The organism is Streptomyces sp. SID5469 (genome assembly GCF_009862865.1).
Lineage (GTDB): Bacteria > Actinomycetota > Actinomycetes > Streptomycetales > Streptomycetaceae > Streptomyces > Streptomyces avermitilis.
The window spans coordinates 8,627,268-8,742,610 of record NZ_WWIN01000001.1; the positions used below are offsets into that span (position 1 = coordinate 8,627,268).

A 115,343-nucleotide genomic window follows, 5' to 3' on the forward strand; every position below is an offset into this window, starting at 1 on the left:
TCCGGCTCACCGGGGCGGGCGCGGCGCTGCTGCCGGAGGCTCGGGCCACCCTGCACGCCGCCCAGGCGGCCCAGGACGCCGTGCGCGCCGCACAGGACACGCTGCGCGGCACGGTGAATGTGGGCGCCATGGCCTCGGTCGAGGTGGTGGACCTGCCTGCGCTTCTCGGGCAGCTGCACGCGCGGCATCCGGCGATCGACGTCCGGCTGCGGCTGGCGACGACCGGATCGGCGGGACTGGCGCACGCACTGCTCAGCGGGGACCTGGACGTGGCCTTCCTGTCGCTGCCCGAGCACAAACCCGCCGGGATCGACGCACGGGAGCTGGCCACCGTGCCGCTCGTCCTGGTGGTGAGCGCCGACCATCCGCTCGCCCAGCGGGGGGAGGTGGCACTCGCGGACCTCGCGGCGGAGCCCTTCGTGGACTTCCCGCCGGGCTACGGCAACCGCGAGGTGGTCGACCGGGCGTTCGCGGGGGCGGGCGTCGTACGCCGGGTGGCACTGGAAGTGCCCGACATCGACATGGGGGCGGCACTGGTCCGGCACGGTCTGGGCATCGCCTTCCTGCCCGCGTTCGCCGTTGCCCGCACCCCCGGCCTGCACGTCCTGGACGTCCACGGCACCATGCTCCGCTGGAGCATGCATCTCGGCACGTCGTCGACCCGGCGGCCCAGCTCGGCCCTGCGGGCGCTGCTCGACCTGGTCGACCTCCACGTCATCGCCCTGTGACGCCCGGCCGCAGCCCGGGCGTCTCCCGTCGATGGTGTCCGGCCCCCTGTGAGGAACGGCCACCCACCCACCGCAGCTCTGTAACAGGGCAGCCCGCCCCACTGCTGCTGACACCGAGCGCACGAAAGTTCTGGCGAGGCATCAGCCGGGGCCGCCCAGCACGATCTTCCACACTCGGGTCGCCACCTGGAGGTTCAGCCGGTCCTCGACGTTCGCGAGGTCGTTGCCGCTGATGTCGCGGATGCGCTGGAGCCGATAGCGCAGCGTGCTGCGGTGGATCGCGAGGGAGTCCGCGGTCTCGTCGTAGTTGCCGCCGCAGTCGAAGTACCGGGACAGGGTCTCCACCATGGCCGTGTGGTGCCGGGAGTCGTAGTCGATGAGCTGCCCCAGCCACTCCTGGACGAACGTCTCCAGTTCCCGGTAATCGTTGCCAGGCCCCAGGATGCGGTAGAGGCCGAGCTCGTCGAAGAACGTCGTGCCGTAGTGCTCGCGGGAGTGAAGGCGCACTTCCAGGGCGCGCTGCGCTTCTTGGTAGTGGTGGGGGATGTCGTCCGGGGAGTCGCAAGGGGCGCTCACCCCGATCGTCCCGGACCGTGTCCCGGTCTCCCGGGCGAGCGCCTCGTACAACGCGCGGGCGTGCGGCCTGGCGTCGGCGACCAGGACCACGTGGTCGGAACGTCGGGTCAGCAGCGAGCGCATGCCCACGGCAGAGGCCGCCCGCCCCACGGTCTGCGCGAAGGAATCGTCCGCAGTCCGGTTCGGCCACTGCACCACGACGATGTAGTGGCTGCGGTGCAGGTCGTGTCCGACTGCCTCGGACCGGGCGTAGGCGCTCCCCTCGTCCGTCCCTGCCAGGAGGTCGTCGACCAGCCCGCGGTGCAGCCTCAGCTCCACCTCGGCCAGATTGCGCAGGTGCGCCAGCTCCGGGGCGAGCGACGCGGCGGCGTGTTCCAGCGCGAGCACGGCGTGCTCGTCGGCCTCGTCCCGGGCATCGACCAGGGCCAGCACGCCCAGGATCTCGCCGTGCGGGCGGACCAGGGTGATCAGCCGGTCCTTTATTCGCACCGGCCCGGCCTGACGGGCGACGGCGTGCAGCATTTCGTCCCGGCGCACGGGGTCAGGCTCGGGATAGGGGTCGGGGCGGCTGGGGCCGGTCCAGGACCTCAGCCGACCGAAGCGGTCCTCGACCAGCGCGGGAAATCCAGTGAGCTTGTGCAGCACGCGGGTGATGGCTTCCTCGCCGCCGCTCGAGGCAGTGACGTCGGCCATGAGCGCGTGAACGGCCCGCTGGTACCTCAGCTCGGCCACGACGGAGATCAGCTGCCGCTGGAGGGCTGTGCGTTCGTCCCTCAGTCGGTGCAGCTCAAGCGCGTCCTCGCGTTGGTGTCGGTATGCGAAGGCGACCGACAGTGCGGCAGCGGTGTGCCGGACGAGTGTGGCGAGCAGGGAGCGCTCGGCCTCGGTGGGCCGGGAGCGGGACGTCACCACGAGGTAGCCGTGGAGTCCCTCAAGTCCGCGTAGCCCCAGGGCCCGGCCCCAGGGCCTGCCGGGTACGGTCACAGCACCGTCCTGCCCGGCCAGCTCCCGCACCCTCCGGTTCACGGCCGAGGCATGCGTCTGCCGGTTCCTCGGGCTGGGGACCAGGTCGCCGTCCACCTTGAGGTATCCGGCCTCGGCGCTGTATGGCCCCGCGGCGGCTATGTGCTCCATGGCCAGGCGCAGGATCTCGCCTTCGTCCGGGGTGTCGAGCAGGGCGCGGGAGAGCACCGTCAGGTCGCGGAGGGCATGATCGGCCAGGGTTGGAGCGGGTGGGCGGGGCCCTCTCCGCGCGGCTGTGTGGTGCCGCCCGGCGCTGCCCCGCGGAAGGCTGCTCTCCCGGTCGGAGCAGCGGCGGTACAGGTTGTGCGCCCGGCTGCTGGCCATGGGATCACTCCGTTCTCCTCGAGCCTACAGGCGAGCGGTGGTACCCGCTCCCGGGCCGGCTCATCCCAGATGTTCGGATGATTCCTCTCGTACTCGTGGGGCGACCGGACCCGTGCATTCCTGACTCGCCAGGCGCAGGCGTGGAGGCCCCCGGTTCGTCACCCTGGGGGTGCTCGAGCGCCTTCGTGCGCACGGGTGGGAAACCGGCCGAGGTCCCACCCCTACCTGAACGAACGTGATCCGGAGAGTCGACGCGGGCGCCGTACCGGGAGGAGTTCCCCATGGCCAAGGCAGTGGGCATCGACCTGGGCACCACCAACTCGGTGATCGCCGTGTGGGAGGGCGGCGAGCCGTCCGTCGTACCCAACAGCGAGGGCAACCGCACGACACCGTCCGTGGTGGCCTTCACCGACACCGGGGAACGCCTGGTGGGCCAGCTGGCCCGGCGCCAGGCGATCCTCAACCCGAAGGGCACCATCTACTCGGCCAAGCGGTTCATCGGCCGGCACTTCGACGAGATCTCCGACGAGGCCAGGGCGGTGACGTACGACGTCGTCGAGGGCGACGGCGGGGCGGCCCGCTTCAAGGTGCGCGACAAGCTGTACGCGCCTGAGGAGATCAGCGCACAGGTGCTGCGCAAACTCGCCGACGACGCCTCCAAGCAGCTCGGGGAGCGGGTCACGGAGGCGGTCATCACGGTGCCCGCCTACTTCAACGACGCTCAGCGCACCGCCACCAAGGACGCCGGACGGATCGCGGGACTGGAGGTGCTGCGGATCATCAACGAGCCGACGGCGGCCGCCCTCGCGTACGGCATGGACAAGAAGGAGCACGAGACCGTCCTCGTCTTCGACCTGGGCGGCGGCACCTTCGACGTGAGCATCCTCGACGTCGGCGACGGCGTGGTGGAGGTGCGCTCCACCGCCGGCGACAGCCACCTGGGCGGCGACGACTTCGACCGCCGTCTGGTGGATTACCTCGCGGACGACTTCCAGCAGGAGAACGGCATCGACCTGCGCAAGGACCCGCAGGCGCTGCAACGACTGTTCGAGGCGGCGGAGAAGGCCAAGACCGAGCTCAGTTCGGTGACGCAGACGCAGGTCAGCCTGCCGTTCATCACCGCCGACGCCTCGGGCCCCAAGCACCTCACCGACACGGTCATGCGGTCCACGTTCGAGCAGATCACCAGCGACCTGGTGGAGCGTTGCCTGGGACCGGTCCAGCAGGCGATGGCCGACGCCAAGGTCGGCGAGAGCGACATCGACGAGGTCATCCTCGTAGGCGGTTCCACACGTATCCCGGCGGTGCAGGCTCTGGTCCGCCGACTGACCGGCGGCAAGGACCCGAACATGAGCGTCAACCCCGACGAGGTCGTCGCCCTGGGCGCCGCGATCCAGGCCGGGGTGCTCAAGGGCGAGGTCAAGGACGTCCTGCTGCTCGACGTCACACCCTTGTCGCTGGGCGTGGAGACGCGCGGTGGAGTGATGACGAAGATCATCGAGCGGAACACCACCATCCCGGTGCGTCGCAGCGAGACCTTCTCCACCGCCGAGGACAATCAGCCGGCCGTCGATGTGGTGGTCCTCCAGGGCGAGCGCGAGCGGGCCGCCGACAACCGGGTGCTGGGCCGGTTCCAGCTCACCGACATCCGGCCGGCGCCGCGGGGCGAACCGCAGGTCGAGGTCACCTTCGACATCGACGCCAACGGCATCCTCAACGTCACCGCACGGGACAAGGACACCGGCAAGGAACAGGGCATCACCATCAGCGAGAGCTCCAACCTGGACCGCAGCGAGGTCGAACGCATGGTCCAGGAGGCCGAGCGCAACCAGGGCCAGGACCAGGCACTCCGCGAGGCCGTCGACGCCCGCAACGAACTCGACGCCGTCGCGTACCAGGTCGAGAAGCGCCTCGCCGAACTGGGCGACGCGGCGCCCGCGCACGAGAAGGCACGCGCCGAGATGCTCGTGTCCGACGCCCGGGCGGCGGTCAAGGAAGAGGCGGGCGTGGAGCGCGTGCGGCCCCTGACCTCCGAACTCCAGCAGGTGCTCGCCGGACTGGCGGCCCATCAGGGCGCCGCCACCGCGGATGGCGGTCCCGCCCAGCACGCCGCCACCGGTGGTCCCACGAGCGGCGGTGGCGGTGGCGACGATGTCATCGACGCCGAGTTCGACAAGGGCTGAGGCGCGCCATGCCCACCCGCCCCCAGGAACCCGACCGGGCCGCGTCGGATCCGGTCGAACCGGTCCCGGAAGGTGCCGGACGCCCTCCTCGCGGTGATTTGCCGCAACCCGGCCCGCCGGCCCGGCCGGAAGCGACGAACGGCGAACCGGGACCCGACGCCGCCGGCCCCGCGCCTGCCGAGGACGAGTACACGACCGCGATCCAGGAACTGGAGGACCGCTGGCGGCGCACACTCGCCGACCTCGACAACCTGCGCAAGCGCCACGCCAGGGAACTGGAGCGCGAACGGGCGGTCGAGCGGTCCCGCACGGCGGCCGCCTTCCTGCCCGTCCTCGACAACCTCGAACTCGCCCTGACCCATGCCGGCGCCGATCCGGGCGCGATCGTGGAGGGTATCCGGGCCGTACGCGACCAGGCGGTGAACGTCCTCGAACTGCTCGGCTACCCGCGGCACGCGGAGACCGGCGTCGCCTTCGACCCGGCCCGGCACGAGGTGGTCGGCGTCGTCCAGGACCCAGACGCCCCACCGGGCACGGTCGTCGAGGTGCTGCGCCCCGGCTACGGGGACGGGGAGCGGCAGCTCAGGCCGGCCGCGGTGACCGTCACGAAGCGGGAGTGACCGGCGATGGCACGGGACTACTACGAGGTGCTGGGCGTGTCGCGGAGCGCGAGCCAGGACGAGATCCAGCAGGCATATCGCAAACTCGCCCGCAGGCACCACCCCGACGTCAACAAGGACCCCGGGGCGGAAGAGCGTTTCAAGGACCTCAACGAGGCATACAGCGTCCTGTCCGATCCCAAGACCCGAGCCCGCTACGACCGCTTCGGCGAGGACTTCCGCAAGATCCCCGAGGACTTCGACGAACGGGTCGCGGCCGGAGCGGGCGGCGGCTTCCGCGGTCGGAGGACCGCAGGCGGGGGCGGTCCTCGTGTCCGGTACGCCCCCGGCTTCGGCGACGACTTCGGAGCGGAGGGCATCGACATCGAGGACCTGTTCGGCTCCATGTTCGGAGCCGGCGCCGCCCGGGGCGGCGTCCCCGGAGCGGACCAGGAGGCCGAACTGCCGCTCACCGTCGAGGAGGCGTACCGAGGCGGCCGTCGCACCGTCACGCTCGCCGGTCCCGACGGGCAGCCGCGGCGGTACGAGGTCGACGTGCCGCCGGGCGTCACCGACGGGCAGCGCATCCGGCTGGCGGGCGAGGGCGGCCGGGGCAGTGGTGACGCCGCCGCGGGCGACCTGTACCTGCGAGTGCGTATCCAGCCCCACCCCCGGTTCCGGCTGGACGGCCGCGACGTGCACGTCCAGGTTCCGGTCGCCCCCTGGGAGGCGGCCCTGGGCGCGACCGTGCCGGTGCCCACGCCCGGCGGCGGCACGGCCAAGGTCACGGTGCCCGCGGGCTCGTCCAGCGGCCGGCGGCTGCGGCTGCGCGGCGAGGGCATGCCGAACCCGCGCGGCGCGAACGGCGACCTGTACGCCGAACTCCGCATCGTGGTGCCACCCACCCTCGGCGACCAGGAGCGCGAACTGTTCGAGGAGCTCGCCGCCACTTCCTCGTTCGACCCCAGGAGGACGCGATGAACGACCGACCCGCGGGAGCGGCAGGCATCGGCCGGGCCGGCGTGGGCGACCGTCCGGGACGAACGGGCGCCGACCTCACCGCCTCGACGGCTGTCCGGTACGCGCTCGTGCCCGCCCCCAGGCTCTCCCTGGAGGCCGTGGCCCGTCGCTCGGGCCTCCACCCCGATCTGATCCGCCGGTTCGTCGCCCTCGGCCTGATCGACGCCGAACGCGACGCCGCGGGGCGCCTGGTGTTCGACCCCACGGCCCCGGCGGTCCTTGCCCGCATCCAGCGGCTGCGCACCGGACTCTGCCTCAACTACGCATCCATCGGCCTGGTGCTCGACCTGCTCGACCGCATCAGCCTGCTCGAAGCCGCCCTGCGCGGCCGCGGCACGAGGAGTGAAACACCCCCATGGACATGAACCGTCTCACCCAGAAGTCCCAGGAAGCCCTCCAGGAGGCCCAGACCGCGGCCGGCCGCATGGGGCACACCGAGGTCGACGGGGAACACCTGCTGCTCGCACTTCTCGATCAGGAGGACGGTCTGATCCCGCGGTTGCTGCAACAGGCCGGCACCGAGCCGAAGGAACTGCGCGCGGCCGTGCGCGAGGAACTCTCCCACCGCCCGAAGGCGACCGGCCCCGGCGCGGCACCCGGCCAGGTCTTCGTCACCCAGCGCCTCGCCCGGCTGCTCGACGCCGCCGAGCGGGAGGCCAAACGCCTCAAGGACGAGTACGTGTCCGTGGAGCACCTCCTGCTCGCGCTGGCTGAGGAGAGCTCTTCGACCGCCGCCGGGCTACTGCTCAAACAGGCCGGCATCACCAGGGACTCGTTCCTGAGCGCGCTCACCCAGGTCCGCGGCAACCAGCGGGTCACCTCCGCCAACCCCGAAGTGGCCTACGAGGCTCTGGAGAAGTACGGCCGCGACCTGGTCCTCGAGGCTCGGTCCGGGCGGCTGGACCCGGTCATCGGCCGGGACGCGGAGATCCGCCGCGTGACCCAGATCCTCAGCCGCAAGACCAAGAACAACCCCGTCCTCATCGGCGACCCCGGCGTCGGCAAGACCGCCATCGTCGAGGGCCTGGCCCAGCGCATCGTTCGCGGCGACGTCCCCGAGGGCCTGCGCGACAAGACGGTGTTCGCCCTCGACATGGGCTCCCTGGTCGCCGGCGCCAAGTACCGCGGGGAGTTCGAGGAACGCCTCAAGGCCGTGCTCAGCGAGGTCAAGGCCGCCGAGGGGCGGATCCTGCTCTTCGTCGACGAACTCCACACCGTCGTAGGAGCGGGCGCCGCGGAAGGGGCCATGGACGCGGGCAACATGCTCAAGCCGATGCTCGCCCGCGGCGAACTCCACATGATCGGCGCCACCACCCTCGACGAGTACCGCAAGCACATCGAGAAGGACGCCGCCCTCGAACGCCGCTTCCAGCAGGTCCTGGTCGACGAGCCGAGCGTGGAGGACACCATCTCCATCCTGCGCGGACTGCGCGAACGCCTCGAGGTCTTCCACGGCGTGAAGATCCAGGACACCGCGCTGGTCTCCGCGGCCACCCTCAGCCACCGCTACATCACCGATCGGTTCCTGCCCGACAAGGCCATCGACCTCGTCGACGAGGCGTGCGCCCGGCTGCGTACCGAGATCGACTCGATGCCCGCGGAACTCGACGAGATCACCCGCCGCGTCACCCGCCTGGAGATCGAGGAAGCGGCCCTGTCCAAGGAGAGCGACCCCGCCAGCAAGACCCGCCTGGAGGAGCTGCGCAGGGAACTGGCCGACCTGCGCGGCGAGGCCGACGCCAAACACGCCCAGTGGGAGGCCGAACGGCAGGCGATCCGCCGCGTGCAGGAACTGCGCCAGGAACTGGAGCAGGTCCGCCACGAGGCGGAGGAGGCCGAACGCGCCTACGACCTCAACCGCGCCGCCGAACTCCGCTACGGCCGCCTCCAGGACCTGGAGCGCCGACTCGCCGCGGAGGAGGAGCAACTGGCCGCCAAGCAAGGGGAGAACCGGCTGCTGCGCGAGGTCGTCACCGAGGAGGAGATCGCCGAGATCGTCGCCGCCTGGACCGGCATCCCCGTCGCCCGCCTCCAGGAGGGCGAACGCGAGAAACTGCTGCGCCTCGACGAGATCCTGCGCGAGCGCGTCATCGGCCAGGACGAAGCCGTCAAACTCGTCACCGACGCCATCATCCGCGCCCGCTCCGGCATCCGCGACCCTCGCCGCCCCATCGGCTCGTTCATCTTCCTCGGCCCCACCGGCGTCGGGAAGACCGAGCTGGCCAAGACCCTCGCCCGGACTCTGTTCGACTCCGAGGAGAACATGGTCCGCCTCGACATGAGCGAATACCAGGAGCGGCACACCGTCAGCCGGCTCATGGGCGCACCGCCCGGATACGTCGGCTACGAGGAAGGCGGCCAGCTCACCGAGGCCGTACGCCGCAAGCCGTACTCGGTCGTGCTGTTCGACGAGATCGAGAAGGCGCACACCGATGTCTTCAACACCCTGCTGCAGATCCTCGACGACGGCCGCATCACCGACGCCCAGGGCCGCACCGTCGACTTCCGCAACACCGTGATCATCATGACGTCCAACATCGGCTCCGAGCACCTTCTCGACGGCGCCACCGCCGAAGGTGAGATCAAGCCCGACGCCCGCGCCCTGGTGATGGGCGAGCTGCGCGGGCACTTCCGCCCGGAGTTCCTCAACCGCGTCGACGACATCGTGCTGTTCAAACCGCTGGGTGAGCGGCAGATCGAGCGGATCGTGGAACTGCAGTTCGACGAGCTGCGGCAGCGGCTCGCCGAACGCCGCATCACCGTCGAACTCACCGACGCCGGCCGGGAAGTGATCGCCCACCAGGGCTACGACCCGGTGTACGGGGCCCGGCCGCTGCGCCGCTACATCTCCCACGAGGTCGAGACACTGGTCGGACGCGCCCTGCTGCGCGGCGACGTCCAGGACGGCGCGACGGTCCGCGTCGACGCCGAGCACGGAGAGCTGGTGGTCACCTACGACCAGCCCGAGGACGTGAAGGGAGCGTGGGCGGCATGAGCACGATGCAGGCGACGACCGTCAGTTGTCCGAACTGCGGGCGCACCAACCGGGTGCCCGTGGCCGCGGAGGGCCGCCCCAAGTGCGGCCACTGCAAGCAGCCCCTACCGTGGATGGTGGACGCGAGCGACGACGACTTCACCGAGGTCGCCGAGCGGGCCGACGTCCCCGTCGTGGTCGACCTGTGGGCCACCTGGTGCGGCCCCTGCCGCATGGTCAGCCCCGCGCTGGAGAAGGTCGCCACCGATCTCGCCGGCCGCATCAAACTCGTCAAGGTCGACATCGACAAGAATCCGCGGCTGTCGCGGCGTTTCGAGGTCCAGGCGGTACCGACACTGCTCGTCCTCGATCAGGGCGAGACGGTCGCCCGGCAGGCGGGGGCGGCGCCCGCCCCCGTCCTGCGCCAGTGGGTGGAACAGTCGATCACGGCCCGGGAAGGGTGATCCGGATGTCCCTGCACGCAGACCCCCACCTCGCGCTTGTCCGGCCGGTCCAGCCGCTGACCCCAGAAGGGTGTCAGGAGTGTCTGCTGCTCGGCTCCCCGTGGGTCCACCTGAGGCTCTGCCTGACCTGCGGGCACGTCGGCTGCTGTGACTCCTCGCCGAACAAGCACGCGCGTAGGCACGCGGCTGCCGACGCCCATCCGATCGTGCAGTCGTTCCAGCCCGGCGAGGATTGGCGCTGGTGCTACGTCCACGAGGCGTTCGTCTGATGTCCGGCGACCAGCCGCTGCCGGGCGAAGAACCGGTGCCGGAGGAAGCGGACGAGGCCGTCTTCTTGGAGACCCCGGACATCTACGGCGCGTATCCGCGCCTTACGGAGGACCAGATAGCACGTCTGGCGGAGCACGGGCAACGCCGGAGCATGGCTCCGAACGACGTGCTGATCCGGGAGGGGGAGCGCTGCGAGACGCTCTTCGTCGTGCTCAGCGGTTCCGTCGCCGTCGTCGAGGACCACGGCACTCCCGAGGAACACGTGCTGCGCGTGCACGGCCCCGGTCGCTTCATCGGCGAACTCGGGCTGCTGTACGGACAGGTGGCCTTCTACACCGCTGTCGCCAGGGAGCCGGGCGAGGTCCTCGTCGTCTCCTTGGACCAGTTGCGCCGCCTGGTGTCCCAGGACTCCACCCTCGGGGACCTCGTGCTGCGCGCCTGTCTGGGCCGTCGCGCGTTGCTCGTCGGACAGGGCGCCGGCTTCCGCATCATCGGCTCGCGCTACTCGCCCGACACCCGGCGGCTGCGCGAGTTCGCCGTCCGCAACCGGCTGCCCCACCGCTGGATCGACCTGGAGACCGACGAGGAGGCCGAGGACCTGCTGCGCCGCTTCGGCGTCGGCCCGGAGGAGACACCGCTCGTCATCTGGCGGGACACCACCCTGTTGCGCAACCCCAGCAACGCGGAACTGGCCCGGCTCATCGGCCTGCCGTCACTCCCCGCCGGAAACCGTCACGGCGACGTCCTCATCGTCGGCTCCGGACCCGGCGGCCTCGCTGCCGCGGTGTACGCCGCCTCCGAGGGCCTGAGCACCACCGTGGTGGAGGCGATGGCCACCGGCGGCCAGGCCGGCACGTCGTCCCGCATCGAGAATCTGCTCGGCTTCCCCGCCGGCATCTCAGGCGCCGAACTCACCGAACGGGCCGTGCTCCAGGCCGACAAGTTCGGCGCCAGGATCAGCATTCCGGTGGAGGCGAGCGGTCTCCATCCCAAGGACGAGGACCACTACGTGGTGGCGTTCGCCGACGGCAGCGAGATCGCCGCCCGCGCCGTCGTCCTGGCCACGGGTGCCCGCTACCGCCGGCTCCAGGTGCCCGGCATCGAACGCCTGGAGGGAACGAGCGTCCACTACTCGGCGACCGTCTACGAGGCCCAGCAGTGCCGCACCGACCCGGTGGCCGTCGTCGGCGGAGGCAACTCGGCGGGCCAGGCGGTGCTGTTCCTCGCCGGGTACGCGCCGAAGGTGCACCTGCTGGTCCGCGGACCCAGCCTTGAGGCCAACATGTCCCGCTACCTGGTCGACCAGGTAGAGCGCCATCCGCGGGTGGAGGTCATGCTGCACACCGAGGTCACCGAGGTCATCGGCCAGGAGGTGCTGGAGGAGCTCGACGTGGTCGACAACCGCACGGGCGGGCACCGCCGACTCGCGGTACGGGGCCTGTTCGTCTTCACCGGCGCCGACCCCCACACCGAGTGGCTCGCCGGCATCATCGCCCTCGACTCCCGTGGCTTCGTCCTCACCGGCCCGGAGGCCCAGGAAGCCTGCGCCCACCCCGAGGTGTGGCACGGCCGCGGGCGCTCGTGCATGACCCTGGAGACCAGCCTGCCCGGGGTCTTCGCGGTAGGGGACGTCCGTAGCGGCTCGGTGAAGCGGGTGGCCTCGGCGGCCGGTGAGGGCGCGATGGCCATCCACTTCGTGCACCGGCACCTGGGGCACTCGGCCGCACCCGGTCCCACGGGCACGTCCGCTGCCGCGGGCGGCTCGGACGTCTCCCCACGCATACGTCACAAGGAGTCCGCATGGCTCGCATGACGAATGGCGGGCGATGAGGTCACGCCCACCCCTCTCGATCCCCTGGTCGAGCTCGACGAACTGCAAGGACATCGCCGTCGAGGCCAACGGTCCCGAACTCGTGGTCACCGGAGACATCAAGGAGCGGGAGCGCAAGGGCGTCCTGCCCGGCAGCACCCGCCACGTCGGAGCCTTCGAGTACCGCTTGCGGCTGCCCGGAGAGTTGGCCACCCACAAGATCAAGGCCGACATGCAGGACGGAGTGCTCGGCATCACCGTCCCCAAGGGCGAAGCCGCCGGGCCCCGCCGGGTCCAGATCAGTGAGTCCGGCGAGGGCGCGCGCGAAGACGCCGCCCGGAGCGGCGCAGCGGCGGGCGGCGGGACCACCGCCGCCTGAGACCCCACCGAGCCGGCGGTGCCGGACCGGTGTCTGTCACCGCTGCCGTCGCGACGGGGGCGACGGCCTGCACGGTGCGGTTGGTCGGCATGGTCTCGACGCACACGGTCAGAGCCCGGGCTACCGACCGATCATGGCCCGATCGCCCACCGCATGCGCCCGGCCGCATCCACCTCCGGATCCGAAACCCCCGACGCACAGCGCTACTTGTGGACCGGGCGTGCCGTCACCCGGCACCGCGGCGGCTGGGGGGAACTCGGCAAGACCTTCGCCATCTGCCTCGGCCGCGAGATCCGCCACGCCCCACCGCCTCGTCTACGCCGACGGCCTCGACCTCACCAATGTCTCCGCCGCCACCCACATCGGCATGGGCTGCCGCGTCTGCGAATGCCTCGGCTGCCTCCAGCGTGCCGCACCACCTCTCGGCCACCCGCTGCGGATCGACCAGGACCTGACCGGCTCTCGTCCTCTCGCGCGGCATCAGAAAAGTCAGCAACGGTGTGAGTCCTCGAACACCTGGCGACAGCTGACCGAACATGCGAAAAGATGTAATCTCCGAAGACCGCCCTTGACCTGCAATAGCAGGCAGGGAGCCTAAGTCCGGGAGTACCTCCATGCTGCGTACCATGTTCAAGTCCAAGATCCACCGAGCCACCGTCACCCAGGCCGACCTGCACTACGTCGGATCCGTCACCATCGACGCCGATCTTCTGGACGCCGCCGATCTGCTGCCCGGCGAGTTGGTTCATATCGTCGACATCACCAACGGTGCCCGCCTGGAGACGTACGTCATCGAGGGCGAGCGTGGCTCCGGAGTCGTCGGGATCAACGGGGCGGCGGCCCATCTCGTCCACCCCGGCGACCTGGTGATCATCATCAGCTACGCTCAGGTTTCCGACGCCGAGGCGAGGGCACTGCGGCCGAGGGTCGTGCACGTGGACCGCGACAACCGCGTCGTGGCCCTGGGCGCGGACCCGGCCGAGCCGGTACCGGGCTCGGACCAGGCGCGCAGCCCGCAGGCCGTCACCGCCTGAACTCCAGACTCAGGCGCGGGAATCCGAGGAGCATCCATGAGCGACATCGAGATCCGCGACGACCGGACGGCGGGCCGTCTCGAGGCGTACGCCGGGGACGAAGTGGTGGGCCACATCGAGTACTTCGTCCTGGAGACGCCGCGGCGCGCGCTCGTCCCGGTCCACACCATCGTGGAGCCGGCGCACGAGGGCCAGGGCATCGCGGGCTCCCTCGCCCGTGAGCTGTACGGCATCGCCGCCCGCGAGAGCGTCGTGGTGGCTCCCCTGTGCCCGTACGTCGTGAAGTGGGCGGCGCGCCACCCCGAGGAGGCGCCGGCCGCGGATCCGGAGCTCCTGGCGGCGGCGAAGGCGTGGCTCGTGGCGCACCCCGGACGGTTCTGATGACGTCGCGGGGCGGCGTGGGGGCGCCGCACGCCACGCTCGCCCTGCTGCACACGTCCCCCGCCCACGTCCCCGTGTTCGACGCGCTGCGCGACGAGGGGCACCCGGGGCTGGAACTGACCCACTTGGTGGCCGGGGAACTGCTCGCCCGCGCCCGTGCCGAAGGCCCCGAAGCCGTGGCCGGCGAGGTGAGGGCGGCGCTGGACAGGGCGGTCGCGGCCGGAGCGGGCGCCGTGCTGTGCACCTGCTCGACCATCGGAGCGGTCGCCGAGGCGGCCATCGCCGACGTGCCCGTACTCCGGGTGGACCGCCCGATGGCGGCCGCGGCGGTGGCGGCCGGCCCGCGGATCGTCGTGGTCGCCACGGTGGAGAGCACCTTGGAGCCGACGGTCGCCCTGGTCGAGGAGGAGGCCGCCGGGCGCCCCGTCGACCTCCGGACCCTGCTCGTGGCCGACGCCTGGGCCCGCTTCGAGGCGGGCGACACCGTCGGCTACGTCCGTGCGGTGGCCGAGGCGGCCGACACGGTCGCCGACGCCGACGCGATCGTCCTCGCCCAGGCCTCCATGGCCCCGGCCCAGCACCTGACCACGACCACCGTCCCGGTCCTGTCGAGCCCCCGGCCGGGCCTCGCCGCGGGGGCGGCCGCGGCGCGCTCGGGTCAGGGCCCGTCCCAGGCCCACCTGGGCCCGCGTCGTCGCGCGACAGGGTGACTGAGCGAGCGGGCGGCGGGTACGTGGGGGAGGAGTCCAGAGCCGACGTACCGAAGGGCTGGAGGACACCATGACCCATCCGCACCCCGATCCCGTACCGCCGGGTCCCACCCCCGGACCGGGACCCGGACCCGGCCCGGCGCCGTTCCCCGACCCCAGCCCGCTGCCGACCCCCACTCCGGACCCGGCCCCGAGCCCGGAGCCGTCTCCGATCCCGGAGCCGTCCCCGATCCCGAAGCCGCCGGGCCCGGACCCGGTGCCGGAGCCCGAACCGGGGCCGCCGCTCTCCTGAACGCCGCGCACCGGGTGACGCCGTCAGGGCGGCCCACCGGTCCCCCGGCGAACCGCCCTCGGGCGACGGCGCCGCGGGCACCGTCACCCGGGCGGCACCACGGCACCGTCACCTACGCGGTGACCTCCGACCGGTCCCCGCCCCACAGCGTGTGGAACGAGCCCTCCCGGTCCGTGCGGCGATAGGTGTGCGCCCCGAAGAAGTCCCGCTGCCCCTGGGTGAGGGCGGCGGGCAGGCGCTCGGCGCGCAGGGCGTCGTAGTAGGCGAGGGCCGCGGCGAACCCCGGGGTCGGTACGCCCTGGCGGGTCGCCGCGATCAGCACCTCGCGCCAGTCGTCCTGCGCCGCCGCGATCTCCTGCGCGAACGTGTCGTCGGACAGCAGGCTCGGCAGGTCCGCACGCGCGTCGTACGCCTCCCGGATGCGGTCCAGGAAGGCGGCGCGGATGATGCACCCGCCCCGCCAGATCGACGCGATCTTCCCCAGGTCGATGTTCCAGTCGTACTCGTCGCTGCCCGCCGCGATCTCGTGGAAGCCCTGCGTGTACGAGACGATCTTCGAGGCGTACAGCGCCTGCTCGACGCGGTCGGCGAAGGCCGCCGCCTCCGACTCGCCGAGCGGAGCCGCCTTCGGCCCGGCCAGCCCGCGCGAGGCCTCCCGCAGCTCCTGGTGGCCGGACAGGGAGCGGGCGAACACGGCCTCCGCGATGCCCGACACCGGCACGCCCAGGTCGAGCGCGATCTGGACCGTCCAGCGGCCCGTGCCCTTCTGTTCCGCCTGGTCCTGGACCACGTCCACGAACGGCTTGCCGGTCGCCGCGTCCACGTGGGACAGGACCTCCGCCGTGATCTCGATCAGGTAGGAGTCGAGGCGGCCCGTGTTCCAGGTCCGGAAGATGTCCGCGATCTGCGCGGGCGTGTAGCCGGCGACGTCGCGCAGCAGCTGGTACGCCTCGCCGATCAGCTGCATGTCCGCGTACTCGATGCCGTTGTGCACCATCTTCACGAAGTGCCCGGCACCGTCCGGACCGACGTGCGTCACGCACGGCGCCCCGTCGGCCGCCTTCGCGGAGATCTTCTCCAGCATGGGCCCGAGGGAGTCGTACGACTCGGGCGAGCCGCCCGGCATGATGCTCGGCCCGTGCAGCGCGCCCTCCTCGCCGCCGGAGATGCCGGTGCCGACGAAGTGGATGTCCTGCTCGCGCAGCTCGCGCTCCCGGCGCCGGGTGTCCGCGAAGTGTGCGTTGCCACCGTCGATGATCATGTCGCCGGGCTCCAGGAGCGGGGCGAACTCCTCGATCACCGCGTCGGTGGGCGCGCCCGCCTTCACCATGATCACCAGGCGCCTGGGCCGCTCCAGCGCCGCCACGAAGTCCTTCGCGGTCTCGGCCGGCACGAAGTCGCCCTCGTGGCCGAACTCCTCCACGAGGTCACGCGTCCGCGACGCGGTCCGGTTGTGCACCGCGACCGTATAGCCGTTGCGCGCGAAGTTGCGGGCGAGGTTGCGGCCCATGACCGCGAGACCAGTGACGCCGATCTGGGCTGTTGTGCTCATACCGTGGGCTCCTAAGAGGTCCTGAGGTAGGTCCTTGGAGGACCTGAAGTAGGTCCGTGCATCGGTGGTGCCGGTCGTGCTCGCCAGTATTGTCCCGTTGACCATCCTGACGTGCCGGTTCGCCGATCGCACATCCGGGTCTCCCGGACCGCCCGCGACCGGGACGGCCCGCGTGTACCGGCCCGTATACGGCCGTGCGGACAACCGAAGGGCGATTCCTGGTCACTTGGCGGGATGGAGCGGCCGATTGCCGCCTTGTCCTGGCCTGTTCGCAGCGTTTACTTTTGCCGCTCCTGACGCATGTCTAGGGGGTCCCCCATGGCCGTACGCGGCCGGCACCGCCGGTATCAGCCGAACAGGATCAACCGCGCCTCGCTCACCGTCACGGCGGGCGGAGCGGGCATGGCGATTCCGCTCATGGGCACCGGCGTCGCCCACGCCGCCGATGCGGACACCTGGAACAAGGTCGCGGCCTGCGAATCCAGCGACAACTGGAGCATCAACACCGGAAACGGCTACTACGGAGGACTTCAGTTCACGCAGTCCACGTGGGAGGCGTACGGCGGCAAGGTCTACGCGCAGCGCGCGGATCTGGCCACCAGGGACCAGCAGATCGCCGTGGCCGAGAAGGTCCTCGAGGGGCAGGGCCCGGGCGCCTGGCCGGTGTGCTCGGTCCGCGCGGGCCTCACCCGGGGCGGCGGCACGCCGGACATCGACCCGTCCGGCAGCGCGACACACACGGCGGACCGGAGCACCAAGCGGACCGTCCGTGATGTGAAGCCACAGACGACACCGCAGTCGCAGGCGGGCACCGCCGAGATGTACACCGTCCTGCACGGCGACACGCTCTCCGGGATCGCCGACTCCCGGCACGTCCGGGGCGGTTGGGAGCAGCTCTACGCCGCCAACCGGGGGACCATCGGCGCCGACCCGGACCTGATCCTTCCGGGCCAGCGGCTGCATCTGCGCGCCAAGGCCACGACCCGCACCGACGACGCCTCCACGTCGACCCACAAGTCGTCGACGTCCTCCTCCAAGTCCTCGACGGAGAAGGCGTCCTCGGACAGGACCGAGAAGGCGACCACGAGCCACTCCCTCGTCGCCCCGGTGAACGCCGGGACGGGGACGCAATACCATGCGGCGGGTTCGTCCTGGTCGAAGGGCTATCACACCGGCGTCGACTTCCCCGTGCCCACGGGCACCTCCGTGAAGGCGGTCGCGGCGGGGCACGTCGTCAGCGCCGGCTGGGGCGGCTCCTTCGGCTACCAGGTGGTGCTCCGGCACGCCGACGGCCGTTACACGCAGTACGCCCATCTGTCGGCCATCTCCGTGAAGGCCGGGCAGAGCGTGACGGCCGACCAGCGTATCGGCCGCTCGGGGTCCACGGGCAACAGCACGGGCCCGCATCTGCACTTCGAGGTGCGGACGGGGCCCGGCTTCGGCAGTGACGTCGATCCGGTCGCCTATCTGAGGGCGGGCGGCGTCAGGATCTGACGCGGTCGCGGGCGCGGTGGCGGGGCAGGACGGGCAGTGGTACGTACGGGCCGCCGTAGAAGGAGGCGTACGTGAGCGGCGTCGCGGCGGCGTCGGACGGCGCCAGGTCGTCGTCGTAGCCGCTCTCCTCGGGCGGCATCCGGACCGGCTCCGGTTCGTGGACGTCCTGGGCGCTCGAGGCGCCCGGCTGGGGCGGAAGCCCGGCGAGCAGCTCCTCGGCGGGGGACGGTCCGGAGGCGGCCGCCGGTGCGTGGGTGGCGTCGGCGGACACGGTCGCCGCGCGCTGCTCGCGTCCGATCCGCTCCGTCGTCAGCAGGATCAGACCGCCCGCCGCGACGACGCCGCAGCCGAGCGCGAGCAGGGTGCCCGTGGTGCCGTAGCGGAAGGTTTCGCCGAACATCGTCAGGCCCACCGCCGCGGCCACGACGGGGTTGACGACCGTCACCGTGGCCAGGGGGGCCGCCAGTCCCGCGCCGCGGTAGGAGGCCTGCGAGAGGAGCAGGCCCGCGGCGGCGAGGACGGCTATCACGGCCAGGGTGGGCAGCGAGGCGAGCGCGACGCCGTCCTCCCAGTCCACCGCGACGGTCTTCGTGAACACCGAGGCGATGCCGAAGGCCACACCGGCCGCACTCGCGAGCAGCACGCTGCGCACCACCGGGTGCCGGTGCACGGCACGAGCCGCCGTCATCAGCGCGACGATCGCGCCACCGCTGACCACGGCCACCAGCACCCGCTGCGTGGTGTCCAGGGTCTGCGAGTCGGCCGTGCCGGTCAGTGAGAGCAGGCCGGCCAGGCCCACCGTCGCCATGAGCGCGCCGCGCCAGGCGGTCGCCCCGGCCTTGCGGCGCACGAAGAGGGCCGCCATGGGGAGCGCGAAGACGATGGTCAGCGCGCCCAGCGGCTGCACCAGGCTGAGCGGGCCGCAGGCCAGCGCCACCACGTGCAGCAGCGCGCCCAGGCCGTTGAGACCCACCGCCGCCCACCACAGGAGGTGGCGCAGCGGTGCGTAGGGCCGGTCCGGCGTCGTCGCCGCGACCCGCTCCTGCACGATCGCCCCGCCCGCGTACGCGACGGCGGAGACGAGTGACAGCAGCACGGACAACGCGAGGGCGCTCATGAGCGGCTCCTCTGCGAGGGGCCGGGTCGGCTCACCCGGCGCGACGAACGGTCGGCTTCCATACTCACTACGATGCCTCGCGAAATCGCTCGCGTCGTCGTACCTGAGCAGGCATTGGGTCCTACTGCCGATGGAGTAGAACCGGCGCCCCGTCCTCCCCAGGGTGGGTGACACCGGAGGCCGGCCCCCTGGTGGGAACCCCTAGGGGCCTTGGTACTACTGCTCTTCGTGGACCTCGACCCCGATCTCACCGCACTCGACGCCCTCGGCGGCTTCTTCGTACTACGCACCGAGGCGCCGCCGCGCGGCCCGCTGCCGACGCTCGCACAGGCGTACGCGGGACAACACGTGGATGTTTACGGAGATCCGCTGATTTTCCGGGTTCGAAAAGTCACCGAAAGTCTTCGGGCGCCCGAGCCGCGGATCGCGGTCTCCGTGGCCCAGCAGGCACTCGCGGCCCGGCTGTGGTCGATCGCTCTCGGCTGCGCCGCCCTGTACGACCAGGTTCCCGACCTCGATCCCCGGCTCCTGCGGTGGGATCCGGACGCCAGCGCTCCGGACGATCTGTGGCTCTCCGAGGTGCGCCCCCGGCCCGCCACGGCGATCGGCGACCTCGTACGAGAGGGCCACCTCGCCCCGCTGATCACGGCCCTGCGGCGGCAGCAGCACGTGTCCGCACGCCTCTTGTGGGGCAACGCGGCCTCCGCGCTGGCCGGCGCGCTCCGCCAGCTCAACCGCTGGGCACACGCGGGCGGCCGCGACGAGGTGGCCGACCGGGCCCGCGCCTTCGCCGCCGCGTCCCTCGCGCACCCCGACCTGTCCGGCACCCTCGACCCGGCCACCCTCCGCCGCCGCAGCTGCTGCCTCTACTACCGGCTGCCCGGCGGCGGTCTGTGCGGCGACTGCTGTTTCGACCGGCCGCCGCGCCACTCCTGAGATCGGTGGTCTTCCCCAACCGCCGCATCTGGGTGACCATGTGGGAACCAGCCGCTGCGACAGGGGGTTCCGGGTGCGAGTGGGACTGCTGACCCGGGAGTACCCGCCGGACGTGTACGGCGGCGCGGGCGTCCATGTCGAGTTCCTCGCACGGGAGTTGCGCTCCCTCACCGACCTGGCTGTGCACTGCTGGGGCGAGGGCGGCGCGGGCGGAGTCGTACGCCACCGGCCCTGGACCGCCCTCGACGGCGCCAACGACGCGCTGCGCACCTTCTCCGTGGACCTCTCCATCGCCGCCGCCCTCGAAGGCCGCGAACTCGTCCACTCGCACACCTGGTACGCCCATCTCGCCGGCCACCTCGGCAAGCTGCTGCACGGCATCCCGCATGTGATGACCGCCCACTCGCTGGAGCCGCTGCGTCCCTGGAAGGCCGAGCAGCTCGGCGGCGGATACGCCCTCTCCGGCTGGGCCGAGCGCACCGCGATCGAGGCCGCCGACGCGGTGATCGCGGTGTCCGGCGCCATGCGCGAGGACATCCTCACCTGCTATCCGACGCTCGACCCGGCGAAGGTGCGCGTGGTGCACAACGGCATCGACACCACCCTCTACCGGCCGGACCACGGCACCGACGTGCTCGCCCGCATCGGCCTCGACGCCGACCGCCCGTTCGTCCTGTTCGTCGGCCGCATCACCCGCCAGAAGGGCGTGCCCCAACTGCTGCGCGCCGTGCGGGACATCGACGCCTCGGCGCAGGTCGTGCTGTGCGCGGGCGCCCCCGACACCCCCGAGATCGACCAGGAGTTCCGTGACCTCTTCCAGGAGCTGAGCCGCGTACGCGCGGGTGTCCACTGGATCCCGCAGATGCTGCCGCGCCCGGATGTGATCCAACTCCTCACGCACGCCGCCGTGTTCGTGTGTCCCTCGGTGTACGAGCCGCTCGGCATCGTCAACCTGGAGGCGATGGCGTGCGGTACCGCCGTCGTCGCGTCGCGGGTCGGCGGCATCCCCGAGGTGGTGGACGACGGACGCACCGGCGTACTCGTCCCCGTGGACGAAGACTTCGAGGCGTCACTCGCGCACGCCCTCGACTCCGTGCTCGGCGACCCGGAGGCCGCCCGGCGCATGGGCGAGGCCGGGCGGGAGCGTGCGGTGCGGGAGTTCGGCTGGGACGCGGTCGCGAGACGCACGGTTCACCTGTACGAGGAAGTCCTCAAACAGGGGTAGTCAGCACGACACAACCGGGCGTAGAGGGGCGGCGGTATGCGGCGCGGAGGACCTTCGGTGCTGGGAATCGTACTCGCGGGCGGCGAGGGCAAACGGCTGATGCCGCTCACCGCGGACCGGGCGAAACCAGCCGTGACCTTCGGCGGAACGTATCGCCTGGTGGACTTCGTCCTGTCCAATCTCGTGAACGCGGACATCCTGCGGATCTGTGTGCTGACGCAGTACAAGTCGCACTCGCTGGACCGGCACATCACCACGACCTGGCGGATGTCGAGTCTGCTCGGCAACTACATCACCCCGGTGCCGGCGCAGCAGCGGCTGGGCCCCCGCTGGTACCTGGGCAGCGCGGACGCGATCTTGCAGTCGCTGAACCTCGTGTACGACGAACGGCCGGAGTACATCGCGGTGTTCGGCGCCGACCACGTCTACCGCATGGACCCGCGGCAGATGCTCGGCGAGCACATCGAGAGCGGTGCGGGGGTGACGGTGGCGGGGATACGGGTCCCGCGCGCCGAGTCGTCGTCGTTCGGTGTGATCGCCCCCGGCTCGGACGGGCAGACCGTGGAGAACTTCCTGGAGAAGCCGGCCGATCCACCGGGTCTGCCGGGCGACCCCGAGTGCGTGTTCGCCTCGATGGGCAACTACGTCTTCACCACCAAGGTCCTGATCGAGGCGCTCCAACGGGACGCGGAGGACGGGGACTCCGTGCACGACATGGGCGGTTCGATCCTGCCCGCGCTCACCGACCGGGGCGAGGCACGGTTGTACGACTTCAGCGCCAACCACGTCCCCGGCGAGACCACCCGGGACCAGGGCTACTGGCGGGACGTGGGGACGCTGGACGCGTACTACGACGCCCACATGGACCTGATCGCCGAGCGGCCCGCGTTCAACCTCTTCAACCGCAGCTGGCCGATCTACACCCACTCCGGACAGCTGTCGCCGGCGCGGTTCAACGCCGGGGGCATCGCCAGCGAGTCGATCATCAGCGCGGGCTGCCTGATCCGGGGCCAGGTCACCCGGTCGGTGCTGTCACCGGGGGTCGTCGTCGACCCGGGGGCCGTCGTCCAGGGCTCCGTGCTGCACGACAACGTGCACGTCGGGCGGGGCGCGGTGGTCCGCGGAGCCGTCCTGGACAAGAACGTCGAGGTGCCGCCGGGCGCGACGATCGGCGTCAACCCGGGGCGGGACGCCGACCTGTACACGGTGTCCAAGGGCGGCGTGATCGGGCTGGGCAAGGGACAGCGGGTGTCGTAGGCCCGCGCGGCCGCGGTGCGCCGGGCGCGGCGCGCCCGGCGACACCCCAGGTTGCGCGGGTTCAGGCGTGGTTGCCCGGACTATGTGGACATCGTTGTCGCATTCCGGGAGGTCTCCTGCATGAGATGGAAGCTGCGCACCGCGGGCGGGCTGACGGCCCTCGCCCTGCTCGGCGGCGCACTTGCCGGGCCCGCCGCCCGAGCCGCCGAGCAGGGCAGCGACCGGCTCGGCGACCTGGTCAACCCGTTCATCGGCACCCAGAACGAGGGCAACACCTACCCGGGCGCCGCCGTGCCTTTCGGCATGGTGCAGCTCTCGCCGGACACCGGGCACAACACCGGTTACGACTACACGCAGAACCACATCCGCGGCTTCTCCCTCGTGCATCTCTCCGGCGTGGGCTGCCGGATCGGCGGCGACCTGCCGGTGCTGCCGACGACGGGGGACGTGACCGAGACGGACTACGCGAAGTACGCGGCCGGATTCAGCCACGACAGCGAGCGGGCGAGCCCGGGCTACTACCGGGTGGGCCTCGACAGCGGCATCGTCGCCGAGTTGACGGCAACCGGGCGGACGGGGGTGCAGCGCTACACCTTTCCGGCCACCGACAAGGCGAACGTCCTGCTGAACGCCGGCCAGGCGCTGCACAAGACCGTCTCCACCGACGTCGAGGTCCTGGACGACCGGACCGTGCGGACCAGGATCAGTGGCAGCGGCTTCTGCCGGGACACCGGCCCGTACACGGTCTACACGATCACCCGGTTCGACCGGCCGTTCACCGCGTACGGAACGTGGCACGGGGGCACGGTCACCGAGGGCTCGGCGGAATCGGCCGCCGGCACCGGGCGCAACGGTGCCTACGCCCGGTTCGACGCGACCGAGGACCGCACGGTCGAGGCGACCACCGCGCTGTCGTACGTGGACGCGCGGGGCGCCGAGGTCAACCTCCGCTCGGCTGAGGGCCGTTCGTTCGCCGACGTCCGGGAGGCCGCCCGCCGCTCCTGGGAGGACCGGCTCGACGACGTACGGGTCAGGGGCGGCAGCGACACCCTCCGCCGCACCTTCTACTCGTCCCTCTACCGGTCCTTCCTCGCGCCCAACATCGGCAGCGACGCCGACGGTCGCTACACCGGCTGGGACCACCGGATCCACCGGGCGCGGGGCTTCACGTACTACCAGAACTGGTCCCTGTGGGACACGTACCGCACCCAGTGCCAGCTGCTCGCCCTGCTCGCGCCGCGCGAGTCCCGCGACATGGCGATCTCCGTACTCAAGATCGACGAGGACGGCGGCTGGCTGCCCAAGTGGGGCTACGGGACGGTCGAGACGAACATCATGTCCGGCGACCCGGTCACCCCGTTCCTCACGAACGCCTACCAGCAGGGCCTGCTCAAGGGGTACGAGGAGCAGGCGTACCGGGCGCTCGCGAAGAACGCCGACGGGTTGCCGCCCGCCGCCTATCCGGGGGTGGGGCGCGACGGGAACCGGGAGTACATCGCCGACGGGTTCGTGCCCTACATCAAGGGCGGCCCGCACGCCAAACCCGGCGACTCCGACTACGCCCACGGCGCCTCGGCGACCATGGAGTACGCGCTGTCCGACGCCATGCTCTCCCGGATGGCGCGCGACCTGGGACACGACGCGGACGCGGAGCGCTATACGGCCCGCTCGCGGAACTACCGCACCCTCTTCGACGCTTCGACGGGCTTCTTCCGGGCCCGCGACACCTCCGGGGCGTTCGCCGGACCGGCCGACCCCGCCGACAGCGAGGGCTTCCACGAGGGCACGGCCTGGCAGTACCAGTGGCTCGTGCCGCAGGACCTGCCGGGCCTGGTCGACCTGATCGGCGGCAAGCAGGCGGCCAACGACCGGCTCGACGCGTTCTTCGCCTACGAGCAGCTCCTCCAGGACCCGGCGCGGACGGCGCGCGAGGTATGGGTCGACGGTCCGTACGAGTACTACAACTCCGACAAGTACAACCCGCAGAACGAGCCCGACCTCATCGCCCCGTACACCTACCTCTCGACCGGCCAGCCGTGGAAGACGACCGACGTGGTGCACGCCGCGCTGACCCTCTTCACCGACACGCCGACCGGCATGACCGGCAACGACGACCTCGGCACGATGTCCGCCTGGCACGTCCTGTCGTCGATCGGCCTCTTCCCGGTACAGCCGGGCTACGACACCTGGGGCCTGTCCACGCCCGTCTTCGAGCGGGTCGACCTCAGGCTCGACCGCGGCTACTACCCACGCGGCACGCTGACGGTGACGGCACCCGGTACCTCGGACCGTGACCGGTACATCCAGTCGGTGCGCGTGGACGGTGCGTCGCACGATCGGACGTATCTGACGACCCGTGTCTTGCGCGGCCTGGAAGCGCTCCACTTCGCGGTGGGAGCGCGTCCGTCGGCGTGGGGTACGGCGCCGCATGCCGCGCCACCTGCACTGAAGTGACCTCGGCCGTCCCTGAGTCCCGCCCTTCGCAGGGCGGGACTTAATCTGATGTTAACTGAGCGTAGCTTGATCGTGCTTGACCGTAATCGTCGGTCAGGGGTTGACTGCTGCTCACCCATCGTCGACACGAGAGCAAGCCATTGACCTCTGACCTGCTCGCCCCACTCGACCTGGCGTTCTGGAACATCGAGTCCGCCCAGCACCCGATGCACCTCGGCGCCCTCGGCGTGTTCTCGTGCCACTCGCCCACCGCCGGCGCCCACGCCGCCGACCTGCTCGCCTCCCGCGCCGCCGCGGTACCCGGGCTGCGCATGCGGATCCGTGACGTCTGGCAGCCGCTGGCCTTCCCGCTGACCTTCCCGCTCCCGTTCGGCGGCGCGACCCGCGAGCCCGCCCCCGACTTCGACCCGCTCGACCACGTACGCCTGCACGCGCCGGCCGCCGACTTCCACGCCGTCGCGGGCCGGCTCATGCAGCGCCCACTGGAGCGCGGCCGGCCACCGTGGGAGGCGCATGTACTGCCCGGGGAGGACGGCACGTCGTTCGCCGTGCTCTTCAAGTTCCACCACGCGCTGGCGGACGGACTGCGGGCGCTGATGCTCGCGGCGGCGCTCATGGACCCCATGGACATGCCGACGCCCCGCCCGCGTCCGGCCGAGCCCGCGCGGGGGCTCCTCCCGGACGTGCGCAAACTGCCGGAGCTGCTGCGCGGCACCCTCTCCGACGTGGGCCGGGCCCTCGACATCGGCGCCTCCGTCGCCCGTGCCACCCTCGGCGCACGGTCGTCGTCCGCGCTCACCTCCGAGCCCAGCGGCACCCGCCGCACCGCGGGCGTCCTCATCGACCTCGACGCGGTGCACCGCGTCCGCAAGACCGTCGGCGGCACCGTCAACGACGTACTCATCGCCATCGTCGCGGGCGCCCTGCGTACCTGGCTGGACGAGCGCGGCGACGGCAGCGCGGGGGTCGCGCCCCGCGCCCTGATCCCCGTCTCCAGGCGCCGCCCGCGCACCGCGCACCCACAGGGCAACCGGCTCTCCGGTTACCTGATACGGCTTCCGGTCGACGACCCCGATCCGCTCGGGCGGCTGCGCACGGTGCGTATGGCGATGGACCGCAACAAGGACGCGGGGCCCAACCGGGGAGCGGGCGCCGTGGCGCTGCTCGCCGACCACGTGCCGCCGCTCGGCCACCGGCTGGGCGGGCCCGTGGTCGGCCAGGCGGCCCGGCTGCTCTTCGACATCCTGGTGACCAGCGTGCCGCTGCCCAGCCTCGGCCTGAAACTCGGCGGCAGCCCCCTCACGGAGGTCTATCCGTTCGCCCCCCTGGCCCGCGGGCAGTCCCTCGCGGTCGCCGTCTCGACGTACCGCGGACGCGTCCACTACGGGCTCGTCGCCGACGCCAAGGCCGTGCCGGACCTCGGCCGGCTGGCGCGTGCGGTGACCGAGGAGATGGAGACGCTGCTCACTGTCTGCGGCCCCTGACGGGCTGTCTTCGGCCCCTGACGGGCCCGCCGCCGCCTCCGTGATCATCGCGGGTTTGGTACCTCGGCCCCGCGCTTTGTAAAATTCGCCGTTCGAAAGCGAGCGCGGTCCGAGCGCCGCGCGGGTGACCCGAGGAACGGCAGCGCGATGACGGTGACAGAGGACGGCCCCGTGGGCATGGACGAGGTGGCAGACGCCTCCTACGGTCCCGGCATCGACCCGGAGCGGCTGGCCGTCTGCCTCGGCGTGCTCGACGAGCTGGACAAGCTGGAGGTCGACCACCCGGACGCGATCGCCGTGCGCCGGGCCACCGCGGGCGTCTACCGCACGGTCAAGCAGCGCCGCCGCCAGGAGCGCCGAGCCGCCAAGACCGCGCACGACAAGGCGGTCACCGAAGCCACCGCGACCGGCTCCGCGCAGCGCATCGACGACGAGACCGAGGGCATCCTGCCGTCGTCGGTGACGGACGAGGGACAGATCGCGGGGATACTCCAGCGCCCGCGCTCCTGCTACATCTGCAAGAGCCGCTACACCGAGGTCGACTACTTCTACCACCAGCTCTGCCAGGGCTGCGCCGCCGAGAACCGCGCCCGCCGCGACGCCCGCGCCGACCTCACCGGCAAGCGCGCGCTGCTCACCGGTGGCCGCGCCAAGATCGGCATGTACATCGCGCTGCGCCTGCTGCGCGACGGCGCCCACACCACGATCACCACGCGCTTCCCGAACGACGCGATCCGCCGCTTCAAGGCCATGCCCGACAGCGACGAGTGGATCGGCCGACTGAAGATCGTCGGCATCGACCTGCGCGACCCGGCGCAGGTCGTCGCGCTCGCCGACTCGGTCGCCGCCGCGGGCCCGCTCGACATCCTGATCAACAACGCGGCCCAGACCGTACGCCGCTCCCCGCAGGCCTACAGCGAGCTGCTCGGCGCCGAGTCGGGACCGCTGCCGGCGGGCGAGCTGCCCCCGGCCGAGATCATCGGCACGTTCGGCTCCGGCGCCGTGGCCGCCCTCCCGGTGGCCGGCGGCGGCGCGCTGACCGCGCAGGACGTCACCGACCTCGCGCTGATCTCCGGCTCCGCCTCCCTGGAGCGGATCGCGGCCGGCACCGCGATCGACGCGGGCGGGCTCGTGCCCGACCTGCACGACACCAACAGCTGGATCCAGTCGGTCGAGGAGGTCACCCCGGTCGAACTGCTCGAGGTGCAGCTCTGCAACTCCACGGCACCGTTCATCCTGATCAGCCGGCTGCGCGCGGCGATGGCGGCCGCGCAGGCCAAGCGCACGTACATCGTGAACGTCTCCGCGATGGAGGGCGTGTTCAACCGCGGCTACAAGGGCGCGGGCCACCCGCACACCAACATGGCCAAGGCCGCCCTGAACATGCTCACGCGCACCAGCGCCCAGGAGATGTTCGAGAAGGACGGCATCCTGATGACCGCCGTGGACACCGGCTGGATCACGGACGAGCGCCCGCACCCGGACAAGATGCGCCTCGCCGACGCGGGCTTCCACGCCCCGCTGGACCTCATCGACGGCGCCGCACGGGTATACGATCCGATTGTGCGCGGTGAGCAGGGCGAGGACCTGTACGGCGTCTTCATGAAGGACTACGCGCCCGGGAAGTGGTGACCCGCCGCCCCTGACGTGTGACCTGGCGACCGCCGGGAACCCGGGCTCTGTCGAGAGCCGTGCAAGGAGTTCCCATGGCCAGTCCACACGACACAGATCCGCACAGGGTCGACATGGACCCGCGCAGCGTCGACGACCCGCGCAACGTCTGTCCGAGCGACGCCGACTTCTACGCGAGCGACCGTCCGGCCCACCCTTTGCTGCCGGAGGACCGTCCCCGCGGCGGTGGGCCCGCGACGCCGCTGAGGCATCGCGGGACCTGGGAGACGGTCGCGCTCGTCGCCGCCGTCATCCTGGTGATCATGGTGGGGATCGCTCTGTTCCCCTGAGGGCCGCGTTCCCGCGCGGGGCCGCGTTCCCCCGAGGAACCGGACGACGTCCTCACGAGTGAGGTGGTGCGTATGACCGCAGCCGCTCCTGGACGGCGTACCCGTCCGCGGAGTACGCCGTCCTGACCCGCGTACCGCCGTCGACCAGCAGATCGGCGCCGGTGATCCATTCGGCCGCGTCCGAGGCCAGCCAGACGACGGCACGCGCGATGTCCGCGGGGTGACCGATGCGGCCGAGCGGAAGCCCGGCCGCCAGTTCGTCCTCGCCGTGCTCCCACACGAATCGGGCCAGCTCCGTGCGGACGAGGCCGGGGGAGACGGAGTTGACGCGGACCTTCGGGGCCAGCTCGCCCGCCAGCTGTCGCGTGAGGTGCAGCAACGCCGCCTTCGTGGTCCCGTACGCGCCGACGTTGGGTCCGACGTGCCCGGCACCCTCCGTGCAGATGTTCACCACCGCTCCGCCGTGCTCGCCCATCCAGGCCCGCCAAGCGCACTGGACCAGCCGCAACGGGGCCTCGACGTTGATCGTGAACGCCTCGCGCCAGCGGTCCGGGTCGGCGTCCATCAAGGGGCCGTACGGCTCGTTGGTCGCCGCGTTGTTGACCACGACGTCGAGCCGTCCGAACGCGGCGAGCGCCAGTTCCGTCAGCTCCCGCGGATGCGCCGGATCGGCGACGGAACCCGCGAGCCCCACGCCGCCCAGCTCCTCGGCGGCCCGACGGACCCCGTCCGCGTCCCGCGCCGTGACGCACACGTGCGCCCCCGCTGCCGCGAACGCCTCGGCCACGGCCCGCCCGATCCCGCGCGAGGCCCCGGTGACGACGGCGACCCTGCCCTCAAGCCCGTACGGCGACGTCATCCGCGTACCGTCTCATGACGGGCCGTCAGCCAACAGCCCCCGGCTGTGGACGCGTCGGCGGGCCGGCCGCATCCAGTCGCGGCGGACCGGCCGTACCCGGCCGCGAGTTGCGGGCCGCCACCAGCTCCAGCACCGTGCGCCAGTCCTCCAGGACGCCGGCGTCCAGGCCGGGCACCCGGCCCGATTCGTCCGCCTGCCGCAGCGCCGCCAGGTCGTCGTCGAGCGAGTCGTCCGCCCAGGCCGCGGCGCGCAGACGGACGAGCCGGGAGACCCGGTCGCCGAGCAGTGCACGTATCGCGTCGGCCGCGCGGTCGGCGTGCCCGGCCTCGTCGCCGGGGTCCAGCAGCTGCCCGATGTCGTGCACCAGGCCCGCCACCTGGAGTTCTTTGTCGGCCGGACGGCTTCTGCGCAGCAGCGCGGCGGTCTGCAGGGCGTGCTCGTGCGGATCGACCGGGTCGCCGACGGGGGGCCCGCCGCCCGAGCCGGGCCGGGAACGGGGGAGACCCGAGGTGGCCCGGGCACCCCGGCAGGCGTGCAGCAGATCCATCAGCTCCTCGACGCTGCGCAGCTCCATGCGTCAGTCCTCCCGCGAGAAAAGCCGTTGCCGACCGTCAGCAGAACATGTCCGGTTTGCCACGCGGCCAACGGAGACTGAACTGCGAACCGAGTGCGGTGGTGGGTGCATTCGGACCGCCGCGGCCTCGGCGAGGCCCGCCGACCAGGGGGGTGCGCCGTTCGATCGTTGAGCCGTACGGGTGACTGAAAACCAGGGCGAAATCTGCCAAGAGCGCCCATATGATGGCCGAATGAGTACTGAACGACTCGAGACGGTTACCTCTTGTTTTCAGCCCCATCGAGCGGGTGCCCGCTCATTTGGTTAATCTGTACCGGACGGACAGCCTGACTGGGTTCCACCCACACCCACAGTCCGTCCCGGGACAAGCCGGTCACCACGGCCTGCTCTCAGACGAGTTACCGGCGCCACCGCGTCCGAACTGCTCTCGACTCAGACCCGAGCGGGCGTCAGGCGCACAGCAGTGGACTGAGCGGCCAGTACGTCCCGAGGGTGATCCGACACATAAGGAGTGCGCGGTGACACCGGAGAAGACCGATCTTGATGAGCGCCCCAAGGAACGCAACGAGGGCGCGAGCGGTGGGCCCGAGAAGAAGCTCGGCAGCCTCGACGTGTGGTCGAGGTCCGCCCCGATCCGGCTGGCGGGTTACGAGGACGACCTCGCCGAGCCGCACATCCTGCCCAGCGTGGACTGACTCTCCGCAGGACTCACTCGTGCTCTCCGGACAGGACTCCTTCGTACTCTCCGGACAGGACCCTCACCGAACGCTGACGGCATGGGCGTGCCAGACTCACGCCCATGCTGATCAGAGAAGCCGCGGCCGACGACTGGCCGCGGATCTGGCCTTTCTGGCACCGGATCGTCGCCGCGGGAGAGACGTACGCCTGGGACCCGGCCACCTCCGAGGAGCAGGCCCGCGCCCTGTGGATGGCGCCCGGCAAGCGCGTGTACGTCGTCGAGGACGAGACCGGAGCGGTCGTCGGCTCGGCCTATGTCACCCCGAACTACGGCGGCCCGGCCGCCCGCGTCGCCAACGCCGGCTTCATGGTCGACCCCGACCACGCCGGGCGGGGCATCGGCCGCGCCCTCGCCGACCACGTACTCGCCACGGCCAAGGCCGACGGCTACCGGGCGATGGTGTTCAACGCCGTCGTCGAGACCAACCCCGCCGTGCAGCTGTGGACCTCACTCGGCTTCACCGTCCTGGGCACCGTGCCGGACGCGTACGAGCACCCCCGGCACGGCAGGGTGGGGCTGCACATCATGTACCGGGCGCTCTAGGTCTGTTGCGCGGATCAGGAAGTGGCGTTCGCGTCAGCCGGCCACCCGCACCACCGCCGTCGCCCCCGCGCGCACCGTCGGCGTCGCGTACGTGTACGTCACGCCGTCGACCGTCCTGGTTCGCGCGCGCTGCGGGACACCGTTGACCGTGATCTTCTTGTGGACCCCCTGGAAGCGGGCCTCCCAGTGGTAGGCGCCCTTGCGCGCGTTGTTCGTCAGCGTGGTCTTCGTCGCGCCGTCGTGCCGCACGGTGATCGTGCTCGTGCCGATGGGTACGTCCGCCGTCTGGAGCCACTTCATGCCGGACGGCAGTCGCGACTGCGTGGTCACCTTGTGGTTCGCCGCGTCCGGTGCGATGCCCATCAGGCCCTCGACGGTCTGGCTGACCAGAGTGAACGACACCTCGGGGTAGTCACCGTTGGGGCCCTGGCTGGAGTTGACGTGCTGGAGTTCCCGCTGGCCGTAGATCTTCTTCATCCATGTCCAGGCGGTGTCGTTGCGGTTGTTCTTGAAGAACATGTCGGGCAGGTACGTCGTCGACTCGATGTTGGGTGACCCCTGCGGCCCCAGCTCCTGCGCCTCGATGTAGTCGAGATAGGCGTCGTTGCGCGGGCCGGGATCGATGATCTGCTTCATCGGCACGAACACGCTGTTCTCCTTGCCCCAGCCGGTGACCGGGGTGCCGGACGTGGTGTACGCGCGGACCATGTCGGCTCCGCTTCCGCCCCCGCTCCAGTCGTCGTTGTAGTACGCCTTCAGATCGGCGGCACGCCGGTCGTACGCCTTGGCCAGCGCGGTGTCTCCCTTGCCGCGCGCGAGCGTGGCCATCGCCAGATACGCCTGGTACTGCGAGGCGATGCCGTCCCCGGCCTCGGCGAGGCCGTCGCCGTCCTGCTCGTTGTAGCTGGCGGCGCCGGAGAAGATGCCGTTGCCCGTGCCCTCGGCGACCTTGACCTTGCCGTTGGGCTTGGCGGAGTTGTGCAGGTCGATGAACTCCTCGGTGGAGTGCCGGTAGAAGTCCCACAGCGCCGGGTCGTCGACGTATCTCCGGTCGCCGGTCCAGAGGTACGCCTGGGCCGCCTTCTCGACGAGTTCGAAGACGGCCGGTACCTCGCGCACGAAGTTGTCCGGGCTCTTGTAGTCGATGCTCAGGTAGGTCTTGGCGTCGAAGTTGAGGGACCACACCGGGAAGTACTTGTGCGCGGCGGTGGCCGACGACGCGTACGAACGGAGCATCGTCTCGTTCTCGGCGTCGAGGCCGATGATGTGGGCACCGGCGAGCTGGTGGGTCATGTCGCGGGAGTAGTAGGCGCTGCGGTTGGCGTATCCGGCCCAGTAGCCGGCCGCGTACGGCGCGGTGCCGGTGCCGCCGGTCTGGTACTCGTCGACGTTGACCGGGCCCGTCGTGCCGGGTAGCTGCACCCAGCTGTTGGCCTTCTTCTTGGCCCAGCCGAACATCTCGACGACCTCGGGGTCGGACGAGGTGACCTTGGGGTCGGCGGGCGCGGCGGGGGAGATCATCAGGTCGTCGGCGTTGACCCAACTGCTGCCGGAGCCGAAGGCGATCTCCAGCCGGTCGCCGGTCTTCAGCTCGACACGGCTGATGGTGTACCGGGCGTACGCGCGGCGCTCCGGCAGGGTGATCGTCTCGACGGTCTCGTCGTTGCGCCGGACCGTGTACGTGCCGCCGGTGCCGGCGCTCCCGACCCACGCGGAGAAGTCGTAACTGCCGTTCCGGGGTGCGACGAGGGTCAGCTTCGCGCTCTTGCCGGCTCCGGAGTCGAGGTAGAGGAAGCGGGCGCCGCCGTGGGAGTTGCCGGTGCCGACCCCGGTGCCCGCGCCGAAGGTCCAGCCCGTGCCGCCGTTCTCGAAGCCCGGGTCGTCGAGGGTGAGTTGGGCGCGGGCGGCGGAGGCGGTGTTCGCTGCGGGAGTCGCGCCGTCTCCCGGCGCCGCCGCGGCCGACAGCGCGGGGGCCATCGGCGCGAGCAGGGCAACAGCGGTGAGCAGCATGAGCCTTGAGGGCTTCATCGGGTCTCCCGGTCTTCGGTTACGGCGGGTGGGGCGGCCGAGTGGTGGCGGAAAGCTAGCAGGGCCCGAAGCAGCGATTCAATGGTCATGCGCAAGAAACATGCAAGTCACGCAGCCTGAGTGCCATGTTGAGTGTTCAGTGAGGCAGAAAGTTTTCATCGATATCTTGCAAGTGGCTTGGGCGCTTGTTAGCTTCCAGCCGCGCCACAAGAGCCGCGCACCCGCCGGACCCCCGGAGCAGCCATGGACGCCTCACCCCTGAACCAGCCACCGCCGGACGAGCCGCCCCGAAACGGTCTGAACCGACGGCGCCTGCTCGCGCTCAGCGGTTCACTGCTCGCCGCCGGAGCCGGGACCTCGCTGCTCGGCGCCTGCTCGGTGACCGGCGCCACCAAGGCGGGGAGCCTCGGCGACCCGGACCGGGCCGCGATCACCGTCTGGAGCTGGCAGGGCCCCGCCGCCGCCATGAAGGCTCTGGTCCCCGCCTTCGAGGCGCGGCATCCCGGGATCGACGTCACCGTGCAGGACATCGGAAACCCGGCGATCTGGGACAAGATCACCACGGCCCTGGCGGCCGGCGGGCAGGGCCTCGCGGACGTCCTGCACATCGGCGTCGACTATCTCCCGGCCTACACCGAGAAGTTCCCCGAAGGCCTCGCCGACCTCGGCCCGCTCGGCGCCGACCGCTACCGTGACGCCTTCGCCGACGGCATGTGGCAGACCGTCACCCGCAAGGGCAAGGTCAACGCCCTTCCCTGGGAGGCCAATTCGGCCGGTTTCTACTACCGGGCCGACCTTTTCGAGGCCGCCGGTGTCGACGGCGAGGCGCTGGCGACGTGGGACGACGCCATCGACGCCGGGAAGAAGATCAAGAAGAGGACCGGAGTCCATCTGCTGGGCATCGACAAGCCCGCGTCCCAGCCGGACGCCGCCAACTTCTTCCAGATGCTGCTCCAGCTCCAGGGCACGTTCTACTTCGACGCCGAGGGCCGGATCACCCTCAGCTCTCCCGAGGCCGCCACCGCGATGACCCTCATCAAGGAGATGAACGACGCCGGCCTGGTCAGCGATCTGGCGGGCGGCTGGACCGCGCTGGAGAGCTCCATCAAGTCCGGCACCGCTGCCGTACTGCCCTGGCCCACCTGGTTCGGCAGCATCATCGAGGGCCTGGTCCCCAAGGAATCCGGCCAGTGGAAGGTCCGCCTCCCACCGGCGGTGAAGCCCGGCGGCACCACGGCCGCGACCGTCAACTCCACCCATCTCGCCGTCGCCGGCTCCAGCATGCACCAGGCCGCCGCCTGGGCGTTCGTCGAGTACGTCCTGACCAGACCGGCGTCGCAGGAGGCGATCTACCGCAGCAAGGGCATCGCCCCCGCCCTGCTCCAGGCGTACGAGGCCCCCGTCTTCCACGAGCCGTCGACATTCTTCAGCGGCCAGCACAAGGGCGAGATCTTCCTCGACGCCCTCAAGGCGCGCTCGCCCGCCGTCAATTACTCCGCCGACTACGCCCGCGCGCTCAAGACGGTCGCCGACGCGCAGACCCAGGTGCTCCTCAAGGGGGCCGACCCCGGCCGCGCGCTGCACAACGCCGCCGACCAGCTCGCCCGCCAGACCGGACGGGAGCTCGCCTCATGACCACGACCACCACCGCCGAGGGTGTCCTGAAAACCGCCGGCGCCGCCCGCCCGGCGGCCGCGTCCCGCCCCACCGCGCGGATCCTGCGCCGGCGGGCCGTCCCGTATCTCTTCATCCTCCCCGCGCTCGTCCTCTTCGCGGTCTTCAAGCTGTACCCGATCGGCTCGTCGTTCCTGATGAGCCTGTACGAGAACGTCAACGGCACCCAGGAGTTCGTGGGCGCGGGCAACTACACGCGGGCGATGGACGATCCGCTGCTGTGGACCGCGCTGAAGAACACCGCGATCATCCTGGTCGTCCAGGTGCCCGTCATGCTGGCGCTGGCCGTCGGCATCGCGGTCGCCCTCAACTCGACCCTCCTGCGCGGCCGCGCCTTCTTCCGGCTCGGCTTCTTCCTGCCGACGGTGACCGGACTGGTCGCGTACGGCATCGTCTTCGCCGTCCTGCTCAACACCCAGTACGGGCTGGTCAACTGGCTGCTCGGCCTGGTGGGCGTCGGAGAGGTCCCCTGGCTGACCGACCCGCTGTGGGCCAGGATCTCCCTCGGCCTCGCACTGACCTGGCACTACACCGGCTACAACGCGGTGATCTTCCTCGCCCGGCTCCAGTCGCTGCCGACCGAGCTGTACGACGCGGCGGCCGTCGACGGGGCCTCCGCCCGGCAGTCGTTCCGCCATGTCACGCTGCCGGGGCTGCGGCCCGCGCTCCTGCTGACGACGGTGCTGTCCACCATCGGCACCCTTCAGCTCTTCGACGAGCCGTACGTCCTGACCGGCGGCGGGCCCGACAACGCCACCCTCACCATCGGCGTGTACCTCTACCAGAACGCTTTCAAGTACTTCGACTTCGGCTACGCCTCGGCCGTCGCGTACATCCTCACCGTCCTGATCGGCATCCTGGGCGTCGTGCAGTTCCGCCTGCTGGGAGAGAAGTCGTGACCCTCACCGCCACCCGCCCGCGGCCCGGCCGCACGCCCCGCACACCCCGATCCCGCACCCGCACGCGCTCGATCCTGCTGACCTCCTCACTGACCATCGCCGTGGCGGCCGTCCTGCTGCCGTTCTACTGGCTGATCATCGCCGCCACCCACAGCTCCAAGGAGATCTTCGACAGCCCACCGCCGCTGCTGCCCGGCGGGCACCTGAGGGAGAACCTCTCCACCCTGGAGTCGTCGGCGCGGTTCAGCGACGTCATCGTCAACTCGCTGCTGATCACGGTCATTTACACGATCGCCGCCGGAGCGATCTGCACGCTGGCCGGATACGGCTTCGCCAAGTTCCGCTTCCGCGGCAGCGGCGCCCTGTTCGGGCTGCTGATGCTCGGGCTCGTCATCCCCACCCAGGTCACACTGATCCCTCTGTTCAAGATGATGGTCGACCTGGAGTGGCTGGGCACCTACCAGGCCGTCATCATGCCCAATCTCGCCCTGCCGTTCGGGATCTTCCTGATGCGGCAGTCGATGGCCGCGCTGCCCGACGAACTCATCGACTCCGCACGGATGGACGGCTGCGGGGAGTTCAGGCTCTTCCTCAAGGTCGTGCTGCCGCCGATGAAACCGGCGCTCGCGGCCCTCGCCATCTTCCTGTTCCTCTTCCAGTGGAACGACTTCATCTGGCCGCTGGTCGTCCTGCGCGACGCCGGCGAGTTCACGATCCCCGTCGCGCTGGCGTCCCTCCAGGGCCTGGACCAGACCGACTACGGCGCCCTGCTCGCCGGCACGGCCCTCGCCGCGATCCCGATGGCCCTCGTCTTCCTCGCACTCCAGCGCCACTTCGTCTCCGGGCTCCTCGCCGGGGCCGTGAAGGAATGATCCCCGCGATGACCCTCAGCACCACCCGGCCCGTCACCACGGCCGAACTCCCCTCGGCGCGCTACGAGCCACTCGTCGACGGCGTCCGTATCGCGGTCCTCACCCACGCGCCCGGCGTCGGCGCGCGCTGGACGGTTTGCGAACTCGGCGACGGGCTGGCCCTGTTGGAGATCCGGACGGACGGCGGGCCGGCACCGACGGAGGTGCGGATGAGCGTGCCGCTCGGCGACGCGGCCGGCTACTGGCACCCGGGCGCCGGCTGGGAGCGCACCCTCGTCGCCGACTGGGCGGGCCGTTCGCGCGTGAGCCTCGTCGACGGCACCGCCGCCGGCTGTCTCTACGACCACGACGGCCGCACGCGGCTCACCTTCGCCGTCGCCGACCCGGTCCCCGAGACCGATGTCGTCTTCGGGGTCTCGGAGGAGAACGACACCCATGTGGTGCACCTGCACCTGGCTCCCGCGCCCGACGGCGGCCCGCGTCGCGTCCTGCTGGCCCGCTCGGCGCCCACGGTCGCGACGGCCCTGCGCGGGCTGCGGCAGTGGTTCGCCGCGCAGCCGCAGTGCGCCCCCATGCCGGTCCCCGACAGCGCTCAGGCACCCGTCTACTCCACCTGGTACGCCTTCAACCAGCGCGTGGACGCCGCATCGGTCGAGGCCGAGGCCCGCGTCGCCGCCTCGCTCGGCTGCGAGGTGCTCATCCTCGACGACGGCTGGCAGAAGTACGGCAGCGGTCGCGGCTACGCCGGATGCGGCGACTGGCGCCCCGACCCGACGACGTTCCCCGACTTCGCCGCGCATGTGTCGGCCGTGCGGGCGCAGGGCCTGCGCTATCTCGCGTGGGTCGCTCCGCTGCTGCTCGGCCCCGACGCGGACTGCGCCGAGCGGCTCACTCCCTATGCCCCCGCGCCCGCCGGTGTCCCGGGCGCCCAGGTCCTCGACCCGCGCCGCCCCGAGGTCCGCGACCATGTCATCAGTCTGTGCACCCGGCTGGTCGCCGACCACGGCCTCGACGGGCTCAAGATCGACTTTCTGGACGAGGCCATGGCGTACCGCGGCGACGGCGCGTACGCCCACCACGAAGGCACCGACATCGACGATGTCGGCCGGGCCATGACCGTCCTGCTCACCGACCTGCGCACCGCGCTCGAAGAGCTGCGGCCCGACGGCGGACTGCTGCTGGAACTGCGCCAGCCCTACGTCGGCCCCGGCATGGCCCCCTTCGGCAACATGCTGCGCTCCTTCGACTGCCCGGGCGACGCCACCGGCAACCGGGTGCGCACGCTCGACACCGCCCTGCTCGCCGTCGGCGGCGCGGTCCACGGCGACATGCTCCTGTGGGACCGCGACGCGCCCGCGCACGCGGTGGCACGGCAGCTGATCGGCTCCCTGCACTGCGTCCCGCAGATCTCCGTGCGGCTGACCGAGCTGTCCGGCGAGCACCGCGAGACGCTGGCGTTCTGGCTCGCCGAGTGGCGGCGGCTGCGGCCGGTGCTGCTGCACGGGGACGTGGAATCCGGCCGGCCCGACGAGCTCTACACCCTGGTCACCGCGGCCCGGGGGAGGGCCTGTGTCACCACCGTGCACAGCGACCGGATCGTGCCCGTCGACACCACCGCGTACGACGACATCACCCTGGTCAACGGCACGGCGTCGGACCGTGTGGTGATCGAGGTGACCGGTGGGCAGCGCCCCTTGCGCATGACCGTCCGTGACGAGCGTGGACGTATCATCGACGACTGCGAACGGTCGCCGGCACCGGGGCTGCACATCGTGTCCGTACCGCGCTCGGGGCTGGTGGCACTACGGGTGACGGAGGGAACCGTATGAAGGTCGGCATCACCGAGGTCGCGGACCGGGCGCAGGTGAGCGAGGCCACGGTCAGCCGTGTCATCAACCGGCGCCAGGGCGTGTCGCGCAAGACCCGCGAGGCGGTCGAGCAGGCGATGGCCGACCTGGGGTACGAGCGGCAGACGCGGGGTCAGCTCATCGCGGTCATCACCGAGTACGTCTCCAACCCGTTCTTCGCCGACGTCTGCGAACGGATCGAGTCCACCCTCGCCCCGCACGGCCTGAAGACGGTCCTGTGCCCGTGCTTCCCCGGCGGAGTGCAGGAGCTGGACTTCGTGACCTCCCTCGCCGACCGGGGCGTCGCCGCCGTCGTCTTCCTCTCGTCCAGCAACACGATCGAGGGCGCGGACCCGGAGGCGTACGAACTCCTGCGCTCCCGCCGGATCCCGTTCGTCGGGGTCAACGGCCAGTTCGAGGGCGTGAGCGAGGCGCCGGTCTTCTCCACCGACGACCTGCTGGCCGCCGAACTCGCCGTCGACCACCTTTACCGGCTCGGTCACCGCCGCATCGGCATGGCATCGGGCCCGGTCGGCAACCGCCCGGCCGACCGCCGCGTCAGCGGCTTCGTCTCCTCGCTCGCCAGGCGCGGTGTCGAGGACCCGGAGCAGTGGGTGGTCCGGCAGTCCTACACCGTCGAGGGCGGCCAGTCCGCCGCGATCTCGCTCCTCGGCCGCGGCGCCACGGCCATCGTCGCCGCCAGCGACTACATGGCCCTGGGCGCGATCCGCGGCGCGCGCCGGCAGGGGTACGACGTCCCGGGCGACGTGTCGGTCGTGGGCTACGACGGCGCCATGATCATGGACTTCGTCGACCCTCCGCTCACCACGGTCCGCCAGCCGGCCGACCGCCTCGCCTCGGAGGTGGCCCGCAGCATCCTCGCCCTGGTCGGCAACCGCGACGTCCCCGTCGGCGAACTCCTCTTCGACCCCGAACTGGTGATCCGTGCGAGCACGGCGGCGCCGAGGGCGGAGTGAGGCGTCGGACCTCGGTATCAGTGGCGACTGCTCGTCCAGACCATTGACCTAGACATCGGATCTATGGAGACTCTGCACGGGGTTCCAATCGAGATACTGGCGGCAACTCCGCGTATTCATTGGATGTTTCGTGGCTCACGGATGCTCCGGAGGGGCTATGTCTCGGTTCGTGTTTCTTGGGGTGGCACTCGCGTTGCTCGGAGGTGCCACCAGTCCTGCCGCCGCGGCGCCGAGGGTGACGCCGGTGGTGGTCGACGTGGACGACTACGGAGCCGACCCCACCGGCCGGACGGACTCGACGCCCGCTGTCGCCGCGGCGCTGCGGCACGCCAAGAGCGTCGACCGGCCGGTCAGGATCGTCTTCTCCAAGGGCACCTACCAGCTGTACCCCGAGCGGGCCGAGACGCGTGAGCTGTATATGTCCAACACCGTCGGCGCCGACCAGCGTTACCGGGACAAGAAGATCGGGCTGCTCGTCGAGGACATGCACGACGTCACCGTCGACGGCGGCGGGGCCAAGCTCGTCCACCACGGTCTTCAGACGGCGTTCGCGTCGATCCGCTCGACCGATGTGACCTTCCAGAACTTCTCCTTCGACTACGCGGCCCCCGAGGTCATCGACGCGACCGTCGCCACCACCGGTGTCACCGACGGACACGCCTACCGCGTTCTGAAGATCCCCGCCGGCAGCCCGTACCGGGTGAACGGCACGCACATCACCTGGCTCGGCGAGACCAGTCCCGCCACCGGGCAGCCGTACTGGTCGGGTGTCGACGGGCTCCAGTACACACAGATCCACGACCCCGAGGCGCAACGGACCTGGCGCGGAGACAACCCCCTGTTCAACGACGTCGCCGCGGTCACCGACCTCGGCGGCCGCCGGATCCGGATCGACTACACCACCGCGGCGCGGCCGGCGGACGCCGGGCTCGTCTACCAGATGCGCCTCATCGAGCGAACGGAGCCGGGCGCTTTCATCTGGGAGTCCAAGAACGTCACGATGCGCTCGATGAACGCCTACTACCTACAGTCCTTCGGCGTGGTGGGGCAGTTCAGCGAGAACATCTCCATCGACAAGGTGAACTTCGCACCCGATCCGAGGTCCGGCCGGTCGACGGCCTCGTTCGCGGACTTCGTGCAGATGTCCGGCGTCAAGGGGAAGGTCTCGATCACCCGGAGCCTCTTCGACGGCCCGCACGACGACCCGATCAACATCCACGGCACCTACCTCGAGGTCGTCGGGAAGCCGGGGCCGTCCACCCTCACCCTCGCCTACAAGCACCCGCAGACCGCGGGATTCCCACAGTTCGCCCCGGGTGACGAGGTCGAGTTCGCCACCAAGCGCACGATGACCCCGCTGGCGGACGCGCACGCACAGGTCACCGCGGTCGACGGGCCGAGCGGCATGGACCACACGAAACCGCTGACCACGATGACCGTCACCTTCGACCGGCCGGTTCCCGCCGGGGTCGAGACCGGCGGCACGGTCGTCGAGAACATCACGGCCACCCCGTCGGTCGTCATCTCCGGCAACGTGTTCCGCAACGTGCCGACCCGCGGCATCCTGGTCACCACCCGCAAGCCCGTCCTCATCACCGGCAACCGGTTCGACGGGATGTCCATGGCCAGCATCTACGTCTCCGCCGACGCCTACCAGTGGTACGAGTCCGGGCCGGTCGCCGACCTCACGATCCGCGGGAACTCCTTCACGCGGCCCAGTGGTCCGGTCATCTTCGTGGAGCCGACCAATCAGGTCATCGACCCGGCGACCCCGGTGCATCACAACATCTCGGTCGAGCACAACTCGTTCGACATCGGTGACGTCACCGTCGTCAACGCCAAGAGCGTCGGCGGGTTCGCTTTCACCGGCAACACGGTCCGGCGGCTGGACGGAGCGGATCACCCGCCGTACACCTCACCGCTGTTCGTCTTCCACGGCAGTTCAGGCATCCGGATCGCACGCAACCACTACGACAAGGGCCTGAACACCTCCGTGGTCACGGACTAGCACGGGAACGGTGTACTAGGGCCCGCTTCAGCCGAGCGGGGCCGTGCGTCGCCAGGGGTGCAGTTCCTCCAACTGGCCCGCCAGGGCGAGGAGATCGAGCTCGGAACCAGGGCGTCCCACCAGCTGCACGGCACCGGGCGCGCCGCTCGGCAGTGTGCCGAACGGAACCGACAGGGCGGGCCAGCCCGTGAGATTCCAGGGCGGGGTCAGCGGCGAGTAGGTGGTGTTGACCAGCAGATTGCGCAGCCAGCCCCGCTCGTGCCAGGCCGCCGCGGCGGGGCCGCGCCGGGCGAGGGCGGGGGTCAGCAGCACGTCGTGCTCCTCGAAGAACGGCGTCAGGCGCTCCCGCAACTGCTCCCGGCGTGCGCCGCCCCGCACCGAGCGCACAAAGCGGCGCCCCACCGCCGCGTGCACCCGCGTGCGCCGGGTCAGCCGCCGTACATCGAGGTCCTCGGCGTCCACCGCGGTGCCCGCCGTCCAGTGTGCGAGCGAGGTCGTGCTCAGCCACAGGGGGTACGGGGGATCGGCACGCCGCACCTGGTGACCGGCCCCGGCCAGCAACTCGGCGGCCTCCCGGGCGGCGGACGCGTACGGGCGGCCGACGGCGACACCGGCCAGCGGACTGCGGACCGAGAGGGCTATCGTGCGGGTGCCGGGCCCGGACGGGCGTATCGCCTCCGTCTCCGCGACCGCCGTGACCGTCCCGGCCAGCACCGCGAACATCAGCCGGGCGTCCTCGACCGTGGTCGCGAGCGGGCCGTTCTCGGACATGCCGAACCAGTCGCCGTTTCCGATGCCCGCCGGCACCGTCCCGTACCCCGGCTTCAGGCCGACGAGACCGCAGTTGGCGGCGGGGATGCGCAGGGAGCCCATCCCGTCGTTGCCGAGCGCGATCGGCACCATCCCGGCGGCGACCGCGGCCGCGCTGCCCCCCGAGGAGCCGCCCGCCGTGCGCGAGGTGTCCCACGGGTTGCGGGCCGTGCCGTGCACGCCGTCCGTGGTGCCGAACACGCAGAGCTCGGGCACGTTCGTCACCCCCACGACGACGGCACCCGCCGCACGCAGCCGGGCCACCGTGACATGGTCGTGGTCGGCCGGGGTGTCGGGGGTGGCCGCGGAGCCGTGGCGAGTGGACTCGCCCCGTACGGCGAGATTGTCCTTCACGGCCACGGGCACCCCGGCCAGGGGGAGTTCGGCCAGGTCGGTGCGGGACGCCACCTCGTCGGCCTCGGCCAGGGCCGCGTCCGCGCGCACCCGGCGGAAGGCGCCGACGCGGGCGTCGAGCCGGTCGATCCGGGCGAGGTGTTCGGCGACCACCTCACGGGGCGTGGCCCGCTTCTCGCGTACGGCTGCGGCGATCTCGGCGGCGGAAAGGCCGACCCAGCTGGTCACGGGCGCTCCCTGTCGGTGTGGTGCCTGAGGTGTGTGGTGCCTTGGGCGTGGCGCGGTGCCTGAGGTGCGGTGGCGGGTCGTACTCGTGAGTACGAGGAGCACTGTGCCGTGCCGGCGGCGCCACGTCGAGAGCGGCGACCCGTAGCACGGAGTCCGGGCTGTACCGCTCGCGGGCCGGACGGCAGGCGCTGGGGACAGGCGGCGCACGCACCGTCCACCCCCAGCGCCCCCGTCAAGCCCCGCAGGGCCCCGTGCTGTCCCGTTCGATCAGCCGTGGCACCGGCACCTGGACCGTGCGCGCCGGGCCGCCGTCGAGCAGCGCGGTCAGTTCCGTCGCCGCCGTACGCCCGAACTCCACCGTGTCGCGGGAGAGCGCGGACAACCACGGCTTGACCATGCGGCACAGCGCGGAGTCCTCCCAGGACACCACCGAGACGTCGGCCGGCACCGAGAAGCCCAGTTCCGTGGCGGCGGCCACCCCGGCGAGGGCCATCACGTCGTTGTCGTAGACCAGCGCGGTCGGGGGAGTGCCGCTCTCCAGGACGCGGCGGGTGACGGCCGCGCCCTCCGCGTCCGAGTAGTCCGTGGGCACCGACCGCACCTCGGCCAGTCCGCGCCGCCCGGCCTCGGCCCGCAGCGTACGGATCCGGCGCTCGGTGTGGGCGAGGCCCGGCAGACCCGCGATGTGCACGATCCGGCGATGGCCGAGGGTATGAAGCTGGTCCACGACTGACGCCATCGCCCCCGCGTCGTCCGCCCACACCGTGGACAGCCCCGGATGCAGGGCGTCCGGGACGCCGCCGATGACCACCGCGGGCAGCCCCAGTTCGTCGAGAAGGCCGGGGCGCGGATCGTCCGTACGGGGGTCGACGACCAGCACGCCGTCCACGCGGTGCTCGGCCCACCAGCGCCGGTACACCGCGCACTCGTCGGCCACGTCCTCGACCACCTGGAACAGCAGGCCGAGATGACGCTCCGCCAGCACCTCCTGGATGCCGGAGATCAGCTGAAGGAAGAACGAGTCCACGCCGAGCGTGTCGGCGGGCCGCGCCACGACCAGACCGACGGTGGCAGACCCCTCGCCGGACAGCTGGCGCGCCGCCGTGCTCGGCCGCCAGCCCAGCTGCTCGGCGACCCGGCGCACCCGGTCGCGGGTGACCTCGGAGACCCCTGGCCGGCCGTTGAGCGCGAAGGAGACGGCGCTCTCGGAGACCCCGGCGCGCTGTGCGATGTCCTTCATCGTCGGCCGACGCGCGGGAGACCGCTTGGCTGACAAACTTGCTCTCCATTCCCTGGAGCCGGTGCACTAATGCGCTTGAGTGCCAGCACTCTAAAGCGCATTAGTTGTCCCTGGCAAGAGGCTGATGAAAAGCCCCTGACCTGCGCATTCAATGCGCTCAAGAATTTAGCTCGACCGAATCCATTGACTTCCAAAGGGGCGAGCCTGCAAGGTCTGCGACGGCACCCGTTCACCCCGCCGCAGAGGAGCCCATCCGTGCGCATCTCCCGCAGAACCTTCGCCGCCGCTGCCGCCGTAGCCGTCGTCCTGCCGCTGAGCGCCTGCGGCTCAGGGGACGACGGCGGCGGCTCGACGGACGCCTCGGGCAAGGTCGAGGGCACCATCACCTTCCAGACCTGGAACCTACGGGCCAACTTCAAGTCGTACTTCGAGGGCGTGGTCTCCGACTTCGAGAAGAAGTACCCGGACACCCAGGTGAAGTGGGTCGACCAGCCGGCCGAGGGCTACGCCGACAAGATCAGCGCGGACGCGGCCGGCGGCACCCTGCCCGACGTCGTCAACGTCTCGCCGGACCTGGTCGCGCCGCTCGCCAAGGCCGGGCTCGCGCTCGACCTCGACAAGGCGGCCGCGAAGTACCGGAAGGAGTACCTGCCCGGCGCCTGGGCCAGCCACCGGATACCGGGCATGACCGGCACCTACGCCTTCCCCTGGTACCTCAACACCGGCCCGCTGTTCTACAACAAGAGCCTCTTCAAGGACGCCGGGCTCGACGCCTCGAAGCCCCCGAAGACCTACGACGAACTGTTCGCCGACGCCCTCCGGCTGGCGAAGAAGAGCAAGGGCGAGGTCGCCACGCTCGCCAACGTGCCCACCATCGAGGACTTCGGCCGCTACGGCGTCGAGCTGATGAACAAGGAAGGCACCGCCTTCGCCTTCAACGACACCAAGGGCGTCGAACTCCTCACCAAGTACAAGGAGTTGTACGACGCCAAGGCGCTCGACCCGCAAGTACTGACCGCCACCCCGGAGTCCTCCGGCAAGAAGTTCCTCACCGGGGCCGTCGCCATGAACCCGGGCAGCGCCCTGGACCTCGGAAACTTCAAGAAGCAGGCGCCCAACCTGTACAAGAACATCGGCATCACGGACCAGATCACCAGCACCGGCAAGGTGAACATGTACGTGATGGGGGTGATGGTCAACTCCCGTTCCCAGCGGAAGCCGGCCGCCGTCGCCTTCGCGCACTACGTGACCGACGCGCAGCGGCAGATGTCGTTCGCCAAGAAGGTCGCGATCTTCCCGAGCACCGCCGGCTCCCTCGACGACCCGTACTTCACCAAGGAGGACGGCACGGACGAGACGCGGGTGCGGATCGCGGCCGCCGCATCCCTGAAGAACGCGGTCAATTACACGCCCGTACTGTTCAGCGAGCAGATGAAGACCGCGCTGCGCAACGAGGTCGCCAAGGCGCTCCAGGGCAAGGAGAGCCCCAAAGCGGCCCTTGACAACGCTGTCAAGGCGTGCGACCGGCTTCTTCAGCAGCAGGGCTGACGCGCCATGGCGAGTTCCACCGTGTCGAGGGTGCGGCGCCATCTCCCCACCAGCCCCTGGCTGTTCGCCGCCCCCGGGCTGCTGGTCGTAGGCGTCTTCGTCCTCTATCCCTTCGTCTCCACGCTGGTCAACGCCTTCACCGACCGTCGGACGCTGATCCCCGGCCGGTTCGTGGGGCTCGCCAACTTCCGCGAGCTGCTGCACGACGACATGTTCTGGATCGGGCTGCGCAACAGCGCACTGTACGTCCTCGGGGTGGTCCCCGCGCTCGTACTCCTGCCGCTGCTGCTCGCCCTGCTCGTCCAGAAGAACATCCCCGGCATCGGCTTCTTCCGGTCGGCCTTCTACACACCCGTGGTCGCGTCCATCGTGGTGGTCGGTCTGATCTGGGTGTGGCTGCTGGACGAACGCGGCCTGGTGAACTCGCTGTTGGAGACGATCGGCGTCGGCAGGGTCGGCTTTCTCAGCGACCAGTGGCTGCTCCTGCTGAGCGCCATGGCCGTCACGGTCTGGAAGGGCCTCGGCTACTACATGATCATTTACCTGGCCGCGCTCGCCAACGTACCGCGTGAGCTGCACGAGGCCGCGGCGGTGGACGGGGCCGGGGCGGTACGCCGCTTCCTCACCGTGACCGTGCCCGCCGTCCGCTCCACGATGGTGCTGGTCGGCGCGCTCTCCTCGGTCGCCGCCTTCAAGGTCTTCTCCGAGGTGTACCTGATGGCGGGGCCCGACGGCGGCCCGGCGGGCGAGGACACCACGCTCGTGATGCTGGTCCAGCGCACCGGCACCGGCCTGACCGGCCGCGTCGGCTACGCCTCCGCCATGTCCGTCGTCGTCTTCGTGGTCACCGTCGGGCTGATGCTGCTCGTGCTGCGTGCCGACCGGAAGGAGGAGGCGTGAGCGTCCTGGAGAAGGTACGACCCGTCCGGACACCGGCCGCCGCCCGGGAACCCCGGGCCACCGACGAGCACGGACGCCGGATCCGCGTCTGGGAACTGGCCCTGCGCTACCTGCTGTTGCTGGCCGTCCTCGCCCTCACCGTCGGCCCCTTCCTGTGGCAGCTGTCCACCTCGCTCAAGGGCCCGACCGAGGACATCTTCAGCTCCCCGCCGAAGTTCCTGCCGGGCGATCCGACCCTGCACAACTATCAGCGGGTCGCCGACACCATCCCCGTCTGGGACTACGCGTTCAACTCGCTGAAGGTGGCCGCGGCCAACGTCGTCACCAACTGCGTGGGCTCGGCACTCGCCGGCTACGCGCTGGCCCGGTTGCGCTACCGGGGCCGGCGCGTGGCCACCCTGGTCTTCATCCTGGCGATGCTCGTGCCCGTGGAGGGCATCATCATCGCCCAGTTCACGACCATGCGGGAGCTCGGCCTGAACAACACGCTGATCGGCGTGGTGCTGCCCGGCTGCATCGGCGCGATGAACGTCCTGCTGATGCGCAACGCCTTCCTCAACCTTCCCCACGAGATCGAGGAGGCCGCCTACGTCGACGGCGCGAACGCCTGGCAGCGGTTCCTGCGGATCGCGCTGCCGTCGGTGAAGGGCACCCTGGCCGTCGTCGCGATCTTCGCCTTCATGGGCGCCTGGGACGACTTCCTGTGGCCCCTGATCGTGCTCAGCGACCCCTCGAAGTTCACCCTGACCATCGGCCTCAACTATCTGCACGGCACCTTCGCCAACGACGAACGCGTGGTCGCCGCGGGCACGGTCATCGCCGTGGCACCCCTGATCGCTCTCTTCGCCTGCCTCCAGCGGTACTTCTTCCGCGGCGTGGGCGAGGGCGCCGTCAAGGGCTGACCCCGCCAGACCGGGCCGAACCCCCCGTCATCCCGATTCGCTAGGACCCCCCATGCCCTCTGCCGTGCGCTTCGGCGTCAACTACACCCCGAGCGTCGGGTGGTTCCACCACTGGCTCGACTTCGACCTCGACTCCGTGCGCGCCGACCTCGACTCGATCGCCGCACTGGGCCTCGACCACATCCGGGTCTTCCCGCTGTGGCCGTACTTCCAGCCCAACCGCACGCTGATCCGCCCGCGCGCCGTCGAGCAGCTCGTCGCGCTCGCCGACGCGGCCGCCGAGCGCGGGCTCGACGTCAACGTCGATGGACTGCAAGGCCACTTGTCGAGCTTCGACTTCCTGCCGGCCTGGACACAGACCTGGCACCGGCGGAACATCTTCACCGATCCGACGGTCGTCGAGGGAGAGGCGGAGTACCTGCGCACCCTCGCCGCCGCGCTCGCCGACCGGCCGAACTTCATCGGCATGACGATCGGCAACGAGGTCAACCAGTTCGCGGCCGGGCCGCATCCCGACCCGGACCGCATCACCCCCGAGCAGGCGGGCGCGTGGCTGCGGCGCCTGCTCGCCGCGTGCGCGCAGGGCGCCCCCGGGAAGCTGCATCTGCACGCCTCGTACGACGCCGCCTGGTACCAGGACGACCAGCCCTTCACACCCGGACACTCCGCCCGTCTGGGGGACATGACCGCCGTGCACTCCTGGGTGTTCAACGGCACGGCCCAGCGTCACGGCCGCACGGGCACCGCCACCGAGCACCACGCCGCCTACCTCGTCGAGCTGTCCAAGGCCTGGGCGGACGACCCGCGCCGCCCGGTCTGGGTCCAGGAGGTCGGCGCGCCCGCCCCGCTGATCCACGCCGAGCACGCCGCCGCGTTCACCGAGGCGACCGTCGCGGGCGTCCTCGACTGCACGGACGTGTGGGGCGTGACCTGGTGGTGCTCGCACGACGTGGCCCGCGACCTGGCCGATTTCCCCGAACTCGAGTACAGCCTCGGCCTGTTGACCAATGACCGGCAGCCCAAGCCCGCCGGGAGGACCCTCGCCCGGATCGTCAAGGAGCAGCGGCCGTACGCACCCGCCGTACGCACCACCGCGCTGGTCGTCGACACCACCCCCGGCCGCTCCGTCTGCGCCCCCGGCGGCGCCGTCTTCGAGGCCTTCGCCCGGCTCACCGCCGACGGGGCCCGCCCCACCACCGTTCTCGCGAGCCGCGCCGACGACAAGGAACACCTCGCGGCCCGTGGCATCACCGCTGTCGTCACCCCCGATCAGGTCACCGAGTAGCCCGTCCCCACGACGATACGGAGCACACAGTGAACCTCAGCAGACGCACCGTCCTGCTCGCCGCGACCGGAGCGGCCGCCGGACTCGTCCCCGGCCTGTCCGGTACGGCGGGCGCGGCCACCCGCAACCTCCAGCCGTACGCCTCCTACTGGTACCCCGACTCGCTGCCCTCCGGCACCCCGGGCACCGGCATCACCTGGCGCAGCCTGAAGGCCTGGCGCGCCGAGAACGACACGGACCTGGCGTTCAACGCCGCCGCCGTGCCGCTCGCCGCCCGCTTCACCCCGACCCCCGCCAACACCACGGCCCGCTCGGGCCAGGCCCGCATCCAGTCCCTGGTCTCCTTCGGACCCACGTCGAGCAACCCCGCCCAGGGCGCGCCGACCGCCGACTACTACGCCCTGACCCACTGGTCGTACGTCGACGAACTCGTCTTCTGGGGCGGCTCGTCCGGTTAGGGACTGATCCTCGCCCCCAACGCCCCGATCGTGGACGCGGCCCACCGCCACGGGGTGCCCGTCCTCGGCAACATCTTCCTGCCGCCCGTCGCGTACGGCGGACAGTTGCAGTGGACGCGCGACCTGGTCCAGAAGGACGCGACCGGGCACTACCCGCTCGCAGCCCAACTCGTCGCGGTCGCCGACGCGTACGGCTTCGACGGCTGGTTCGTCAACGCGGAGACGAGCGGCGGGAACACCGCCCTCGCCACCGACATGCGTGGGTTCCTACAGGAGCTGAAGGCGCTCGGCACGGCGAAGGGACAGCGCGTCACCTGGTACGACTCGATGACCGCGACCGGGTCGGTGAGCTGGCAGGGCGCCCTGAACAGCCAGAACCAGGCGTTCTTCCAGGCCGCCGACTCGATGTTCGTCGACTTCCGCTGGTCGAAGAGCACGCTGGCCTCCTCAGGCACGCTGGCCGGGCAACTCGGGCGCAGCCGATACGAGTTGTGGGCGGGCGTCGACGTCGAATCCAACGGAACGAGCACCTCGGTCAACTGGGACGCCATCGTCCCGTCCGCCTCCGCGCACGTCGTCTCGCTCGGTTTCTACAGGCCCGAGTGGACCCGCAACCACCTGCCCGCGAACCGCACACCCGGCGACTTCCACGCGGCCGACGACCTGTTCTGGACGGGCGCGTCCCTCGACCCCGCGAAGCCGAACACGACCGCGAGCTGGCGCGCCCCCGCGCTGCGCGTCGCCGACCGCTCGACCGTCGACTCGCTGCCCTTCGCGACCGTCTTCAACACCGGCCATGGACTGAAGTGGTACGAGGGCGGCGAGGTCACCTCGGACACGGCCTGGAACCACCTCGGACTCCAGGACCGCCTGCCCTCCCGCCGCTGGATCGTCCGGACGAGCGGCGCGCGGCCGTCCGTCACCTTCGACTTCGCCGACGCCTGGCGCGGCGGCAGCAGCGTGCTGGTCGCCGGCACCCTCGGCGCGCCGGCCACCCTGGACCTGTACGAGACCCGGTTGCCGGTCGGTTCCTCCGAGACGGTCGTCGAGCTGACCCATCGCACCGACGCGGGCAGCGCCCAGATCGAGCTGGCGGTCGCCACCGCCGAGCCGAGCGCCCCCGGGCAGGCGCCGTCGTACACCTACTTCCCGGTGAGTTCAGGCGACGGCTGGGGGACCTCGACCGTACGGCTGACGGGTCTGTCGGGCACCGTACGCACGCTGGCCGTACGGCTCACCGGGAGCGGCTCCCCGGTGAGATGGCGGCTCGGCGCGCTCGCCGTCAAGAACGCCCCGGCGGAGCCTGCCGCCCCCACCGGTCTGCGCGTCACCGACGCCGACGGCGGCAGCCTGCGCTTCTCCTGGCAGCCCGCGGCCGGGGAGGTACGCCACTACGAGCTGCACCGCGTCCTCGCCGACGGCACACGCCGCTTCCTCGGCGGCACCTGCCAGTGCGCGTACTACGTCGCCGGGCTCGCGGCCGAGCAGGGCGAGAGCGCCGCACGGTTCGAACTGCGCGCGGTAGGGGAGCTCTACACCGAATCGACCGCCACCACGACCACCCACCCCTGGTAGCCAGCACCCTCACCCCACGGAGCACTCCCATGCATGACGACCGCACCCTGGTCGAAGCCCGCCTCCGGCGCGTTCTCGACGAGCGCATCCGCCCCGCCGTGTACCCCGAGTCCGTACCGCTGGAGGTGGCGGTGTGGCACGCGCCGGACGAGCCGGTGCCGGTCGCCGAAGGGCTCGCCGCCCCGGTCGGCCCGATCGCGGCGGGCGCACGCTGGGGTGCTCCCTGGGGCACCAGCTGGTTCCGCGTCACCGGGACCGTCCCCGAGGCCTGGGCCGGCAAGACCGTCGAGGCCCTGCTGGACCTCGGCTTCGACGAGAACATGCCCGGCTTCCAGTGCGAGGGGCTCGTCTACCGTCCCGACGGCACCCCGGTGAAGGGCCTCAACCCGCGCAACCAGTGGGTGCGGATCGGCGCACCCGTCGAGGGCGGGGAAGAGGTCCGGCTGCACATCGAGGCGGCGTCCAACCCCGTGATCCTCGACTACCACCCGTTCAGGCCGACCCAGTTGGGCGACAAGGAGACGGCGGGCAGTGAGCCGCAGTACAGGCTGGAGCGCATGGATCTCGCCGTCTTCGACGAGACGGTGTGGCAGCTCGTCATCGACCTCGAGGTCCTCGGCGAGCTGATGGCCGAACTGCCGGTGGAGTCGGCGCGCCGCTGGGACCTCCTGCGCGCGGTGGAGCGGGCGCTCGACGCGGTCGATCTCCAGAACGTCAACGGCACGGCGGCAGCGGCGCGCGCCCGGCTCGAAGGGGTGCTCGCGGAACCCGCCGTGCCCTCCGCGCACCACATCAGCGCCGTCGGCCATGCGCACATCGACTCGGCCTGGCTGTGGCCGCTGCGCGAGACGGTGCGCAAGGTGGCGCGGACGACCTCCAACATGACCGCGCTGATCGAGGACGAGCCCGACTTCGTCTTCGCCATGTCGCAGGCGCAGCAGTGGGCCTGGGTGAAGGAGCACCGGCCCGAGGTGTGGGCGCGGGTGAAGAAGGCCGTGGCCGAGGGACGGTTCGTGCCGGCCGGCGGTATGTGGGTCGAGTCGGACACGAACATGCCGGGATCCGAGGCGATGGCCCGTCAGTTCGTGCACGGCAAGCGGTTCTTCCTCGACGAGTTCGGCATCGAGAACGACGAGGCCTGGCTGCCCGACACGTTCGGCTTCGCGGCCGGACTGCCCCAGATCATCAAGGCGGCGGGCTCCAAGTGGCTGCTGACGCAGAAGATCTCGTGGTCGCAGACCAACAAGTTCCCCCACCACACCTTCCGGTGGGAGGGCATCGACGGAACGCGGATCTTCACCCACTTCCCGCCCGTCGACACCTACAACTGCTCCATGAAGGGCAGCGAGATCGCCCACGCGGCACGCAACTTCAAGGACAAGGGAGTGGCCCGGCACTCGCTCGCGCCCACCGGCTGGGGCGACGGAGGCGGCGGCACGACCCGCGAGATGATCGCCAAGGCGGCCAGGCTCCGCGATCTCGAAGGCTCGGCGACGGTCGCCTGGGAGACACCCGCGAAGTTCTTCGAGCAGGCCGAGGCCGAATATCCCGACCCGCCCGTCTGGGTCGGCGAGCTGTACCTCGAACTGCACCGCGCCACACTCACCAGCCAGGCGAAGACCAAGCAGGGCAACCGCCGCAGCGAACACCTCCTGCGCGAGGCGGAACTCTGGGCGGCCACCGCGGCGGTCCGCACCGGATTCCCTTACCCGTACGAGGAGTTGGACCGTATCTGGAAGACGGTGCTGCTCCACCAGTTCCACGACATCCTGCCCGGCTCGTCCATCGCGTGGGTGCACCGGGAGGCCAGGAAGACGTACGAGAAGGTCGCCGAGGAGCTGAACGGCGTCATCGACGCCGCGCAGCGCGCGCTGGCCGGCGAGGGGACGACGCCGCTCGTCTTCAACTCGGCGCCGCACACCCGTGACGGGGTGCCCGCCGGCGGTGCGCGGACCCCGGCCGTCGGGGGCGAGTGCGCGCTCGTGCCCCGCGCGGACGGCGGTTATGTCATGGAGAACGGGCGGCTGCGGGTCGAGATCGACGCACACGGACTCGTGGTCTCCGCCTTCGACCTCGCCGCGGACCGCGAGACCGTCGCACCGGGCCGGCCGGCGAACCTGCTCCAGCTGCACCCCGACTTCCCCAACATGTGGGACGCCTGGGACGTCGACGAGTTCTACCGCAACACGGTGACCGACCTGGTCGACGCCGACGAGATCGCCCCCGGTGAGGACGGCGTCTCGGTGCGGATCGTCCGGACCTTCGGCGCGTCCCGTGTCACCCAGGTGCTGTCGCTCGCGCCGGGGGAGTGGCGGCTGGACATCGATACCGAGGTCGACTGGCACGAGACCGAGAAGTTCCTGAAGCTCGCCTTCCCGCTCGACGTGCACGCGGAACGCTACGCGTCCGAGACCCAGTTCGGGCACTTCTTCCGGCCGACGCACACCAACACGTCCTGGGAGGCCGCCAAGTTCGAGGCGTGCAACCACCGGTTCGTGCACATGGAGGAGCCCGGCTGGGGTGTCGCGGTCGTCAACGACTCGACGTACGGCCACGACGTGACCCGTACCGTGCGCGACGACGGCGGTACGACCACCACGGTGCGTGTCTCGCTGCTGCGGGCCCCGCGCTTCCCGGACCCCGAGACCGACCAGGGCGTGCACCGGTTCCGACACGCTCTGGTGCCCGGCGCCGGGATCGGGGACGCCGTGCGTGAGGGCTGGCGGATCAACGTGCCGGAGCGGAAGGTCACCGGCGGGCGGGAGGTGACGCCGCTGCTGGCCGTCACCCAGGACGCGGTCGTGGTGACCGCGGTCAAGCTGGCCGACGACGGCAGCGGTGACGTGGTCGTCCGCTTCCACGAGTCCCGCGGCGGCCGGACCCGGGCCACGCTCAAGGCCGGCTTCGAGGTCGCGGCGGTCTCGGTGACGGACCTGCTGGAACGCCCGCTGGCGGACGCACGGGAGCCGGCCGTGGACGGCGACCGCATCACGCTGTCGCTGCGTCCCTTCGAACTGGTGACGCTCCGCCTCCGGCGCGCCTGACACTCCCTCGGTGCTGCGGACCCACTTTCGCAACAGGCCCTACGGCCCGATCTGGGTCCGCAGCCACTCCTCCACCTCGCCCACATGCGCGGCCGCCGCCGCCCGAGCCGCCTCCGGGTCGTGGGCGACCAGGGCGCGGTGGATCGCGGTGTGCTCGCGGCGGGTGCGGGCGAAGGCGCCCTCCTCCTGGTAGCCGCGCCAGACCCGGGCGCGGAACGTGCGGGAGGAGAGGCCCTCCAGAATCGCCGCCATCGTGTCGTTGCCCGCGGCGGCCGCGATCTCGCGGTGGAAGGCCAGATCGTGGGCGAGGATCTCCTCCGGATCGTCCGTCGCGTTCATCGCCGCCAGGTGCTTCTCCACCTCGGCCAGCTGATCGGGCGTGATCCGCGCGGCCGCCAGCGCCGTCGCCGTCGACTCCAGGATCCGGCGCACTTCGAGCAGCTCGACCAGCTGCGGACCCCGCGAGAGATCCGCCACGACCCCGAAGGTCTCCAGCAGGTCACCGGCGTCCAGCTGCGTCACATAGATGCCCGAACCGTGCCGCGCCTCCAGTACGCCGAGGACCGTGAGCGCCCGGATCGCCTCCCGCATCGAGCTGCGCGAGATACCCAGCTGCACGGCCAGATCACGTTCGGTGGGCAGCCGCTGCCCCGGCTCCAGACGGCCTTCGCCGATCATCGCCTTGATCCGCTCGATGGCGCGCTGCGTCACGGTGCCCTTCTGCGGGGCCGACTCGTCCACGCCGTTCCTCCTGTCGCCGGGTGCGCCGCAGTCTAACGAGCAATGTGGTCCGACCACTACGGCTGGAAACAGCGAAAATTTGGCTCCGAGGGGTGTTCTGGCGTGGAAGTGGTCTGATAAATATTCGGGCACCCGCTCAATCTCGCTCGATGAGGAGCCGACAGATGGCCGGTAGAACCCTCTGGAAGGCGGCGGCCGCGGCCGCCTGCGCCACCCTCGCGCTCTCGGCGTGCGGCAGCACCAAGGACACCGCCGCCTCCGGCGGCGCAGGCGGCGGCACCGGCAAGGTCGGAGTGATCCTGCCCCTGCTGACCTCGCCGTTCTGGCAGTCGTACAACGACTACGTACCGAAGATGGCGAAGTCCGAGGGCGTGGACACGCTCAAGACCGTCAACTCCAACAGTGACCCCTCGCAGCAGATCACCGACATCAACAACCAGCTCAACCAGGGGGTGAAGGGCCTCGTCGTGGCCCCCCTGGACAGCGCCGCGATCGAGGCCGGGCTCGACCAGGCCGACCGCAAGGGTGTCCCCGTCGTCGCCGTGGACGTCGCCCCGGAGAAGGGCAAGGTCGCGATGGTCGTACGCGCCGACAACGTCGCGTACGGCGAGAAGGCCTGCCAGTACCTCGGCGAACAGGTCACCTCCGGCAAGGTCGTGCAGATCATGGGCGACCTCGCCTCGGTCAACGGCCGGGACCGCTCCGAGGCGTTCCGCACGTGCGTCAGGAAGAACTACCCGAAGCTGAAGGTCCTGGAGATCCCCGCCAAGTGGGAGTCCGACACCGCGGCCTCCAAGCTCGACACCCTCCTCAACGCCAACCCCGACATCAAGGGCATCTACATGCAGGCGGGCGGCGTCTACCTCGCGCCGACGCTGCAGACCCTCAAGTCCAAGGGACTGCTGAAGAAGACGGGCGAGAAGGGCCACATCACGATCGTCTCGAACGACGGCATCCCGCAGGAGTTCGACGCCATCCGCAAGGGCCAGATCGACGCCACCGTCTCCCAGCCCGCCGACGCCTACGCCAAGTACGGCATGTACTACATCAAGGCCGCGATGCAGGGGAAGACCTTCAAGCCGGGTCCGACGGACCACGACTCGACGATCGTGAAGCTGCCCAGCGGGATCCTGGAGGATCAGCTGCCCGCGCCGCTGGTGACCAAGGACAACGTCGACGACGCCAAGCTCTGGGGCAACACGGTCAAATGAGCACACCACCACTGGTCGAGGCGCGGGGGATCGTCAAGCGCTACGGCCCCACCGTCGCCCTTCAGGACGGGCAGCTCACCGTCCTGCCCGGCGAGTCCCATGCCCTCGTCGGCCGCAACGGCGCGGGCAAGTCGACCCTCGTCGCCGTCCTCACCGGCCTTCAGGTCCCCGACGCCGGCTCGGTCCGCTTCGATGGCGAGCCCGCGCCGCCGCTCGCCGACCGGGACGCCTGGCGCCGCAAGGTGGCCTGCGTCTACCAAAAGCCCACCGTCGTACCCGACTTGACGGTCGCCGAGAACCTCTTCGTCAACCGGCAGCCCACCGGCCGCGGCGGCTTCATCAGCTGGCGCCGGCTGCGGGCCGAGGCGAGCGAGGTCCTTCAGACCTGGGATGTGCGCGTCGACCCGGACGCCCGCACGGCCGACCTCAACGTCGAGGACCGCCAAATGGTGGAGATCGCCCGCGCGTTGAGCTTCGGCGCCCGCTTCATCGTCCTCGACGAACCGACCGCGCAGCTCGACAACCGGGAGATCGAGCGGCTCTTCACCCGGATGCGCGCACTCCAGGAGTCGGGCGTCACCTTCCTGTTCATCTCGCACCACCTCCAGGAGGTGTACGAGGTCTGCCAGACGGTGACCGTGCTGCGCGACGCCCGCTGGATCACCACCGCACCCGTCGGCGAACTCCCGCGCGCGGCGCTCGTGGAGGCGATGGCGGGGGAGGTCCTCGCGGCGCGGGAACGGGCGGCCGTGCGGGACGCGGTGGCCCCTGACGCGCCGGTGGCCCTCGAAGCGCGGGGGCTCACCTCACCGGCGTACGAGAACGTCGATCTCACCGTCCGCCACGGCGAGGTCGTCGGCCTCGCCGGCTCCAGCGGCAGCGGCAAGGTCCAGCTCGCCGAGTCCTTCGCCGGACTGCACACCCCGACGGGCGGCAGTGCCCGGCTGGACGGCGAACAGCTGGTCTTCGGCGACGTGCAGGCCGCCCTCAGGGCGGGCGTCGGCTGCGTACCGCGCGACCGGCACGAGCAGGGGCTCGTGTCCGGGATGAGCATCGGCGACAACGCCACCATGAGCGTCCTGGGCCGGCTCGGGCGGTACGGGTTCGTCGGCACCGAACGCAAGCGCGGTCTCGCCGCCCAGCTGATCGATCGCCTCGACATCCACACCGAGGGCCCCGACCAGCCCGTCTCCGACCTGTCCGGCGGCAACGCGCAGAAGGTCGTGATGGCCCGCGCCCTCGCCTCCGATCCGCGGCTGCTCGTCCTCATCAACCCCACCGCGGGCGTGGACGTGAAGTCCAAGGAGTCCCTGCTGGCCCGTATGGACAGCGCCCGCGAGGACGGCACCGCCGTGCTGGTCGTCTCCGACGAACTCGACGACCTGCGCCGCTGCGACCGCGTTCTCGTCCTCTTCCACGGCCGTGTCGTCGCCGAGCACGCGGCGGGCTGGCACGACCACGAGCTGATCGCCTCCATCGAAGGAGTGGACCATGGCCACGGCATCTCCCCGGGGGACGACCCCCGGACCCCCGGCCGATCAGAGCGCGGCCCCGGTGAGTGAGACCAAGGCCGGGCCGCTCTCGCCGGTACGGGCCCCCGACCCGCGCACGGCCAAGACCGTGCTGCTCCGCCGCGCCCGCGAACTCGCCCTGGTGCCAGCCCTGTTGCTGCTCCTGGTGCTCGGTGCGGTCGTCAACGACTCGTTCCTCACCGAGCGCAATCTGATCTCGATCCTCGGCGCCTCGGCCGCCCTCGCCATGGTCGTGCTCGCCGAGTCGCTCGTCCTGATCACCGGCAAGTTCGACCTCTCCCTGGAGTCGGTCGTCGGTATCGCGCCCGCCGTGGGCGCGCTGCTCGTGCTGCCGGCCGCCCAGTCCGGCTGGGGCACCGAGTTCCCCGCCGCGCTCGCCCTCCTCGCGATCCTCGTCGTGGGCGCGGTCATCGGCGCCTTCAACGGCATCCTCGTCGTGAAGCTCAAGCTGAACGCCTTCATCGTCACCCTCGCGATGCTGATCATCCTGCGCGGACTGCTGGTCGGCGCGACCAAGGGCAAGACGCTGTTCGGGATGCCCGACGCGTTCTTCACCCTGGCCACCACCACGTTCCTGCGGGTCCCCATGTCCGTGTGGCTGGCCGCGATCGCCTTCGGTGTGACCGGCCTGGTCCTGCGCTACCACCGCGTCGGCCGCGCCCTGTACGCGATCGGCGGCAACGCGGACGCGGCCCGCGCGGCCGGTATCCGCGTCGAGCGCGTCATGCTCGGCGTCTTCGTCGTCGCCGGTGTCCTCGCCTCCGTCGGCGGGATCATGCAGACCGGCTATGTCGGCGCGATCAGCGCCAACCAGGGCAACAACATGATCTTCACGGTGTTCGCGGCGGCGGTCATCGGCGGCATCAGCCTCGACGGCGGCAAGGGCACCATGTTCGGCGCCCTGACCGGCGTACTCCTGCTCGGCGTCGTACAGAACCTGCTGACCCTCGCCCAGGTGCCGTCCTTCTGGATCCAGGCCATCTACGGCGGAATCATCCTGGTCGCCCTGATGATCGCGCGGGTGACGACGGGCCGCGCCCAGGACTGACGCCGACCGCGATCCCGTACGCCCCCGTGTCCCGGACCGAAAGGCCTCCCGTGTCCCCAACTGCCGCCCGTATCACCGCGGTCGACACCCATGACATCCGCTTTCCGACCTCCCGCGAGCTCGACGGCTCCGACGCGATGAACCCGGACCCCGACTACTCGGCCGCGTACGTCGTGCTGCGCACCGACGCGGCCGACGGCATCGAGGGACACGGATTCTCCTTCACCATCGGGCGGGGCAACGATGTCCAGGTCGCCGCGATCGACGCGCTGCGCGCGCATGTGGTGGGCCGGTCCGTGGGCGAACTGTGCGCCGACCCGGGCACGCTGTTCCGCGACCTGATCGGCGACAGCCAGCTGCGCTGGCTCGGGCCCGAGAAGGGCGTGATGCACATGGCGATCGGCGCGGTCGTCAACGCGGTGTGGGACCTGGCGGCCAAGCGCGCCGCCAAGCCGCTGTGGCAGTTCCTCGCCGACGCCGAGCCCGCGTGGCTCGTGGACCAGATCGACTTCCGCTACATCACCGACGCGCTCACCCCCGAGGAGGCGCTGGAGCTGCTGCGGCGCGGCAGGCGGGGAGCCGCCGAGCGGGCCGCCCGCCTGAGGGAGAAGGGCTTCCCCGCCTACACCACCTCACCGGGCTGGCTCGGCTACGACGACGAGAAGCTCACCCGCCTCGCCACGCAGGCCGTCGCCGACGGCTTCACCCAGATCAAACTGAAGGTCGGCGCGGACCTCGCGGACGACACCCGCCGCTGCCGGGTCGCCCGCTCGGCGGTCGGCCCCGGCATCCGCATCGCGATCGACGCCAACCAGCGCTGGAACGTCGCCGAGGCCATCACCTGGACCAAAGCCCTGGCCGAGTTCGACCCCTACTGGATCGAGGAGCCGACCAGCCCCGACGACATCCTCGGCCACGCGGCGGTCCGCCGGGCCGTCGCCCCGGTCAAGGTCGCCACCGGCGAGCACGTCCAGAACCGCATCGTCTTCAAGCAGCTCCTCCAGGCCGGCGCCATCGACATCCTCCAGATCGACGCGGCGCGCGTCGGCGGCGTCAACGAGAACCTCGCGATCCTCCTGCTGGCGGCCAAGTTCGGCGTGCCCGTCTGCCCGCACGCGGGCGGCGTCGGCCTGTGCGAACTCGTGCAGCACCTCTCGATGTTCGACTTCGTCGCACTCTCCGGCACCACCGACGACCGCGTCATCGAATACGTCGACCATCTGCACGACCACTTCCTCGACCCGGTGGTGATCAGAGAGGGTCACTACACGGCACCCGCCGCGCCGGGCTTCTCGGCCACCATGCGGCCCGAGTCCATCGCCCGGTACACCTATCCCGGCGGCACCTTCTGGGCCGCCGACCTCGCGCAGCAGAAGGGGGAAGCCGCATGACCGACTTCGAGGGCCTCAAGGCGCTGGTGACCGGCGGAGCGTCCGGCATCGGCCGCGCCACCGCCGAACTCCTCGCCGCCCGTGGCGCCCAGGTTGCCGTGCTCGACCTCGACCCGAGCGGTGTCGACAAGCCGCTGTTCGGCCATCGCGCCGACGTCACCGACGACAGCTCCGTACGCGAGGCCGTGGCCGCCGCCGTCAGCGACCTCGGCGGACTCGACGTACTGATCAACAACGCGGGCATCGGAGCCCAGGGCACGGTCGAGGACAACGACGACGCGCAGTGGCACCGGGTCCTGGACGTCAACGTCCTCGGCATCGTGCGCACGACGCGTGCCGCCCTGCCCCTGCTGCGCGCCTCCGCACACGCCGCGATCGTCAACACCTGCTCCATCGCCGCCACGGCAGGTCTGCCGCAGCGCGCCCTGTACTCCGCCTCCAAGGGCGCCGTTCTCGCCCTCACCCTCGCCATGGCCGCCGACCACGTCCGCGAGGGCATCCGCGTCAACTGCGTCAACCCCGGCACGGTGGACACCCCCTGGGTCGGCCGGCTCCTCGACGCGGCGCCCGACCCCGCCGCCGAACGCGCGGCACTGGAGGCCCGCCAGCCCACCGGCCGCCTCGTGAGCGCAGCCGAGGTCGCGGGCGCCATCGCCTACCTGGCCGGCCCGCTGTCCGACGCCACCACCGGCACCGCGCTCGCCGTGGACGGCGGTATGCAGGGGCTGCGGCTGCGCCCGGTGGGACAGTGACCACCCTCGGCCGCAGCGGCGTCGAGGTCAGCGAACTGTCCTTCGGCGCCGCCGGCATCGGCAACCTCTTCACCGCGGTCACCGACGAGCAGGCGTCACAGGCCGTGCACGCCGCCTGGACGAGCGGCATCCGCTACTTCGACACCGCGCCGCACTACGGCCTCGGCCTCTCCGAGCGCCGCCTCGGCGCCGCCCTGCGCGAGCACCCCCGGACCGCGTACACGGTCTCCACCAAGGTCGGCCGCCGGCTGGAACCCACGGACGCGGGCGGCGACGACCTGGCCGACGGATTCGCCGTGCCCGCCACCCATCACCGCGTCTGGGACTTCAGCGCCGACGGGGTACGACGCGCTCTGACGGCCAGCCTCGAACGGCTCGGCCTGGACCGCGTGGACGTCGTCTACCTCCACGACCCCGACGACCATGCCGAACAGGCCTTCCGCGAGGGCTGTCCGGCGCTGGAGAAACTGCGTTCCGAAGGCGTGGTCGGCGCGATCGGCGCGGGCATGAACCAGACCGCGATGCTGACCCGCTTCGTCCGCGAGACGGATGTCGACGTGGTGCTGTGCGCGGGCCGGTACACGCTCCTCGACCAGCGCGCACTGGCCGACCTGCTGCCCGCCGCGGCCGACCGCGGCACCTCCGTCGTCATCGGCGGCGCCTTCAACTCCGGCCTGCTGGCCGACCCGAAACCGGGCGCCACCTACAACTATGCCGCTGCGCCGCCCGAGTTGCTGGACCGCGCCCTGCGGCTCAAGGCGGTGGCCGAGCGGCACGGCACCACCTTGCGCGGCGCCGCGCTCGCCTTCTGCGCCGCCCACCCGGCCGTGGCCAGCGTCCTGGTCGGTGCCCGCTCGCCGTACGAAGTCCGTGACTGCGCCGAGCAGTTCGCCGCGCCCGTGCCCGCCGACTTCTGGCAGGAGCTGCGCGCCGAGCGGCTGCTGCCCGAGGACGCCCCGGTTCCCGGCGAGGAGGGCCCATGAGGATCGCGCTGCACACCAAGGTCCGCGCCGACCGCGTCGCCGCGTACGAGGCCGCCCACCGCGAGGTCCCCGAGGAGCTGACCGCCGCCATCCGCGCCGCCGACGTCACCTCCTGGACGATCTGGCGCTCCGGCACCGACCTCTTCCACGTCCTGGAGTGCGAGGACTACGGCCGTGTGCTCGCCGAGCTGGAGAAGCTGCCGGTCAACATCGCCTGGCAGGCGCGCATGGCGGAGCTGCTCGACGTCGTGCACGACTACTCCGGTGCGGGCGCAGAAGCGGGCCTGCCCGTCGTATGGGAGCTGCCGTGACGGTCGACGCCCACCACCACGTCTGGGACCTGTCCGTCCGCGACCAGGACTGGATCACCGGCCCGGAACTCCAGCCCCTGCGGCGGAACTTCACTGTCGCGGACCTCGAACCGGAGGCACGGGCGGCCGGGGTCGACCGGACCGTGCTCGTGCAGACGGTCACCGTCGCCGAGGAGACGCCGGAGTTCCTCGCCCTCGCGGCGGAGAGTGAGCTGATCGGGGGAGTGATCGGCTGGACCGACCTGACCCGGCCGGACGTGGCCGACGAGCTGGCGCGCCTCGCGGAGCTCCCCGGCGGCGCGTATCTGCGGGGCATCCGCCACCAGGTCCAGGGCGAGCCCGACCCCGACTGGCTGCTGCGCCCCGACGTCCGCCGAGGGCTCGCCGCCGTGGCCGGGGCGGGGCTCGTCCACGACCTGGTGGTCCTGCCGCACCAGCTGCCGGCCTGCGTCAAGTCGGCCAGAGACCTGCCCGAACTCATTTTCGTCCTCGACCACTTGGGCAAGCCGCCCATCGCGTCGGGCGCACGCGAACCGTGGGCGACGCACGTCCGGGCGCTCGCCGCGCTCCCCAACACCGTCTGCAAACTCTCGGGCATGGTCACCGAGGCCGGCCCCGGCACCTGGACGGCCGACGCGCTGCGCCCGTACGCGGACACGGTCCTCGACGCCTTCGGCCCCGGCCGTCTGATGTTCGGCTCCGACTGGCCGGTGTGCACGCTCGCCGCGTCGTACGGCCAAGTCATCGACGTCGCCAACGAGTTGACGGCCGCACTCGGGGCCGACGAGCGCGAGGACCTGTTCTCCGGCACCGCGACCCGGGTCTACGGCCTCTGATCCCCCGGGTCTACGGCCGCTGATCCTCGGCGCGGCGGTGCGCCCGGACCTCGCCGCCGCGCCAGGCCCGTGGGCGGAGCGACTACGGGTCCCGCAGCTCGACCCTCGTCGCCAGCCGCGTCGCCGGCAGATACTCGCGCACATACGTCCGCTGCCAGTACGCGCCCGTCTCCCGCAGCTCGCGCCAGGTCGTGTACTGGTAGCGGTACAGCCGGGCCCGGACGAACCGGGGCGGGGCGTCCGGCGGGAACGGCGAGCGGCGCAGCAGCCGAAGCGTGTCGCGGTCGTTCTCCAGGAGCCGCTCCACCAGACCGCCGAACCATGAACCGGCGTACGCGGGGGAGAGCGCCGCGAACCACATCATCCAGTCGAGCCGCAGGTGGTACGGGGCGAACTGGCGCGGCCACCGCCGTGGATCACCCGGCTTGCCCTTGAACTCGTACTCCCGCCAGTCCGCGTCCTCGCGCGGTTCGTCGTCGGCGGTGCCCTCGATCACCACCTCGTGCCGGGTGCGGCTGACGCTGCCGAACGCGCCGTAGGTGTTGACCAGGTGGAGCGGGTCGAAGGAGCGGTTCATGACCTGCCGCCGGGAGAGCATGTTGCGGGCCGGCCGGTAGCTGAGGCCCACCAGCCCGGCGGCGACGGCCAGCACCACGATCTCGTACCAGAGCGGTGCGCCGGGCACGTCCGGCGGGGTGCCGGGGAACGCCACCGCGGACAGGGCCAGCACGATCGTCAGCCAGTTCAGCCAGGCGAAGTTGCCGGACAGGACCAGCCACAGCTGGGTGAGGATCATCAGCGCGGCGGCGGCCGTGGCGATCGGCTGCGGGGTGAACAGCAGAACGGGGACGACCAGTTGGGTGACGTGGTTGGCGGCCACCTCGGCCCGGTGGAGGGGCTTGGGCAGGTGGTGGAAGAAGCAGCTCAGCGGGCCCGGCATCGGCTGGGTCTCATGGTGGTAGTACAGGCACGTCAGCTTCCGCCAGCACGCGTCCCCGCGCATCTTGATCAGGCCGGCCCCGAACTCGACGCGGAACAGCACCCACCGCAGCAGGAAGAGGACCACGACGGGCGGACCGGCCTCGTCGTTGCCGAGGAACACGGCGAGGAAGCCCACCTCCAGAAGCAGCGACTCCCAGCCGAAGCCGTACCAGGTCTGGCCGACGTTGACGATCGACAGATACAGCACCCACGGGACCAGCCAGAGCACCATGGCGCCCCAGAGCGGCAGGTGCGAGTCAAGACCCGCGACGAGCGCCGCCGACACCGCGCAGCCGGCGCCCGCCCAGGCCGCGAAGAAGCGGTCCGAGTAGTGGAGTTGGAAGACGCTCGGCGCCCGACGGAACGGCACCTGTGCCACGAAGCGCGGAACCGGCAGCATCCCCCGCTCCCCGATCAGCGCGCGGAACTGGAGGGCCGCGCCGAGGAACGCGACGAGATACACGACGGCCAGCGCCCGCTGGAAGACCAGCCGGCTCCACCAGTAGTCGGTTGCCGTGAACCACTCCACGTCGAGCGCTCCTCTCCCCTCCATTGTGACGCTGGGTGACCGGCGCCGCGAGAACGTGGTGCGCGTACCCGTCAGAACGCCCGTCACGACCTGCACGCTCGCTTCACCGACTCCACGGCGGCCTCCACCGCGACCGCGGCTCCCGTCACCCGGACGCCGCAGTCGGCGCCCACCGGGAGCCCTTCGGCGACGCGGGAGCGCTCCCGCGCCCTATCCCGACGGTTCGGCGTGCGGCGCCCTGCCGCCGGGCCGGCCGCCCGGCGGTAGGCTCCGAAGTCGAGGAATAGGACAAACCCTGGCAAGGTGGCCCCATGGTTGATCGGGGAGCGAGCGCCCTGTCACTCCCGGACGACTGGACCGCCCACCCGGATCCGATCCTGGCGCTCAACCGCATGGGCAGCTTCGACTGGGACCTGGACACCGGTCTGATGCACATGGACGCCCAGGCCCACGAGATCTTCGACGTGCGCCCCGACGAATACGAAGGCCGCCCCGAGACCCTGAGCGACCGGGTGCCCGCCCCGGAGGCCCGCCGGCTCGACGCGCTGGTCTCCCGGGCCCTCAAGGACGGCAGCGAGAACTACGGAGCCTACTTCCGCCTCCGCCGTCGCGACGGCTCGCTGCGCTGGACCCACACCCAGGGCTACATCCGCCGCGACGAGGGCGGCCGCCCGCGCCGGATCGTCGGCATCGTCCGTGACGCCACGGAGGAACTGCGCGAGAGCGAGGCACGCCAGGAAGCGAGGGGCCGGGACGAAGTCAGGCGCCGGCAGACGAACGTCGTCCAGGCCATCACGGCGGCCCTGGCCCACGCACGGACCGTCCAGGACGTGATCGACGTCCTCAAGGACACCCACGGCCTCACCTATCTCGGTGCGACGAGCCTGGTCATGGGCCTGGTGGAGGCCGGCCGCATACGGCTGGTCGCCGAGGGGCCCGCGGGGAGCTTCGTGCCCGGCACCCTGGTCACACGCATCGACGAGAAGTATCCGATGAGCGAGGTCGTGCGCACCCTCAGGCCGATCTTCATCGAGTCGCCCGAGGAGTTCGCCGACCGCTATCCGATCCTCTGGCCGAACATCATCGACCTGAACATCACCTCGTCCGCCTACCTGCCGCTCATCGTGCAGGCCCGGCCCATCGGCGCCATGGGCCTGCTCTACAACGACCGGCGAGGCTTCACCCCGGAGGAGCGCAACGTCCTCGTCGCGCTCGGCAGCAGCATCGCGCAGAGCCTTCAGCGCGCCATGTTCTACGAGCAGGAGAAGGATCTCGCGCAGGGCCTTCAGCAGGCCATGCTGCCCCGCTCCATACCCAGCGTGCCCGGCGCCGACGTGGCCGTCCGCTACCGCTCGGCGAAGATCGGCCGGGACATCGGCGGCGACTGGTACGACCTGATCCCCCTGCCGGGCGGCCGCGTCGGCGCCGTGATCGGCGACGTGCAGGGCCACGACACGCACGCGGCGGCCGTCATGGGCCAGCTGCGGATCGTGCTGCGCGCCTACGCCGCCGAGGGACACACGCCTGCCACCGTGATGGCCCGCGCCTCCGTCTTCCTGCACGAACTCGACACCGATCGCTTCGCGACCTGCCTGTACGCGGAGGCCGACCTGTCCACCGGGGTGATGCAGCTCGTCCGGGCCGGCCATATCGACCCCCTGGTGCGGCACATGGACGGCACCTGCCGACGGCTGCCCGTGCAGGGCGGGCTGCCGCTCGGTCTCTCGGCGGAGTTCGGCCGCCTCGAATACCCGGTCGACACCATAGAGCTCGATCCAGGCGAGACCCTGCTGCTGTGCACCGACGGCCTCGTCGAGCAGCCCGGTGCCGACCTCGACGAGGGCATGCAGACCCTGCTGGAGCTGCTCCGCTCGGGTCCGGACGACGTGCGCGACCTCGCCGACCTGCTGATCGACGTGGCCGAGGAACGCGGCGGCGACGACGACGTGGCCCTGCTCCTCATGCGCCGCCAGGGCCTTGGCCGGCAGTCCGGCGGGCGTCTCCAGCAGCACGTCGCGCCCGGTGACCCGGAGGCGCTCACCGAGGCCCGCCACATGATCCGCGCCGCGGTCCGGGCCTGGGGCGCCCGCGAGCGCGCCGACGAGATCGAACTGGTCGCCGACGAGCTGATCACCAACGCCCTCATGCACACCGAGGGCTCCGCGATCGTCACCCTCAGGGTCCTCACCGGCCCCGACCACAGACTGCGTGTCGAGGTCGAGGACTCCTCCAGCGCCCTGCCCCGCCGCCGCGAGGCCGGTGAGTGCGAGGTGTCGGGGCGCGGTCTGCTGCTCGTGGACCGGCTCGCCGATGTCTGGGGCGTGGAGGCCCGGGGCAGCGGCAAGTGCGTGTGGTGCGAGTTCATCGTCCCGGAGCGGAGCTGACTGCTGCTCCGCATGGCGTTGTCGGTGCCGGGTGGCACTCTGGAGGCATGCCGGAACTGCCCGAGGTCGAAGCGCTCAAGGACTTCCTGGCCGACCATGTCGTCGGCCACGAGGTCGTGCGGGTGCTGCCCGTCGCGATCAGTGTCCTGAAGACGTACGACCCCCCGGTCACCGCCCTTGAGGGCCGGGAGATCACGGCGGTGCGCCGGCACGGCAAGTTCCTCGACCTGGAGGCGGACGGCCTGCACTTCGTGACGCACCTGGCCCGCGGCGGCTGGCTCCATTGGCGGGACAAGCTGCCCGACGCCCCGCCCCGCCCCGGCAAGGGCCCGCTGGCGCTGCGTGTCGCGCTGGAGACGGGAGAGGGCTTCGACCTGACGGAGGCCGGCACACAGAAGAGACTGGCCGTCCATGTCGTACGGGACCCGGGTGACGTCCCGGGCGTGGCCCGGCTCGGCCCGGACCCGCTCGCCGACGACTTCGACGAGGCGCGCTTCGCGCGGCTTCTGGAGGGCGAGCGGCGCCGGATCAAGGGCGCGCTGCGCGACCAGAGCCTGATCGCGGGCGTGGGGAACGCGTACAGCGACGAGATCCTGCACGCCGCGAAGATGTCACCGTTCAAGCTCACCTCGGCCCTGACCGCCGAGGAGATACGACAGCTGTACGCGGCACTGCGTACGACGCTCACCGAGGCGGTCGAGCGCTCCCGGGGGCTGGCCGCCGGGCGGCTGAAGGCGGAGAAGAAGACCGGGCTGCGGGTGCACGGCAGAACGGGGGAGCCCTGTCCGGTGTGCGGGGACACGATCCGCGAGGTCTCCTTCAGCGACTCCTCGCTCCAGTACTGCCCGACCTGCCAGACCGGCGGCAGACCCCTGGCGGACCGGCGGATGTCACGGCTGCTCAAGTAGGCGGCTCAGGCGGGAGCGGGAGCGAGGGCGGGCCCGACGTGCCTCAGTGGGACCTGAGCGTCAGCAGGAGCTGCCCGTTGCCGGTGCGGATGTCGTAGTGCTCGATCTCGTCGGGCCGCAGCGCGGCGCCGCCCTGCATGGTGGTGGGACCGCCGTCGTGCGAGGGCGCCATCCACGTCGTCACGGTCTGCTCGGAACCGTCCTTCCCCACCGCGATGAGCCGACAGGAGTGGGGACCGGAGGCGTCCTTGACCGTCACGTCGATCTCGCTGCCCCAGACCCGTTCCTGGGTGGTGACCTGCGCCCACACCCCGGTCTTCGCGCCGGTCGCGGTCAGTTCCGTCGATGCGGAGCCGTGCCCGGCGACCATCGCCACCACGGGCCCGCCCACCGCGAACACCACGGCGGCGGCGACCGCGTACAGCCAGCGCCTGCGCCCGCTGCGGTGCCGTGTCGCCACCTCGCCGAGCAGCCGCTCCATCAGGCGGGGTCCGGGTGCCGCGAAGGGATGCACGGCTCGCGGCGTCGCCCGCCGGTACAGCATCAACTGCCGCGCGGCGGGCCGGAATTCGGTCACCTGTGCCGTGCAGCTGGGGCACTCCATGAGGTGGTCCTCGAAGCGGAAGGCTTCCGCCTCGTCGAGCACGCCGAGCGCGTAGGCGCCGACGTCGCGATGGCGTTCCAGGGACCTCATACCAATTCCTCATGCCGGTGAAGCGGGGTGGGGGTGGTGTTCGTGTTGCTGTTGCCCACCGGTACGGACCAGGCCGCCGAATCACTCAAGGCTGTTGGAATAACAGTCAAGATATTCGGAGCGGTCGGGCCTGCGGATTGGTCCGAATCTAAAAAAGATGGATGGCGAGGTGTCCGAGCGGCAGCCCCAGCTGCCAGGCGGGCGTCCAGACCTTGGGTCCGTCGTCCTCGCCCAAGACCGAGCCGCCGCCGGGCACCGCGTCCAGGTCAGGGGCGAGCAGCTCGGTCTCCTCCAGCCAGCGCCAGGCCGCGGACGCCAGATCCAGGTCCGGCGACGGGCCGCCCGACTCGACGGCCTCGGCGGCCAGCGCGGCCATCCGTGCACACACCCAGTCCTGCCACGGCTGGTCGTACGCCGTCAGCGAAAGCCAGGTCTCCAGCTGCGAGACGACCCGGATACCGGAGAGCTCACCGCTGGTGTCGGAGAGGAAGATGGTAAGCGCCAGGGCGTCGCGCCCGGCGCGGAACTCGAAGGACGTCGGCGGCATCAGGTCGCCGGTCCGCAGCAGTTCGTCCGCGATGTACTCCGCGTACAACCATGCCATGGGGACGGTGAGTTCACCGCCGCCGGCGCCGTCCGTGCTCTCTTGACCTCTGTGCAGCATCCCTTCCTGCCTTCCTCCGGTGCGTGCGCGTCGCCCGACCCCGGACTTGCCCGACCCCGGACTACTGTTCCGGAACACGGATGAGGACAGCAGATTGCTCAACCATGGTCCTCAGCAAGGCGCTTTACGGAGGTTTGACTCGGCCTTCGGTTTCACCGCAGGTCGGCCGCGTATCCCGGAAGAACCCGGCGCAGGGCGCGCAGCGCGTAGTACGCGCGGGACTTCACGGTACCGGGCGGAATCCCCAGGGCCTCGGCGGCCTCCGCCACACTCGCCCCCCGGAAATACACCTGCACCAGTACTTCACGATGCTCGGGAGTGAGTGTCTTCACAGCGTCGCGCACATCGAGCGTCGCGGCGGACCGTTCGGCGTGATCGGCGCACACCCGGGCGTTCTCCAGTACGGCGTCCCCGACCTCGGCGGGCCGCGCCTGGCGGGCCCGTCGCGCGTCGATGGCGAGCCGCCGTGCGACGGTGAGCAGCCAGGGGCGCACGGAGGTGAAATCGTGCGCGCGCAGCGCCTCGGGGTGTTGCCAGGCACGTACGAACGTCTCCTGCACGAGGTCCTCGGCGCGCTGGCGGTCCCCGTCGCAGAGCCTGAGCAGCAGCGCGAAGAGCGGTCGGCCGTGCTCGCGCTGCAGCTGCGCCAGCTCGTGCTCGGCGGTCGTCCCGCGCCCGATGGTGGTGGTTACGGCCGTCATGGCGGCTATGGCAGCGCACCGCGCTCCGCCGGGACAGGGAGCGCGCACGGGTCTGCGGCGGACGGTCGAACCCGTCGTTGAACGGTACGACGAACGGTCCGGCCGCCGCCGGACGTGACGCCGTTGCGGTGACGTGGACGGTGCCGCGGCGACTCGGGCGGTGCGGCTGCTTGACTCCCGGCAAGGCGCGCAGGTGGATTCACATCAGTTCATATGAACATCAGAACCATCGGACCCACCGGAACCGATCGGGACTGCCGGAACCAGCCGCATCGGAGCGAGTCGATGACACCACACGCCCGCCGGGCCGCCGCGGCCCTGACCGCCGCCCTGCTGACCGCCGGCGCGGCCTGCCAGGCCCACGACCCGTCGTCACGGCAAGCGGGCGGGCCCGCGGCCGCGCCCGCGACCCGTGGCTTCACCCTCGTCGCGTCCGGCGACGTCCTGCCGCACGCCCCGGTCATCGAGCAGGCGAAGGCCGACGCGGGCGGCATCGGCTACGACTTCCGCCCCATGCTCGCGGCTGCCGAACCCGTCGTGTCCCGGGCCGACGTGGCGATCTGCCATCTGGAGACGGTGTTCGGCGAGGACGGCGACTACTCCGGCTATTCCGCCTTCGTGTCGCCGCCGCAGGTCGCCCTGGGCCTCGCTGCCATCGGATACGACGGCTGCTCCACGGCCTCGAACCATGCCCTCGACTACGACACAGCCGGCATCCACAGCACCCTGAACGCCCTCGACCGGGCCGGCGTGCAGCACACGGGCTCGGCACGCCTGGCGCCGGAGGCGGCCGCCCCGGCCATGTTCCACGCCGACGGCGCCCAGGTCGCCCACCTGGCGTACACCCACGACATCAACGGCCGTCCGCTCCCCGCAGGAGAACCCTGGGCCGTCAACCTGATCGACCGGGACCGGATCGTCGCGGACGCCCGGGCCGCCCGGGCGGCGGGCGCCGACGTGGTCGTCGTATCCCTGGGCTGGGGCACCGAGTGGCAGGACGAGCCCGACGCGCAGCAGCTTCGGCTGAGCAGGGAACTGACCGCGTCGCAGACGAAGGGCCGCCCCGACATCGACCTGATCCTCGGCACCCGCGCCCACGTCCCCCAGCCGTACGAGAAGGTCAACGGCACCTGGGTGGTCTACGGCCTGGGCGACCAGATCGCCGGGGAGATGGCCAACCGGGAAGGCTTCCGCGACCCGCGCGGACAGGAGAGCACCATCGGCCGCTTCACCTTCGCCCCGCCCGCCCGCGCGGGAGAGCGCTGGCAGGTGACGAAGGCCGAGTTCATTCCGCAGCGATTCGACCTCGGCCGGGTCGTGGACCTCAACGCCGCGATCGCGCAGGGCGCCGGGACGGCACCCGTACGCGACCGGATCCGCGACGTCGTGCTGCGCCGGGGGGCCGCCAAGGACGGCCTCGTCATGGGGAGTTGACGCCCTTGGCCAGTTCCGAGCGCTTGTACGAGTAGCCGAAGTAGATGACCAGGCCGATCACGAGCCACACGCCGAACCGCACCCACGTCCGCCACTGCAGAAACGTGATCAGCCAGATCGAGAAGATCACCCCCAGCGCCGGGACGTACGGCATCCACGGTGTGCGGAAGGTGCGCGGCAGATCCGGCTGCCGGTAACGCAGCACGATCACCGCGACACACACCACGACGAACGCCAGCAGGATCCCGATGTTGGTGAGTTCGGCCGCCTGGCCGATCGGCAGGAACCCGGCGATGGCGGCCGACGCGAACCCCACGATCCAGGTCACCCGGGTCGGCACGTGCCGCGTCGGATGCGTCTTGGCGAACCACTTGGGCAGCAGTCCGTCGCGGCTCATGCTGAACCAGACACGCGTGACGCCCAGCATGAACGTGAACATCACGGTGAGGATGCCGATGATCGCGCCGACCGCGATCACGTCCGCGAGACCGCCGAGACCCACCGACTTGAACGCCGTCGAGAAGCCGCTCTCCTTGTCGATGTCCTTGTAGTTCTGCATGCCGGTCAGGACCAGACAGGCGGCCACGTACAGCACCATCGAGATGGCCAGCGAGTAGATGATCGCCTTCGGCATGTGGCGCTGCGCGTCCTTCGACTCCTCGGCCGCCGTCGACATCGCGTCATAGCCGAAGACCGCGAAGAACACGGTCGCCGCGCCCGTGAACGCCCCGCCGACCCCGTACGGGAAGAAGGGGTGGTAGTTGCCCGTGTCGATGTGGAAGACACCGACACCGATCACCAGCAGCACGACCAGGACCTTCAGAGCGACCACGACCGTCTCGAACCGGGCCGCGCTCTTGATGCCGAGGTTCAGCAGATACGCGATGAGCAGGCACAGGATCGCCGCGAACAGGTCGACCCGGTGCCCGCCGCCCGTGCCCGGCGCGCCCAGCATCCACGCCGGCAGATCGGCGCCCAGCTCGCCGACCAGGAAGCCGAAGTACCCGGAGATGCCGATCGCGACCACCGCCACGATCGCCGTGTACTCCAGGAGCAGGTCCCAGCCGATGAACCAGCCCGCGAGCTCGCCGAGCACCGCGTAGCCGTAGGTGTACGCCGAGCCCGCCTTCGGGATGAGGCCCGCGAACTCCGCGTACGACAGCGCGGCCGCGGCGCTCGCGAAGCCCGCGATGAGGAACGAGACGAGAACAGCCGGGCCGGCCGTACCGTTCGCGACCGTCCCGGCGAGGGTGAAGATGCCGGCGCCGATGATGCCGCCGACCCCGATCGCGGTCAGCTGCCACAGCCCGAGTGTCCGCTCGAGCTGTGTGCCGGCCTCCGTCTCCTCGATCTGTTCGATGGGTTTGCGGCGGAGAACACCCTCACCCATTCGGATCCCGGCCATGAGCCTCACCTCTTCGCAGACGGCAATCGGCTGACGGCGGATCATGATGGCCCAGGGACAGCGGGGACGGAAGATGCCACGCACGGCATGGCCGACGGCGGGTGCGTTCCGGCCGCGTCCGGCGCTCTCCCGCGCACCGCGCCGAGGGTGCCCGTCCGCGGGCTACGGCACGACCGTGACCGGCCAGCGCCCCGCCTTGACCAGGCGGACCGCCACGGACCCGACGATCCGGTGCCCCGCCTGCTCGGAGGCGCCCACCACGACCGCGTCCGCCTTCAGTTCGTCCGCCGCCGTCACCAGGCCGTTGTAGGGGTCGCCGCGGAAGGTGTGGAACTCCCAGCGCACCTCGAATATGTCCTTGACCCGCTCGGTCGCGTCACGGATGTACTGGACCAGGTCCGCCGCGATCTCGTCGGTGGTGTCGGCGACCGGAACCCCGAGCGCCGCTCCCGCCGCCATCACCGGCTGCACGTACACGACGGCGAGCAGCGCGTGCTGCCGTCTGGCCAGGCCGGCGGCATACGCCGCCGCGTGGAGCGAGGAGTCGGAGCCGTCCACCCCGACGAGGATCACCTTGGGACCGTCCGTGCCACGCTCGAACTGGTGGGAGTGCTGTTCCGTCACGGCTGTGAGGCTATCGGAAGCGGCAGGTCCCGAGCCGGGCGGGAGCCCGCGGAGCCGTCTCGGCGACGGGTGGGGGCAGGACCGTGGCGGGAAGGGCGGGACCGGCGCCCGAGAGGCGGGGTCGCGGCGCTCGACGGGCGGGGCGGGCCCGGTCTTCCTACAGTCGAAACCATGAGTGCCACCGTGGAGGCCGCCGGACCCGGGCACGCCACCGGCCCGACACGGCCGTCCTGGGGCGGCTTCCTCAGCAAGGTGCCCGAGGGCTTCGCGACCTTCTTCGGCGCCCTCGGCCTCCTGTGCGTCCTGCTGGCCTTCATCGCGCCGCTGCGCCGTCTGCTGGGCCCGTTCGTGCGCGACCTCGACAGGTTCGTGGTCCCGGTCAGCGCCAACCTCGCCTACGGCGTCTTCCTCTTCCTGCTCGCCGCCGCGACCGCCGCCCGCAAGAAGGTCACCTGGTGGCTCGTGGTCGTCTACCTCGGCCTGGTGACCCTCGACGACCTGCTCGGCCTCGCCCTCGGCCACTACGCCGAGTCGGTCGTCTCGCTGATCGTGTGCTCACTCGCGCTGGCGCTGCTGATCGCGGCCCGCAAGGAGTTCTACGCGGCCTCCCGGCGCGGCGCCGCGTGGCGGGCCCTCGCCGTGCTGTTCGCCGGGCTCGGTGTGGCGATCCTGGTCGGGTGGGGCCTGGTCGAACTCTTCCCCGGCACGCTGCCGCGCGACCAGCGGCTGCTGTGGGCGGCCGACCGGGTCTGCGGCGGACTGGTGTCCGGACGCCGGTTCGACGGACGCACACCACGCCCCGTGTCCTTCCTCCTCGGCCTGTTCGGCGCACTCGCCCTGCTCAACGCCGCCGCCACCCTCTTCCGCTCCCAGCGCATGGAGTCGGCCCTGCACGGCGACGAGGAGCCGCGCATCCGCGCCCTGCTCGGGGCGTACGGCGCCGACGACTCCCTCGGCTACTTCGCCACCCGCCGGGACAAGGCCGTCGTCTTCTCGCCCAGCGGCAAGGCCGCCGTCACCTACCGGGTCGAGGCCGGTGTCTGCCTGGCCAGCGGGGACCCGGTCGGCGACCGCGAGGCCTGGCCGCACGCCATCGACGCCTGGCTCGACGTGGCCCGCCGCCACGCCTGGGCGCCCGCCGTCATGGGCGCCTCGGAAGAGGGCGCCAAGGCGTTCGCCCGCTCCGGACTCGGCGCGCTCCAACTGGGCGACGAGGCGATCCTGAACACCGCCGACTTCGATCTCGACGGCCGCGACATGCGGGTGACCAGGCAGGCCGTCAACCGCGTGCGGCGCACCGGCGCCACCTGCCGGGTACGCCGGCACTCCACCCTCAGCGACGAGGAGATGGAGGAGGTCGTCGGCCGGGCCGACGCCTGGCGGGACACCGAGACCGAACGGGGCTTCTCGATGGCCCTGGACCGGCTCGGCGACCCCGCGGACGGCGACTGCCTCCTCGTCGAGGCCCTGGGAGAGGACGGAAAACTCCTCGCCCTGCTCTCCTTCGTGCCCTGGGGCGGGGACGGCGTCTCCCTCGACCTGATGCGCCGTGACCGTGCCGCGCCCAACGGAGTGATGGAGTTCATGGTCGCCGAGCTGTGTGCCGTGGCCGGACGGACGGGCATACGCCGGATCTCGCTGAACTTCGCGGTGTTCCGCTCGGTGTTCGAGGAGGGCGCCCGTATCGGTGCCGGGCCGGTCCTGCGTCTGTGGCGCCGACTGCTGCTCTTCTTCTCGAGATGGTGGCAGCTGGAGGCCCTGTACCGCTCCAACGCCAAGTACCACCCGCAGTGGTACCCGCGCTTCATCTGCTACGGCGACACCGCCTCCCTCGCCCGGATCGGACTGGCGTCGGGCATCGCCGAGGGCTTCGTCTCCGTGCCCTCGCTGCGCAAGCTGTGGGGCAAGGGCCACTCCAAGGGGATCACCGAGCCGACGACGACCGAGGGTCTGCCGTCGCTGTCGGCGCTCGGCCTCGACAAGGGCGACGAGACCGGGCCGGGCGCGCCGGGACTGCCCGAACAGGTCCGGGTGCGCCTGAGCAAGCTCGACCGGCTGCGCGCGGACGGCACCGACCCCTACCCCGTGGGCATCCCACCGCGCACCCACACCCTCGCCCGGGCCCGTGGCTCTCCGGCGGGCGAGCAGGTCACCGTCGCGGGCCGCGTCATGCTCGTACGCGACTTCGGCGGCATCGTCTTCGCCGTGCTGCGCGACTGGTCGGGTGATCTGCAGCTCGCCCTCACCCGATCCGGGTCCGGGCCCGCGCTCGACCGGTTCGGCAAGGACGCCGACATCGGCGACCACATCACCGCCACCGGCCGGACCGGCACCAGCGACCGCGGCGAGCCGACGGTCTTCGTCACGGACTGGCAGCTCACCGGCAAATGCCTGCGCCCGCTGCCCGACAAGCACCGAGGCCTCGCCGACCCCGAGGCCAAGGTGCGCCGCCGCTATCTCGACCTGGTGGCGAGCCCCGACGCCCGCGCGGTCGTACGGGCCCGCTCCACCGCCGTCCAGGCGCTGCGCCAGGGGCTCCTCGACCGCGGCTATCTGGAGGTCGAGACGCCGATGCTCCAGCAGATCCACGGCGGCGCGAACGCCCGGCCCTTCACCACCCACATCAACGCCTACGACCTCGACCTGTATCTGCGCATCGCCCCCGAGCTCTACCTGAAGCGGCTGTGCGTCGGCGGTCTGGAGAAGGTCTTCGAAATGGGGCGCACCTTCCGCAACGAAGGCGTCTCCTACAAGCACAACCCCGAGTTCACGATGCTGGAGGCCTATCAGGCGTTCGCCGACTACGACGTGATGCTCGACCTCACCCGCGAACTGATCCAGGGCGCGGCCACCGCGGCCTTCGGGGGACCGGTCGCCCGCAAGAACGGCACCGAGCACGACATCTCCGGACCGTGGCCGGTGAAGACGGTGTACGGCGCGATCTCCGAGGCACTGGGGGAGGAGCTGGACGCCGGGACGAGCCTTGAGGCCCTGCACCGGCACTGCGACCGGGCGGGCGTGCCGTACACCGCGGACGACGGCCGTGGTGACGTGGTCCTGGAGATGTACGAGCGGCTGGTCGAGGAGAGGACCGGACTGCCCACCTTCTACAAGGACTTCCCGACCGACGTCTCCCCGCTCACCCGGCAGCACCGCGCCGATCCGCGCCTGGCCGAACGCTGGGACCTGGTCGCCTTCGGTACCGAACTGGGCACCGCCTACTCGGAGTTGACCGACCCGATGGAGCAGCGCAGACGGCTGACGGCGCAGTCCCTGCTGGCCGCCGGGGGAGACCCCGAGGCGATGGAGCTGGACGAGGACTTCCTCGACGCGCTGGAGTACGCGATGCCACCCACCGGCGGCCTCGGCATCGGCGTGGACCGGCTCGTCATGTTCCTCACGGGCCTCACGATCCGGGAGACCCTGCCGTTCCCACTGGTACGCCGCCGCTGAGCCGGTGCGGTCGGCTCCGCCGACTCGGCACAGGACGGGCTCCGCCCACTCGGCTCGTTCGGCACTTCGCCGGGCGGATGGTCCCAACGGGTGCTTTCCCGCGCCCGTCCCGGTGTTGCGCGGCGGGGGCGCCTCTCGTCCGGGCGACTGATGAAATCATGAAAAAGGATCAGCTGCTCACGCGGCGCCGGGCGTTGCTCGCCGGTGCCGCTGTCCTGGGCGCGGCCGGGGCGGCAGGCACGGCCCGGCTGCTCACCGCCGACGAGCCGGCCGGGAGCCCGGTGCGGAACACCGCCCCCGTCGCGGGCCCACCGGTGCGCCGCGCGCTCAAGCCCTCCGCCTACCGTCTGCGGCCCCTCACCGGTTATGGCCCGCCACGCAGCGCGCCCGCGCGGACCGTCGTCCGGCACGAGCCGTTCCTGCGCATCTCCGGGCGCGGCCGCAGCATGGTGCTGACCTTCGACGACGGCCCCGATCCGCGCTACACCCCGGACATCCTGCGCACCCTGCGCGAGTACGACGTACGCGCGATGTTCTTCGTGTGCGGGGAGATGGCCGTCGACAACAAGGACCTGCTGAGTGAGATGGCCGACGACGGGCACGTCGTCGGCAACCACACCTGGACGCACCCCCGGCTCACCGAGCTGTCGCGGTCCGGGATCCGCTCCGAGATGGAACGCACCAGCGAGGTCATCGAGCAGGCGTACGGCGAGCCGCCGCAGTGGTTCCGCGCGCCGTACGGTGTCTGGAACCGGGCGGCCTTCCAGCTCGGGGCCGACCTGGGCATGGAGCCGCTGGCCTGGACGGTCGACTCGCTCGACTGGACGACCCCGGGCACCCGCACCATCGTGAACCGGGTGGAGGACGGTGCCGCCCCCGGCGTCGTCGTGCTCTCCCACGACGCCGGCGGCGATCGCTCGCAGAGTGTGCGGGCGCTGCGCGACTATCTGCCCGCGCTGCTGGATTCCGGCTATCACCTCACGGTGCCCCGACGGCAGTTCGCATAACGCGGGAGGCCCGCCCGGCCGGGGAACGCTCAGCGGACCTCGACCAGGCGGGCGAACACCACCACGTTCCCGTCATAGCCGTTCTGCTTGGTGAAGCCTCCTCCGCAGGTGATGACGCGCAGCTCCGGGGCGCCCTTGCTCGCGTAGACGCGGTCGCTGGGAAAGCTGCTCTTCGCGAAGACCTCGACTCCGTAGATCTCGAACACGGCGACCTTGTCGTCCTTGCGCTCGACCTCGACCCGGTTGCCCTTCTTCAGCGCCCCCAGGCCGTAGAAGACGGCCGGGCCCTTCATGTTGTCCACATGGCCCACGACCACCGCAGTCCCGTTCTCACCGGGCGAGACCGCGCCGGTGAACCAGCCGGCGAGATTCGGGTCGTCGGGCGACGGTGCGTCCACCCAGCCGGACATGTCGAGACCCACCGGAGTGACGGGGGCGTCGACCTGGATCGCCGGAATGCGAACGCGTCGGGCCGCGGAGTACGGCAGGGGCCGGGGCAGCTTGGCGGTGGGGGGCTTCGGGGTGCTGCGGCTGTCCGCGGCCGCCGCCGTCGCCGGCTGCGGGGGGCCCACGTCGAACTCCCCCGAACCATTCCGAATGAGAGCGAGGCCGGTCAGCAGAACAAGCGCTATCACGCCCCACGGGGCCCGCTTCCTCCGCCGCTCCTCCTCTTCGGCCAGCTCGGACACGGACATTCGCAATCCCCTCTCGACGTGGCCGTCGCCATGTCCGTCGCGCATATGAGCACACTAATCGCAGCGAGCCCCGAGAGCGACGAGGCACGGGCGAACGGGGGGCGCGGAACCTCTGTGGTGAGCCATCCGAGTTGCCGCGGGGCGGAAAACTTCTGACAGTCCGTGACCTGCGGCAATAACCGATTGCGCGGAATCCGCCCGGCGTGTCCTCTCACCAGGACGGACCATTCTCGAAATGCGGCCCTGTCCCCGGCGTCTGAGGGTCTATCTGGAGGCGCTTTCTCGCCGATCGACCGGGGACGGGTCCCGGGGGCGTCTTTCGCGGAGGATCACATGCGTACTTCTCGTGCCCTGGCGGCCGGTGCCGCCGTGGCCCTGGCCGTCGGGCTCGCCGCCCCCACGGCCGCGGCCTTGAGCGACCCGAGCAATATCGTCGCCCTGTCCAGAGTCATCGCGCGGGGCGGGCAGCTGACGATCACCGTGGAAGGGTCCAGGTGCCAGGTCAACGGCAGCACGGTCTCCTCGCCGGTCTTCCCGACGACCCGGCTGAGCCCCGCGGGGCACAACTCGGCGAGCGCCCGCGTCACCATCGACCGCAACGCGCGCCCGGGCTCGTACGGGATTACGGCCCGCTGCGGCAATGGCACCGGAGTCGTGAACGGCGCTAACGGCGGGCCCGGTAACGGGGTCGGGAACGGGAACGGGAACGGGCTCGGCAACGGATTCGGCAACGGGTTCGGCAACGGGTTCGGCAACGGATTTGGGAACGGGCTCGGCAACGGGTTCGGGAACGGATTCGGCAACGGGTTCGGGAACGGATTCGGCAACGGGTTCGGCAACGGTAACGGAGTCGGGAACTGCAACGGCTTCGGGAACTGCAACGGAGTCGGGAACGGCAACGGCTTCGGTAACGCGAACGGCAATGGGCTCGGGAACGGCAACGGTCACGGCAACGGCTTCGGGAACGGCAACGGCTTCGGGAACGGGAACGGGAACGGAATCGGGAACGGGAACGGCTTCGGGAACGGTAACGGCCTCGGGAACGGCAACGGTCACGGCAACGGCCTCGGGAACGGGAACGGATTCGGCAACGGCAACGGCAACGGACTCGGTAACGGATTCGGGAACGGCAACGGGCTCGGGAACGGTAACGGCAACGGATTCGGCAACGGCAATGGACTTGGTAACGGATTCGGTAATGGCAACGGGCTCGGTAATGGCAACGGCCTAGGGAACGGGAACGGGCTCGGCAACGGCAACGGCAACGGTCACGGCAACGGTCTCGGGAACGGCAACGGTCTTGGGAACGGCAACGGTCTCGGGAACGGTCACGGCACCGGACTTGGGAACGGCAACGGCAACGGCAACAACGCCCAGTCCCTGACCCGGCCCAACGCGTTCACCGTCATCGGCGGCGTCCGCGGCGGTCTCGGCGGTAGCAGCTCCATCGGCGCCACGCCCACCGACATGGCGATCGGCGGCGGACTCGTCGCGGCGGCCGTGATCGCCGGCGGGTTCTTCTGGATGCGCCGCCGGACCGAGAACAAGAGCTGACCGGTGGCCGCCGGCCCGACCGCCGGCCTTCTTCGGAGACCGCACGCGACAGCCCTCCGCCCTGGACCCTGACCGGATCCGGGCGGAAGGCTGTGCGGGGTGCGTCAGGCCTCGCCGTCGGCATTGCGGCGGCGCGCAAGGCGCCCGATGGTGAGGATCCGTCACCCGTGAAGGTGCGGGAAGAGCGCCAGGAAGGGCTCCGCGGAGGCCGCGACGCCCCGGCTGTAGGGCGCGTCGAAGTCCCAGATCAGGAAGAGCAGGAAGGCGATCAGGGCGGAGAACAGCCCGGCAAGGACCAGCTCCCGTTTCGTACGCCGGATCTGCAGGGCGAACACCATCCCGATGGTGACCACCGCACCCGTGATCAGCCCGAACCACACCACGCCCGGCATGGTCGCGCCCGTCGAGTCGGCGCGTGAGGCCCGGGCGGTGTCGGCCGCGGACACCTGGTCGACGAGCGGCTGATAGGCCTGAGCCTCGAAGTCCGTCTTCGGTTGGTAGTCGGTCACGTCCTGGCGGATGCGCTGGAAGAGCTCCGCGCCCCGGGCGGTCACCCGGCCCTTGTCCGCCATGGTCTTCCACTCGGTGGTGACGACCTGGCCGACATACGCGTTGACGTCGTCGCGGATGCGGTCGCGGACGTCGGGCGGGTAGACCCGCACCCGTTCGGAGATCTCGTGCAGCGCCTGGGCCTCCGTCTGCACGTGGTCCTGGGCGACGCTGCGCGCCTCCCAGACACCCGCGATGGCCAGGCCCAGGACGATGGCGTACACCACGCCGATCATCATCGTCATGTACTCGATCACGTCCGGGGTCTCGGACGGATCGTCGTCCTCGGCGGCCGTGCGATGCCGTACGAGGGTCACGATGACCACCACGACACAGGCGGCCGCCATCGCGAGGGCGAGAACAAGCCATTCCGACAAGGAGTGCCTCCAGGGATCAGCGCGGACGCAGCGCGGCGACGGCGAGCACCGCGGGCGCGGTGATGAGCAGGGCGAGGGTGACCAGCGGCGGGCCGCCGCGCGGTGGCCGCTGGTGCGCCGAGGCGTGGTACCGCGGATAGCTCACCGGGGACGCCTCGGGCGGCGGGCTCGGCCTCGGAGCGCGAGTCCGCGTGGGTGTCGGCGTGGGGGTGGGGGTGGGCGTCGGAGTGGGAGTCGGCCGCGGCGCCACGGCGACGGGCGGTGGCGGCGCCGGCCGGGGTGGCGGCGGGTCGGGTCTCGGCGTCGGTCTCGGCCGCTCGGTGGGCGTCGGGCTGGGAGTGGGCGTCGGGGTGGGAGCCGGTGGAGGTGGCGGTGGAGGTGGCGGTGGTGGCGGTGTGAGGGTGGGGGTCGGTGTCGGGCAGGGCGGGGGAGTCGACGGGACGGGGCAGCGGAGACCGTCGCCGGCGGCCGCCACCACCTCGATGCCGTCCGGGCCGGTCGAGACGTACGCGCAGGCGTCGGCGACCGCCGTCTCGGGCGGCACGCCCATGAGGATCCAGACCAACGCCACCAGGGCCAACACCCTTATGGCGACGGCGGATCGAGTCCGTTCGGGTCCATACACGACGGAGATCATGAGCCACGGCGCGCCCGTACAGGCCCGAGCCTCGGTGAATTGCTCCGAACGAAGGACATACCCCTATGCGTGGTTTGACCGACCGGGAGTGAGACGTCATGGCATGGGTACATCTGCGCGATCGATCCGGACGGGCGTCACAGGGTCCGGAAAGAAAGTTGCGATGCGCTTGAACACTTTGGCCGCCTCCGCACGTACCTATGGCCATAAGCGGCGCACTAGGACGCTGCAACACCCAGGCTAATTAACGGGAGTTGACATGAAGACCTCCTGGCGGAGCGCCTCACTCGTAGCGGCAGCTGCGGCCGTGCTGGCGCTCACGACGGCGTGCGGTCAGGAATCTGGCACCCAGTCGACAGGCAGTCAGAACGTGGGCGCAGCCGCGCCTGCCGCCGGTTACACCTCCAGCCCCGGTGCCGCTGCTGGATCCGGAAATGGTTACGGCGCGGATTCCAAGGAGGAGCAGAACTCGTCTTCCACGGAATCCGCAGGTCAGTTGACGGTTGCCGAGAACGTGAAGATCGGCAAGGTGATCACCGACGCCGCCGGTTTCACTCTCTACCGTTTCGACAAGGACACGGCGGAACCGCCGAAGTCCTCCTGTGACGGCGACTGCGCCAAGGCCTGGCCGCCGGTTCCCGCCGAGGGCGCCTCGGCCGCCACCGGCATCGACAAGGCTCTGCTCGGCGAGGTCACCCGGTCCGACGGCACCAAGCAGCTGACGGTGGCCGGCTGGCCGATGTACCGGTTCGCGAAGGACACCAAGGCCGGTGACACCAAGGGCCAGGGCGTGGGCGGCACGTGGTACGCCGCGGCGCCCGACGGCAAGAAGGCCTCGGCCACCGATCTGCCCGGACTCTCCGTCCGCAACGATCCCAAGCTCGGCGACATCGTCGTCGACAAGAACGGCAAGACGGTCTACCGCTTCCTGAAGGACCAGGCCTGGCCCACCCCCAAGTCGGCCTGCGTCGGCGCCTGCCTGGAGAAGTGGCCCGTCGTCGCGCCGGTCGCGGCGGACGACACCAAGGGCGTCCAGAAGAAGGGCCTGATGAACTTCGCCCGTCCGGACGGCGCCAAGCAGCAGACCATCAACTGCTGGCCCATCTACACCTTCTCCGGTGACAAGGCCGCCGGGGACACCAACGGACAGGGCGTGGGCGGCACTTGGTACGCCGTCGCGCCCGACGGAAAGCCGGTCGGCGCGCCGAAGTAGAGATCATCTCCCCAGGGTTGATCGCCTCACCCGAACGGCAACAGTCGCGGAAGGGAGGGGGACACCGAAGCAAGAGTGCCGGACGAACGGTACAGCGCGTACGACCCGGCCCGCCCCCTCCGCACCGCAACGGAGGGGGCGGGCCACTTCGGCGTTCCCGCGTTTCGCGGGGACGCACGGGACGTGTTCGAGAGGCGTCGGCGGAACGTCAACTCGGCACGTGACGGCGGCAATGAGCCTGAGCGGACGGTCAATTTCCGTTTTTGCTCGCTCCTTTGGCGGGCGATCAGTAGCCTCAGCTCGAACACTGGATCGTCTCAGCCGTCGCCTACGCCTTGGAGAGCTAGATGCAGCGTCCCGCCTGGGCCCCACGGAGCATCGACATCTCGGTGCCGAGCGTGTCCCGCATCTACGACTACTACCTGGGCGGTTCGCACAACTTCGAGGTCGACCGGGAGGCGGCCCGCAAGGCGATGGAGTTCATGCCGGGACTCCCGAAGATCATGCAGGCCAACCGGGCGTTCATGCGCCGCGCCGTGCGCTACGCGGTCGACGAGGGCATCACCCAGTTCCTCGACATCGGCTCCGGCATCCCCACCTTCGGAAACGTGCACGAGGTGGCGCAGGCGGCCGACCCCGGCGCCCGGGTCGTGTACGTCGACCACGACCCGGTGGCCGTGGCGCACAGCCAGGCCGTACTCGCGGGCACCGAGGGCGCGGACGTCGTCGCGGGCGATCTCCTCAAGCCCCGGGAGATCCTCGCGAGCCCCGAGGTGGAGGGGCTGATCGACCTGAACCGTCCGGTCGCGCTCCTCCTCGTTGCCATACTGCACTTCGTGGAGGACGCGGACGACCCGTACCGGGCAGTGGCCGAGCTGCGCGACGCACTCGCGCCGGGCAGCCTGCTCGTCGTCACGCATGCCTCGTACGAGGGAGTTCCGCTCCCTCAGGAGCGGGCCGAAGGCGCGGTCGACGTGTACAGGAACATCCGCAACCCACTGATCATGCGCTCGCGCGAACAGGTCGCGCGGTTCTTCGAGGGGTACGACATGGTGGAACCCGGACTGGTGCCGATGCCGAACTGGCGGCCCGACACGGCACCCGAGGACGAGGATCCGTATGCCTTCTCCGGATTCGCCGGCGTGGGGCACGCGGCGTGACCCCGGAGCCGGACGGACCGGAGGACAGACTGCGCAGGTTCGCGACGATCTGGAGCCGGGCGGTCTTCCCGGTGACCTCGACGCCGCTGACCCGTCCGGAGCTGGAGAACCGACTCCTGCCGCTCGCCCGGCGGTTGAGCGAGGCGCTGCGGGCCAGGGCGTTCGACGCGGCCGAGGCCAAGGCGGTCGGCGCCGCGCTGATCGACGCGCACTGCACCGACCCCGACGCGCTCAGCGCCACGCTCGACTGCGTCGACGCCTACCTGGTGCTCTACTGCGGCACCCCGGACGCGTCCCCCGGGGACCAGGAGGCCCTGCGCACCCGTGCCTCGCGGTTGCAGCACGCCATGGCGGCCGGCTTCGCGCAGGCGCTGCGGGAGCGGACGCTGGCCGAGCAGGAGGCCATCTCCGTCGCCGCGTTGCAGGCCCAAGGGGTGGTGGGGCAGGCGCTCCACGCGAGCGAGGCCCGCTTCCGCGCGGTCTTCGAGGGCGCGGCCATAGGCATTGGCATCGCCGACCTCGAAGGGAACATCCTCCAGATCAACGGCGCGCTGCTGCGTATGTTCGGCGGTTCCGAGCAGGCGGTGCGCGGCCGCAACGTCACCGACTGGACGCACCCCGACGACGCTCCACAGGTCTGGCGGCTGTACGAGGAGCTGGTCCGCGGCGAGCGCGAGCACTACCACGTCGAAAAGGCCTTCTACCGGCCCGACGGCACCGTCCTGTGGACCAACCTGACGGTGTCCCTGCTGCGTGACGCGGACGGCCGGCCCGAGTACCAGCTCGCGCTGATGGAGGACACCACCGAGCGCCGGCTGCTGAACCTCCGGCTGCGCTACGAGGCCACCCACGACGCGCTCACCGGACTGCCCAACCGCACCCTCTTCTTCGAGCGGCTGGAGAAGGCGCTGTCGGCGGGCGGGGGGCAGCGGTTCGGGCTGTGCTACCTCGACCTCGACGGCTTCAAGACCATCAACGACAGCCTCGGGCACGCGGCCGGGGACCGGCTGCTCGTCGAGGTCGCCGACCGGTTGCAGTCGTGCGCGACCGCGCCCGGCGAGATGGTCGCCCGGCTCGGCGGCGACGAGTTCGTCGCGCTGACCACCGGACCCGACACCGAGCGCGAGGTCGACGAACTCGCCGGGCGCATCATGAACGCGCTCGTCACCCCCATCAGCATCGACGGCCGGGAGCTGGCCGTGCGGGGCAGCATCGGCATCGTCGAGGGCCCGGCCGGGGAACGCGGTCCGGCGGAGGTGCTGCGCAGCGCCGACATCACCATGTACCGGGCCAAGTCGGCGGGTGGCAACCGCTTCGAGCTGGCCGACCCCGAGGCCGACGCCCGCGCCATCACCCGGCACGGTCTCACCACGGCACTGCCCGCGGCCCTGGACCGGAACGAGTTCTTCATCGAGTACCAGCCGCTGGTGCACCTCGGCGACGGCAGCGTCCGCGGTGCCGAGGCGCTGGTGCGCTGGCTGCATCCGCAGCACGGTGTGCTCGGCCCCGACCGCTTCATCCCGCTCGCCGAGCACACCGGGCTGATCGTGCCGCTGGGCCGCTGGGTCCTGGAGCAGTCGGTGCGGCAGGCCCGGGAGTGGCAGGAGCGGCACTGCGCAGAGGCGGCGGCCCCGCTGCGCATCAACGTCAATCTGTCACCGTGCCAGCTCACCCACCCCGGGCTGGTGTCCGACACGGTCGACATCCTGGAGCGGTCGGGTCTGGAACCTGGCGCGCTGTGCCTGGAGGTCACGGAGTCGGCGCTCATCGGGGCCGACGACGATCTGCTCAAACCCCTGCGCCGACTGGCCGAGATGGGCGTGGACATCGCCCTGGACGACTTCGGCACGGGCTACTCGAACCTCGCCAACCTGCGCCGGCTGCCGGTGAGCATTCTGAAGCTGGACCGTTCCTTCACCCAGGGCATGCAGCAGTACCCGGCGGACCCCGTCGACCTCAAGATCGTGGAGGGCATCGTCACCCTCGCGCACAGTCTCGACCTCGCGGTCACGGTCGAGGGCGTCGAAACCGGCGCGCAGGCCGAGCAGCTGCGGATACTGGGCTGCGACACGGCCCAGGGCTGGTACTACGCCCGGCCGGGACCGCCGGAGCGGTTGCACGAGCTGGCCCTGGTGGACGCCACCGGCTGACCTGCGGACGGGCCGGGGCATGACCCTCTGATGTGCTTTCCCCGGGGGCCGGGCTCCGGCACCGTGACCGTAGCCGAGGCCGGACCTCCCGGCCGCCGCGGCCCTCGCCACGACCGACGAGGCCCGCGGCGGCCGGACCCGCGTTCGACCGTGCCGTACATGTGGCTGTCGCCGTCGGCCACTCCTTTGGCGGACTGATCGCCCGGAAACTGCCGGGTGCCCCGCGAAGCGGCGCCGTCCGGTCTACCGGACGGCGGACCCGGTACCGGTACGGCCTCGTCGACGTGCGGGAGCCGGCCGAGGCCGACGCCCCGCACGAGCACCTCACCGTTCCCTCGCCGGGATCGCGGGCCGGGCCGGCCACACCGTCCCGGACGTCGTGACACGCTCGGTGTACAAGCTCTACGCAGACTCGCCGGCGGGCACCGAGCTCAAACACTTCCCGCGCCGCGGACCCGTCCCCGACGCCCGAAGCGTGCCGCCGCCAACGAATCCGCCGTGCGAAGGAGTCGAGAACCATGAGCAAGGAACTCGAGGGCCGGACCGCCGTGGTGACCGGCGCCAGCAAGGGCATCGGACTGGCCGTCGTGCAGGCGCTGGCCGGGGCGGGGGCGCAGGTCGTCGCCGGGTCCCGTACCACGTCCGAGGGCCTGGACGGGCTGGTCGAGGAGGGCTCCGTCACCTGGGTGCCCGTCGACCTCGCCGAGCCCGAGGGGGCCGGACGACTGGTCGGGGCGGCGGGCGGGCGCATCGACATCCTGGTCAACAACGTCGGCTCGGCACCGGCCCGCACCGGCGGGTTCCTGTCGGTGACCGACGAGGACTGGCACCGCACGGTCGACCTGAACCTGCTCACCGCCGTACGGGTCACCCGGGCCGCCCTGCCCCTGATGCTGGAGGCCGGCCAGGGCTCCGTGGTGACGATCAGCTCGGTCAACGCCACCCTGCCCGACCCGCTGGTGATCGACTACAGCGCGAGCAAGGCCGCCCTGGTGGCCTTCTCCAAGGCGCTGTCGAAGGAGGTCGGCCCGAAGGGCATCCGGGTCAACACGGTGAGCCCCGGTCCGGTGGAGACGGAACTGTGGCTCGGCGGCGACGGGGTGGCCGCCACGGTGTCGGCCGCCGCCGGGATCACCCCCGACGACGTGGTGGCACGGGCGGCGGGCGCGACGGTCACCGGCCGCTTCTCGCAGTCGGCCGAGGTCGCCGACCTGGTCCTGTTCCTCGCCGGGGACCGCGCCCGGAACATCACCGGCAGCGACCTGGTCATCGACGGCGGCTACATCCCGACGTGGTGACCGACGGCTGCCCTGCGCGTCCTATGTGCCCCACGTGCCCACCGCGCCCCGCCGTGGACCGGGACTGACTGAGGCCGACCAGTCGCGGCAGTCCGGCGCTCACCGTTCCAGCAGCATCCGCTGGAGCTCGCGGGCCGCCCGCGGCGGGGCCACGTCGCTGCGGTGGGCCAGGGCGATCGTACGGTGCAGACCGGGGCGGGCCAGCGGGGTCACCCGCAAACCCCGACCCGACCGCGTCGCCACCATGCGCGGCACGACCGCCACCCCCAGCCCCGCCCGTACGAAGCCCAGAACGGCGTCCATCTCGCCGCCCTCCACCGCGAAGTCCGGCTCGAAGCCCTCGGCACGGCACGCGGCGACGGTCAGTTCGCGCAGGTCGTAGCCGTGGCGGAACATCACCAGGCGCTCGCCCTCCAGATCGGGGATCCGCACCGTACGCCGGCCCCGGCCCGGTGCCGGGGCGTCCGGTGACGACACCACCACCAGATCCTCGCGCAGCAGCTCCACCGTCGTCAGCGCGGGCGACGGCGTAGGCAGGGGAAGCACGACCAGCGCGAGATCGAGCGCGCCGCGGGCGAGTTCCCGTACGAGATCGTGCGAGCCGCCCTCCTCGATCAGCAGCCGGATGCCGGGATAGCGGTCGTGGAAGGCGCGCAGCACGTCCGGGAGCAGGCCCGTGCACAGGCTCGGGGTCGCGCCGAGGCGGACGCGCCCGCTGCGCAGCTGGGCCAGTTCCTGCACCTCGTGCCGGGCGGTGTCCGCGTCGGCCAGGATGCGGCGGGCCAGCGGCAGCAGCGCCTCGCCCGCGTCGGTGAGCGTGATGTTCCCGCGCGCCCGCAGGAACAGATCCGCCCCCAGCTCCTTCTCGAGGGCCTTGATCTGCTGGGAGAGCGAGGGCTGTGCGACATGCACGAGGTCGGCGGCCCGGGTGAAGTGCCGGGTCTCGGCCACCGCCACGAAGTACTGGAGCTGTTGGAACTGCACCCACCCCACGATAGGGCATTCCTATGGAATCCAGCCGGACCATGTCTTGGACTGATCGGCATCCCGGCCCTAGCGTTCTGAGACATGGCTCTGGCAACACGGACGGACCGACGGTCGTCCATGGCACGCACCGTCTGGGACAGCTCCGTCGGCAAGAAAACGGTCATGGCGGTGAGCGGGCTCGTCATGCTGCTCTACCTGGTCGTCCACATGATCGGCAATCTGAAGATCTTCTTCGGATCCGGTGAGTTCAACCACTACGCCCACTGGCTGCGCACCCTCGGCGAGCCTTTCCTCCACTACGAGTGGGCGCTGTGGATCATCCGCGTGGCCCTCGTCGCCGCCGTCGTCGCCCACGCCACCGCCGCCTACCAGCTGAGCCGGCGCGACATCAGGGCGCGCCCCAGCAAGTACGTGCACCGGAAGGCGCGGGCCAGCTACGCCACGCGCACCATGCGCTGGGGCGGCGTCATCCTCGGCCTCTTCATCGTCTGGCACATCCTCGACCTGACGACGGGCTCCGTGCACCCGGGCGGATTCCAGTCCGGCCACCCGTACCAGAACGTGGTCGACACCTTCTCCACCTGGTACGGCAACATCATCTACATCGTCGCGATGCTCGCGCTCGGCCTGCACATCCGGCACGGCTTCTGGAGCGCCGCCCAGACGCTCGGCGCCGGCAGCCGCACCCGCGACCGCGCCCTCAAGACCGTCGCCAATGTTCTCGCGCTGCTGCTCACGGCGGGCTTCGTCGCCGTACCCGTGGGCGTCATGACCGGAGTGGTGAGCTGACCCATGCATTCCTACGCGGACTACGCGACCGGTGAGCCGGTCGTCGACAGCAAGGCCCCGCAGGGCCCGATCAACGAGCGGTGGGACACCCGCCGTTTCGAGGCCAAACTGGTCAACCCCGCCAACCGCCGCAAGCACACGGTGATCGTCGTCGGCACCGGCCTCGCGGGCGGCTCCGCCGGCGCCACGCTCGCCGAACAGGGCTACCACGTCGTCCAGTTCTGCTACCAGGACTCCCCGCGCCGCGCCCACTCGATCGCCGCGCAGGGCGGCATCAACGCGGCGAAGAACTACCGCAACGACGGCGACTCCGTCCACCGGCTGTTCTACGACACCGTCAAGGGCGGCGACTTCAGGGCGCGGGAGTCGAACGTCCACCGGCTCGCGCAGATCTCGGTCGAGATCATCGACCAGTGCGTGGCGCAGGGCGTGCCGTTCGCCCGGGAGTACGGCGGTCTGCTCGACACCCGCTCCTTCGGCGGCGTACAGGTCTCGCGCACCTTCTACGCCCGTGGTCAGACGGGTCAGCAACTGCTGCTCGGCGCGTACCAGGCGCTGTCGCGGCAGATCGCCGCGGGCAACATCGAGATGCATCCGCGCACCGAGATGCTCGACCTGATCGTCGTCGACGGACGGGCGCGCGGGATCGTGGCCAGGGATCTCATCACCGGCCGCATCGACACGTACTTCGCGGACGCGGTGGTGCTGGCCAGCGGTGGCTACGGCAATGTCTTCTACCTCTCGACGAACGCCATGAACTCCAACGCCACCGCCGTCTGGCGGGCGCACCGGCGCGGCGCCTACTTCGCCAACCCCTGCTTCACCCAGATCCACCCCACCTGTATCCCGCGCACCGGCGACCACCAGTCCAAGCTCACGCTGATGAGCGAGTCGCTGCGCAACGACGGCCGCATCTGGGTGCCGAAGGCGAAGGGCGACCAGCGGCCCGCGAACGAGATCCCCGAGGACGAGCGCGACTACTACCTGGAGCGCATCTACCCCTCCTTCGGCAACCTCGTACCGCGCGACATCGCCTCCCGCGCCGCGAAGAACGTCTGCGACGAGGGCAGGGGAGTGGGCCCCGGCGGGCAGGGCGTCTACCTGGACTTCGCCGACGCCATCAGGCGCATGGGCCGGGCGAAGGTCGAGGAGAAGTACGGCAACCTCTTCGACATGTACGCGCGGATCACCGCCGAGGACCCGTACACGGTCCCCATGCGGATCTACCCCGCCGTGCACTACACGATGGGCGGCCTCTGGGTCGACTACGACCTGCAGACCACGATCCCGGGCCTGTTCGCGATCGGCGAGGCCAACTTCTCGGACCACGGGGCGAACCGGCTGGGTGCCTCGGCCCTGATGCAGGGCCTCGCCGACGGCTACTTCGTGCTCCCCTCCACGATCAACGACTACCTCGCGCGCAACCCGCACCCCGAGGAGGTGACGGCCGAACACCCCGTCGTCCAGGAGATGCTGGCCGACACCGAGGACCGGCTGCGGTTGCTGCTCGCCGTCGACGGCGACCGCACCCCCGACTCCTTCCACCGCGAACTCGGCGAACTCATGTGGGAGTTCTGCGGCATGGCCCGCACCGAGAGCGGACTGCGCAAGGCGCTCGAACGCATCCCGCAGATCCGCGAGGAGTTCTGGCGGCGCATCAAGGTCCCCGGCGTCGGCGAGGAGTTCAACCAGTCCCTGGAGAAGGCCAACCGCATCGTCGACTACCTCGAACTCGCCGAGCTGATGTGCCTCGACGCACTGCACCGGTCCGAGTCCTGCGGTGGTCACTTCCGCGAGGAGTCCCAGACCCCGGACGGCGAGGCGGCCCGCAGGGACGAGGCGTTCTCGTACGCGGCCGCCTGGGAGTTCACCGACACCGGCGACGCGCCCGTCCTGCACAAGGAAGACCTCGTCTTCGAGTACGTCCACCCCACTCAGCGGAGCTACGCATGAAGCTCACCCTGCGCGTCTGGCGCCAGCAGAACGCCGACGCCGACGGAGCGATGTCCACCTACGAGGTGGACGACATCTCGGCCGACATGTCCTTCCTGGAGATGCTCGACACCCTCAACGAGGAGCTCATCCTCAAGGGCGAGGACCCCGTCGCCTTCGACCACGACTGCCGCGAGGGCATCTGCGGCGCGTGCTCGCTCGTCATCAACGGCGACGCCCACGGACCCGAGCGCACCACCACCTGCCAGCTCCACATGCGGTCCTTCGAGGACGGCGACACCATCGACATCGAACCGTGGCGCGCCTCGGCCTTCCCGGTCGTCAAGGACCTCGTCGTCGACCGGTCGGCCTTCGACCGGATCATCCAGGCCGGCGGCTACATCACCGCCCCGACCGGCGCCGCGCCCGAGGCCCACGCCACGGCCGTGCCCAAGCCGGACGCCGACTTCGCCTTCGAGCACGCCGAGTGCATCGGCTGCGGCGCCTGTGTGGCCGCCTGCCCGAACGGCGCGGCGATGCTGTTCACCTCGGCCAAGATCAACCACCTCAACGTGCTGCCGCAGGGCGCGCCCGAGCGCGAGACCCGCGTCCTCGACATGGTGACCCAGATGGACGAGGAGGGCTTCGGTGGCTGCACCCTCGCCGGAGAGTGCGCCACCGCCTGCCCGAAGGGCATCCCGCTGGTCTCCATCACCGGCATGAACAAGGAGTGGCTGCGGGCGACTCGTAAGGCGGCCAAGCGGTAGCACTTTGCTGGTAGGGCGGTGTCGGCCGCGGGTGCCCGGATGGTTGTCGGCCGCCGGTGGTACGGCGGTCGTCGGCCGCGGGCCCGCTGTGGCCGGCCGCGCGGTTCCCCGCGCCCCTGGTCGGGGCGCTCGTTCACCGAACGTTCGCCGGAAAGTGCGGACGGGCGGGGCCGGGAGTGGTGCTCATCCCCGGTCCCGCCAGGCACCCCTGGCATTCAACAACCTCACACCCCGCCTCTCTTCGCGGGTCACGCGCCGGTCAGCCGGCATCGGAAGAACAGGAGCGGGCAGGCCGTACCCCACCGGTCTGCTTGCCCCGGGCTCTCACCTGCGTTCGAGCAGGGGGCGCCCCCGTTCTCGCCGAACCGGCCCGTGACCAGGAGTGAGCCATGACCGGCGTTTCCACCCTCGACAGCCCGCCGCAGCCGACGGCCCCCGCCCGCTACACCGTCACCCTCGCCCGCGACGAAGCCGACGTCCGGGCCGCGCAGCGGCTGCGCCACGACGTCTTCGCCACGGAGATGGGCGCCCTGCTGTCCACCCCGCAGCCGGGGCTCGACATCGACGCCTTCGACGCGTACTGCGACCACCTGCTCGTCCGCGACACGGCGACCGGTCAGGTCGTCGGCACCTACCGGCTGCTGCCGCCCGAGCGGGCGGCGGTCGCCGGCCGGCTCTACTCCGAGAGCGAGTTCGACCTCGGCCCGCTCGCCGTAGTCCGCTCCGGACTCGTCGAGGTGGGCCGCTCCTGCGTCCACCCCGACCACCGGGACGGCGCGGTGATCGGGCTCATCTGGGCCGGCATAGCCCGCTACATGGTCGACGGCGGCCACGAGTGGCTCGCCGGCTGCTGCTCCGTTCCGCTCGCCGACGGCGGTGCGCTCGCCGCGGCCACCTGGGACCGGGTCGAGGCCAAGCACCTGGCGCCCGAGGAGTACCGGGTACGGCCGCGGCTGCCCTGGAACCCGGAGGGCGTGGCCCGGCCGGCGCGCACCGAACTGCCGCCCCTGCTGCGCGGCTATCTCCGCCTGGGCGCCTGGGTGTGCGGCCGCCCCGCGCACGACCCGGACTTCGGCGTCGCGGACCTCTACGTCCTGCTGCCGATGCGCCGAGTCGACCCGCGCTATCTGCGGCACTTCCTCTCGCTCGTACCGGCGTGATGAGCGCGCCCCGCATCGGAGCGCCGCGACCCCCGCTCCCCGGCGTGCCGCTCCCTCGTCCCCGTCCCACGGTCCGACCGTGCCCGCGCCCTGCCGGGGCGACGCCGCCCGGCCCGAGCGCGCCGGTCCGACCGACGACCGCGGCTGTGCCGGCACCCGGGTCCGTGCCGACGGCCGCGGCTGCGCCGGGGGTTGCGCCGGTGTCGGGGGTCGTGCCGGTTCCTGGTCCCGTGTCGGTCTCCGGGGCCGTGCCCGTCCCCGCGTCCGCGTCTGCCGCTCGGCGGCCCCTTCCCGCGGGGTCCGCCGGGGGGCGTTCCGCCGCGCGGGTCAGCGCATGGCTGCCCACCGCGCCGTGCACTGCGCGTGGATGCGTGGAGAGCACGGCGGCCTGGACCGCCGTGCCGCGCGCGGTACTGCGGCTCACCGCGCTCCTGCTCCTGGTCCTGGCCGGTGTCCTGCTGACCCCGGCCGTCGGGCGGATGCGCGCGGCGGAGCGCGACCCGCTGATCCGACGATGGTGCCGGGCCGTGGCGCGTGCCGCCGGTGTGCGGGTGCGCATCACCGGGGCCGCCGCCCCCACCGGCGGCCTGCTGGTCGTGGCCAACCACATCTCGTGGCTGGACATCCCGCTGCTCGCCGCCGTCCGTCCGGCACGGATGCTCGCCAAGGCCGAGGTCCGCGCGTGGCCGGTGGCGGGCGCGGTGGCGGCACGAGGGGGCACCCTCTTCATCGAGCGCGACCGGTTGCGGGCCCTGCCCGACACGGTGGGGCGGATCGCCGCCGCCCTGCGCGGCGGGGCGGCCGTCGTCGCCTTCCCGGAGGGCAGTACCTGGTGCGGCCGGGCCCAGGGCCGGTTCCGGCGGGCCGTCTTCCAGGCCGCACTCGACGCCGGCGTGCCCGTCCAGCCCGTGCGTATCCACTACCGGTCCGCCGGGGGAGCGGCGAGCACCACGCCCGCGTTCGTGGGCGACGACCCGCTGCTCGCGTCACTGTGGCGGGTGGCGTCGGCGCGAGGGCTGGTGGCCGAGGTCGAGGTGCTGCCGATGCCGGCGGCCGGTGACCGCGCCGACCGCCGGGCCCTTGCCGACGCGGCGCAGGAAGCCCTGCGCAGGGCGAGCACAGGGCCGCAGTCGACGTCGCATCCCTGAGGCCCCTCCTTCGCCGCCCGCCGACGGTACGCGGACGTGCGCATCCAGCGGATCTACGGCGGCACCTCGGAGATCATGAAGGAAATCATCAACAGGTCCATGGACCAGTGCACGGGATGGAAGCCACTGCCGTCATCACGGCCGGTCCGCTGTGCTGCTGTTGCACACGGCCGCGCCCTGGGCTCCCCGCGGGTTGCACACGAAGACCTCGGTGGGCAGCTTGTCCATATCGGTGATGTCGTCGACGCGCAGGAGCGAAAGCGGCTTGTTCTTCGGCTCGCCCGAGCCCATGTCGTAGGAGAGGTGGCCGGTGACGCCAGGCCAGCCACCCTTCGCGTTCCCCCGGAGGATCTCGGTGTGGACGGCCGCCGGGTCGATCATCCGCCCGTCCCATGGCTGGGGCCACACACGGATGCGTCCGGCCAGCTGCTCGACGGCCTGGCTGAAGAGCATGGTGGCGTCGTACGCGAGACCGACCTGTTCGCCGATCCACTGCTGAGGGCCGGGCCCACCGACACACCTGGGCGGGCTGAGCAGGTCCGGTGACTGCACCGCGGCCAGGAACTGACCGACGTCCGGGTCGGGGCGGCGCAGCGAGGAGCACGTCGCCAGGCCCGACTTGGACACGTACAGCATGGTCAGGTTGTCCGGCGCCGTCTTGCGGAGCGTCTTGTTGGCCATGTAGCGGTTGACGGAGTCGTCGGCCACGAGGTGCCGGGGCCAGTCGTTGTTCTGGCAGGCTTGCCGCAGACCCGCCAGGAAGTCGCCGTATTCCGACCACCGGCCGGCGAAGAAGAGCATGCCGCGGTAATCGCACTCGCGTTGCATCGACCGTCCGGGATGCCACTTGGTGGAAGTGAGATCGCTGGTGCCCTTGAACTCCTTCTTCAAGTCGTCCAGAAGCGTGGCGACGTAGAGGTCGTCCTTGCGGCTGGACTTCTCGCCGAAGGTGACGTAAATGTGCAGGCCCTTCCAGCCCTTTCGGCGTGCGTAGGCGGAGAGCAGATGGACCTGGTCCCGGTTGGGCGGGGAGATCTGGAAGTACAGGTTCGAGTTGCTGTCGATGTGGTCGGCGGAGAGCGCCGGTGCGATCGCGGGGAGACCCACCCGATTGAGGTGGCGCAGGGCGACGGCGCTGGCGGTCCGGCTCTCGACGGGTCCGACGACACCGATCACCGGGGCGTCGGACGGTTGGCGTGCCAGCCGGGCGATCATGTCGACGGCGAGGTCGGCGTGTTTCATCTGGAAGCCGGCGTTGGCGATGACGATGCGCAGCAACGGGACGGAGGAGGTGTTCACCGTGGCCCGCACCCCGATGTACTGGGCGGCGGCCATGCCTTCCAGGCCTTCGCGTTCAGCGGCGTACGCCTCCTCACCGGCCTGGGTGGCACGACCGGTCAGCGTGCCCAGGTACACGACGGTGACGTACGGGCGGCGCCGGCCGCTCTCTTCCCAGGCTCTCCTGGCATCCCGGTTCTGGGCGAAGATGCGCTCCTGGATGTAGTGCAGATTCTCCTGGCCGGGCTGGTTGTTGAAGGTGAGGGCGGCGCCGTCGCTGAAGCCGATGCACTCTCCGCCGACGTCGCGCACGACGACGTCGGCGGCGAACGGCCGGTGCAGGCAGCCGGGAATCCCCAGATACCGCCCGGACCAGACCGCGGCGGGCACGAAGAGCAACAGGCAGGCGGCGACGATCACGACGGGGCGGCTGAACCACGGCGGAGCCGGGGCCGCCACCACGGCGGAGGCGGGCACCCGCTCCGCGTCCACCTCGCCATCGGCCCACAGCCGGCGCCGCCCGCGGACCCGGGCCGTCGGCGCGGAGGTCCGGCGCGCCAGACGGCTTCGGTACGAGACGGGAGCCCACTGGTTCCGGTCGATCGCGTGCAGATCCGTCATGCGCAGCGCGTGGGCGGGAGCGGACGGTACCGGGCCGCCGTCCTGCCGGCCTGCGACGTGTACCAGGAGGACGGGCACGAGCCGCCCGGTCTCGTCCCGCACCTGTTCCACGAGCCGGAGCAGTGTCCGGCTCGTGGTGGGTGATTCCCCGCTGCGGATCTGCACCACGGGGTACGCCGTGTGCCGCCAGCCGCCGGGCCGCCAGGGACGGCGCCGCAACGAGCGACGCAGGTCCTCCAGAAAGGCGTGCACCAGCAGCTTCGCCACCTGTTCGGAGGGCTCGTCGGCCCGGTAACCGGCGGTCAGCCGTTCGGCGAGGCCGAGGAAGTTCCCGGACAGTTGAGGTCTCAGGTAGGGCTGCCGCATGAACCACCGGTAGGTGCGCCCCAGTCCGGGAACACGGCCTCCGGCCACCACCCGGAAGAAGGCCGGGGGCACGGCCACCGTCAGTACGTTCCACAGGAATTGAAGGACGGGATCGAGCGCGCCGCCGAGGCCCGTGAGGTCGGCCGCGGGGCGGTCCGCTCCGCGTCGGGTCGCGCGCAGGTCGGCGGCGAGCACGGCGGGATACTCGTCCGTCCGGGCACCCGCGGGCAGCCGGGTGTTCATGGCCCACTGCACCAGGGAGAAGTGCCGGAAACGCAGCCGCGGTTGGCCGCTTCGCTGCCGTGCGAGGCCGTGGCAGACCTCGTCCAGCAGGACCCGCAGCGCCTCGACGTCCTGGTGATCGAGGGCGTGACCGGCGGGATCGGCCTCCTCGGCCAGCGCGGTTCCCCCGCGGTCCGCCCGTCGGCCGGACACTTCCGTGTCGGAGGCTGGGTCGTCCGTCCCGTCCGTCCCGTCCGTCCCGCCCGTCCCGTCCGTCCCGCCCGTCCTGGCCGTGCCGTTCGTGGGCTCCGGACCGTGACCGACCCGGGTTTCCGTCTCGGGCGACGGCACCGCGCAGTACGGGGTCGGCCGAGCGGCGGTGACCAGACGGCTGTTGAGCACGTCGTACACGGCTCGCGCGTGCGGGCCGTCGATCTCCAACGCGGGCAGCCACCGCTCGCCACGCCGCGGCCTGGGCACCAGTGCCCGCACGAGATGCAGGAACTCGGTCGTTCCTGGCGGCGCGTTCAGCAGGCCGTTGTCGTCCGCCCGCACCGGGTCGTGCTCGTTCACCAACGGATGTTCCCCCGAAACGTACGGTGTGCCTTCTTCCCCTTGTGCCTGTATAGCAGCGAAGAGTCACCGGATGTGTGCGTTCCGCGACGATGCGCAGGTGTGCGCACGTCGATGCACGCCCGGTCGGGTCCTGACCGGTGGGCGTGCGGGTAGATCCCAGCCGTGTTCCACTGGAAACCGCCGGTTCCACTGGAAACCGCTGGCCTGCGGAGACCCCGGTCCGCGGAAAGCCGCTTGCCTCGCAGTCGACGGATCCAAGGAGAAAAGCGCCTACCTGGATTTCTTCGCGGTATCGCTCGGGCAGCCGTCGTCGCCGGAACAGCAACTGCCGTGTCGAACCGTGGTGTCCCGGTGGCAAGCCGGCCGGTGGGCGGCACAGGATGAGCAACAGGCCCCGGTGCAGCCCGATCAGCCGCCCGCAGCGCCGGCTGCGGGCATGGACAACTGGATCGCCCCGCTCAAGGAGTCAGGCCCGCCGCGGGACCAGGGTGTCCTCGGCGACGCCGAGTTCGCGAGGGCCGAAGCCATGGGCCTCCTGAGCCCCTGAGGCCCGAGCGAGGACCTGGTCACACCGGCGGTCTTCGGCCAGGCACGCCCATCGAGCGGGCTCCTCGATCGGAGGGCACGCGTGGTTCTCGACCTCGTCGTCATTGGCGTGGCCATCACGTTGGGGCCGCTGCACAACACCGCCTTCATCCTGCTTTTGTCCGCGCCCAAGGGAGTCCGCAAGGGGCTCGCGTTCATTCTGGCGTGGCTGGCCTGTCTGGTCCTGCTGATCGCCGTCGTCGTCCTGCTCACAGGCGGCAGACCGCCGCCCCACAAAAGCGCGCCTTCCACCGCCGTTCTGGTCCTCAAGCTGATCCTGGGCCTGGGGATGGTGTTCTACGGGGAACGCAAGCGGCGCCGGGGGAGCCGGCCCCGCCAGTCCCCCAAGTGGATGGCGCGACTGGACCACGTCTCCGTGTGGGCGGCCGCCGGGTTCGGCGTCCTTCTCCAGCCCTGGGGCGCGGTCGCCGCAGGCGCGGCGACGGTGGTGGAGGCGAACATGTCGTCCGCCGCCACGTACTTCGCGTTGACGGGGTACTGCCTGCTCGCCACTTCGAGCCTGCTGGCGATGGAGCTGCACGCCACGTTCCGGCCGCTCACCGCCCAGGTCAGACTGAGGAAGCTGCGCGCATGGATCGACGGCCACCAGGACCAGGCGATCGTGTCCATCTCCCTGGCACTCGGCCTGTGGCTGATGGCCAAGAGCATCTACCAGCTCGTGGGGTGAGGCTCGAGCGGTCTCTCGGAATCAGCGCGACCGGCACCGGACGACCACGGGGTGCCGGCCGCTGCCGTCGGCGGGAGCGCGCCGGCTTGACCTGGCGGAACGCGCGCGGGCCCGACGCAGGGTGGGGCCAACCCGAAGGCCGATTCGGGGGACAGCCCCGGTGATCTCCGACCCGAAGGACGGTGAGATCTCCTCATCACTCTTTCCCGAGGAGATCTCTGATGCATTCAGCAAAGCCGCGTCCGCCCAGGACGACGGGACGACGAGGCATGCTCGCCGCCGTCACGGCGCTGCTCACCGCGCTCGTCGTCTCGGCGGCCGCCGTGGCGCGGGAGGACGCGCGGCAGCAACCGCGCGCCACCGGGGGGCCGGTGTGGACGGGGGCGTGGGGCACCGCCGTGCAGCGGCCCGTCGAGGGGAGCGAGGACAAGGGGCCCAACTGGTCGCGGCAGGGATTCGCCGACCAGTCCGTACGCCAAGTGGTCCGCGTCGCCACGGGCGGATCCACGGTGCGGATCCGGCTGTCCCACACGTACGGCACCACGCCCCTGCGGATCACCGCCGCGACCGTCGGCCGGTCCGCCGGAGACGCCCAGGTCTGGCCGGGCACGGCACGCGAGCTGAGGTTCGGCGGGAGTCAGGGCACCACCATCGCCCCCGGGCGGGACGCCGTGAGCGACGCCGAGGCCCTGAGCACCTCTCCGCTGGAGAAGCTGACAGTCACCCTGTACTTCGCCGGCCGCACCGGCCCGGCCACCTTCCACCGGTTCACCACCGCCACGTCGTACCGTGCCGCCGGACGCCACCTGTCCGACTCCGGCGGCGACGCCTTCCAGGACGCCACGAACGCCTGGTACTTCCTGAGCGGGGTGGAGGTGTCCGGCCCCGCCACCCCGCGGCGCGGCACCGTGGTCGTCTTCGGTGACTCGCTCGTGGACGGGACAGGGGCCACGCCCGGCGCCGACAACCGCTTCACGGACAAGCTCGCCGAACGCCTGGTCGCCGACCGTCGCCCGCTGGACGTCGTCAACGCCGGCATCGGCGGAAACCGGATCCTCAACGACTCGCCCTGCTACGGGGACAAGGCCGAAGACCGATTCCGGCGCGACGTACTCGACCGCCCCGGCCTGCGCACGGTGATCATCCACCTGGGCGCCAACGACATCGGTGCGCCCGAGATGGGGGACCCCTGCATGGGCTCCGCGCCCCGTGTGACCGCACGTCAGCTCATCGAGGGTCACAAGAAGCTGATCCGCGCCGCCCACGCCCGCGGCGTCAAGGCCGTCGGCGCGACCATCCTGCCCATGAAGGGCGCCCTCTTCCCCGTCTACAGCGAACGGGGCGAGAAGGTCCGGGCCGCCGTCAACCACTGGATCCGCACCAGCGGCGCGTACGACTCCGTCCTCGACGTCGACCGTGCCCTCGCGAGCCCGGCCGATCCGGCCCTGCCGCGCCCCGGCTACGTTGTCGAGGACGGCCTGCACCCCAACGAGGCCGGGTCCCACGCCATCGCCTCCGCCGTGGACCTGAACGCCCTCTGAAACTCCCACCGGACCGCAGCACCATGACGTCGGCCGGTTACGGGGCCGCCGCGCGGAAGAGGGCCAGGAGGGCCTGAGCCGGCGGGGTGTCCGCGTCGAAGAACTGCGTGCCCAGCGCAGGTGGCACGGCCGTTCCGTGCATAAGGACCTCGTGGCATTGGGCGACCGTCCTGCCGGGGTACGGGGCGCCCCGCTTGGCCGGGAGGGCGGAGATCCTCACGACCTCGATCAGCGCGGTGGCGGCAACGGCTTCGGCGGGGAGCTGCATGTGCGCAGTCTGCCCGCCGGGCCGGCAGCCGGCCAAGGCGCCAGGCGTCGCCCGGCGGACGGGAATGCGACGACAGGGGCCTAGGACTGGCGGTGCGCGAAAAGGACTGCTCCTGGAATGTGCCCGTCGAGGCCGAGCAGCCATTGAGCCTCGACAGTGAACCCGGCATCGCGCAGCCAGGCTGTCACTTGGACAGGCTGGCGGTGGTGGACATGGACCTTCATCGGGTGACCGCCGTAGCCCTCCGTCTTCAGTCGCGACTCGTCGCCGATGTGAAAGCCGAGCAGCAGCGGTCCGCCAGGACGCACCACCCGCCGGAAATGGCCGAAGACCGCAGGGATCGCATCGTCAGGGACGTGAATCAACGACCAGAAGGCGAGCAGGGCGGTGACCGACGCGTCGGCCAGGTTGAGATCCGTCATCGAGCCCACCTCGAACCGCAGGTCAGGATGGTCACGCCGAGCCACGTCGATCATCGCGGGTGAAAGGTCGATACCGAATGCGTCGACGCCCAACCCATGCAGGTGGGCGGTGACGTGCCCCGGTCCGCAGCCCACATCCGCCACTGGCCCGCCGCCGGCTGTGTGAATCATGCCGGCGAACAACTCCAGCGCCGCCCGAAGGTACGGCGTCCCTGCCAGGGCCCCGCGCAGTTGGTCGGCATAGCTGACCGCGACCGTGTCGTAGGAGCTCCGGGTGTCCGCCAACCATCCGTCCGCGTTCATGCCCCAACACGGTAGTTGATCAACTGCTCGATCAATCGGATGATCAAAAAATGCACGTCAGTTCTTCCTCATCCCCCGGCCTCGGCCGCGAGTTCGGTGGATCGTGCTGTCCCTCCAGGGCTGAGGAGCTCTTGCAGACGTCAGTCGGCGTATCCCGGAGAACCGATGAAACTACCCGTCACCATCCATCAAGCACGCCTCGGATCCGCGGAGTTCAAAGTGATCCGGCCGGCCCGCCCACTGGACCGCGCCGTGCTCATCGATCACGACCGGCACCTGGACGCCTACCTCGATCAGGACGCGGCGCGGCGAATCGGCGGGCTGTGGGAGCTTGCCGCCTCCTCACCGCACGCGCTGATCCACCTGCCGATACGAGGCAACCCGGCCCCTTCCCGCGACCTCCCCGCAGCCGGCACACGCCAGCTTGACCTCGTGCTGCTGCATCACTCGCGGCAATTCGCGCCTTCGCGCTGGAAGGAAGTACGCGGGCGACTGGGCCGAGGGCGCCCGCAGACCGTGACGCTGCCCGGGGCGGGCCGCGGTGACGGAGCCGTGGTCGACCCCGGGGCACGGCACCACCGGGAGAACCGGGACCTGTTCCATCAGCATCTCCACGCGGAGACTCTGTTCATGACGGGCAGCGCGAAGGTGTTCAGGGAGACCGCCCGGCACTTCCTCGATGTCGCCCGCAACGGTCCTGGCTACGTCCCCGTCCATCCGAGCTACCCGTACTTCTGCACAGAACTCCACTCCAACGACGGCATTCTCGGCGACGCCCGCGAGATCCACATCGAGTACTGCGACCAGTGGGACTCATGACCCGACACGACACCGCCGACTCTAGAGGGCGGTCAGTCCCGCGAGCCGGGCCAGCCCCCGGTAGGAGTCCAGCAGCGCGTCCCGGTCGTACGTGCTGGTGGTGACCAGCACCTCCTGCGCGCCGGTCTCCTTGATCACCGTCTCCAGTTCGTGGGCGACCTGGTCCTCGGTCCCGGCGATGTGACCGGTGAGGCCCGACTCGTAGAAGCCGCGCTCCCTGGCGGTCATCCGCAGGGACTCGACGCGCTCGGCGGGCGGCAGGGGCGGGAAGGTGCCGTGCGTGCGTGAGTACGCCATCGACCAGGCTTCGGGGACGAGGAGGCGGCGGGCGTTCTGCGGGGTGTCGGCCACCGCGATCGTGCCGGAGATCACGACGTACGGCTCCCGCGCCCAGGGGGAGGGGCGGAACGTCTCGCGGTAGTGGTCGATGCCGCGCCGCATCTTCTCGCGGTTCCTGAGGTCGCCGATCACCATCGGCAGCCCGGCGCGGGCCGCGATCGTGGCGCCCTCGCCCATGGCCAGCACGAAGGGCGGCACGGTCCGGCCCTCGGCGGGCCGCGCGTGCACGCCGGTCGGGGACGTGCCGAGGAACCAGCCGAGGAGCTCGTCGAGCTGCGCCGCGAAGTCGTCGGCATCGTCCTTGTCCCGGCCCAGCGCCCTGCGCACCCCGTCGGTGAAGCCGACGGACCGGCCGAGCCCCATGTCGACGCGGCCCGGGAAGAGGGCATCGAGTACGCCGAACTGCTCGGCCACGACCAGCGGTTGGTGGTTCGGCAGCATCACCCCGCCGGTGCCCACCCGGATGGAACGGGTGGCCGCGGCGACGGCCGCGGCCAGCACGGTCGGCGCGGAACCGGCGACTCCGGGCACGCCATGGTGCTCCGAGACCCAGATCCGGTGGTAACCGAGGCGCTCCAGGTCCCGCGCGAGCCCCACCGTGTCACGCAGCGCCGCCGCACCGTCGTGCCCTTCGCGGGTACGGGAGCGGTCGAGTACGGAGAAGCGGGTTGCCGCGATCACTGAGCTCACACGGTGTTCAACGCGTACCGGGCGCCAGGATTCCCGGGCCTCACTCCGCCGCGGGGGCCGGGGCCGGGGCGCCTCAGGCCTCCAGCCTGCGCAGCCGTTCCGCGTCGCAGGTGCGGGGGCAGGTGGCGCAGGCCTCGGCCGGGCGGATCGTGTAGTAGAGGCAGCAGCCGATGCGGGTGCGGGTCGGGTGGTGGCGGCCGTCGCCGCCGGTGAGGTGACGGAAGTCGGCGCCGCCGGGGAAGGGGGCCTTGGGGGAGGGCAGGAGCGCGGTGGCGGCCCGGATCGCGGCGGCCTCCCGGCCGAGTGTGCGGCCGAGGTACCAGATCCCGGAGACCAGGTCGTCGCCGACCATGCCCCACAGGGTGCGCGGTCCGCGCCGGACGTACGGGGCGAGCGCGGTCAGCAGCGGACGCATGTGGTCGGCGACCGCGGACCGCAGCGCGGCGCGCAGGGCCTCTTCGTCGGCCAGGGGGAGGGCGCCGGGGAGGGCGGCCGCCGGGTCGTCGGGCAGGCAGGCCAGGTCCGAGCCCGCGGTGATCGTGTACGTCCCGGACGCCAGGTCCAGGCGTACGTCCTCGGGGCGTATGCGCGGCACCCGCTGTTCCAGGTACCAGACCCCGCTCATCAGCAGACCGACCGACCACGCGTAGTCGTGGAGGGCGCGGGACGCGGCGACGTCCCGGCGCGGGGTGTGCCCGTGGCGGTCGTGGATCCGGGCCGCCTCGGCCTCGATGAACGCTTCGAGGGACGCTTGACTGTCCGTCAATTCGGCTCCGGAACAACCCGTTTGGGCAGGCGCCGCGCGGGGGTCGTCCTGGACGCGCACGGTCAGTGCCTCGCAGAGATCGCCCAGGCGTCGGTAGCCGGCGGTGAGCAGGCCGGGCACGCCGGTCGTGGCGGCGGTCGGCGGGAACTCCACGGCCACGGTCATGGGATCACTCCTGAGCATGAGGCTTCGACGCATGAGGCTTCGGCGCATGAGGCTTCGGCCCAAAAAAAGTAGGTAAGCCTTACCTTAGTGGACGGATCGTAGTCGCGATCCGCGCGAGCCGCCGCGTCGTCGATCAAGGGGTGTCCATGTCGCCCGCGTGTGACGGCGGTTTGGAAACTAAACCAAGGCTACCCTAAGCTCACGTTTCGTGACCGCGACCACGACCGAACGGGTCGCACCCACGGGTGTGCCCTTCCGTGCCCTCCGGCACGTTCCCCTGTCACCCGCCGACGCCGCGTCGAGCGGATGCCCGCCGACCTGGCCGAGGCCACCGGCGCGGACCTTCCGGAGACGTAACTCCCGTCGCCCTGGGCGGGGCCGCATCTGATCCGCGCGTCCGCGCCTCAACTCCTCACCCCAGAGCGGAAGTCATCCCCCCACCATGCGGCTCTACCTGCTGGCCCTGAACCCCACCGACTCCGTCACCGAAGGCTTCCTGCCCGCCGCGGCCCGCCTCGGCCTCGACGTCACGGTCCTCACCGACCAGCCGGACCCGCACCGGCGCGCGTATCCGGAGGTCGAGGTCCGGGAGTGCGACGTGCGTGACTACCGCGCCGTCATCACCCGGATCTCCGCCCACCACCCGCCCGACGCGATCTTCACCAACAGCGACCACCTCCAGACCCAGGCCGCCCTGGCCGCCGACTACTTCGGGCTCCCGGCGAAGAACTGGCGGGCCGCGCTGCGGACCAAGGACAAGGCCGAGATGCGGCGCCACCTCGCCGCCACCGGCGTGGACACCGTCTGGTCGGCCGAACTCACCGAACCGGTCGCCCTCGACGCGCCGTACCCCTGCGTGGTCAAACCCCGGGAAGGCGTCGCCAGCGAGGACGTGGTGCTGGTCGACGGGCCCGAGGAACTCGTCGCACGCTGCGCGGACATCCTGACGCGCCGTCCGGGCGCCGCTCTGGTCGTCGAGGAGTACCTGCCCGGCGAGCTGTACACCCTGGAGACCCTCGGCGACGGCCGCGTCCGGCACGTCCTGGGCGGCTTCCACACCGAACTGTCGCCGCTGCCGTACTTCATCGAGGAGCGGATGGCCTTCGTGCCCGCCCACCCGGAAGCGGTGCGCGCGCAGGTCCTCGCCCAACTGGACGCGCTCGAGGTCGGGTTCGGCGCCTGTCACACCGAGTTCGTGGTGCACGGCGGCCGGGCGCGGATCATCGAGGTCAACTACCGTGCCATCGGCGACCAGTGCGACCTGCTGCTCGCCCAGCTCCTGGAGATCCCGCTCTTCGAGCACATCCTCCGCACCCACCTGGGCGAACCCCTCCCCGCCGAACTGGGCGCCCGCCGCGACGGCGCAGCCCGCCTCGAGTACCCCTGCGCCGACCGCGCCGGCACCCTGACCGCGGCCCCCGCCGCCACAGAACTCGCCGTCGACGACGTCCGGTTGACCTACCGTCCGCTACGGAGCATCGGCGAACGCCACGAGCTGTACGGCACCAACCGCGACTACCTCGGCGTCCTGCGCGCCACCGGCACCGACCAGCAGGCCGTCGACAAGGCGACGGCCGGCTTCCTGGCCGCCCAGCGCTGGGAGATCGGGCCGTGACCGCCCCGACGGCCACCGACCCGGCCGAGGCCGAGCTGCTGACCCGGGTCCTCAGCGCCCTGCTGCGCGAGGACGTCGTCGGCCTGCGCACCCGCAGCACGCTCGTGCACCGGGCCGACGGCCCCTGGCTGCGGCTGGCCCACCCCGGCGACGCCCTGCTGCTGCCCGTGACCGAGGACGGGTTCCAGAGCCGCCATGCCGCCCGGCTGCCGTTGCTCGTCAGCGAGACGGACGGCGAGCTGAGGACCGTCTCGACCGTCCTCGGGGCGCTGCGCACCCGGGCCGAGCCCCCCGACCGCGACGGCTTCGACGCCTTCGCCGAGGAATGCCGCCAGACGCTGGCCACCCTGCGGCTGCACTCCGGAACCCGGCAGGAGATCGCCCAGCTGCTCACCGCACGCCACGGCGCCGACCCCGCCGACTGGACCGGCCTCGCCGGCGGCCTGGCCCACGACACGCTCGCCGCCCGCCTCGACCACCCCGTCTACCCGACCGCGCGCGGCCGCTCAGGGCTGGACGCGCGGCAACTACGCGCCTACGCACCCGAGTTCCACCCACGCTTCGCCCTGCGCTGGCTCGCCGTACCCCGCCGGGCGCTCACCCTCTCGACGGGCGTGCTCCCGGACCGCTGGCCCACGCCGGCCGCGCTCGGCCTGCCCGAGGCCGAGCACACGCATGTCGCCCTGCCCGTACACCCGCTGACCGTCGGCGCCCCGCTGGACGCCGCCCTGCGGGCCACGGATCTGGCCGACTCCGCGATCCTCGCGAGCCGCGGCCACCTCGACGTCGTACCGACCCTGTCCATGCGTACCGTCGCGGTGACCGCCGATCCGTCCCTGCACCTCAAACTGCCCCTGCCCACCGCGACACTGGGGCTGCGCAACCGGCGCACCATCAAGCCCGGCACCCTCGTCGACGGAGCCGCCGGCCAACGCCTGCTGGAGGCGGTGACCGCCCGCGAGCCGCGCTTTCGGGACACCGTCCTGCACGCCGACGAGACCGGCTACGCGCACGCCGGGCACGAGCTGCTCGCCGTACTGTGCCGCCGCCAGCCGGCCGGACTCGACGGCTCGGTCGTCGTACCCATGGCCGCCCTGCTCGCCGAGGCGCCGGGCGGCCGGCTGGTCGTCGACCACCTCGCCGACCGCTTCTACGGCGGTGACCCGCTCGCTCTGCTGGACGCCTTGCTGACCCTGCTGTTCGACTGGCAGACCACGCTGTTCGGCTACGGGATCGCGCTGGAGTCGCACCAGCAGAACATCTCCCTGGTGCTGGACCGGCAGGCGGACGGCCGGACCCGGCCGCGGCTGCTCCTCAAGGACAACGACGGACCACGCATCAACGCCGTACGGCTGCGCGAGCGGCTGGGGGACGCGGCGCCCGGGCCCGCGGACTTCGACGACGCGCGCGTCTTCGGCGACGGTGACGGACCGGTCGCCGACCTCTTCACCACCATCACGCTCCATCTGTGCGCGGGCGCCTACGCGTTCGGCCTCGCCCGGCACGGTCGCGCCCGGCTTCCGGCAGTCCTCGGGCTCGTACGCGACCGCCTCGCCGAGGCCGTCGAGCGGCTCGGGACCGGCGTGGGCGAGCCCGGTGCGGTTCTGCGCGCCCGGGTGCTGGACGCGCCGCGGCTGCCGGTCAAGGCGATGGTCACCGCCGGAACGCTGCTCAGCAAGGAACGTTCGGGTGCGGCCGACATCAACAAGCACTACACCAGCGGCCCCAACTACCTGCTACGAGCCGGTGATCCGGCATGAGCGCCGGACGTCCTTGGACGCCCGTCCATGTCCTTCGGCCCCCGGCAGGTGCGCGCGAGGCCGGTACGGCCGCGACCGCCGGAGCCATCGTCCTGATCACCGTATGCGTCCCCACCCTGCCCTCTCTCCGCCCCCGCTGGAGCCGCTGATGCCCGCACTGACCGACTCGCTCGATGCCGCTCCCCGCCGCACCGCCCCGGTCCGACCGCCCACCGCCGAACAGGCAGTGACCCACACCCTGCTCAACTGCCTGCTGCGCGAGGTCTCCGGACCCGAGCGGCAGACCGCCGTCGCCGACGGCCACCTGCTGCTGCGCCTGCCCCGCCGCGGTGTGCTGCTGCGCATCGCCCTGCGCCGTACGTCCCTTGTGGGCGCGCACCGGTTCAGCGGGCCGGTGTGCGAGGACGACGACCACGGCGGCTGGCCGGAGGTCGACTGGCAGCGGCTGGCCACCTACGTGCACGACGAGCTGTCCCTTCGCACGGGGGTACGCAACGAGGAGTTCCTGGAGCAGGTCGACTCCAGCCATCGGGCCGTCGCGGCCGGGCTCGCCGCACGGCCGGCGGACGACACCCCGGCCGCCATGCTCGCCACGGACGCTCTCTCCGCCTACGTGGCCTCGGAACAGTCGCTGGTGTTCGGACACCGCTTCCACCCCACCCCGAAGGCGCGCACCGGCAGCGCCGGCTCCTGGTCCTCGTACGCGCCGGAGGCCGGCGCCTCGTTCCCGCTGCGGCACCTCGCGGTCCGGGCGCACCTGATCGCCGAGGAGATGGCCGAACCCGCGGCCGCCGCGTCGCTGGACCGGCAGCGCGCGGACGTGCCGCACGGCCACCGGCTGCTCCCCGTCCACCCCTGGCAGTACGAGATGCTGCGTGAACACCCCACGCTGCGCGCGGCCCTCGACCGGGGTGACATCGTCGACCTCGGCGAGGGCGGAAGGCCCTTCGCCGCCACGGCGTCCGTCCGCACGCTCTACGACGGCGAGACGTTCCTCAAGTTCAGCCTGAACGTCCGCATCACCAACTGCCTTCGTAAGAACGCCAGTTACGAGCTGGCCGGAGCGGTCGCCCTCACCCGCGCCCTGAGCCCGGTCCTGGCCGACCTGGCCGACCGCTTCCCCGGCAGCGCCGTACTGCGCGAGCCCGCCTACCGCAGCCTCGCCCTCCCCGGGCCCGACGGCACGCCGGACCGCGAGCTGCTCGAAGGCTTCGGCGTCATCGTCCGCGAAGGCCTGCCCGGACGGCTCCTGCCCCGCATCACCCCGCTGCTCGCCGCCGCCGTCGCCGACGAGTACCCGACCGGGCCCGCGCACATCTCCCGCCTCCTCGCCGCCGCGGGCCCGGGGACCGTCCTCGACTGGTGGGCGGCCTACCTCGACCTCCTAGTACCGCCCGTACTGGCCGCCTACTTCGACCACGGGCTGGTCCTCGAACCGCATCTGCAGAACGTGCTGATCTGCGTCGACGGCGACGGCATGCCCACCCAGGTCCTCTTCCGCGATCTGGAGGGCACCAAGCTCGTCCCCGAACGCCACGCCGGCACACTCGCCGCGCTGCCGCCCGACGTGGCCGGAGCGATGACGTACGACGCCCAGCGCGGCTGGGACCGCGTCGTCTACTGCCTGCTGGTCAACCACGTCGCCGAACTGCTCGCCGCCCTCGCCGACCTGCGTCCGCAGACGGAGGCCGCGCTGTGGGCGCAGGTCCGCGCCACCCTCCAGGCCTACGCCGACCGGTACGGCTGCCCACCGGAACTGGCCGCTCTGCTCGCCGGAGTCCCGCTCCCGGCCAAGGCCAATCTGCTCACCCGCTGGCAGCGCAAGGCCGACCGCGACGCCGGATACGTCCGGCTCGCCTCACCGCTCGCCGAGGACATCCTGCGCCACACGGCCCGGAGCGCCCGATGACCGTACCCACGCCCGCGGTGCGCGACCGCATCCGGACCCTCGCCCCCGGCGAACTGCCCGCGTACGTCTACGACTTGGCGGAGCTACGGGCACATGCCGCAGGTGTGCGGGCGGCGCTTCCCGAGCGCGTCGAGCTGTACTACGCGGCCAAGGCCAACCCGGAGCCGGAGATCCTGGCCGCGCTCGCCCCGTACGTCGACGGCTACGAGGTGGCCTCGGGCGGCGAACTCGCCCATGTCGCCCAGGCGGTGCCGGGCCGCCCGCTGGCCTTCGGCGGCCCCGGCAAGACTCCGGACGAGGTGGCGGCCGCGCTGGCTGGGGGCGTGCAGCGCTTCCACGTGGAGAGCGAGTACGAACTGCACATGCTCGCCGAGCAGGCCCGCCGCGTCACCCCGGGCACGCGGGTGGCGGTCCTGCCGCGTTTCAACCTCCCCGTGCGGGACGGTTCGCTGGCCGGCAGCGCCCTGGCGATGGGCGGCCGGCCCACCCCCTTCGGCCTCGACCCCGCGCAGGCCGGTACGGTGCTCCGGCTGCTCACCGACGGCACCTACCCGCACCTCGAGCTGCGCGGCGTCCACGCCCACCTGGCCAGCGGACTCGAGGCGCCCGAACAGCTGGCGGTGGCGGAGACGGTCGTCGGCTGGGCGACGGACATGGCGGGGGAGCACGGCGTCGGGCTCGGCGAGGTCAACGTCGGCGGCGGCATGACGGTGGACTACGCGGCCCCCGAGCGCCGCTTCGACTGGGTCACGTACGGGAAGGGTCTGGCCCGGCTCGCACACGCGCATCCGGAACTGACGTTGCGCATCGAACCGGGCCGGGCGCTGACCGCGTACTGCGGCTGGTACGCCACCGAGGTGCTGGACGTGAAGCGCAGCCACGGCGAGGAGTTCGCCGTGGTGCGCGGCGGCACCCACCACCTGCGGACACCGGCGACCAAGGGCCACGACCAGCCCTGTTCCGTGCTGCCGGTGGACGGCTGGCCCCATCCGTGGCCCCGGCCGGCGGCCGAGGCCGAACGGGTCACGCTCACCGGCCAGTTGTGCACCCCGAAGGACGTCCTGGCCCGGCAGGTACCGGCAGGCGGACTGCGGGCCGGTGACCGCGTGGCGTTCGCACTCGCGGGCGCCTACGCGTGGAACATCTCCCACCACGACTTCCTCATGCACCCCCGGCCCGGGTTCCACTTCCTGCTCCCGGACAGGGGTGACGGCGAGCCCTGACGGTCCTCGGTCCGCGCTCGACGTCCCTCGCGTGATCACGCATGCGCCGGGACTCACCCCGGGTCGACCGGAACGGTGGCGTCCGTACGGCCGCCGAGTTGTTACGGCTCCGGTATGGGATCATTCTGGGGCACATGGAGCGTGTCGCTGCTGCGGCGATCGTCGACGACCACGGCGTCGTGACGGCGTGGAGCGAAGGTGCCCGGCAGCTGACGGGATACGGCTCCGAGGACGTCGTGGGCCGGGCGGCGGCCGACCTGCTCGTCGAAGCGGCGCTGCGGGAGACGGCCGCCGCGCTGACCGGTGTGACCGTGCTGACCGGTGTCGCCGTGCTGCGACACCGCGACGGTCACCCCGTGGAGATCGCCCTGACTGCGTGCCCCGTCCTCGGCCCGGACGGCGGACCGCACGGATACGTCATCACCGCGGAGCGGCCCGGCGGGCCGGAGCCGACCCCGGAGGGCCGGGCGTTCCAGCAGGCTTCCGTCCCCATGTGCGCCTTCGGCACGGACCTCCGCTTCCTGCGGCTCAACGACAGCGCCTGCCGGGGGATGGGGGGCGCCGAGGAGTCCCTGGTGGGCCGGTTCTACGGGGACACCGTCCCGGCGGACAAGACCAGCCGCGGCTTCCTGCTGAACCTGCGCAAGGTGGTCGAGACCGGGACACCCCTGCGCTACGAGACGTACACCAGTGCCCCCGCAGGGGGACCGGCACGCGCCTGGAGCATCGAGATGTGGCCGGTACGCGGCGACACCGGCGCCGTGGACGAGGTCGCCATGGCGGCGTTCGACAGCAGCGAGCAGCACGAGGCCCGGCAGCGGCTCGCCCTGCTCAACGAGGCCGCGGCCGCCATCGGGACCACTCTGGACGTGGTGCGCACCGCCGAGGAGCTGGTGAACATCGCCGTACCGCGCTTCGCCGACTTCGTCAGCGTGGATCTGCTCGACTGGGTGCTGGGCGCGGAGGAACCGGCCGGCGACCACGGACCCGGCGTCGTACTGCGCCGGGTCGCGCACGGATCCGTCACGGAGGGCACCCCGGAGGCGGCCGTCAGGCTGGGCCAGACGGACACCTACCCCCCGTTCTCCCCGCCCGCCCGGGCGCTGACGTCGGGGCGGGCGGTGCGCAGCCGTGCGGGCGACCCGGATTTCGACCGGTGGGTCGGCGAGCGCAACGCGCGGAACGTCGGAACCCGTGCCTCCCGCGAAGGCGCGCACTCGCTGGTGACGGTGCCCCTGCTGGCCCGCGGCACCACACTGGGCGCCGCGGTGTTCATCCGCGTCAAGAACCAGGACGCCTACGCCGTCGACGACGCGTCGCTCGCCGAGGAACTGGCCAGCCGCGCCGCCGTCTGCATGGACAACGCCCGCCGCTTCGCCCGCGAGCAGTCGATGGCGCTGGCCCTCCAGCACAGCCTGCTGCCCCGGGGCCTGGCCGCACACGCGGCCACGGAGGTGGCCTACCGCTATCTCCCGACGGATTCGGCGGCGGGCGTCGGCGGCGACTGGTTCGACGTGATCCCGCTGTCCGGCAGCCGGGTCGCCCTGGTCGTCGGCGACGTGGTGGGACACGGCATTCACTCCTCGGCGACCATGGGACGCCTGCGCACGGCGGTAAGGACCCTCGCCGACGTGGACCTGCCGCCGGACGAACTCCTGACCCACCTCGACGACCTGGTGATCCACCTGGCGACGGAGGGGAGCGGCGAGGAGGTGGCGGAGCTCGGCGCGACCTGCCTGTACGCGGTCTACGACCCCGTCTCCCGCCGGCTGGTCCTGGCGTCCGCCGGCCATCCGCCGCCGGCCGTCCTGCTGCCCGACGGCACCGCGCAGGTCGTCAGGGTGTCCGCCGGACCGCCGCTCGGGGTCGGGGGTCTGCCGTTCGAGGCGACGGCACGGGAACTGCCCGAGGGCTCGCTGATCGCCCTGTACACGGACGGGCTGATCGAGGGCCGCGGCCGCGATCTCGACCGCGGCACCGCCGAGCTGTGCCGCGCGCTGGTCCTTCCCGGCGCCTCTCTGGAGGCCCTCTGCGACTCCGTGCTGAAGTCGGTGCTGCCGGACAGTCCCAGTGACGACGTGGCCCTGCTGCTGGCCCGCACCCGCGCGCTCGGCGCGGACCAGGTGGCCACCTGGGACATTTCGCCGGAGGCCGCCTGCGTGTCCGCGGCCCGGCAGTCCGTCCTCGAGCAGCTGACCACGTGGGGGCTCGACGAGATGGCGTTCGTCACCGAACTGGTCGTCAGTGAGCTGGTGACCAACGCGATCCGCTACGGCGAACCGCCCGTCCAGCTGCGGCTGATCCGCGACCGTTCGCTCATCTGCGAGGTCTCCGACGGGAGTGCCACGTCACCGCACCTGCGTCGGGCGCACGCCTACGACGAGGGTGGCCGCGGCCTGCTGCTCGTGGCCCAGCTCACCCGGCGCTGGGGCAGTCGGCAGAACCCTCCGGGCAAGACGATCTGGGCCGAGCAGCCGTTGCCGCCGGGGTGAACCGGGGTGAACCGGAGTGAACCGGGGTGCGGAGCGATGGGGGCGGATGCGGTCAAGTGGCCTTCGGGCCACCGGAGTTCGAGAGGTCGGCGCGTTCCTGTTCGGCCAGCCGGCGTCGGGCGTCCGCCCAGTCGACGGGCAGCTCGCCGGCCGGTGTCCGCCAGAACGTGAAGACCGAGCCGCTCATCGTGGACCGCAGACCGTTCATGATCGTCCGGTGTGGTTCGGTCTTCACGTAGGTGTACAGCGCCTCCTTGTCCTCCCAGGCGGACAGGGTCCAGAAGGTGCGTTTGAGCGGTTCGGCGACGAGCGAGGCGCCGAACGCGCCGGGCGCGCTCTTCACCTGCTTCCACGTGGCGAGCGAGCGCAGGAAGAAGCGCGGCACGTCGGCGAACCTGCGGACCTCCAGGCGGGACGCCATGACGAACGCCTCGGCGCCCGGTGCGGGTTCTTCGACGGTGGTCCAGGGGAGCGTGGGCATGGCGACGGCCTTCTTCCGGAAGCGGCGCGGGACGGCGTGGAGGGCATATTGGATACCTTCACTATCCATGTTAGACAGTGAAGGTATCCAATGACCAGAGCGGAGCCGTCCCGATGCGCATGTCCGAGCTGAGCCGCCGCAGTGGCGTCTCCGTCACGACGATCAAGTACTACCTTCGCGAAGGTCTGCTTCCGGCCGGCCGCCGGCTGTCGGCCACCCAGGCCGGGTACGACGAGGACCATCTGCGCAGACTGCGTCTGATCCGCGCGCTGACCGGCGTACGGGGGCTGCCCGTGAGTGCCGCCCGGGACGTTCTCGGCGCCCTGGCCGAGCATGCGGGCGACACCCATTCCCTGCTGGGTCTCACCCTCGGCTCGATCCGGCTGGCCGAGGAGTCCGCCGACGACTCCCCGGAGCCGGCCGAAGTCGACTCGCTGATCCAGGAGTTGGGCTGGGACGTCCACAAGTCGGCGCCGGCCAGGTCCGCGCTGGCAGAGACCCTGACCTCGCTGCGCACGCTCGGCGCCCCGCTGGACCGGCGCGCTCTGCTGTCGTACGCGCATCTCGCGGAACGGACCGCGGTCCTGGACCTCGACCAACTGGACGGCATCGAGGACCCGTTGGAGGTGGCCGAACGCGCGCTGCTCCTCACGGTCCTGCTGGAACCCGCGCTGCTGGCGCTACGGCGCCTGGCCCAGGAGAACGAGTCGGCGCAGCGGCACGCCGAGAGCTGAGGCGCGGGCGGGTTCGTACAGGGGAGGCCTGCGACGGGCTGTCCCCCGAACGGCAGCCGGAATACCGTTCCGCTGGCTGCTGGCTGCTGGCTGCTGGCTGCTGACCGTTGACCGGCGGCCGGCAACCGGCAACCGGCAACCGGCAACCGGCAACCGGTCTACCGATTCGTACCGCCCGAGTCGCCCGTTCGGGCGAGTCGGGGCCCGCCTAGGGTGGTCGGTGTGACGCAGAAGAGCAGGCCACTGGCCGTATTCGACCTGGACAACACCCTCGCCGACACCGCGCACCGGCAACGGTTCCTGGAGCGGAAGCCGCGGGACTGGGAGGCGTTCTTCGCCGCCGCCCCGAAGGATCCGCCGCTGGCGGCGGGCGTGGCGCTGGCGCGGGAGAGCGCCGAGGAGTGCGAGGTCATCTATCTGACCGGGCGTCCCGAACGATGCCGCCGCGACACCCTCGACTGGCTCGCGGCCCAGGGGCTGCCCGAGGGGCGTGTGTTCATGCGCGGCAACGGCGACCGCCGGCCCGCCCGCGTCACCAAGCTGGAGATCCTGCGCAGACTCGCCCGGGACCGTGAGGTCCGCGTGCTCGTGGACGACGACGAATTGGTGTGCGTCGACGCCGAGCGCGCGGGCTTCACCGTCGTACGGGCCCGCTGGGCATCCTCGTCCGAGGCGCTCAAGGAGGCGCAGGAGGGTGAGGGGCGGACCTGACGGGCGCCGTCGGGCCCTGGGGGCGAAGGGGTCAGTCGCCGTCGTCCAGGCGGAAGCCCACCTTCAGGCCGACCTGGTAGTACTCGATCTGCCCGTTCACTATCTGGCCCCTGGTCTGGGTGACCTCGAACCAGTCCAGGTTGCGCAAGGTCTGGGCGGCGCGGGCGATGCCGTTGCGGATCGCCTGGTCGATGCCCTCGGTCGAGGTGCCGACGATCTCGGTGACCCGGTAGGTGTGGTCGGACATGCGGGTGCTCCTCTCGGCCGTGACAGGTGTGTCACGCGTCACTCAACGGTGCCGCAAGGTGCGGCGGAGCGCGAGACGTCGGCCCGTCACCCCGCTCCCCCTTGACCTCCGCATTGGTCCATACCAAAATCCAGCACACCCGCACGAGCGCCACGCTCGTCCCCCACGCCGGGCCCCCTGACCCTGTCCGCAAGACAGAACTGGACCCCTCGTGAGACGTCGACTCCTCGCTCTCCTCTGCGTTTTTGCCTCGTTGCTCACCGCCTGCGGCGCCCTGCCCGGAGAGGGGACCGGGCGGCGGACCGTCACCGTATGGCTGATGAAGGACAGCGCGTCCAAGGAGTTCCTGGCCCGGTTCACCAAGGAGTTCGAACGGGCCCACGGCGATCTGCGGCTCGACATCCGCATCCAGCAGTGGACCGGGATCGGCGAAAAGGTGCAGACGGCGCTCCGACGGCAGGGCGGCGACGGGCCCGACGTCATCGAGGTCGGCAACACCCAGGTCGCCCAGTACGTCGACGGCGGCGGGCTGCTCGACCTCACCCTCGAGTCGTTACGCGACTGGGGCATGAACGACTGGCTGCCCGGTCTCGCCGAACCCGGCAGGTTCGGCTCCCGCCAGTACGGCATCCCGTGGTACGCGGCCAACCGCGTCGTCATCTACCGCAAGGACCTGTTCGCCGCGGCCGGCCTGGCCGGTCCCCCGAAGACGCGCGACCAGTGGCTCGCCGACACCCAGAAGCTCAACTCCCACGATGTCCAGGGTATTTACCTGGCCGGACAGGACTGGTACACCCTCGCCGGATTCATCTGGGACGAGGGCGGCGACCTCGCCGAGCAGCCCTCCTCCGGCACCTGGGAGGGCAGCCTGGACACGTCCGCCGCCCTGCGCGGCATGGACTTCTA

At 71.3% G+C, this 115,343-nt stretch carries 94 protein-coding genes and 3 pseudogenes (2 of these 97 cut by a window edge); 71 read left to right on the forward strand and 26 right to left on the reverse strand.

Annotated features, from left to right (window positions below):
• Positions 1 to 728, forward strand: the 3' portion of a protein-coding gene (locus GTY58_RS37555) for a LysR family transcriptional regulator (protein WP_010988630.1). The gene continues 163 nt to the left of window position 1, outside the view; only the last 728 of its 891 coding nucleotides appear in the window; its start codon lies beyond the left edge, outside the window; its stop codon occupies positions 726 to 728.
• Between the two features lie 141 nt (positions 729 to 869).
• On the opposite strand, the gene GTY58_RS37560 is transcribed toward GTY58_RS37555, so the two are convergent.
• Positions 870 to 2,651, reverse strand: a complete 1,782-nt coding sequence (locus GTY58_RS37560) for a helix-turn-helix domain-containing protein (RefSeq protein WP_010988631.1) — start codon at positions 2,649 to 2,651, stop codon at positions 870 to 872.
• Between the two features lie 281 nt (positions 2,652 to 2,932).
• Between GTY58_RS37560 and dnaK the strand changes: the two genes are divergently transcribed.
• The 13 genes and pseudogenes from dnaK (at position 2,933) to GTY58_RS37625 (ending at position 14,475) form a co-directional block, all read left to right on the forward strand.
• Positions 2,933 to 4,834, forward strand: coding sequence for a molecular chaperone DnaK (gene dnaK / locus GTY58_RS37565; protein WP_010988632.1), 1,902 nt, complete (start codon positions 2,933 to 2,935; stop codon positions 4,832 to 4,834).
• A gap of 8 nt (positions 4,835 to 4,842) precedes the next feature.
• Positions 4,843 to 5,454, forward strand: a complete 612-nt coding sequence (locus GTY58_RS37570; protein WP_010988633.1) for a nucleotide exchange factor GrpE — start codon at positions 4,843 to 4,845, stop codon at positions 5,452 to 5,454.
• A 6-nt stretch (positions 5,455 to 5,460) separates the two neighbouring features.
• Positions 5,461 to 6,414: a J domain-containing protein gene (locus tag GTY58_RS37575; protein ID WP_010988634.1), complete on the forward strand. Its 954-nt coding sequence runs from the start codon at positions 5,461 to 5,463 to the stop codon at positions 6,412 to 6,414.
• Positions 6,411 to 6,818 carry a chaperone modulator CbpM gene (locus tag GTY58_RS37580; RefSeq protein ID WP_010988635.1) on the forward strand — a complete coding sequence of 136 codons (408 nt, stop codon included), beginning with the start codon at positions 6,411 to 6,413 and terminating at the stop codon, positions 6,816 to 6,818. Before GTY58_RS37575 ends, GTY58_RS37580 begins: the two co-directional genes overlap by 4 nt.
• The gene (gene clpB / locus GTY58_RS37585; protein ID WP_010988636.1) at positions 6,809 to 9,448 is read left to right on the forward strand and encodes an ATP-dependent chaperone ClpB; all 2,640 of its coding nucleotides are present in this window, start codon (positions 6,809 to 6,811) and stop codon (positions 9,446 to 9,448) included. Before GTY58_RS37580 ends, clpB begins: the two co-directional genes overlap by 10 nt.
• Positions 9,445 to 9,891, forward strand: coding sequence for a thioredoxin (gene trxA, locus GTY58_RS37590; RefSeq protein WP_037647185.1), 447 nt, complete (start codon positions 9,445 to 9,447; stop codon positions 9,889 to 9,891). The genes clpB and trxA overlap by 4 nt, the downstream gene beginning before the upstream one ends.
• A gap of 5 nt (positions 9,892 to 9,896) precedes the next feature.
• Entirely contained in the window at positions 9,897 to 10,160 is a 264-nt protein-coding gene (locus tag GTY58_RS37595; protein ID WP_037647187.1) for a UBP-type zinc finger domain-containing protein, read from the forward strand.
• Positions 10,160 to 11,974, forward strand: a complete 1,815-nt coding sequence (locus GTY58_RS37600; RefSeq protein WP_037647081.1) for an FAD-dependent oxidoreductase — start codon at positions 10,160 to 10,162, stop codon at positions 11,972 to 11,974. The genes GTY58_RS37595 and GTY58_RS37600 overlap by 1 nt, the downstream gene beginning before the upstream one ends.
• 13 nt (positions 11,975 to 11,987) lie before the next feature.
• Positions 11,988 to 12,350, forward strand: a complete 363-nt coding sequence (locus GTY58_RS37605) for an Hsp20/alpha crystallin family protein (protein WP_010988639.1) — start codon at positions 11,988 to 11,990, stop codon at positions 12,348 to 12,350.
• 155 nt (positions 12,351 to 12,505) lie between these two features.
• A pseudogene (locus GTY58_RS37610) lies at positions 12,506 to 12,948 on the forward strand (short-chain fatty acyl-CoA regulator family protein); the annotation flags it as partial.
• A gap of 16 nt (positions 12,949 to 12,964) precedes the next feature.
• Positions 12,965 to 13,384: an aspartate 1-decarboxylase gene (gene panD, locus GTY58_RS37615; RefSeq protein ID WP_010988640.1), complete on the forward strand. Its 420-nt coding sequence runs from the start codon at positions 12,965 to 12,967 to the stop codon at positions 13,382 to 13,384.
• A 36-nt stretch (positions 13,385 to 13,420) separates the two neighbouring features.
• Positions 13,421 to 13,765: an N-acetyltransferase gene (locus GTY58_RS37620; RefSeq protein ID WP_010988641.1), complete on the forward strand. Its 345-nt coding sequence runs from the start codon at positions 13,421 to 13,423 to the stop codon at positions 13,763 to 13,765.
• Complete coding sequence (locus GTY58_RS37625) at positions 13,765 to 14,475, forward strand: aspartate/glutamate racemase family protein (RefSeq protein WP_042494012.1); 711 nt, start codon at positions 13,765 to 13,767, stop codon at positions 14,473 to 14,475. The genes GTY58_RS37620 and GTY58_RS37625 overlap by 1 nt, the downstream gene beginning before the upstream one ends.
• Positions 14,476 to 14,879: 404 nt before the next feature.
• On the opposite strand, the gene gndA is transcribed toward GTY58_RS37625, so the two are convergent.
• Positions 14,880 to 16,319 carry an NADP-dependent phosphogluconate dehydrogenase gene (gene gndA, locus GTY58_RS37630; protein WP_010988644.1) on the reverse strand — a complete coding sequence of 480 codons (1,440 nt, stop codon included), beginning with the start codon at positions 16,317 to 16,319 and terminating at the stop codon, positions 14,880 to 14,882.
• Between the two features lie 318 nt (positions 16,320 to 16,637).
• On the opposite strand from gndA, the gene GTY58_RS37635 reads away from it, so the two are divergent.
• Positions 16,638 to 17,813 carry a transglycosylase family protein gene (locus GTY58_RS37635; RefSeq protein WP_037647083.1) on the forward strand — a complete coding sequence of 392 codons (1,176 nt, stop codon included), beginning with the start codon at positions 16,638 to 16,640 and terminating at the stop codon, positions 17,811 to 17,813.
• Here GTY58_RS37635 and GTY58_RS37640 read toward each other — a convergent pair.
• Positions 17,803 to 18,930 carry a DMT family transporter gene (locus GTY58_RS37640; RefSeq protein ID WP_010988646.1) on the reverse strand — a complete coding sequence of 376 codons (1,128 nt, stop codon included), beginning with the start codon at positions 18,928 to 18,930 and terminating at the stop codon, positions 17,803 to 17,805. The two genes, GTY58_RS37635 and GTY58_RS37640, sit on opposite strands and share 11 nt — an antisense overlap.
• Before the next feature lie 210 nt (positions 18,931 to 19,140).
• Between GTY58_RS37640 and GTY58_RS37645 the strand changes: the two genes are divergently transcribed.
• The 7 genes from GTY58_RS37645 to GTY58_RS37675 all read left to right on the forward strand — a co-directional run bounded on the left by GTY58_RS37645 (position 19,141) and on the right by GTY58_RS37675 (position 28,247).
• Positions 19,141 to 19,866: a (2Fe-2S)-binding protein gene (locus tag GTY58_RS37645; protein WP_010988647.1), complete on the forward strand. Its 726-nt coding sequence runs from the start codon at positions 19,141 to 19,143 to the stop codon at positions 19,864 to 19,866.
• Positions 19,867 to 19,939: 73 nt separating this feature from the next.
• Complete coding sequence (gene glgA / locus GTY58_RS37650; protein WP_010988648.1) at positions 19,940 to 21,091, forward strand: glycogen synthase; 1,152 nt, start codon at positions 19,940 to 19,942, stop codon at positions 21,089 to 21,091.
• A 36-nt stretch (positions 21,092 to 21,127) separates the two neighbouring features.
• A complete protein-coding gene (gene glgC, locus GTY58_RS37655) occupies positions 21,128 to 22,348 on the forward strand; it encodes a glucose-1-phosphate adenylyltransferase (RefSeq protein ID WP_010988649.1) in 1,221 nt (406 codons plus the stop codon).
• A 120-nt stretch (positions 22,349 to 22,468) separates the two neighbouring features.
• Positions 22,469 to 24,802, forward strand: a complete 2,334-nt coding sequence (locus tag GTY58_RS37660) for a GH92 family glycosyl hydrolase (RefSeq protein WP_010988650.1) — start codon at positions 22,469 to 22,471, stop codon at positions 24,800 to 24,802.
• A gap of 140 nt (positions 24,803 to 24,942) precedes the next feature.
• Positions 24,943 to 26,286: a wax ester/triacylglycerol synthase family O-acyltransferase gene (locus GTY58_RS37665; RefSeq protein WP_010988651.1), complete on the forward strand. Its 1,344-nt coding sequence runs from the start codon at positions 24,943 to 24,945 to the stop codon at positions 26,284 to 26,286.
• Between the two features lie 147 nt (positions 26,287 to 26,433).
• Entirely contained in the window at positions 26,434 to 27,918 is a 1,485-nt protein-coding gene (locus GTY58_RS37670) for an SDR family NAD(P)-dependent oxidoreductase (RefSeq protein WP_010988652.1), read from the forward strand.
• Positions 27,919 to 27,992: 74 nt separating this feature from the next.
• The gene (locus tag GTY58_RS37675; RefSeq protein WP_037647084.1) at positions 27,993 to 28,247 is read left to right on the forward strand and encodes a hypothetical protein; all 255 of its coding nucleotides are present in this window, start codon (positions 27,993 to 27,995) and stop codon (positions 28,245 to 28,247) included.
• Between the two features lie 52 nt (positions 28,248 to 28,299).
• Here the strand turns inward: GTY58_RS37675 and GTY58_RS37680 are convergent, their stop codons facing one another.
• Together GTY58_RS37680 and GTY58_RS37685 are read right to left on the reverse strand one after the other, a co-directional pair.
• Positions 28,300 to 29,106, reverse strand: a complete 807-nt coding sequence (locus GTY58_RS37680) for an SDR family oxidoreductase (RefSeq protein WP_010988654.1) — start codon at positions 29,104 to 29,106, stop codon at positions 28,300 to 28,302.
• Positions 29,107 to 29,131: 25 nt separating this feature from the next.
• Positions 29,132 to 29,680, reverse strand: coding sequence for an HD domain-containing protein (locus GTY58_RS37685; protein ID WP_010988655.1), 549 nt, complete (start codon positions 29,678 to 29,680; stop codon positions 29,132 to 29,134).
• Between the two features lie 518 nt (positions 29,681 to 30,198).
• Here GTY58_RS37685 and GTY58_RS39930 point away from each other — a divergent pair.
• Positions 30,199 to 30,375 carry a hypothetical protein gene (locus GTY58_RS39930; RefSeq protein WP_167544206.1) on the forward strand — a complete coding sequence of 59 codons (177 nt, stop codon included), beginning with the start codon at positions 30,199 to 30,201 and terminating at the stop codon, positions 30,373 to 30,375.
• 104 nt (positions 30,376 to 30,479) lie between these two features.
• On the forward strand, positions 30,480 to 30,962 hold the full coding sequence (locus tag GTY58_RS37690; protein ID WP_010988656.1) for a GNAT family N-acetyltransferase: 483 nt from the start codon (positions 30,480 to 30,482) through the stop codon (positions 30,960 to 30,962).
• 33 nt (positions 30,963 to 30,995) lie between these two features.
• On the opposite strand, the gene GTY58_RS37695 is transcribed toward GTY58_RS37690, so the two are convergent.
• Positions 30,996 to 32,990 (reverse strand): hypothetical protein, encoded by a 1,995-nt coding sequence (locus GTY58_RS37695; RefSeq protein WP_010988657.1) that lies wholly within the window; start codon positions 32,988 to 32,990, stop codon positions 30,996 to 30,998.
• Between the two features lie 243 nt (positions 32,991 to 33,233).
• On the opposite strand from GTY58_RS37695, the gene GTY58_RS37700 reads away from it, so the two are divergent.
• The 6 genes from GTY58_RS37700 (at position 33,234) to GTY58_RS37725 (ending at position 41,267) form a co-directional block, all read left to right on the forward strand.
• Positions 33,234 to 34,625 carry a sugar ABC transporter substrate-binding protein gene (locus tag GTY58_RS37700; protein ID WP_010988658.1) on the forward strand — a complete coding sequence of 464 codons (1,392 nt, stop codon included), beginning with the start codon at positions 33,234 to 33,236 and terminating at the stop codon, positions 34,623 to 34,625.
• Complete coding sequence (locus GTY58_RS37705; protein ID WP_010988659.1) at positions 34,622 to 35,563, forward strand: sugar ABC transporter permease; 942 nt, start codon at positions 34,622 to 34,624, stop codon at positions 35,561 to 35,563. The genes GTY58_RS37700 and GTY58_RS37705 overlap by 4 nt, the downstream gene beginning before the upstream one ends.
• A complete protein-coding gene (locus GTY58_RS37710; RefSeq protein ID WP_010988660.1) occupies positions 35,560 to 36,435 on the forward strand; it encodes a carbohydrate ABC transporter permease in 876 nt (291 codons plus the stop codon). The genes GTY58_RS37705 and GTY58_RS37710 overlap by 4 nt, the downstream gene beginning before the upstream one ends.
• Before the next feature lie 8 nt (positions 36,436 to 36,443).
• Entirely contained in the window at positions 36,444 to 38,264 is a 1,821-nt protein-coding gene (locus tag GTY58_RS37715) for a glycoside hydrolase family 36 protein (protein ID WP_237528945.1), read from the forward strand.
• On the forward strand, positions 38,261 to 39,259 hold the full coding sequence (locus GTY58_RS37720; protein ID WP_010988662.1) for a LacI family DNA-binding transcriptional regulator: 999 nt from the start codon (positions 38,261 to 38,263) through the stop codon (positions 39,257 to 39,259). The genes GTY58_RS37715 and GTY58_RS37720 overlap by 4 nt, the downstream gene beginning before the upstream one ends.
• 157 nt (positions 39,260 to 39,416) lie before the next feature.
• Positions 39,417 to 41,267, forward strand: a complete 1,851-nt coding sequence (locus GTY58_RS37725) for a glycosyl hydrolase family 28-related protein (protein ID WP_202497566.1) — start codon at positions 39,417 to 39,419, stop codon at positions 41,265 to 41,267.
• 27 nt (positions 41,268 to 41,294) lie between these two features.
• Here the strand turns inward: GTY58_RS37725 and GTY58_RS37730 are convergent, their stop codons facing one another.
• Positions 41,295 to 42,659 carry an amidase gene (locus GTY58_RS37730; protein WP_010988664.1) on the reverse strand — a complete coding sequence of 455 codons (1,365 nt, stop codon included), beginning with the start codon at positions 42,657 to 42,659 and terminating at the stop codon, positions 41,295 to 41,297.
• Between the two features lie 232 nt (positions 42,660 to 42,891).
• The gene (locus GTY58_RS37735) at positions 42,892 to 43,935 is read right to left on the reverse strand and encodes a LacI family DNA-binding transcriptional regulator (RefSeq protein ID WP_010988665.1); all 1,044 of its coding nucleotides are present in this window, start codon (positions 43,933 to 43,935) and stop codon (positions 42,892 to 42,894) included.
• 219 nt (positions 43,936 to 44,154) lie between these two features.
• Between GTY58_RS37735 and GTY58_RS37740 the strand changes: the two genes are divergently transcribed.
• From GTY58_RS37740 to GTY58_RS37765, 6 genes and pseudogenes are all read left to right on the forward strand, one after another.
• Positions 44,155 to 45,447, forward strand: a complete 1,293-nt coding sequence (locus tag GTY58_RS37740; RefSeq protein WP_010988666.1) for a sugar ABC transporter substrate-binding protein — start codon at positions 44,155 to 44,157, stop codon at positions 45,445 to 45,447.
• 6 nt (positions 45,448 to 45,453) lie between these two features.
• Positions 45,454 to 46,347, forward strand: a complete 894-nt coding sequence (locus GTY58_RS37745) for a sugar ABC transporter permease (RefSeq protein WP_010988667.1) — start codon at positions 45,454 to 45,456, stop codon at positions 46,345 to 46,347.
• A complete protein-coding gene (locus GTY58_RS37750) occupies positions 46,344 to 47,249 on the forward strand; it encodes a carbohydrate ABC transporter permease (RefSeq protein ID WP_010988668.1) in 906 nt (301 codons plus the stop codon). Before GTY58_RS37745 ends, GTY58_RS37750 begins: the two co-directional genes overlap by 4 nt.
• A gap of 52 nt (positions 47,250 to 47,301) precedes the next feature.
• Positions 47,302 to 48,534, forward strand: coding sequence for a hypothetical protein (locus tag GTY58_RS37755; RefSeq protein WP_010988669.1), 1,233 nt, complete (start codon positions 47,302 to 47,304; stop codon positions 48,532 to 48,534).
• Positions 48,535 to 48,563: 29 nt separating this feature from the next.
• Positions 48,564 to 50,567, forward strand: a pseudogene (locus tag GTY58_RS37760) (endo-beta-N-acetylglucosaminidase).
• Positions 50,568 to 50,596: 29 nt separating this feature from the next.
• A complete protein-coding gene (locus tag GTY58_RS37765) occupies positions 50,597 to 53,611 on the forward strand; it encodes a glycoside hydrolase family 38 C-terminal domain-containing protein (RefSeq protein ID WP_010988672.1) in 3,015 nt (1,004 codons plus the stop codon).
• Positions 53,612 to 53,650: 39 nt separating this feature from the next.
• On the opposite strand, the gene GTY58_RS37770 is transcribed toward GTY58_RS37765, so the two are convergent.
• Complete coding sequence (locus GTY58_RS37770) at positions 53,651 to 54,352, reverse strand: FadR/GntR family transcriptional regulator (protein ID WP_010988673.1); 702 nt, start codon at positions 54,350 to 54,352, stop codon at positions 53,651 to 53,653.
• Between the two features lie 164 nt (positions 54,353 to 54,516).
• Between GTY58_RS37770 and GTY58_RS37775 the strand changes: the two genes are divergently transcribed.
• From GTY58_RS37775 to GTY58_RS37810, 8 genes are read left to right on the forward strand one after another with little or no spacing between them, the layout of a single operon-like run.
• Positions 54,517 to 55,563 (forward strand): sugar ABC transporter substrate-binding protein, encoded by a 1,047-nt coding sequence (locus GTY58_RS37775; RefSeq protein ID WP_010988674.1) that lies wholly within the window; start codon positions 54,517 to 54,519, stop codon positions 55,561 to 55,563.
• Complete coding sequence (locus GTY58_RS37780; RefSeq protein ID WP_010988675.1) at positions 55,560 to 57,125, forward strand: sugar ABC transporter ATP-binding protein; 1,566 nt, start codon at positions 55,560 to 55,562, stop codon at positions 57,123 to 57,125. Before GTY58_RS37775 ends, GTY58_RS37780 begins: the two co-directional genes overlap by 4 nt.
• Positions 57,118 to 58,143: an ABC transporter permease gene (locus GTY58_RS37785; RefSeq protein WP_037647204.1), complete on the forward strand. Its 1,026-nt coding sequence runs from the start codon at positions 57,118 to 57,120 to the stop codon at positions 58,141 to 58,143. The genes GTY58_RS37780 and GTY58_RS37785 overlap by 8 nt, the downstream gene beginning before the upstream one ends.
• A 50-nt stretch (positions 58,144 to 58,193) precedes the next feature.
• Positions 58,194 to 59,534, forward strand: coding sequence for an enolase C-terminal domain-like protein (locus GTY58_RS37790; protein ID WP_010988677.1), 1,341 nt, complete (start codon positions 58,194 to 58,196; stop codon positions 59,532 to 59,534).
• The gene (locus GTY58_RS37795; protein ID WP_010988678.1) at positions 59,531 to 60,286 is read left to right on the forward strand and encodes an SDR family oxidoreductase; all 756 of its coding nucleotides are present in this window, start codon (positions 59,531 to 59,533) and stop codon (positions 60,284 to 60,286) included. The genes GTY58_RS37790 and GTY58_RS37795 overlap by 4 nt, the downstream gene beginning before the upstream one ends.
• Entirely contained in the window at positions 60,283 to 61,269 is a 987-nt protein-coding gene (locus GTY58_RS37800; protein ID WP_010988679.1) for an aldo/keto reductase, read from the forward strand. Before GTY58_RS37795 ends, GTY58_RS37800 begins: the two co-directional genes overlap by 4 nt.
• Positions 61,266 to 61,580, forward strand: a complete 315-nt coding sequence (locus GTY58_RS37805) for an L-rhamnose mutarotase (protein ID WP_010988680.1) — start codon at positions 61,266 to 61,268, stop codon at positions 61,578 to 61,580. The genes GTY58_RS37800 and GTY58_RS37805 overlap by 4 nt, the downstream gene beginning before the upstream one ends.
• On the forward strand, positions 61,577 to 62,416 hold the full coding sequence (locus GTY58_RS37810) for an amidohydrolase family protein (RefSeq protein ID WP_037647087.1): 840 nt from the start codon (positions 61,577 to 61,579) through the stop codon (positions 62,414 to 62,416). Before GTY58_RS37805 ends, GTY58_RS37810 begins: the two co-directional genes overlap by 4 nt.
• 82 nt (positions 62,417 to 62,498) lie before the next feature.
• Here GTY58_RS37810 and GTY58_RS37815 read toward each other — a convergent pair whose 3' ends face one another.
• A complete protein-coding gene (locus GTY58_RS37815; RefSeq protein WP_010988682.1) occupies positions 62,499 to 63,926 on the reverse strand; it encodes a lipase maturation factor family protein in 1,428 nt (475 codons plus the stop codon).
• Positions 63,927 to 64,237: 311 nt separating this feature from the next.
• On the opposite strand from GTY58_RS37815, the gene GTY58_RS37820 reads away from it, so the two are divergent.
• Positions 64,238 to 66,310: a SpoIIE family protein phosphatase gene (locus GTY58_RS37820; RefSeq protein WP_010988683.1), complete on the forward strand. Its 2,073-nt coding sequence runs from the start codon at positions 64,238 to 64,240 to the stop codon at positions 66,308 to 66,310.
• Positions 66,311 to 66,357: 47 nt separating this feature from the next.
• Positions 66,358 to 67,218, forward strand: a complete 861-nt coding sequence (locus GTY58_RS37825; protein ID WP_010988684.1) for a DNA-formamidopyrimidine glycosylase family protein — start codon at positions 66,358 to 66,360, stop codon at positions 67,216 to 67,218.
• 43 nt (positions 67,219 to 67,261) lie between these two features.
• On the opposite strand, the gene GTY58_RS37830 is transcribed toward GTY58_RS37825, so the two are convergent.
• The 3 genes from GTY58_RS37830 to GTY58_RS37840 all read right to left on the reverse strand — a co-directional run bounded on the left by GTY58_RS37830 (position 67,262) and on the right by GTY58_RS37840 (position 69,277).
• Positions 67,262 to 67,912: a zf-HC2 domain-containing protein gene (locus GTY58_RS37830; protein WP_010988685.1), complete on the reverse strand. Its 651-nt coding sequence runs from the start codon at positions 67,910 to 67,912 to the stop codon at positions 67,262 to 67,264.
• Between the two features lie 148 nt (positions 67,913 to 68,060).
• Complete coding sequence (locus GTY58_RS37835) at positions 68,061 to 68,576, reverse strand: hypothetical protein (protein ID WP_010988686.1); 516 nt, start codon at positions 68,574 to 68,576, stop codon at positions 68,061 to 68,063.
• A 152-nt stretch (positions 68,577 to 68,728) separates the two neighbouring features.
• The gene (locus GTY58_RS37840; protein WP_010988687.1) at positions 68,729 to 69,277 is read right to left on the reverse strand and encodes a sigma-70 family RNA polymerase sigma factor; all 549 of its coding nucleotides are present in this window, start codon (positions 69,275 to 69,277) and stop codon (positions 68,729 to 68,731) included.
• Positions 69,278 to 69,562: 285 nt separating this feature from the next.
• On the opposite strand from GTY58_RS37840, the gene GTY58_RS37845 reads away from it, so the two are divergent.
• Complete coding sequence (locus GTY58_RS37845) at positions 69,563 to 70,711, forward strand: CapA family protein (RefSeq protein ID WP_010988688.1); 1,149 nt, start codon at positions 69,563 to 69,565, stop codon at positions 70,709 to 70,711.
• On the opposite strand, the gene GTY58_RS37850 is transcribed toward GTY58_RS37845, so the two are convergent.
• Complete coding sequence (locus GTY58_RS37850) at positions 70,698 to 72,116, reverse strand: amino acid permease (RefSeq protein WP_010988689.1); 1,419 nt, start codon at positions 72,114 to 72,116, stop codon at positions 70,698 to 70,700. The two genes, GTY58_RS37845 and GTY58_RS37850, sit on opposite strands and share 14 nt — an antisense overlap.
• A gap of 162 nt (positions 72,117 to 72,278) precedes the next feature.
• On the reverse strand, positions 72,279 to 72,740 hold the full coding sequence (locus GTY58_RS37855; protein WP_010988690.1) for a universal stress protein: 462 nt from the start codon (positions 72,738 to 72,740) through the stop codon (positions 72,279 to 72,281).
• Between the two features lie 171 nt (positions 72,741 to 72,911).
• Here GTY58_RS37855 and lysX point away from each other — a divergent pair, with 171 nt between their 5' ends.
• Complete coding sequence (gene lysX / locus GTY58_RS37860; protein WP_010988691.1) at positions 72,912 to 76,193, forward strand: bifunctional lysylphosphatidylglycerol synthetase/lysine--tRNA ligase LysX; 3,282 nt, start codon at positions 72,912 to 72,914, stop codon at positions 76,191 to 76,193.
• A 158-nt stretch (positions 76,194 to 76,351) separates the two neighbouring features.
• Positions 76,352 to 77,200 (forward strand): polysaccharide deacetylase family protein, encoded by an 849-nt coding sequence (locus GTY58_RS37865; protein WP_010988692.1) that lies wholly within the window; start codon positions 76,352 to 76,354, stop codon positions 77,198 to 77,200.
• A 29-nt stretch (positions 77,201 to 77,229) separates the two neighbouring features.
• Here the strand turns inward: GTY58_RS37865 and GTY58_RS37870 are convergent, their stop codons facing one another.
• Positions 77,230 to 77,895 carry a class F sortase gene (locus tag GTY58_RS37870; protein ID WP_037647090.1) on the reverse strand — a complete coding sequence of 222 codons (666 nt, stop codon included), beginning with the start codon at positions 77,893 to 77,895 and terminating at the stop codon, positions 77,230 to 77,232.
• Positions 77,896 to 78,228: 333 nt separating this feature from the next.
• Between GTY58_RS37870 and GTY58_RS39935 the strand changes: the two genes are divergently transcribed.
• The gene (locus tag GTY58_RS39935; RefSeq protein WP_010988694.1) at positions 78,229 to 79,449 is read left to right on the forward strand and encodes a hypothetical protein; all 1,221 of its coding nucleotides are present in this window, start codon (positions 78,229 to 78,231) and stop codon (positions 79,447 to 79,449) included.
• A 161-nt stretch (positions 79,450 to 79,610) separates the two neighbouring features.
• On the opposite strand, the gene GTY58_RS37880 is transcribed toward GTY58_RS39935, so the two are convergent.
• Positions 79,611 to 80,375 (reverse strand): DUF4239 domain-containing protein, encoded by a 765-nt coding sequence (locus tag GTY58_RS37880; RefSeq protein ID WP_010988695.1) that lies wholly within the window; start codon positions 80,373 to 80,375, stop codon positions 79,611 to 79,613.
• A gap of 16 nt (positions 80,376 to 80,391) precedes the next feature.
• Positions 80,392 to 80,520: a hypothetical protein gene (locus GTY58_RS41440; protein WP_037647093.1), complete on the reverse strand. Its 129-nt coding sequence runs from the start codon at positions 80,518 to 80,520 to the stop codon at positions 80,392 to 80,394.
• A 751-nt stretch (positions 80,521 to 81,271) separates the two neighbouring features.
• On the opposite strand from GTY58_RS41440, the gene GTY58_RS37890 reads away from it, so the two are divergent.
• The 4 genes from GTY58_RS37890 (at position 81,272) to GTY58_RS37905 (ending at position 86,833) form a co-directional block, all read left to right on the forward strand.
• Positions 81,272 to 82,225, forward strand: coding sequence for an SCO0930 family lipoprotein (locus GTY58_RS37890; protein ID WP_010988697.1), 954 nt, complete (start codon positions 81,272 to 81,274; stop codon positions 82,223 to 82,225).
• Between the two features lie 347 nt (positions 82,226 to 82,572).
• Positions 82,573 to 83,385, forward strand: a complete 813-nt coding sequence (locus GTY58_RS37895) for an SAM-dependent methyltransferase (protein ID WP_010988698.1) — start codon at positions 82,573 to 82,575, stop codon at positions 83,383 to 83,385.
• Positions 83,382 to 85,535 carry an EAL domain-containing protein gene (locus GTY58_RS37900; RefSeq protein WP_010988699.1) on the forward strand — a complete coding sequence of 718 codons (2,154 nt, stop codon included), beginning with the start codon at positions 83,382 to 83,384 and terminating at the stop codon, positions 85,533 to 85,535. Before GTY58_RS37895 ends, GTY58_RS37900 begins: the two co-directional genes overlap by 4 nt.
• Before the next feature lie 518 nt (positions 85,536 to 86,053).
• Complete coding sequence (locus GTY58_RS37905) at positions 86,054 to 86,833, forward strand: oxidoreductase (RefSeq protein ID WP_010988700.1); 780 nt, start codon at positions 86,054 to 86,056, stop codon at positions 86,831 to 86,833.
• Between the two features lie 99 nt (positions 86,834 to 86,932).
• Here the strand turns inward: GTY58_RS37905 and GTY58_RS37910 are convergent, their stop codons facing one another.
• Positions 86,933 to 87,817: a LysR substrate-binding domain-containing protein gene (locus tag GTY58_RS37910; RefSeq protein WP_037647207.1), complete on the reverse strand. Its 885-nt coding sequence runs from the start codon at positions 87,815 to 87,817 to the stop codon at positions 86,933 to 86,935.
• A gap of 120 nt (positions 87,818 to 87,937) precedes the next feature.
• Here GTY58_RS37910 and GTY58_RS37915 point away from each other — a divergent pair, with 120 nt between their 5' ends.
• The 6 genes and pseudogenes from GTY58_RS37915 to GTY58_RS41760 form a co-directional block, all read left to right on the forward strand.
• Positions 87,938 to 88,609, forward strand: a complete 672-nt coding sequence (locus GTY58_RS37915; RefSeq protein ID WP_037647097.1) for a succinate dehydrogenase — start codon at positions 87,938 to 87,940, stop codon at positions 88,607 to 88,609.
• Positions 88,610 to 88,612: 3 nt separating this feature from the next.
• Complete coding sequence (locus GTY58_RS37920; RefSeq protein WP_010988703.1) at positions 88,613 to 90,562, forward strand: fumarate reductase/succinate dehydrogenase flavoprotein subunit; 1,950 nt, start codon at positions 88,613 to 88,615, stop codon at positions 90,560 to 90,562.
• Complete coding sequence (locus tag GTY58_RS37925) at positions 90,559 to 91,308, forward strand: succinate dehydrogenase/fumarate reductase iron-sulfur subunit (protein WP_010988704.1); 750 nt, start codon at positions 90,559 to 90,561, stop codon at positions 91,306 to 91,308. The genes GTY58_RS37920 and GTY58_RS37925 overlap by 4 nt, the downstream gene beginning before the upstream one ends.
• Before the next feature lie 389 nt (positions 91,309 to 91,697).
• Positions 91,698 to 92,468 (forward strand): GNAT family N-acyltransferase, encoded by a 771-nt coding sequence (locus GTY58_RS37930; RefSeq protein WP_010988705.1) that lies wholly within the window; start codon positions 91,698 to 91,700, stop codon positions 92,466 to 92,468.
• Positions 92,469 to 92,839: 371 nt separating this feature from the next.
• Positions 92,840 to 93,616, forward strand: a complete 777-nt coding sequence (locus GTY58_RS37935; RefSeq protein WP_242432221.1) for a lysophospholipid acyltransferase family protein — start codon at positions 92,840 to 92,842, stop codon at positions 93,614 to 93,616.
• A gap of 30 nt (positions 93,617 to 93,646) precedes the next feature.
• A pseudogene (locus tag GTY58_RS41760) lies at positions 93,647 to 93,706 on the forward strand (hypothetical protein); the annotation flags it as partial.
• 45 nt (positions 93,707 to 93,751) lie between these two features.
• On the opposite strand, the gene GTY58_RS41765 reads toward GTY58_RS41760, so the two are convergent.
• Positions 93,752 to 96,676 carry a hypothetical protein gene (locus GTY58_RS41765; protein ID WP_052082306.1) on the reverse strand — a complete coding sequence of 975 codons (2,925 nt, stop codon included), beginning with the start codon at positions 96,674 to 96,676 and terminating at the stop codon, positions 93,752 to 93,754.
• Positions 96,677 to 97,307: 631 nt separating this feature from the next.
• On the opposite strand from GTY58_RS41765, the gene GTY58_RS37955 reads away from it, so the two are divergent.
• On the forward strand, positions 97,308 to 97,952 hold the full coding sequence (locus GTY58_RS37955; protein WP_010988708.1) for a GAP family protein: 645 nt from the start codon (positions 97,308 to 97,310) through the stop codon (positions 97,950 to 97,952).
• Between the two features lie 221 nt (positions 97,953 to 98,173).
• Positions 98,174 to 99,493: an SGNH/GDSL hydrolase family protein gene (locus tag GTY58_RS37960; protein ID WP_107083138.1), complete on the forward strand. Its 1,320-nt coding sequence runs from the start codon at positions 98,174 to 98,176 to the stop codon at positions 99,491 to 99,493.
• A gap of 37 nt (positions 99,494 to 99,530) precedes the next feature.
• Here the strand turns inward: GTY58_RS37960 and GTY58_RS37965 are convergent, their stop codons facing one another.
• Entirely contained in the window at positions 99,531 to 99,761 is a 231-nt protein-coding gene (locus GTY58_RS37965; protein WP_010988710.1) for a hypothetical protein, read from the reverse strand.
• Positions 99,762 to 99,841: 80 nt separating this feature from the next.
• Positions 99,842 to 100,486: a class I SAM-dependent methyltransferase gene (locus GTY58_RS37970; RefSeq protein WP_010988711.1), complete on the reverse strand. Its 645-nt coding sequence runs from the start codon at positions 100,484 to 100,486 to the stop codon at positions 99,842 to 99,844.
• A gap of 165 nt (positions 100,487 to 100,651) precedes the next feature.
• On the opposite strand from GTY58_RS37970, the gene GTY58_RS37975 reads away from it, so the two are divergent.
• The gene (locus tag GTY58_RS37975; protein WP_037647102.1) at positions 100,652 to 101,305 is read left to right on the forward strand and encodes a hypothetical protein; all 654 of its coding nucleotides are present in this window, start codon (positions 100,652 to 100,654) and stop codon (positions 101,303 to 101,305) included.
• A 21-nt stretch (positions 101,306 to 101,326) separates the two neighbouring features.
• On the opposite strand, the gene GTY58_RS37980 is transcribed toward GTY58_RS37975, so the two are convergent.
• On the reverse strand, positions 101,327 to 102,334 hold the full coding sequence (locus tag GTY58_RS37980; protein ID WP_010988713.1) for an LLM class flavin-dependent oxidoreductase: 1,008 nt from the start codon (positions 102,332 to 102,334) through the stop codon (positions 101,327 to 101,329).
• A gap of 73 nt (positions 102,335 to 102,407) precedes the next feature.
• On the reverse strand, positions 102,408 to 103,265 hold the full coding sequence (locus GTY58_RS37985) for a (2Fe-2S)-binding protein (RefSeq protein ID WP_037647105.1): 858 nt from the start codon (positions 103,263 to 103,265) through the stop codon (positions 102,408 to 102,410).
• A gap of 442 nt (positions 103,266 to 103,707) precedes the next feature.
• On the opposite strand from GTY58_RS37985, the gene GTY58_RS37990 reads away from it, so the two are divergent.
• The 5 genes from GTY58_RS37990 to GTY58_RS38010 all read left to right on the forward strand — a co-directional run bounded on the left by GTY58_RS37990 (position 103,708) and on the right by GTY58_RS38010 (position 112,264).
• On the forward strand, positions 103,708 to 104,880 hold the full coding sequence (locus GTY58_RS37990) for an ATP-grasp domain-containing protein (protein ID WP_010988715.1): 1,173 nt from the start codon (positions 103,708 to 103,710) through the stop codon (positions 104,878 to 104,880).
• Positions 104,877 to 106,640 carry an IucA/IucC family siderophore biosynthesis protein gene (locus tag GTY58_RS37995; RefSeq protein ID WP_010988716.1) on the forward strand — a complete coding sequence of 588 codons (1,764 nt, stop codon included), beginning with the start codon at positions 104,877 to 104,879 and terminating at the stop codon, positions 106,638 to 106,640. The genes GTY58_RS37990 and GTY58_RS37995 overlap by 4 nt, the downstream gene beginning before the upstream one ends.
• A 148-nt stretch (positions 106,641 to 106,788) precedes the next feature.
• The gene (locus tag GTY58_RS38000) at positions 106,789 to 108,549 is read left to right on the forward strand and encodes an IucA/IucC family protein (RefSeq protein ID WP_037647107.1); all 1,761 of its coding nucleotides are present in this window, start codon (positions 106,789 to 106,791) and stop codon (positions 108,547 to 108,549) included.
• Positions 108,546 to 109,772 carry a type III PLP-dependent enzyme gene (locus GTY58_RS38005; RefSeq protein WP_010988718.1) on the forward strand — a complete coding sequence of 409 codons (1,227 nt, stop codon included), beginning with the start codon at positions 108,546 to 108,548 and terminating at the stop codon, positions 109,770 to 109,772. Before GTY58_RS38000 ends, GTY58_RS38005 begins: the two co-directional genes overlap by 4 nt.
• Before the next feature lie 134 nt (positions 109,773 to 109,906).
• A complete protein-coding gene (locus GTY58_RS38010; RefSeq protein ID WP_037647109.1) occupies positions 109,907 to 112,264 on the forward strand; it encodes a SpoIIE family protein phosphatase in 2,358 nt (785 codons plus the stop codon).
• A 52-nt stretch (positions 112,265 to 112,316) separates the two neighbouring features.
• Here the strand turns inward: GTY58_RS38010 and GTY58_RS38015 are convergent, their stop codons facing one another.
• Positions 112,317 to 112,745: a DUF3291 domain-containing protein gene (locus tag GTY58_RS38015; protein ID WP_037647111.1), complete on the reverse strand. Its 429-nt coding sequence runs from the start codon at positions 112,743 to 112,745 to the stop codon at positions 112,317 to 112,319.
• A 113-nt stretch (positions 112,746 to 112,858) separates the two neighbouring features.
• On the opposite strand from GTY58_RS38015, the gene GTY58_RS38020 reads away from it, so the two are divergent.
• Together GTY58_RS38020 and GTY58_RS38025 are read left to right on the forward strand one after the other, a co-directional pair.
• A complete protein-coding gene (locus GTY58_RS38020) occupies positions 112,859 to 113,479 on the forward strand; it encodes a MerR family transcriptional regulator (protein ID WP_037647112.1) in 621 nt (206 codons plus the stop codon).
• Positions 113,480 to 113,701: 222 nt separating this feature from the next.
• Entirely contained in the window at positions 113,702 to 114,190 is a 489-nt protein-coding gene (locus tag GTY58_RS38025; RefSeq protein WP_037647210.1) for a nucleotidase, read from the forward strand.
• 31 nt (positions 114,191 to 114,221) lie between these two features.
• On the opposite strand, the gene GTY58_RS38030 is transcribed toward GTY58_RS38025, so the two are convergent.
• Positions 114,222 to 114,437: a dodecin gene (locus GTY58_RS38030; RefSeq protein WP_037647113.1), complete on the reverse strand. Its 216-nt coding sequence runs from the start codon at positions 114,435 to 114,437 to the stop codon at positions 114,222 to 114,224.
• Positions 114,438 to 114,648: 211 nt separating this feature from the next.
• Here GTY58_RS38030 and GTY58_RS38035 point away from each other — a divergent pair, with 211 nt between their 5' ends.
• Positions 114,649 to 115,343 carry the 5' portion of an extracellular solute-binding protein gene (locus GTY58_RS38035; protein WP_010988724.1) on the forward strand. It continues 556 nt past the right edge of the window, so only the first 695 of its 1,251 coding nucleotides appear in the window; the start codon lies at positions 114,649 to 114,651; the stop codon falls past the right edge of the window.

Coding starts and splice junctions, on each gene's coding strand:
- GTY58_RS37720 (WP_010988662.1), top strand. CDS start 38,261: ATGAAGGTCGGCATCACCGAGGTCGCGGACCGGGCGCAGGTGAGCGAG.
- glgC (WP_010988649.1), top strand. CDS start 21,128: ATGCGGCGCGGAGGACCTTCGGTGCTGGGAATCGTACTCGCGGGCGGC.
- GTY58_RS37795 (WP_010988678.1), top strand. CDS start 59,531: ATGACCGACTTCGAGGGCCTCAAGGCGCTGGTGACCGGCGGAGCGTCC.
- GTY58_RS37765 (WP_010988672.1), top strand. CDS start 50,597: ATGCATGACGACCGCACCCTGGTCGAAGCCCGCCTCCGGCGCGTTCTC.
- GTY58_RS37755 (WP_010988669.1), top strand. CDS start 47,302: ATGCCCTCTGCCGTGCGCTTCGGCGTCAACTACACCCCGAGCGTCGGG.
- GTY58_RS37965 (WP_010988710.1), bottom strand. CDS start 99,761: ATGCAGCTCCCCGCCGAAGCCGTTGCCGCCACCGCGCTGATCGAGGTC.
- GTY58_RS37825 (WP_010988684.1), top strand. CDS start 66,358: ATGCCGGAACTGCCCGAGGTCGAAGCGCTCAAGGACTTCCTGGCCGAC.
- dnaK (WP_010988632.1), top strand. CDS start 2,933: ATGGCCAAGGCAGTGGGCATCGACCTGGGCACCACCAACTCGGTGATC.
- GTY58_RS38030 (WP_037647113.1), bottom strand. CDS start 114,437: ATGTCCGACCACACCTACCGGGTCACCGAGATCGTCGGCACCTCGACC.
- GTY58_RS37915 (WP_037647097.1), top strand. CDS start 87,938: ATGGCACGCACCGTCTGGGACAGCTCCGTCGGCAAGAAAACGGTCATG.
- GTY58_RS37905 (WP_010988700.1), top strand. CDS start 86,054: ATGAGCAAGGAACTCGAGGGCCGGACCGCCGTGGTGACCGGCGCCAGC.
- trxA (WP_037647185.1), top strand. CDS start 9,445: ATGAGCACGATGCAGGCGACGACCGTCAGTTGTCCGAACTGCGGGCGC.
- GTY58_RS37635 (WP_037647083.1), top strand. CDS start 16,638: ATGGCCGTACGCGGCCGGCACCGCCGGTATCAGCCGAACAGGATCAAC.
- GTY58_RS37920 (WP_010988703.1), top strand. CDS start 88,613: ATGCATTCCTACGCGGACTACGCGACCGGTGAGCCGGTCGTCGACAGC.
- GTY58_RS37575 (WP_010988634.1), top strand. CDS start 5,461: ATGGCACGGGACTACTACGAGGTGCTGGGCGTGTCGCGGAGCGCGAGC.
- GTY58_RS38015 (WP_037647111.1), bottom strand. CDS start 112,745: ATGCCCACGCTCCCCTGGACCACCGTCGAAGAACCCGCACCGGGCGCC.
- GTY58_RS37805 (WP_010988680.1), top strand. CDS start 61,266: ATGAGGATCGCGCTGCACACCAAGGTCCGCGCCGACCGCGTCGCCGCG.
- GTY58_RS37870 (WP_037647090.1), bottom strand. CDS start 77,895: ATGTCCGTGTCCGAGCTGGCCGAAGAGGAGGAGCGGCGGAGGAAGCGG.
- GTY58_RS37925 (WP_010988704.1), top strand. CDS start 90,559: ATGAAGCTCACCCTGCGCGTCTGGCGCCAGCAGAACGCCGACGCCGAC.
- GTY58_RS37930 (WP_010988705.1), top strand. CDS start 91,698: ATGACCGGCGTTTCCACCCTCGACAGCCCGCCGCAGCCGACGGCCCCC.
- GTY58_RS38000 (WP_037647107.1), top strand. CDS start 106,789: ATGCCCGCACTGACCGACTCGCTCGATGCCGCTCCCCGCCGCACCGCC.
- GTY58_RS37820 (WP_010988683.1), top strand. CDS start 64,238: ATGGTTGATCGGGGAGCGAGCGCCCTGTCACTCCCGGACGACTGGACC.
- GTY58_RS38005 (WP_010988718.1), top strand. CDS start 108,546: ATGACCGTACCCACGCCCGCGGTGCGCGACCGCATCCGGACCCTCGCC.
- GTY58_RS37895 (WP_010988698.1), top strand. CDS start 82,573: ATGCAGCGTCCCGCCTGGGCCCCACGGAGCATCGACATCTCGGTGCCG.
- GTY58_RS37670 (WP_010988652.1), top strand. CDS start 26,434: ATGACGGTGACAGAGGACGGCCCCGTGGGCATGGACGAGGTGGCAGAC.
- GTY58_RS37725 (WP_202497566.1), top strand. CDS start 39,417: ATGTCTCGGTTCGTGTTTCTTGGGGTGGCACTCGCGTTGCTCGGAGGT.
- GTY58_RS37975 (WP_037647102.1), top strand. CDS start 100,652: ATGAAACTACCCGTCACCATCCATCAAGCACGCCTCGGATCCGCGGAG.
- panD (WP_010988640.1), top strand. CDS start 12,965: ATGCTGCGTACCATGTTCAAGTCCAAGATCCACCGAGCCACCGTCACC.
- GTY58_RS37640 (WP_010988646.1), bottom strand. CDS start 18,930: ATGAGCGCCCTCGCGTTGTCCGTGCTGCTGTCACTCGTCTCCGCCGTC.
- GTY58_RS37570 (WP_010988633.1), top strand. CDS start 4,843: ATGCCCACCCGCCCCCAGGAACCCGACCGGGCCGCGTCGGATCCGGTC.
- GTY58_RS37595 (WP_037647187.1), top strand. CDS start 9,897: ATGTCCCTGCACGCAGACCCCCACCTCGCGCTTGTCCGGCCGGTCCAG.
- GTY58_RS37700 (WP_010988658.1), top strand. CDS start 33,234: ATGGACGCCTCACCCCTGAACCAGCCACCGCCGGACGAGCCGCCCCGA.
- GTY58_RS37600 (WP_037647081.1), top strand. CDS start 10,160: ATGTCCGGCGACCAGCCGCTGCCGGGCGAAGAACCGGTGCCGGAGGAA.
- GTY58_RS39935 (WP_010988694.1), top strand. CDS start 78,229: ATGCGTACTTCTCGTGCCCTGGCGGCCGGTGCCGCCGTGGCCCTGGCC.
- GTY58_RS37560 (WP_010988631.1), bottom strand. CDS start 2,651: ATGGCCAGCAGCCGGGCGCACAACCTGTACCGCCGCTGCTCCGACCGG.
- GTY58_RS37680 (WP_010988654.1), bottom strand. CDS start 29,106: ATGACGTCGCCGTACGGGCTTGAGGGCAGGGTCGCCGTCGTCACCGGG.
- GTY58_RS37705 (WP_010988659.1), top strand. CDS start 34,622: ATGACCACGACCACCACCGCCGAGGGTGTCCTGAAAACCGCCGGCGCC.
- GTY58_RS37660 (WP_010988650.1), top strand. CDS start 22,469: ATGAGATGGAAGCTGCGCACCGCGGGCGGGCTGACGGCCCTCGCCCTG.
- GTY58_RS38020 (WP_037647112.1), top strand. CDS start 112,859: ATGCGCATGTCCGAGCTGAGCCGCCGCAGTGGCGTCTCCGTCACGACG.
- GTY58_RS37775 (WP_010988674.1), top strand. CDS start 54,517: ATGGCCGGTAGAACCCTCTGGAAGGCGGCGGCCGCGGCCGCCTGCGCC.
- GTY58_RS37845 (WP_010988688.1), top strand. CDS start 69,563: ATGACACCACACGCCCGCCGGGCCGCCGCGGCCCTGACCGCCGCCCTG.
- GTY58_RS37695 (WP_010988657.1), bottom strand. CDS start 32,990: ATGAAGCCCTCAAGGCTCATGCTGCTCACCGCTGTTGCCCTGCTCGCG.
- GTY58_RS37745 (WP_010988667.1), top strand. CDS start 45,454: ATGGCGAGTTCCACCGTGTCGAGGGTGCGGCGCCATCTCCCCACCAGC.
- GTY58_RS37685 (WP_010988655.1), bottom strand. CDS start 29,680: ATGGAGCTGCGCAGCGTCGAGGAGCTGATGGATCTGCTGCACGCCTGC.
- GTY58_RS37780 (WP_010988675.1), top strand. CDS start 55,560: ATGAGCACACCACCACTGGTCGAGGCGCGGGGGATCGTCAAGCGCTAC.
- GTY58_RS37625 (WP_042494012.1), top strand. CDS start 13,765: ATGACGTCGCGGGGCGGCGTGGGGGCGCCGCACGCCACGCTCGCCCTG.
- GTY58_RS37605 (WP_010988639.1), top strand. CDS start 11,988: ATGAGGTCACGCCCACCCCTCTCGATCCCCTGGTCGAGCTCGACGAAC.
- GTY58_RS37620 (WP_010988641.1), top strand. CDS start 13,421: ATGAGCGACATCGAGATCCGCGACGACCGGACGGCGGGCCGTCTCGAG.
- clpB (WP_010988636.1), top strand. CDS start 6,809: ATGGACATGAACCGTCTCACCCAGAAGTCCCAGGAAGCCCTCCAGGAG.
- lysX (WP_010988691.1), top strand. CDS start 72,912: ATGAGTGCCACCGTGGAGGCCGCCGGACCCGGGCACGCCACCGGCCCG.
- GTY58_RS37990 (WP_010988715.1), top strand. CDS start 103,708: ATGCGGCTCTACCTGCTGGCCCTGAACCCCACCGACTCCGTCACCGAA.
- GTY58_RS37835 (WP_010988686.1), bottom strand. CDS start 68,576: ATGCTGCACAGAGGTCAAGAGAGCACGGACGGCGCCGGCGGCGGTGAA.
- GTY58_RS37865 (WP_010988692.1), top strand. CDS start 76,352: ATGAAAAAGGATCAGCTGCTCACGCGGCGCCGGGCGTTGCTCGCCGGT.
- GTY58_RS37830 (WP_010988685.1), bottom strand. CDS start 67,912: ATGAGGTCCCTGGAACGCCATCGCGACGTCGGCGCCTACGCGCTCGGC.
- GTY58_RS37960 (WP_107083138.1), top strand. CDS start 98,174: ATGCATTCAGCAAAGCCGCGTCCGCCCAGGACGACGGGACGACGAGGC.
- GTY58_RS37690 (WP_010988656.1), top strand. CDS start 30,480: ATGCTGATCAGAGAAGCCGCGGCCGACGACTGGCCGCGGATCTGGCCT.
- gndA (WP_010988644.1), bottom strand. CDS start 16,319: ATGAGCACAACAGCCCAGATCGGCGTCACTGGTCTCGCGGTCATGGGC.
- GTY58_RS37715 (WP_237528945.1), top strand. CDS start 36,444: ATGACCCTCAGCACCACCCGGCCCGTCACCACGGCCGAACTCCCCTCG.
- GTY58_RS37985 (WP_037647105.1), bottom strand. CDS start 103,265: ATGACCGTGGCCGTGGAGTTCCCGCCGACCGCCGCCACGACCGGCGTG.
- GTY58_RS37850 (WP_010988689.1), bottom strand. CDS start 72,116: ATGGCCGGGATCCGAATGGGTGAGGGTGTTCTCCGCCGCAAACCCATC.
- GTY58_RS37840 (WP_010988687.1), bottom strand. CDS start 69,277: ATGACGGCCGTAACCACCACCATCGGGCGCGGGACGACCGCCGAGCAC.
- GTY58_RS37580 (WP_010988635.1), top strand. CDS start 6,411: ATGAACGACCGACCCGCGGGAGCGGCAGGCATCGGCCGGGCCGGCGTG.
- GTY58_RS37970 (WP_010988711.1), bottom strand. CDS start 100,486: ATGAACGCGGACGGATGGTTGGCGGACACCCGGAGCTCCTACGACACG.
- GTY58_RS37890 (WP_010988697.1), top strand. CDS start 81,272: ATGAAGACCTCCTGGCGGAGCGCCTCACTCGTAGCGGCAGCTGCGGCC.
- GTY58_RS37675 (WP_037647084.1), top strand. CDS start 27,993: ATGGCCAGTCCACACGACACAGATCCGCACAGGGTCGACATGGACCCG.
- GTY58_RS38010 (WP_037647109.1), top strand. CDS start 109,907: ATGGAGCGTGTCGCTGCTGCGGCGATCGTCGACGACCACGGCGTCGTG.